The following is a 109,603-nucleotide window of genomic DNA, read 5'->3' as shown; positions in this document are numbered from 1 at the left end:
GACGAACACGGCCTCCGCGGCCGCGATCTTCTTCAGCGCCTCCGCGGCGTTCGCGTTCTTGATGTCGGCCGGGTCTTCCTTGGGGCCGACCAGGACGAAGTCGTTGTGCATCACCAGCCGCCGCGCGCCGGCGGTGCCCTCGGCGACGAACTCCGTCTCGGCCGCGGGGGAATGCACCAGCAGCACGTCGGCCTCACCGCGGCGGCCCAGTTCGATGGCCTGGCCACTGCCGACCGCCAGGGTCTTGACCTGCCAGCCGCTGTCGCGGGTGAAGGCGGGCAACAGTTCGTCGAGCAGGCCGCTGTCTTGGGTGCTGGTGGTGGTGGCCAGGATCAGCGACTTCTGCGCCGGAGGCTCGGACGCGGTGGTCCCACACCCCGTGAGCACGACCGCCGCGACCCACGCGACAACAACCGTCAGCGTTCTCCGCATCACTGTGGCCCCTTCTGAGGTACTACAGAACAGTGCAAGAATTAAAGTATGCAGTATGCAAGCGTGACCCGATACCGGGAGATCTGCGCCGACCTCGCCCATCGGATCAGCGCGGGAACCCTGCACCCCGGCGACGAACTGCCGGGTGTCCGTGACCTGGCGCAGCAGTGGCACACGACCACGTCCACGGTCAGCCGGGCCCAGCGCCGGCTGGCCGACGCCGGAGTGCTCGAACTGGCCGACCGCCGCCGTGCGCGCGTGGCGCCCGGCGCCGCGCTCGCGGCCAGGCGGTTCCTGTACGCCGACACGGTCTTCACCCTCACCGGCAGCGACGACCCCGCCCTCGGTCTCGTCGGCGGCGCGCTCGACGGCAAGCTGAGAATGGTCGCCGGCGAGGGCAGCGTGGCCGGCCTCGGCGCGGTGCGCCAGGGTCGCGCCGACGGAGCCGCGATCCATCTGCTGCACCACAGCGGCGTCTACAACGCGCCGTTCGCGCTCGGGATGCTACGGGGCCTTGAGCCCCACCTGATCCACCTCTGGCGGCGCGAGCAGGGGCTGATCGTGCAGCCGGGGAACCCCCACGGCATCACCGGCGTCGCCGATCTCGCGGGGCGGCGGGTCTCCCTCCGGCGTCCGGGCACCGGGACCCGGCTCCTGCTCGACCGGCTGCTCCTCACCGCCGGTCACGACCCCGACGGCCTGCGAGGGCCCGAGGCCGGTACGCATCTCGAGGTCGCCCTGGCCGTCGCCACCGGCACCGTCGACGCCGGTCTCGGAGTCCGGTCGGCCGCGACCGACATGGACCTCGAGTTCATCCCGCTGACCTGGGAGGCCTTCGACATCGCGCTGACCGGCAGCGCCCTCGGCTCGGCCGCTCAGCTCGTCGCCGCGCTGCGCACGCCGGCGCTGCGTGCCAGGATCTCCTCGCTGGGCGGCTACGACACCGCCAGGTCCGGCGAGGTCACGAAGCTCTCCGATCCGACGAGCGAAGACCGGCCCAGCCGATGAATCCGAGATCGCAGCCCAGTCGGCCCAGCGCCGTTCTACAAGCCGGCCACGGTTCGTGCCACGCCGACCCAGCGGGGCTCCCGGGCGATCGTACGTGTGCATCCGACGGCGAAGGCGGAGATCCTCTCACCGGAGTTCAGCTCGAAGACGAGCCCGAAAGGTCCGGGCCGCATATCGACGATGTCGCGGAGGGGAAAGGTGTGCGTCCGCCACGGATTGACCACGCGAACCTTTTCGTCGGCCACCTCTATTCGCGCGTAGAACGCGGCCCACATCACTACCAGCATCATAAGAGATGTGCCGATCAGCCACGGCCGATCCTCGGCGGGGAGACCTTCGTCCCACGTCGGGTTGAACCAGGACGGCACGAGAAACGCGGCCACTGGATATGCGAGCACGAGCACCGACAGCGCCCGCACCCATAAGCGGACGCGCCACACCCTCTTCATGAACACACAATCGTAGCCGTCACGTAGAAACCGTCTAGGGCGATCTTCGTGATGGCGTCGAGCCGAACGACCTGCTCACCCGCAGTGATCACGTGAGCCTCGAATGGAGAAGGGATATCTCACCGGCTCACCTTCCGCAGTTCCCAGGAGGTCGATCCCGTGGTGATCACCAGTCGGTCACCCGTGAGGACGTACCGTCCGGAAAGCAGTTGTTCGCCCTTGCTGAGCCACGTCTCCCAGATCGCGATGGTGGACGCGGCCGGGTCGACCTCGAAGTGGTGGGTCTGCCACGTCTGGCCGTTGCGCACGACGATCTGGTAAGCGCGGTTGTGCTCGAAGTAGACGCGCTCGGCGGGGCCCGGCAGGCCCGGCGGCTGGAAGGCGCCCGACGTCACGTCCCACACGCCGTCGAGCGGTGTGGGCAACCGGTTGTTGTAGTTGGCGACGTAGTACGAGCACGAAGCCGGCAGCGCGGCCACGAGCGCCACGAGCACGACGCGTGCCCAGCGGCGACGAGCGGGCGCGGCAGCGGGGGCGTGGTCGTGCCAGAACACCGCCGCCAGTTCGCGGCGGTGCTTCCACAGCACGTAGGTCGCGCAGCCGGCGCCGATCAGGGAGACCACCAGGGCGTCGACGGCGATCTGGTACGAGAGGTTGACGACCGAGATCCCCGCGAGAAGCGGTGCGGCTCCTGCGGCCCCGAGCAGCGCGGTGCGGGGGAACGCCAGCGCCAGGCCGAGGCCGATCTGCAGGAGCGCGAACAGGGTGCCGAAGAACGGCGAGTAACCGAAGTAGTACCAGGTCAGCCAGAACCCGCTGACCTCGCCCATCGGCTTGTCGAGTTCGGAGTCGAGCACGGTGAACTGGGCGCCGAAGAGCTTGGCGAAGCCGTACTGAAGCAGGATCAGCGCGACGATCCACCGGCAGATCGAGTAGGCGATGCCTGTCACGAGCGGGCTCCCCGTAGACGCGGGTGCGGCATCTTCGAGCTTCGCCCGCCGTCCGCGCGCCGGCAAGCCGTACCGGCAGGTGAAGTTCAGCGCCCACGGGTGGCGCGGCCGAGGCGCAGGGCGGAGGCGAGGAAGAACAGGCCGCCGAGGGTGGCGTAGCCGGCGAGGTTGACCAGCGACGCGCCTTCCTGGGCCGCCTGCAGGATGAACGTGGTGCCGGCGACGGTGGAGATGCCGCCGCTGAGGATCATGGGCCAGTGGCCGTCGAGGTTGCGGCGGATCACGCCGACGGCCAGCTGGGTGATGCCGGACACGACGGCCCAGGCGCCCCACACGCGCAGCACCGCCGGGATGCCCGACGTCGCGGCGACGGCCAGGCCGGCGGCGGTGAGCCAGCTGATGGCGATGTTGGCGTACAGGCTCAGTGTCGGGGCCTTCTCCTTCGACGAGCGGGCGTCGACGACGGCGGCGACGCCGTCGAACAGGGGATAGAGCACCAGCAGCGCGATGCTGACCGGGGTGAGGCTCGACGCGGTGGCGACCAGCAGGCCGGCCCAGACGAGCGCGAAGCCGAAACGGACGAAGTAGAGCCGGCGGAGGGGGCTGGCGACGGCGGAGGCGGTGACGGTGCTCATGAGGAGTCCTTACGAGAGAGATAGAACGTTCGGTATCGCTGCAAGGGTGGCACTCTGACATCGGCACGTCAAGACCGAACGTTCTATCTGCTAATCTCGCGATGGTGAAGACCTCCGAAGCGCGAGCTCGGCTCCTCGGCACCGCCACCCGGCTCTTCTACATGGAAGGGCTCCATTCGGTGGGGGTCGACCGGATCGTCGCCGAGGCGAAGGTGACCCGCGCGACGCTCTACCGGCACTTCACGGGCAAAGACGAGCTCGTCGTCGCCTATCTGCGGGAGGCCGACCAGGCCATCCGCGACCGGGTCGGGGAGGCCGTCGGCAGCGGCAGGCCCGCCGTCGAGGTCCTGCGGCTCATCGCCGGGGGGATCGCCCAGGACATCGGTTCGCCCGGGTTTCGCGGGTGCGCGTTCCTCAACGCCGTGGCGGAGTATCCGGATCCCGGGCATCCCGTCCACCAAGCGGTGCTGGCGCACCGGGAGTGGTTCCTGCTCACCGTCACCGACCTGCTCTCGCAGGTCGGGCAGCCGCCGGCCGAGTTCGAGGGCCGGCATTTCGTCATGCTGCGAGACGGCGCGATGGCGGCGGGCTGCCTGTCCGACCCGGCCGCCGTCGGCGAGACGTTCCTCCGGGGAATCGAGGGCATTCTGCGCTCCCGCACCGATTCCCGGGTGAGCACCGCTTGAGGCCGGAAGGCGGTTCCTGGCCATCGGGGTCGGTCGGGAGCACTGCGATGACGCGCGACCATAGAAGCGTCAGTTGACCAGGGAAGGAAGTGCCGCCGATGGCTGAGAGGACCGAGATCGACTGGGTCTCGCGGTTCGCCGACGAGGTCATCGAGGCGGCCGGGAAGCGGGCGCCGGGGCGGCCGATCGTCTGCGCCTCGGGGCTGAGCCCCTCGGGGCCGATCCACCTCGGCAACCTGCGCGAGGTGCTCACTCCCCACCTGGTGGCCGACGAGATCAGGCGGCGTGGCCACGACTGCGTGCACATCCTCTCGTGCGACGACTTCGACCGGTTCCGCAAGGTTCCGGCCGGGGTCGACCCGTCGTGGAGTGAGCACATCGGCAAGCCCCTGACGTCGGTGCCGCCCCCTCCTGGCAGCCCTTATCCCAACTGGGCCCAGCACTTCAAGGCTCCCCTGCTGACCGCCCTCGGCGAGCTCGGCGTCGAGGTCCGCGTCGTCAGCCAGACCGAGATGTACACCTCGGGCGCCTACCGCGAGCAGATCCTCCTGGCGATGCGGGAGCGCAAGCGCATCAACGGCATCCTCGACCAATACCGGACCAAGAACGCCGCCACGCCCGACCCCGTGCCCGACGAGGACAACGGGCTCAGCGCGGCCGGCTACTCCCCCTACAAGCCCTACTGCTCGGTCTGCCAGCGGGACACCACCACGGTCACCGCTTACGACGACGAGAGCACGATGCTCACGTACACCTGCGCGTGCGGCCACGGCGAGACGGTCCGGCTGGCGGAGCACGACTGGGGCAAGCTCGTGTGGAAGGTCGACTGGCCGATGCGGTGGGCCTATGAGGGCGTGGTCTTCGAGCCCTCCGGGGTCGACCACTCCTCGCCCGGGTCGTCGTTCGTGGTCGGCGGCCAGATCGTGCGGGAGGTGTTCCAGGCGCCCCAGCCCATCGGGCCGATGTACGCGTTCGTCGGCATCAGCGGCATGGCCAAGATGAGCAGCTCCAGGGGCAGCGTCCCGACTCCGTCGGACGCCCTGGAGATCATGGAGGCGCCGCTGCTGCGGTGGCTGTACGCCCGCCGCCGCCCGAACCAGTCGTTCAAGATCGCCTTCGATCAGGAGATCCTCCGCCTGTACGACGAATGGGACTCCCTCCAGCGCAAGGTGGCCGCCGGGACGGCCGACCCGCTGGACGCGATCGCCAGTGACCGCGCGGTCCGCACCGCGTCGGGGCCGCTGCCGACCACCCCCCGGCCGCTCCCCTACCGGATGCTCGCGTCGGTCGCCGACATCACGACCGGCCACGACGAGCAGATGCTGCGGATCCTGACCGACCTCGACCCCGACGACCCGATCACCTCCCTCGACGAAACGCGTCCCCGCCTCGACCGGGCCGCCCACTGGACGGCGACCCAGGTGCCGGCCGAACAGCGCACCCAGGTCCGCGACGAGCCCGACACCGCGCTCCTCGAATCCCTCGACGCGTCGCAGCGCGAATCGCTGCGGCTGCTGCTCGACGGGCTCGACGCCGCCTGGTCGCTGGAGGGCCTGACCACGCTCGTGTACAGCGTGCCGAAGGTGATGGCCGGCCTCGACGCCGACGCCAAGCCGACTCCAGAGGTGAAGGTCGCCCAGCGACAGTTCTTCGTGCTGGTCTACACGCTGCTGGTCGGGCGCGACGCCGGTCCCCGGCTGCCGACGCTGCTGCTGGCGCTCGGCGCCGACCGGATCCGGCTGCTGCTCGGTGGCTGATCTCGATCAGGCGGTGGACGCCCTCTACACGGCCTTCTCCCGCTATCCGCTGCCCGCCGAGACCGACGCGTGCGACCACTGCGTGTCACCGGAGCAGGTCCGCGCGACGCGCGCGGCTCCGCTGCGCGTGCTCACGGCATCGGCGCTGGCGCCCTACGCCGGCAACGCCCTGTCGACCTGGGGTGACGTCGACGAGTTCCGGCACTTCCTGCCCCGGATCCTGGAACTGCTCGTCCTCGAAGAGCTCGATGGCTGGTACGCGGACGTGGTGCTGGACCGACTCGGCGCCAGATGGGACGACTGGAGGCCGCGGGAGCGCGAGGCGATCATCGCCGTCGTCGGCGCCTGGTGGAACCGCACGCTGAACCACTATCCGCGTGACGTCGACGTCATGAAGATGATCGAGATCATCGCCGCCTCGCTCGGGCTCGACCTGGCCCCCTATCTGGCCGCATGGGAGGCGAACACCACGGAGCCGGCGGCACGTCACCTGGCGTGGCTCCTGCACGACTACACCGTCGCGAGCGGGCACGGCGCCGAGTGGTACGCGCTCCTGACCGACTGGATCATGGGACCGGCACCTGCGGCGATCCTGGAGCGGGCGTTCTTCTCCGCCGGATCGCCCGAGGTGGCGCGGACGCTTTCCGACGCTCTGGAGACCCATCGCGTCGTCAGTGCGGAAACGCCCGGGGCGGGCGCGGGGTGATCTCCCAGCGGAAGCCCTCGATGACGGAGGCGATCTGGCGCATCAGGACGGTGTCTTCGAGGCGGTCCAGGTAGAGCGAGCGGCGGGCCAGTGCGCCGGCGTCGACGGCCCAATAGAGGGTCATCAGGGGGTTGACGAACAGTTCGCTGCCCTTGGTGCGCGTGGTGAACTGGGCGTCGCCGAACCTCCCGGTCAGGGCGGCCGCGATCGAGCCGTTCACGATGCTCGGACGTTCCGGGGTGTCGGCCTGGGCGCACGCGACGGCGTCCAGATAGAGCTCCGCCGCCCGGCTGGCCCGGGGGATGGAGAAGGCGCCCAGATAGGCGCCCTCGCGGTCGAGCGCCGCCAGGTTCTCCAGCACCTGGACGTGGTTGACGCCGTGATAGGCGTCGACGCCGAAGCCCAGGCAGACGACGATCTTCTCGGCCACGTCGAGCCCGTGGACGGCGGCCAGGCTGGCCATGTCCTCCTCGGGGGTGCCCAGGCCGGCCTCGTCTCCCCGGAGCAGGATGTCGGTGCCGCCGTCGACCAGCACGACGGCGTCGAGGCCGAGGCGGTCGGTCAGCGTCCGGTAGGCCGCCCGTAAAGGGGCGACGCCGACCTTGGGGAAGGCGTACACGGTGGAGGGCAGGCCGTGCTTCCGGAGGCAGCGGGCGAGCGAGCGTTCGGGGAAGTAGGAGTCCCGGGTGACCGTCTCGGGGACGATCTCGGCCACGTTCTCGTCGAGCCAGACGTCGAGGTCGAGGCCGTGGAGGCGGCTGAACGACAGGTTGGCCAGGTGCACCTCCTTGCCCGCCGCCCACAGTTCCACGGCGAGCGGCAGCCCGGCGAAGACGTCGAATCCGCCGCCGGCTCCGGCCACGAGAACGCGTCGCGCCTGCCTGAGCCGGGTGAAAATCGGGGGTTCGAGCAACGAGAACACGCCGGGAAACTACCAGGAGGGGCGGAATGCGGGGCGGCCTGCAGAGGTTGGCAGCTCGTATGACAACAGTTGCATTCATCGGCAGCGGGCACATCGGCGGCACCCTCGCCCGGCTCGCCGTCGCGGCAGGTTACGACGTCGTCCTGAGCAACTCGCGTGGCCCGGAGACGCTGCAGGAGCTGGTCGGCGAGCTCGGGCCCAAGGCCAGGGCCGCGACCGCCGCCGAGGCCGCCGCGGCGGGCGACCTCGTGGTCGTCAGCGTTCCGCTGGGCGCCTACCGCAAGGTCCCGGTGGAGCCGCTCGCCGGCAAGACCGTGATCGACACGAACAACTACTACCCCGACCGCGACGGGGTCTTCCCGGAGCTCGACGCCGCTTCCACCACGTCCAGCGAGCTGCTGCAGGAGCACCTGCCGACGTCCAAGGTCGTCAAGGTCTTCAACAACATCTACTTCGTGCACCTGCGGGCGCTGCCGCGGCCCCCGGGCGCGGCCGACCGCAGCGCGCTCGCCGTCGCGGGCGACGACGCCGACGCGAAGGCGGCGGTGACCACGTTCCTCGACCGGATCGGCTACGACGCCGTCGACGCCGGGACGCTCGCCGACGGGTGGCGTTACCAGCCGGGGACCCCGGCCTACGGCGGCCTCTACGCCGGCGAGACCGAGAACTTCTGGGAGTCGCCGGGCGTGCCCACCGCCGCCGCGACGGTCCAGGCGAAGCTGGACGCCGCCCAGCGCTGACCGGGCCCACACGCGTGCCGCCGGACCGTCGGCGCGGTCTACTCCCGGCACGACAGGAACTCCCGGGCTCCGCGCAGCCTGGTCTTCAGGTGCCGCCGGGTCAGCTCGCAGTCGAGCCGCACGTCACGCCGCCCCGCGAGCCCCACGTCGGCCCGCGCCCCCGACGGCAGCCGGGCCGGGTCGACGCCGTCTCGCCGGGCGATCAGCAGGCCGAGTTCGTAGCGGCTCAGCGCGTCGGTTCCGGCCAGGTGGTGGACGCCCGCGCGATCGGAGTCCGCGAGCTCCAGCAGCGCCGCCGCGAGGTCGGCGACGTGGACGGGGCAGCGCACGTCGTCGGTGAACAGGATCCCGGGCCGCTCACCCGAGGCCAGCGTGTGCACCAGGGCCTCGTGCGGCGAGCCGCCGTCACCGATGATCAGCGAGGTCCGGGCGATCACCGCCGTGGGGTTGGTCGCCTGGATCATGACCTCCGCCGCCGCCTTCGCCGCGCCGTAGGGGCTGTCGGGGTCGGGGACGGCGTCCTCGGCGTAGGTGACCGCCGCCCCGGAGAAGACGGCGTCACTGGACACCTGCACCAACCGGACGCCCGGAGCCGTCGCGAGCGCGACGTTGGCGGCGCCCACGGCCGTGATGCCCCAGTCGGACTGGCGGTAGGCCGCGTTGACCACGACGTCGGGGGCGACGTCGGCGACCAGGCGAGCCACGTCGGCGCGGTCACGGATGTCGAGCGACCGCCAGTCGGCCTCGGCCGCCGCCCCCGGACGGGTGAAGCAGGTCGCGGCCACGACATGACCGAGGGCCGTCGCCTGCCGCACGAGTTCGGCACCCAGGAAGCCGGTGCCGCCAACGACGAGGATCTTCATGCCAGCGACCGTAACAGCGACGGAAAACACGTTGCATGACGGGCCGGGCGGCCGGAACGCTCGTGGAGATGCATGCCAACCAGCTGACGGTGTCGCCCCGGATGGTGCGCGCGTTGGTCGACGAACAGTTCCCCCAATGGCGCGACCTCCCCGTCACGGGCGTCGTCTCCCACGGGACGGTCAACGCGATCTTCCGGATCGGCGACCGCTACACCGCGCGCTTTCCCCTGGAGCCTCCCGGCGGTGTCGAGCCGACGCGGCGGTGGCTCGAAGCCGAGGCCGAGGCGGCGCGGGAGCTGGCCGGGCTGACGCGGTTTCCCACGCCCGAGCCGGTCGCGCTGGGTGAACCGGGGGCGGGTTACCCGGTGCCGTGGTCGGTGCAGACGTGGCTGCCCGGGGTGGTTGCCATCGACGACCATCCCGGGGAGTCGGCCAAGTTCGCGCACGACCTGGCCGATCTCGTCACCGACCTGCGGGCGATCGACACCCGTGGCCGGACGTTCTCCGGCGGCGGGCGGGGCGGTGAGATCGACGTACACGACGAGTGGGTGGAGACCTGCCTGCGGCAGAGCGAGGCGCTGCTGGACGTGCCGAGGCTGCGCAAGCTGTGGGCGGACTTCCGGGTGCTGCCGCGCCGGTCTGCCGACGTGATGACGCACGGCGATCTGCTGCCCGGCAACGTGCTGGTGTCGGGTGGACGGCTGACCGGGATCCTCGACGTCGGCGGGTTCGGGGCGGCCGACCCCGCGCTCGATCTGCTGAGCGCCTGGAACCTGCTCGAAAGCGGGCCGCGTGCGGTCTTCCGTGAACTGCTCGGGGTCGACGACCTCGAATGGGAGCGGGGCAAGGCGTGGGCGTTCGTGCAGGCGATGGGGTGCGTCTGGTACTACGTCAGAACCAATCCGGTCATGTCCCACCTGGGCAAACGCTGCCTCGACCGGCTGCTGGCCGACGCGCCGGCCTAGCCTCAGAACATCAGCAGGTCACGGCGCAGGTCCTCGACGGCCCTCGGGGCCACGGCGAGCGCGTCGTGGCCGGGGAAGCCGCCCCAGGCGAACGAGATGCGCAGGTAGTCGACGAGGGTCACGCCCGGCCGGGCGCCCAGCAGCTCGGGATCGGCCGCCCTGCTCGGCAGCTCGACGTCCTGCACGCCCCCGCTGACGTTGGCCTTGTGGATCTCGTCCGGGGCGAAGGAGAACGTGTGGCCCTCCTGGTCGGCGTCGCCCCACGTCTCCCAGTCCGCCCACAGGTGGCGTCCCGGGGGGAGCACCAGCGGGTCGGGGTAGAAGTCGGCTTCCTGCTTCGGCACGCGGTGATAGCCGACGTGCGGGAGGACGTCGCCGCCGTCGCCGCAGAGGTTGACCCCGCCCACGACCTCCAGACAGGCCCGCAGCGCCAGGGGCAACGGGCCGATCACCCGCTCCGCTTTCTGTACGGCCGCCAGGTCGTCAGGCGTGGGAGCCTGCCTGACCCATGCGGGGAAGGCGAAGGAGTAGCCGGCGGCGGCCAGCCGCTCAACGACGGTGTCCGCGTTGACCGCCACGCGCCGCATGGTCTCCCGCGCCACCTCCGCCGCGTCCTCCGCCGACTTCTCGGGAACATGCCGGCGAAGTTCGTCCCAGACGGCGAACCATTCACCGGCTTTGTAGCGCGCAGCCCATGACGCCATAAACGGTGATCTTAGGGTTAATCGCTTTACACGGCGTGCCCCTTTTTTCACACTTGCCGACATGGACGCGAACGCGCTCGATCGGGCTCTCCTCCTCCCGAACACCGACGACGAGCGGTGGGAGATCGTCACGGCGCTGCACAGGCGCGGCGACGCCGGGACCTTCGAAGCGGCCGCCCGGCTGTGCGCAGGCGACCGGAGCGAAGAGCGCGAACTCGGGGCCGACGTCCTGGCGCAGCTCGGTAACCCGCAGAGCCTGCCGGTCCTGCGGGACATGGCGCGGCGGGAAGCCGATCCCACGGTGCTCCGTTCGGTGCTGATCGCGCTGGGGCATCTCGGCGACAAGCGCGCATTCCCCGAGGTGCTCGGTCTGGCCGGTCATGACCACCCCGGCGTTCGCTACGCCGCCGCGTGGAGCCTGCCGAACGTGATGCCCGACGACGACCCCGACGCCGTCGCGGCGCTCGTCGAGATCAGCCGGGAGGCCGACGACGACAACCGCGACTGCGCGACGACCGCTCTCGCGGGGCTCGACGCCGACGACGCGACCATCCGGGCGGCCCTGCTGGCCCGGCTCGACGACGCGAGCCTGGTCGTCGCCGCGGAGGCGGCCTACGGCCTGGCCAGACGGGGTGACCGGCGGGCCGAACAGGTGGTCGGCCGCTATCTCGCCGCGCCCGACGACAACGATTACACGTGCTCGGTCATCGAATGGACCGTCGAAGAACTGCGGGCCCATTCCACGAATTAGGGTCGGCGCATGAGCGGAAACCGCCGGCTGATATCGATCGCCGCCGAAGTGGCCTTATTGGTCTTCGCGTTTCTGCTCTTCTCGCGCCTGCACGCCGCCGCCGGAGTGGGCGTCGCCGAAAGGGCCACGGCCAACGCGCTCACCCTGCAGTCGTGGGAACGCGCGCTGCGGCTGGACATCGAACTCGCCGCGAATCAGTGGCTCACCCGCCACCCGGCGCTCGTCCAGCCGGCGATTTACTACTACCGGCTCTATTACGTCGTCCTGGCCGGCGTTCTGATCTGGCTCTACGTCCGCCGCCCGAGTGTCTATCTGAAAGCCCGGCGCACCATGCTGCTGATGGGCGCGCTCGCTCTCGTCGTCTTCTTCACCATCCCGATGTCGCCGCCGCGATTCGCCCTTCCGGGCGTCGTCGACATCGTCGGGTCGCGCGGCGAGAACCTCTATTCCGCTTTTCCCAGCCTGCATTTCGGCTGGTCGCTCTGGGCCGCCTACGCCGTCTGGGCCGCACGCCCACGCCTGGCGGTCCTGGCGTGGGCGTTTCCCGTCGGGATGGCGGTGGTGGTCGTCGTCACGGGCAACCACTACGTGCTCGACCTGGTGGCGAGCGTCGCGCTGCTCGCCACCGCGATCGGGGTCAGGAGATGGACAGAGTCCCGTTGGCGTTCCGTGCGCACGTCACGACCGTCCGGGTAGCGGCGGTCAGCGCGCCCGAGAGGCACTGGCCGAGGACGGTGTGCCCCGCGGCGTTGGGGTGCCACGACTCCTGGCAGGTCTGGAAGTAGGTCACGCAGGCGTTGGCGGCGCGCTGGATGCGGATCTTGTCCCAGCCCGACAGGCTCGTGACGTGGTTTCCGGTCGGGCCCTCCATCACCCTGACCGGCGTGGCGAGGGTGCCCGACGGGCTGCCCGGGTTCTCGCACAGGCGGGCGCCGTCGAAGGCCCGCTGCACGTCGAGCACGCGCAGGTTGGCGGCCGGGCGCTCGGCGGCCAGGGTGTTGTACGCGTTCTTGACCAGCTCGCCGAGGTTGGTCGAGAAGACGTGCCCGGGGGCGAGGCTGGCGCGGTGGATGGGGCAGCCGGCGGCGTACCGTTCCGCGCCCAGGTCGCGGAACTTGTCACGGGTGTCGGTGCGGCCGTCTTCGTCGCGGTACTGCGTGGCGACGTCCAGAGGCAGGGGGTTCGTGTACGTCTGGAGCACCACCTGGTGCACGCCGTCGGCGTCGACCTGGGCGAGGGTGTCGAGGATCTGCCGCAGGGCTGCGGTGGTCTCGTCGGTGGCCGTGGCGACCTCCGCCGGGCTGCCGAGGTCGGACACCGTGCACGGCTCCTGCGGGACGTCTCCCCCGAGGTAGGCCCAGAACTCCCACCAGCCGGTCCAGGCGTCGGCGATGAAGCGGTTGGCGCACAGCGTGGCCACGTCGCCGAAGGTGAACTGGCTGTTGTTGGAGCCGAGACCGATGAGGACGACGTCGATGTCGTGCGTCTGGGCGACGGCGCGCAGCTGGTCGAGCTGCGACTTGACGGTGCGGCCGTTGGCGCGGGCGCTGGAGGCGTTGGCGACGTCGTGCGGCTGGCCGCCGGAGCAGGCCAGGTTGAAGCGGTCCTGGATGCCGGGGAGGTTCGCCTTGAACAGGGAGGCGTTGGCCGAACGGTGGCAGAAGTAGGCGTTGTCGTTGGGCGCCGACCAGCCGGGGAAGCCCTGCGAGGCGCCGTTGGCGTCGACGACGGGCTGGTAGTCGCCCGCGCCCTCACCGCTGACGAAGCTGTCGCCGAGCGCGACGGCCGCGGTCGGAAGCGCGGCCTGCGCCGCGCTGCTCTGGATGACGTTGAGGCCTGCCGCGGCTAAGAGAACTGCGGTCGTGATCGCTACCCGGCGGAGTCTGCGCATGCGGAATTTCCTATCAAACTGGCAGGTAATGGAGGGTATTCCGATGACAACACGACTCACTGACGGAGTCAAGATCTTGTGAAGACCGCTTCACCCACAAGACCGCGTATCGGCCTGATCGTCAAGGGGTGCTGTACCGTGCCGTGATGGATGCGATCGCCCTGCTCGACTGGCTGCTGGAGTGCGACGTCAACGCGATCCTCCGAGTGGACGCGGACCGCGGCGGCGTCCGCCCGTGGACCTTCCACGCGACCAACGGCGAATGGTCCCTGCGAGTGGACGCCTTCTCAGCCGAAGAGTGCCTGGAAAAGGCCCTCAAGGCCCTTGCGGCGCATGGCCTGGTTCCATCTGAATCTCTGACGTGACCAAGTTCAACTACTTCAGCGCCGCCGACGACGCCGAGGCCGCGGCCGTCCACGGCTGGTGGGACGCCAGGCTCCGCGCCGTGGCCGGGCCGTGGTCCAGATCGGGGGCACTGTGGAACTGGGACGACGTCGATGAGATCACCGAGGCGCTGGTGACCCTGCGAGACCTGGCCGCCAGAACCGCAGCACGGCACCATCGCCTGTACTGCCTCATCACTCTCTGAGCCGCGTCAACGGCGCCCATGAGAACGCAGCATGGCGCCCAGCCGGGTGGGTTCCTGGTAAACGATCGCCGACTCGACGTACAGGTCGGGGCCGGGCAGGCGGGCGTCGAGGACCACGACGCCGCTGGTCCGGCAGGCCAGGGCCAGGGCGGCCGGGACGGCGTTGTGGATGAGGTCGTCCACGTCGGGGTCGATGCCGAGGCCGTGCAGGTGGTGGTTCAGGGCGTCGGGGGCGGAGCCGGTGCGTTCGAAGGGGCGGGACGGGACGAACATGGTCGACGTCCGGCCGTCGACGGCGTGGACGAAGACGCCTTCGGTCACGGGGTTGCGCTGGACCACGATCGCCTCGCCACCGGATGACAGCGACTCGGCGATCTCGCGCCAGCCTTCGCTGCGGCCCTTGTGTTCGGCGACCGTCCAGTCGCCCGACTGGGCGACCCTGACGACGTCCTCCGCTCCCCCGACCTCCTCGTCGGAGACGAGCCGGAGGTCCGTCGCCTCGGCGCCCAGGCGGAGCAGCACGTCGCGCATGGCCAGACCACGTACGAAGAGCACGGCGTAGTGGGCGCCGAGCGGACCGTCTTCCGGCCAGTCGTACAGGTCGGGGCCGACGCCGAAGTCCCTCGGCGACACCCGCACCGCGAAGCCTCCGGGGTGGGCCGCGAAGTAGGCCTCGGCCAGGTGCTGGGGAATCCGGCCCCGTGCGCTCACCGGGTGCCCGTTGGCCGATGCCCACTCCCGGAAGGTGGGGACGCCCGGACGGGCGACGACGCGCCTCATGCGGCGTTGATCTGACGGGTGATCGTCGGGTCGGTGATGGCGGTGTCGTCGGCCAGCAGCAGGGCCTTCGAGAGGATGACCGACAGCATGCCGCCGTCCTCCTCGAAGGGCAGGAAGACCCGGTCCCGGTCGGCGCCCGGCACGATGCACAGGTAGGCGTCGTTGGGTTCCATCAGGATGTTGCCCGAGCCCAGATGGATCTTGTAGGTCCGCAGGTCGCCGCGTACCCGGAGGAAGCGGTCGGTCAGGTCGGCCCGGTCGGCGATGCGGAGTTTCGGCAGCAGGCGGGTCAGCACGTCGCGTCGGGTCGCGGCGCTCTCGGTGAGTTCGCCGAAGCCGTAGGAGTGCCAGTACGCCTCGTGCCCGCCCAGCGCCTGGGCGTCGCGGCCGACCGAGGCCACGCCCACGGCCAGGTCGCACTCGCGCAGGAGTTCCGACAGGACCAGCGGCGGGATCTGCCGCACGTCGGCGGAGAAGGTGATGCGGCCGGTGGCGCAGAGCGACGCGGTGCCCCCGTTGTCGGCCTCCCAGCTGGAGGCGAGGTGCATGTCCCAGCTCGCCCGCCAGCCCGCCAGTTCTCTGGTCGCGGCGCCCTGGTCGCCGTCGCCCGAGGAGCTCCAGTGGCCGATGGCCAGGCCGGTCCAGCCTCGGTCGACCAGCAGGGTCTTGGCCTGGCCGTAGCGCAGGACGTGGCCGGCGAAGCGGGTGGAGTAGGTGGCGGTCGCCTCCTCGGCGGGGGTCAGCAGGTAGAGCTCGCGGAAGACCTGCTTGAACGGCTGGCGTACGCCGGTCTCCAGCAGGTGGTCGCGCCAGGCCCGCACCTCGTCGGCGGTCGCGTGGATCGGGTGCCAGAGCCTGACCGGGGTGGTGGGCTCGTGGCGTTCGCCGCCGGGGGTGGTGAGCGCCCAGCCGGTGCCGGTTCTGACCGGCAGGCCCGCCGGGCCCTGCTCGGCCCGCCAGACCAGGGTGCGGGCGTAGGCGCCGGTGAGGGGGTGGTCGAGGAAGTATTCGACGACCTCGTGCCACGGCCATTCGCGTTCGTGCACGAGGGCCTGCTCCAGGCGGAACCGTTCGGCCGTCTGGGCCTGCCGGATCTCCTTGACGACGATCTTCAGGTCGGCCAGGGCCGGGTCCTTGCGGATCGCCTGCGGGGCCGACTTCACCGGCTTTCCCGCCGCGTTCACGTAGCTCAGCGCGGGGCCGTCGACGGTCAGCCGCACGAGGTGGCCGTCGATCCGCTCCTCGCGGACGCCGTGGGTGTCGAGGCCGAAGGTCGGCACCGTGCGGTCGAGCAACTGCTCCCGCGTCAGCCCGGTCTCGTCGGCGACCGCGGCGAGCGCCTTGGTGAGATTGTTCTGTACGGATCTCGACCGCGCCTTCGCCTGGATCCTGGCCAGCGGCACGATCGCCGCCGGCCCGCCCCGGCGGCTCAGCACCCCGACGATCGCGTTGGCGAGGGGTTCGCAGCGGCAGGTGGAGCCCATGCCGTTGCTGCCGGTGGCGCAGGTCAGCCCGACGTTCGTGAGCAGCGAGTTCACCCAGCGGTCCTCGATCACCTGGCAGGTCCAGATGAGGCCGCGCAGCGGGACGATCGTGCGCTCCTTGAGGAACACTGTGTCGGTCCACTCCATCTCGCCGTAGTGCTGGTCGAGCCTCCTCTCCCGGTAGGCGGCGAGCCGGGTGAGCAGTTCCCGGACCAGCTCGGTCGCCTCGGGGGTGAGCAGCGACGCGGCGGTCTTGAGCCATCTGGCGCTCGGCTTGGTCGAGCGGGCGGTGTTCCAGTGGCGCAGCAGCGGCATGACCTCGACCAGGCGATGGCCGTAGTCTTCGGCCAGCATCCGGGCGAAGGGGTCGCAGTCCCAGATCTCGTTCCTGACCGCTCCGGCCGGTCCGTGCTCGGCCGGTTCGGTGGTCAGCGCCTCGACCTGCGGGGCGAGGGCCGCCTCGATCGCCAGGGCCCGCGCCTCCCACGGTCTCGGGTTCCGCGGGGTGCGCCCGAGCGACGTGTACGAGTGCAGCAGCTCACGACGATCCTGGTAGCCGAAGCGGGCGGCCGCCGCGAGGGGGATCCGGAAGAGCTCCTCGTATCGGGTCAGGCCGGAGTCGGCGAGGCTGCCCGCCCGGTAGAGGAGCATGCGGAAGTCTTCGAGCGTCCACTCGATGTCGCGCTCGGCCACCGAGCGGACCAGCTCCAGCACCCGCTCGTCGTGCTCGCCGGCGGCTCCGAGGCCCAGCTGGAGCTGTGCCCAGTGTCCGTAGAGCCGCCACTCCTCCGCGGTTTCGGGGGCGCGCCCCTCGTCGAAACCGGTGTAAACGCCTGTCCTCTGCCACTCGTCCGAGGTGAGGAATCTCCCATAAGGGGCCATCGCCATGGAGATCATCAAAGCAGTCCGTACCGACAACAGGGCGGCCATCGGCGGCGCGGCCCTGGTGCTGCAGGGCTCGGTCGCCCCCGGCCACGGCCTGCAGGTGGCGGTGCCCCACAGCCGGGCCTGGCCTGGCAGCCGGGAAACAGCCGCCGGCAGAGCCCGGCCGTAAGCTCGGAGGGTGGCCGCCGACGGGACAGTTCTGCTGCAGGGCGAGAGATCCGCTTCGGGCACCCTCTGGCTGAACCCCGGCCAGGAGGCCACCTTCGGCCGGGGCACCGAGAGCCGGCCCGTCGACTTCCCGCTCGTCCACCCCGAGGTCTCGCGCCTCGCCGGGGCCGTCACCGCGGTTCAGGACTTCTGGCTGCTGACCAATCACAGCCACGACGCCACACTGGTCGTCGAGAACCCCGAGGGCGGCGGGGAGTTCGTCAAAGTGGCGCCCGGCCGGGCCGCCGCGCCCATCCCCTTCGAGTTCGCGCGGGTCGTCCTTCCGGTCGCCGTCGGCCAGTGCGCGTTCCTCGTGTTCGCGCCGCAGCACAGCTTCGTCGACCGTGACCGGCCCCGCGAGGGCGAGCCGACGCTGTCGATGTTCTCGCTCGACGAGACGGCCAAGTACTTCCTCGTGCTGGTGGCCCTCTGCGAGCCCCGGCTGCGCGACTGCGCCTCGACCGTGATCCCCACCGTCCCGCAGATCCTCGACCGGATCGGCGCCACCGACCTGACCCGTGCCGGCGTCAACTTCCACATCGACTACCTGGCCCGCACCAAGCTTCGCGTCAGACACGACGGCGAGGCCGGGAAGGCCGACTGGCAGCGCGCCTCGCTGGTGTCGATCGCGCTGCGCTTCGACCTCGTCCGCGAAGAGCACCTGAAGCTACTCGACGGCTGACGTGGGCAGATAGCGGTCGCGGGCCGCCCGCACCTTCTCGACGTGGGCGCGGATCCGCTCGGGCACCCCGTTCTCCCTGCGGATGACGTCGTCGGAACTCCGGAACGCCGCCGCCCCCAGCAGCCCCGGGTCGCCGGGCACCGACGACATCAGCGGCAGCCTGACGCACAGGTAGCGCCCGACCGCCGGGATCGAGTCCTCCACCGTGAGCGGCAGCGACGGGACGGTGCCCCGCCGGTCGTTCGGCAGGTAGTACTGCAGCACGGCGGGTGTCCAGCGGGCGATGCCGTACTCGTTGCCGGCCGGGTCGGACAGCCCGGGGTCGAAGCCGCTCTCGACCTTCAGCATCCCGGCGACCAGGGCCGGGCTGAGCCCCGGCTCGTCGCACATCGTGCCGGCCTCGACGATCAGTCCCTTGTACTGGTCGGGGATGTCGGTCGCCGCCGGGTTCAGCCACCGCGCGAAGGGGTCGTGGTAGACGTCCTGGACGGTCGAGGCGGCCGTACAGCCGACGACCAGAAGACCGGCCACGATCGACCGGGCCACCCGGCGCGGGAGCGGGGTCGTCGGATCGGGGGCGCCGTTGAGCACCCGCGCCCGGTGCAGCAGCTCGAAGGCGGTCGGCCGCGCCCGCACGTCCCGGGCCAGGCACGCGGCGATCCACGCCCGCCAGCCCTCGGGGATCGACGCGGGCAGGTCGAGGCCGCGGTGCCCGGCGGCGTACTCGGCCGCGGCGACGTAGCGCCCCCGCGCGGTCGGCGCGGCGAACGGATAGCGCCCGGTGAACAGCTGGCAGGCGGTGACGCCGAGGGCCCAGATGTCGGCCGACGTGCGGACCGCGTTCCCCTTCACGGTGAGGGGCTCGCCCCAGCGCTCCGGCGGCAGATGGTCCATCGACCCGATCGGCGGCAGGTAGCCGTGGGTGCCCTGCAGTTCGGCGCTCAGCCCGAAGTCGGCCAGCCGCACCGACCCGTCGGCCATCAGCAGGATGTTGCTGGGCTTCAGGTCGCCGTGCACCCACTTCTCACTGTGCATGTGCGCGAGACCCTCGCAGACCTCGGCCAGGATGCGGGGCGTGCGGCGTACCGGAACGCCTTGAGTGACCAGATCGGCCAGCGACCGCTCGGCCCGCTCGGTGACCAGCACACAGGCCCCGTCGAGCTCCGGACGTTCGGCGTCGTCGACCGTGATGATCTCGTGCAGCCCGATGAGACGGTCGTGCCGGAGCCGGTCGTGCGCCCGGATCTCACGCTGGGCCATGTCGCGCAGGTGCCGCACCTGCCTGCGGGTGACCGTCCCGGTCGGCAGGAACTTCAGCGCCGACACCCGCCCGCACGACCGCCGGCCCTCGTAGACGCTGGCCCAGCTCCCGGACGCGATCGGCCGGGTGACCTCCCACTCCCCCACCCGATAGCCGGTCGGCACCGTGACGGCCCACGCGTCGTCGACCGTCGACATGACACCGTCCCTGCTTGGCGCTGACAGATCGGTGTCAGTCTGCCGTGCCGGCCGGGCGACCCCGACCCGTGACGTCACATCTGGCGCGTACAGGCAACCTCTGGATCTTCTGATGCGCGGAGACGCGTGATCAGATCTTCTGGTGCAGCGACAGCCACGACAGCCCGTCGCTGGGCCCGTCGGGTCGCCAGGCGATCGGCATCTGGACCAGCACCGACAGCCCCCGCCCCGACGACGGCTCGATCTCGACCGTGCCGCCGTGCAGCACCACCTGCTGGTGGATCAAAGTCAGGCCGAGGCCCGTCCCGGGGCTGCCCGCGCGCCGGCTGAAGCGGTTGAAGGCCTCCTGGTGCAGTTCGCGGGGCATGCCGGGGCCGTCGTCGGCGACGCGCAGCAGCGCCACCGTGCCCTCGACCCGGACCGTCAGCTCCACCCGGACCGTCCCGTGGGGGCCGACCCCGTGGACGGCCGCGTTCTCCAGCAGGTTGTCGACGATCATGCGCAGGCCCTCGGGCCAGCCTCTGACCATGGCCGCGTCGGGGAGGTGGGCGACGAAGCGGGCGTGGCGGTGCCTTCGGGTCGCCTCCTGTACGGCCACCTCGCTCACCCCCGCCAGGTCGACGTCCTTCAGCGAGTCGGGTTCCATGAGCTCGCCCCTGGCCAGCTGGCGGAGCATCGTGATGAGGCGTTCGAGCCGGGCCTGTTCCATGGCCAGGTCGCGGATGACCTCGACGCGGTCCTCCGGCGGCAGGGTCGGGTAGCCGAGCAGGGCGATGTTGCCGCCCATGCTGGTCAGCGGGGTGCGCAGTTCGTGGGCCGCGGTGGCGGCGAAGGCGCGAGCGGTCTCCAGCGCCTCGGCGGTGCGGTGGACGGCCTCGTCGCGGCGGTCGAGCAGGCGGTTGACCAGGCCGGCGAGCTCGTCGATCTCCCGGGCTCGGGTTTTGCGGGTCAGCCGGCCGTTGCCCGCCTTCACGTCCTTGGTCAGGCGGGTCAGCGGGCGGAGCGTGAACCGGCCGAGGGTCAGGCCGGCGGCGGCCCCCACGGCCAGCGCGATCAGGGTGGCGATCAGGAGCTGGTCGTACAGGTCGGAGATCTGGGCGTCGAGCGGGCCCTGCTCCTCGAAGATCCACAGGCGGCCCCGTCGGCCCAGGTCGGTGCTGACGTAACGCCAGGTCCCGGCGGTCGCGGGGGCCGTCGCCGGGGCCGGCAGCTTCGGCGGGACGGCGCCGATGACGAGCGGCTGGCCCCGGACGGGATCGACGTACAGGCCCTCGGACGGATCGCCCTCCGCCGGGCGGAGCCGGACCGGGCGCTGCGTGTAGTTCAGAGCCAGCGGGGTGAACGCCTGGAGGCGCTGGGTCAGCCGCTCGTCGCGGGCGGTGTGCAGGTCGTCGACCGACAGCCGGACGAAGAGCAGGCCCGCCAATCCGACCAGCAGCGGCATCAGCACGGCCACGCCCAGCGCGAACCTGGTCGACAGCCTCACGACCGGACCCGCAGGACGTAGCCGACGCCACGAACCGTTTCCAGGATCCTCGGTTCGCCCTCGGCTTCGAGCTTTCTGCGCAGGTAGCCGATGAACGTCTCCACGGCGTTGGCGGTGACCGCGAAGTCGTATCCCCAGACGCGTTCGAGCAGCACCTCACGCGACAGCACGATGCCGTGGTTCCTGGCCAGCACCTCCAGCAGGTCGAACTCCCGCCGGGTGAGGGCCAGCGTCCGGCCGTTGAAGACGGCGCCCCGGCCGTCGGTGTCGAGGACCAGCCCGCCGGCCCGCACGCCCGACCCGACCGGCGTCGCCGCGCCCGAACGGCGCAGCAGCGCCCGCAGCCGCAGCGCCAGTTCGGTGAGGTCGAACGGCTTGACCATGTAGTCGTCGGCCCCGGCGGTGAGACCGGCGACGCGGTCGGCGACCTCGTCGAGGGCCGACAGCATGAGGATCGGGACCTCGGAGCCCCGGCGGCGCAGTTCGGCGCACACCTCGATGCCCGATACACCGGGCATCGAGACGTCCAGGACGATCGCGTCCACCCGGTCGGCTATCTCCAGCGCGGCCTGGCCGCCGCCGGCCGCCTCCACGGTGAAGCCCTCCAGGGTGAGCCCCCGCCGCAGCACCCGCAGGATCGCCGGGTCGTCGTCCACGGCCAGGATCCGGTGTGCGCCCATCTGCTTACCTCCTCCGGCCATATGCGGCCGGACCTGGCAGTTTAGGCCTTACGGTGCACCGTGAAGGGGATGGAGGCCGGGTGAGCCTTGGTCTTGCCCAGGTAGACCTTGCCGAGCGGCAGCGTCTTGGCGTTGATGGTCAGCCCCGAGACGGTCAGCGTGTCCGCGCAGGTGGTGCGGAACGAGAAGCCGTCGAGCCGGCCGTGGTTGACGACCTTGAAGGTGATGCTGAGCTTGTCCTCGGACAGCACGACCGAGTCCTGCTTCTCCTCGAGCTTGACCCACTTGAAGTCGCGGATCGGGGTGTTCGAGGTGATGGTGCCGGTGTAGGTCGTCGCCTTGCGCGGCTTCGCCTGGGTGATGCGCAGGTGGAAGCCGTTCTTGTCGTGCCAGAAGTAGTTGCCGGCCCGCGATCCCGCGCCGAGGCCCGCCGGCTTGCCCTGCACCTGGCCGAGCCAGGGGGCCTTCTCGCACGGGGTGCCCGTGGTCGCCGAGGCGGGGGCGACGGCGATCAGGGTGGCGCCGGCCAGAGCCGCGCCGAGCAGAGCGGGGACGAAGGTACTACGCCGCATGGGAGGGATTCCCTTTCGTGTGAGCGGTTGTGGCGCTCGGGACGATAGGGACCCTTCTTGGCAAGAGCCTGAGATTTCAGCTCGGGTAGTAGGGCCCGGCGACCAGCGAGTTCATGGCGGTCCACGTGTTGCAGTGCTCGGGGTTACGGAGGGTGAAACCGCGGTTCATCCAGTACGAGATGTCCTTCGCCGACCCGTAGTAGATGTTCTGCTCCTTGCCCTTCACCCGCACGACGGCCTTCCAGTCGGCCGCGTCGCGCGGCATCGACCGGTAGACGCTGCCGGTGAAGGCGCCGGAGAGACAGGCGCTCTGCAGGTAGAAGCGGCGGAAGTACTCCCAGAGCTCGGGCCGGTCCTTCTCGTCGTGCTGGTACATGGCCTGTTCGATGCCGGTGAGGTACTGCACGTGCTCGGCGTAGTGGTGTGCGAGAAGGGTGAAGATGTACAGGTCGTCGGGATTCCGGCTGAGCAGGGTACGGTCGAGCACGATCATGATCTCTCTGCGGTCCTCGCAGTAGAGCGAGAAGAAGCGGTCCGGCTCCCAGAAGTCCTGACCGCAGTAGCTCTTGGGGTCCTTGTCGAGAATCCTGATCCTGGGCTTCTTGTATGTGACGCCCGCCTTGGCGAGTTGCCTGGACCAGACCCGGTCGAGGCAGCCCAGCACGAAAGTCACGTACTTCCGCGCGGTCGGCACGTGGTTGGGTCGGCCGATCGGCTTCTCGGCGCAGGAGGAGCGGGGAATCGGTCCCGCGGCGTAGAGGGGGTTGTCGGTGAGCCGGTGGTCTCTGGACGGATCGGCGTAGGCCGGCGCCGCCGTCACCAGGCACAGCACCAGGACGGAGAGCAGAATTCGTCGCACAAGCCCAAGATCGTGGCGGGCCCGGACGAGAACGCGCAAGGGCCCGCGGCGGGATTCGGCCGCGGGCGCCGCGCGGTTAGGCGACCGCCGAGGCGGAGGCCGACCAGGTGTTGCAGTACTTGAGGTTGCGCGAGTTGAACCCGCGGTTCATCCAGTAGCCGATGTTCTTGGCCGAGCCGTAGGTCACCCCCGCCTCCTTCTGCCGCTCCCGCACGATGTGCCTCCAGTCGGCGGTATCGCGCGGCATCGACGTGTAGACGCTCGCGAGGAAGGCGCCGGAGAAGCAGAAGGACTGGAGGTAGGCCCGCCGGGTGATGTCGTCCTGGTAGTCCTCGTAGCCGGGGTCGTCCTTTTCGGGGAAGGTCGCCGACCAGCCCGACTCGATGCCGGTGATGGTCTGGAGGTGCTCGGCGTAGAGGCTCGACGTGAGGTTGAAGATGTACAGGTCGCTCGGGCCGAGGTTGAGCAGCCGCCGGTCGAGGACGATCAGGATCGTGCTGTTCGTCTCGCAGTAGTCGGAGATCAGGTACTTGCCCGGCTTGTAGCCGCAGAACCTCGCCGGGATCTTGGAGAGCAGCGAGACCTTGGGCCTCTTGAACGGGAACTTCGCCTTGGCCAGGTGCTTCGTCCACGTGCGTTCGAGGCACTTCACGGCGAAGGTGACGTAGGCCTTGGCCGTCGGATAGTGGTTCCGCCTGGTGATCGGCTTCTCCGCGCAGGTCGAGCGGGCGATCGGTCCGGCGTGGTAGAGGGCGTTGTCGGTGAGCCTGGGGTCGTCGGCCGGGTCGGCGTGCGCGGGGGTCGGCAGTCCGGCGAGGGCGACGGTCAGGACCAGGGCGGGGACGAGAGTGCGCTTCATGATTCCCATAGCGTCACGCGACCAGCGCGTTCGAGGCGGTCCAGGTGTTGCAGTACTTGGGGTTGCGCGAGTTGAAGCCGCGGTTCATCCAGTAGGTGACGCTCTTGACACTCCCCATGGTCTTGTCGCCGGGCCCGGCCCAGTCCTTCACGATGCTCCGCCAGTCGGACGCCCGTCGCGGCATCGACTGGTAGACGCTGCCGGTGAAGGCGCCGGTGAGGCAGTAAGCCTGGAGGAAGGTGCGGCGGAGGGTCTCGTCGTAGCCGGGTTCGCCCTCCTCCGGAAGGACCTTGAACATCGCCTTCTCGATGCCGGTGAGGTACTGCACGTGCTCCGCGTACCTGCTGGCGACCGAGATCCAGAGCCACAGGTCGTCGGGGTCGACGTTGAGCAGGGTCCGGTCGAGGACGAACAGGATCTCCCTCTTGTCCTCGCAATAGTCGGAGTAGTCGGCCTTGCCCCACTTCAGCCCGCAGTAGCTCGCCGGGTCCTTCGTGAGCAGCTTGACCTTGGGCTTCCTGAACTTGACGCCCGCCTTGGCGAGCTGCTTGGACCACACGCGGTCGAGGCACCCCACCAGGAGGGTGACGTAGGCCTTCGCGGCCGCCACGTCGTTGCGCCGCTTGATCGGCTTCTCGGCGCAGGTGGAACGGGGGATCGTCCCACTCGTGTAGAGGGCGTTCCTGGTGAGCTGGGGGTCGTCGGCGGGGTCTGCGTGTGCGGGCGTCGCGAGTCCTGCCAGGGCGACGGTTAAGACCAGGCCGGGGATGAGGGTTCGTCTCACAAGCCCCACATCGTGCCGGGAGCGTTGTAAACCGGCAAGTCACGAAAAGGGCCCGTGTCGCCACGGGCCCTCTCATCGGGTGGATGTCACGGGCTGGTGCAGGTCAGAGCAGGTGTGACGGCCGAGCCGCCGCCGGTGAAGCCGAACGTGGTGCTGGCGTTGGCGCCGAGGTTGCCGTTGTAGGTCTCGTTCCTGATCGTCACGTTCTGACCGGCGCCCGACCGCACCCCGCCCCAGATCTGGGTGATGGTCTGGGAACCGGGCCAGGTCCAGGTCACGGTCCAGCCCTGGACGGCGGCGGTGCCGGCCCGTACCGTCACCTCACCCTGGAAGCCCTGCGGCCACGAGTTGACCTGCCGGTACGTCGCCGAGCACGCCCCACCGGGGGTCGGGGTGGGCGTGGGGGTCGGGGTGGGCGTGGGGGTCGGCGTGGGCGTCGGAGTCGGGGTGGGGGTGGGCGTGGGGGTCGGGTTCGGGCCGTCGGTCAGGGTGGGGGTGGTCCAGTCGCGCCACTCGGCCAGGTTGCCCGACGCCCGCGACGAGACGCGGATCGCGCCCGCGTCGTTGCCGGTCTTCAGCAGGTGCTTGCGCAGGTTCTTGGTGAGCTGGTCGCGCCACTCCGCGCGGTTGGCGCAGTGGGTGCCGTCGGCGACATCCGACCAGTAGGAGATGTCGCCGCCCGCGCCGAGCGCCTTGTAGACCTCGGCTCCGGCCAGGGCCGCGACGCTGGCCGAGCGCGGGCCGAGATTGGCGATGTGGGGGTTGTCCATGACATACAGGCCGCGCGGAGCGATCATGGCGACCACCGAGTGCGTGTCGACGGGCAGTCGCGCCGGGCTGCCGGTGAACGAGCCGAACGCGTCGCCGAACCACGGCTGCTCGCCGTAGGCGCTGCTCAGGCTCTGCGCGCCCTCACCCGGGACCCCGCGAAGGATCGGTACGCCGGCCGTCCCCGATTCGATCGGCATGGTCAGCGCGATGCGCTGGTCGAACGCGCCCGCGACGAACGCGCCCTTGCCGAAGCGGGAGCATCCGGTCACGCCGGTCGCGTCGGCCTTGAGGACGGCGCTGCCCGACGACTCGATGACGTCGATGATGCGGGAGACGCCCCAGCCCCAGGCGACCAGCAGCCCGGTCTGGCTCTGCGCGCCGTAGATGCTGTAGAAGGCGCCCTGCTTGTTGTTGCGCGGGGTGCCCTCGCGGCCGACCGTGTAGGGGTCGTACCTGATGACGGCCACCCCGGCGGCCTTGATGGCGTTGACGTCGGCGCCGAATCCCCCGTACACGACGACGACGGGGAACGGCCCGTTGCCGCTGGGCACCTCGACCGGAGCGGAGAAACTGGAGCTGCGGCCCTGGTGGGAGACGTTGACGGTGATGCTGGTCCGGGAGACGGTGCCCGTGACGCTCGACGGCTTGGCCGGCTTCTCGCCGTAGACGAAGCGCTCCGAGAGGCGCTTGATCTCCTCCCGGCGGCAGCGCCAGTCGGCCTTGCTGGTGATCCGGGTGTTGTCCAGCCGTCTGAACGGGTCGGGGAGCCGGGAGTTGGTCGGGAGCGATCCGGCGTCGGGCAGGGTCATGGCGCAGTCGGCGCCCTCGTTCTCGACCGTGGAGGCCGCCGAGGCGGGTGACAGTGCGACCGCTCCGGCGATCGTGAGGATGGCCGTCGTGCACACGACGACCATCGAGCGGAAGGACACTGGGCTCTCCCTTCGGGAGGGTGGTGGGTGGCTGGCCCAGTGTGTGAAGGGGCCCGAAAGTCGTCAACGCCAGGACGAAACGTTTTCGACCCTCCGGACGGCCTAGACCTGCTCCGATGTCGATGCACATTTCAGCGTCGGCCGAAACTAGCTGAAATCATCGCGTTTCAGACGGGCTTCGGATCGAAAGGTTTCGGCCGAGATAAGATCAGGGGTACGGCAGAAGCAGCATCGAGTGGGAGCGGATCAGGTGCCGGCGGGGCAGCCATGACCGATTGGGTCTACTTTCAGCTGCGTGAGACCCTCACGCAGCTCTCCTGGACGGCCGACCGGCAGATCGCCTGGCTGAACGGGCGCCTGCCGGTCGACGAGCTCGCACTCGACTACGACGGCATCTATCCCGCCATCTGGAGCCTCCGCGAAGCGGGCTGGATCTCTCCCGAGCTCGACGCGGTTCTCGCCGAGATCAACCGGTTGCTGACCGTGCTCACGGACGAAGGCGACGACGCGTGGACCGAGGAGGCGCTGAAGGCGAATCCACGCTGGGCCGAGACCCGCAGGCTCGCCTCCCACGCCCGCGCCCTCATGGTCAACGCGGAATCATCCCGAGCAGCGCCTCATGCGTCTCCCGGTCCGCCGCCACCAGCAGACCCTCCCCCGTCTCGAACGGACCCCCCTTGAGGTCGGTCACCACGCACCCCGCCGCCCGGCACACCGCCAGCGCCGCCGCGAAGTGGACGCTGTCCCGCTTGTCCCCGTCGCTCAGATAGGCCACCCGCCGGCCGGCCGCCACCCAGAAACAGGCCAAAGACGTCGACATGACCCGAGGGCTGAACCTGTCGGCGAACCCGGGAGCCGCGATCACCGACAGCAGGTCACCGTAGGGCGGGTCGAGGTTGAAGTCGACCAACTTCGAAGCGGGCGAGGGGGTCAAGCGCTGGTCGCCGAGCTGGGCGCGGACGCCGTCGGTCCAGAAGACCTCCCCACTGATCGGGTCGGCCGCCGCCGCGGCCACGTCCCGGCCGCCGACGCGGAGGGCGACGTTCACGGCGATCAAGGGGGTCTGGGCGGCGAAGTTCAGGGTGCCGCACAGGGCGTCGACCATCCACGTCCGGTCGGAGGAGCCGCTCAGGCCGGACTCCTCGCCGAGGAAGGCGTCGTCGGGGCGGTGTTCCCTGATCACGTCCAGGATCGCCTGCTCGGCCTCCAGGTCGGCGGCGGTGGCGAAGTCGACGGACGTCTTGTCGTATCGGGGCACCGGCTTGCCGTAAAGGGAGCGGACCACGGCGGCACCCGCTTCGGCAGCGGCAATGGCGAGTTCTGTATCAGAAAGACTCATATGTCCATCCTGACCCGGGAACAGGGCAGGCGTACTGTGAAGTTCATGGCCGACTATCGAGACGTGTACCGGCGCAGCCTGGCCGATCCGGAGACGTTCTGGCTGAAGGCCGCCCGCGCGGTCGACTGGGTCACCCCGCCCTCCAGGGCGCTCGACGACTCGGCCGCCCCGCTCTACCGCTGGTTTCCCGACGGGGAGCTGAACACCGCGTACAACTGCCTCGACCGGCACGTCGCCACGGGCCGGGGCGGGCAGACCGCGCTCATCTGGGACAGCGCGATGACCGGCCAGGTCCGGCGGTTCACCTACGAGCAGCTCCAAGATCAGGTCGCCCGGTTCGCCGGTGGGCTCAGGTCGCTCGGGGTGGGCGTGGGCGACCGGGTCGTGATCTACATGCCGATGGTGCCCGAGGCGGTGATCGCGATGCTGGCCTGCGCGCGGATCGGGGCGATCCACTCGGTCGTGTTCGGCGGGTTCGCGCCGCGTGAGCTGGCCGCCCGCATCGACGACGCCGCCCCCAAGGCCATCGTGGCCGCCTCGTGCGGGCTTGAGCCGAACCGTACCGTCGAATATCGCCCGATCATCGACCAGGCCCTCAGTCTGTCCCGGCACCGCCCCGACGTCATCGTCATGCTCCAGCGCGACCAGGGGGTCGCCCGCATGGACGAACGCGACGTCGACTGGTTCGAGCTGATGTCGACCGCGTCACCGGCCGATCCGGTGCCGATGAAGGCGACCGACCCGCTCTACATCCTCTACACCTCGGGCACGACCGGCCGCCCGAAGGGCATCGTGCGCGACACCGGCGGCCACGCGGTCGCGCTGGCCTGGTCGATGCTGAACGTCTACGACATCGCGCCGGGCGAGGTCTGGTGGACCGCCTCCGACGTGGGCTGGGTGGTCGGCCACAGCTACATCGTGTACGCCCCTCTCCTCATCGGCGCCACCACCGTCCTCTACGAGGGCAAACCCGTCGGCACCCCCGACGCCGGGGCCTTCTGGCGGGTCGTCGCCGAACACGGCGTGGTCACCCTGTTCACCGCGCCCACCGCCCTGCGGGCGATCAAACGCGTCGACCCCGACGGCACGCTGATCGGCGACCTGAAGACCTTCCGCGCCCTCTACCTGGCCGGGGAACGCCTCGACCCCGACACCTACCACTGGGCGAGCGAGCGCCTGGGCGTGCCGGTCGTCGACCACTGGTGGCAGACCGAGACCGGCTGGCCCATCGCCGCCAATCCCCGCGGCCTGGAGCCCCTGCCCACCAAACCGGGCTCGGCGACGGTCCCGCTGCCCGGCTGGGACGTCCAGATCCAGAACGACGGCGCGATCACCCTCAAACTCCCCCTGCCTCCGGGCTCGCTGCCGACCCTGTGGCACGACGACGAGCGCTACATCCGCGAATACCTGACCCGCCACCCGGGCCACTACCTGACCGGCGACGGCGGCTACCTCGACGACGACGGCTACCTGTACGTCATGGGCCGCACCGACGACGTGATCAACGTCGCCGGCCACCGCCTGTCGACCGGCACGATGGAGACGGTCCTCGCCGCCCACCCGGCCGTGGCCGAATGCGCGGTCATCGGCGTGTCAGACCAGGTCAAAGGCCAGGTCCCGCTGGGGCTGGTGGTCCTCAAGGCGGGCGCCGACATCACCCCGGCCCGGCTCGCCGACGACCTGATCCACGCGGTCCGCCGCGAGATCGGCCCGGTGGCGGCCTTCCGCGACGTGGCGATCGTCCCGGCCCTGCCGAAGACCCGCTCGGGCAAGATCCTCCGCCGCTCGATGCGCGCCCTCGCCGACGGCCGCGAGGAACCGATGCCGTCGACGATCGAAGACCCGTCGGTTCTGGAGAACCTGCGCCCGGTGCTCCGCCCTGACCCCTCCTGAGCTCAGCCGCGCAGCCGCAGCAGGCCGTAGGCCGCCACAGATGACGCGTCGGTAACGTCGCCGCACAGGATCATCTGCTCGAAATCCGCGCGTGACACCCACTTCTGGCGCATGTCCTGTTCGGTGACCTCGCGAGCCGTCTCGCCGGCGGTCAGGCCGGTCGCCACGAAGGCGTGCATCGACTGGGTGCTCAGGCCGTGGGAGTTGTCGAGCCGGCCGAGGAACCGCAGGTTCTCGGCCCGCAGGCCGGTCTCCTCCGCGAGTTCGATGCGGGCCTCGGCTTCGCGGGTGGGGGCCTTCGCCGAGCCCTGGGGGAAGCTCCACGAGCGGCGCCTGATCGGGTAGCGGTACTCCTCGACCAGGTGGAAGCCGTCGTTCTCCTCGGGGATGACCAGCACGAAGTCGGAGCGTTCGACGTAGCCGTAGATGCCAGGGGTGCCGTCGGGCAGGACGATCTCGTCTTCGTGGACGGTCATCCAGGCGTTGGCGTACACGACGCGGGTGGAGATCTGCTCGACCATGTGGCTCACCGTAATGAACCCATCAGTACGGGCGGTTTCGCCCAAGGAACATATATGACATATCACCGTAACGGATGATCTATAGCGTCCAGCGCATTACCTGGTTCCACAAGGAGCACCTGGTGCGCAAAGTCCTGATCTCCCTCACCACCCTCTCCCTCGCCCTCGTCACACTGCACGCCCAGCCGGCAGCCGCCAAGGTCGAGCTCGACCTCGAAACGCTGACCGGTGTCGAGGCCATCTCCCTCATGGCCGCCGGCAAACTCACCTCCGTCGAGCTGACCAAGGCGTACATCGACCGGATCACCGCGCTGAACAAGCGCGGGCCGGGGCTCAACGCGGTCACCGACCTCAACCCGAACGCGTTAAAGGAAGCGGAGGCGTACGACCGCCTCCGTAAGAAGGGCAAGTCGCTCGGCCCGGCCATGGGGCTGCCGATCCTGCTCAAGGACCTGATCGACGTCGAGGGCATGCCCACGACGGCGAACAACTGGTCGCTGCGGCAGTCGTTCCCCGAGAGCGACGCCGGCATCACCAAGAAGCTGAAGGAACGCGGCGTCGTGATCCTCGGCAAGGTGGGCCTGTCGGAGTACGCCAACAGCTTCGGCAACCAGCCCTCCGGCTTCGGCAACTACGGCGGCCAGGTCATCAACGGCATCGACGCCGACCAGAACCCCTCGGGTTCGTCGTCGGGCACCGGCGCGGCCATGGCCGCGGCCCTGTCGACGCTGGGCATCGGCACCGAGACCTCGGGTTCGATCATCTCCCCGTCGAACACGCAGTCTCTGGTCGGTCTCCGCCCCACCGTCGGCCTCGTCCCCGGGTACGGCATCGCGCCCATCTCGGCCTCGCAGGACATCGCCGGCCCGATGGTCCGCAGCGTCTCCGACGCCGCGCTCACGCTGGCCTCGATCGCCGGGCCCGACCCGGTGGCCGACGCCGGGTACAAGGCCATGTTCGGCGACGACTACATCGAGAAGGGCATCATCCCGGCGCTCCCCGCCACGCTGCCCGACTACATGAAGGCCCTCGACCTCGACTTCGTCCGGGGCAAGAAGATCGGTTACAACGGCACCCTCACCGAGGGCAGCCCGCTCAAGATCGCGTACGACGCCCTGGTCGCCGCCGGCGCCGTCATGGTGCCCCGCCCGACGGCGACGATCCCGTCGCTGCCCGCGCTGCCCAGCGGCTACGAGCAGCACAAGAGCATCGACGAGTACTACAAGCGGCTCGGCCCGAACGCGCCCATCAAGTCGCTCGTCGAAGAGGTGCAGGTCAACCAGGCCGAGGCGCACCAGGCGCTGAAGTTCGGCAACGTCAACCACCTGAACTCGTCGTTGTCGGACGTGACCCCGGGCGGCGCCAACGAGCAGGCGTACCGGACCAACCTCGCGATCCGTAAGGCCGCCTGGCACAAGGCCATCGACGACATGATGACCTACACCAACTCGAACCCGGCGCAGCCGGCCGACCCGGTCATCGCCATCCTGGGCAGCACGCCGAGCGCCCCGCAGGCCGGTTACCCGACCATCACGATCCCGATGGGCTACACCGCGACCCAGCGCCGCGCCCAGAACGTGCAGGTCCACGGCGCCGCCTACGACGAGTTCGACATCCTCGGCGTCGCCTACGTCATCGAGCAGGCCACCAAGCTCCGTCAGCCCGCCTCGCTGGTCAACCCGAGCATGTACCGCTGCGCCAAGACGACCCCGGCCCCGCCGTTCGCCGCGCGCGGCGCCTGCAACCCCGACTACGACGCCGTCCTCAAGGTGACCGGCTACGACTCCCGTCCGCTCGGCTTCTCGCTGGAGACCGAGACGGCGCAGAGCCTGATCCAGAAGCTGAACAAGGACGAGGTCTCGGCCGAGGAGCTCACCCGCGCCTACCTCGACCGCATCGCGCTGACCAACGCCGAGGGCCCCGCCCTCCAGGCCGTGCGTGAGATCAACGCCGACGCGATCAAGGAGGCCCGCAAGCTCGACCAGGAGCGGTGGAAGTACCGCACCGGCGAGCCGACCAGCCCGAACGACACGCGCCCGCTGCGTCCCGCGCTCTGGGGCCTGCCGGTGCTGCTCAACGACACGATCGACGCCACGTCGCTGTCGACCACGGGCGGCTCGATCGCCCTCCAGGGCCTCAAGCCCGCCGACGACTCGGCCATCGCGGCGAAGCTGAAGGCCGCCGGCGCGATCGTGCTCGGCAAGACCAACGTCACCGAGCTGAACGGCGTCTTCGACGCCAACCTGCCCAAGGGCTACTCCTCGCTCGGCGGCCAGGTCCTGCTCCCGAACGACACCGACAAGACCCCGGCGGGTTCGTCGGCCGGCGCCGCGGCGGCCACCGCCTCGGGTCTGGCCGCGATCACCATCGGCATGGAGACCTCGCCCGACTCGGCGCAGCTCCTCGCCCCGGCCGACGCGGCCGGCGTGGTGGGCCTCAAGCCGACCGTCGGCCTGGTCAGCACGGCCGGCGTGCTGCCGGTGGCCGCGTCGCAGGACGCCCCCGGCCCGATCACCCGCAGCGTCGGCGACGCCGCGACGATCCTCAACGTGATCGCCGACCCGGCTACCCCGGTCGACTACACGGCGGGTCTGTCGGCGACCGCGCTGCAGGGCAAGAAGATCGCCGTGGTCTCCAGCACGAGCGCCCCCTACCAGGAGGCGGTCGCCAAGCTGCAGGGCCTCGGCGCGACCGTCACCCAGGTCTCGATCGCCACCCCGGCCGCGACCGACAGCGTCGTCGCGACCGAGTTCAAGCGTGACCTGAACGCCTACCTGGCGGAGGCCAAGCCGGGCACGACGCTGCAGAGCATCATCGACTACAACCTCGCCAACCCGGTCGAGGGCCTGAAGTACCAGCAGGGTCAGCTGCTGGCCGCCCAGGCGGTCGACCTGTCCGACCCCGCGACGAACGCCAAGTACACGGCCGACCTGGAGGCCGGCAAGGCCGCCAACAAGGCCGTCCTCGACAGCGTCCTGAGCGGTTACGACCTGATCCTGGTCCCGAGCGGCAGCAACGTGATCGGCTACGCCGACCGCGCCGGCTACCCCGCGCTCACCATCCCCGCCGGGTATGGCGCGCAGCAGAGCTCGGCGGGCCGCAACCCCATCGGGGTGACGCTGATCGGCGGCGCCTTCTCGGAGGCGCAGCTGCTGTCCGGCGGCTACGCGCTGGAGCAGGCGATCGACGACCGCCTCGCGCCCAGCTACACCAACCCCAGCATGTGGCGCTGCGTCCCGGAGAGCACGTTCTTCACGGGCGAGTTCTGCCTGCCGGGCGACCGCCTGGCCCCGCGTTACAAGGGCTGACAACCAGTGGAGAAGGGCCCGCGTTCCCCGCGCGGGCCCTTCTTTTTTCGCGTGTGTACGTCCTGAGCCACAAGAGTCGGTGTTGACTTATATAAGACGTGCCTGACATAGTCGGCCGGGTGAACGCCTTCGACGTGTTGGGCGATCCCGTGCGCCGCCGCATCATCGAGCTGCTCAGCGAGGGCGAGCTGACCTCGGGCGCGATCACCGCGACCGTGCGGGCCGAGTTCGGGATCTCGCATTCGGCCGTGGCGCAGCACCTGCGGGTGCTGCGCGAGAGCGGCTTCGCGACCGTGCGCGCCGAAGGCACCCGACGCCTCTACGTCGTGGACTCCGCCCCGTTCGGGGAAGTCGACGTGTGGCTCGACCGATTCCGCCGCTTCTGGTCGCAGCGCCTCGACGCCCTGGAGACCGAGCTGGCCCGCACGAGGAGAAGGAAATGATCGACATAGGCTGGACCTCCCGCGAGGTCACCCGCGACGACGAGACCGTCGCCGTCGTCCTGCGCCGCGACTTCGGCTCCCCCCTCGACGACGTCTGGGACGCCCTGACCGACCCCGAACGCCTGAAGCGCTGGTTCCTCCCGGTCAGCGGCGACCTGCGGCCCGGCGGCGCCTTCACCACCGAGGGCGGGGCCGGGGGCACGATCCTGACCTGCGAGAAACCGTCGCTGAAGGTCACCTACGGCGGCGAGACGAGCATCGTGACGGTCACCCTGACCGCTGAAGACGACGCGACCACGCTCGAACTGATCCACTCCGTCCCGCTCGCGATGGCCCAGAGCGGCGCGGGCGCGCTCTGGGTGGGCCCCGGCTGGGACGAGGCGTTCCTGGCCCTGGAGCTCTTCCTCACCGGCAAGGAGGCGCAGGGCCAGGTCACCCCCGAATACGGCCGGGCCACGGTCGCGGCCTGGGTCACGGCGATCGAGACGTCCGGCACCGCGACGCCCGACGAGATCGAGACGGCCCGGCAGATGGCCCTGCAGCAGTACGCGGGGTGAAGCCCTTCGAGAGCCTCCCGGCAGCGGCCGCCTGACGGAACGTCGAGGCCCGCGACGGCACGCGTTCGACACCTACCGCCGCCTCGACTACGACCCGTCGGGCCTGGTCATGACCTATCCCGGCATCGCTCCGCGACCTATCGCTCCTCGGGGTCACGCCCGAGCACCGACCGCCCGCCGTCGACGGGCACGACGGCCCCGCTGACGAACGAGGCGGCGTCGGAGAGCAGGTAGGCGACGGTGTCGGCGACCTCCTCCGGCCGCCCGACGCGCCCGATCGGGTGGAGGCGGCGCATCTCCTCCTCCACCCATTCGCGCTCCTGCTCGTACGCCCCGTAGCGCTCGGTCCAGATCGAGCCCAGCGCGACCGCGTTGACCCGCACCCCCTGAGGCCCGTAGTCGACGGCGAGCGCCTTCGTCAGACCTTCGGTGGCGGCCTTCGCCGTCGCGTAGGCCATCGCGCCCCTGACCGGCCGCTGCGCCTGGTGGGAGGAGACGTTGACGATCGCGCCCCGGCTCTTCGGCAGGAACCTCCTGATCGCCGCCGCGCAGCCCACCACGACGGGATCGAGGTTGAGCCCGATGACGTCGAGGACCTCCCGGGGCGGATGATCATGCAGGGACACGTCCCGGAACATCGCCGCGTTGTTGACCCAGCCGACCAGATCGCCGTGCTCCTCGGCCAAGTCCGCGGCCCTCTCGGCGACGGCCGGATCGGCCGCGTCGCCCGTCACGGGGATCCCGACCGGCCCCGGATCGAGGTCGACCACCACCACCCGGCCGTCACGTGACAGCCGCTCGGCGATGGCCCGGCCGATCCCCCGGCCTCCTCCGGTGACCACATAGGTACGTCGCATGTCTAGCATGATGCGCGTGACAAGGCTGGAGGAGCGAGAGTGGCGGGCCCGCCAGGAGGCCCACCACACCCGGGTGGACGCGTGGATCGAGCCCCACCTCGAACGCCGCAGGCGATCCCAGGCCCACCCGGTCGAGGACTTCCTGTTCAGCTACTACGGCTACCGCCCCAGCCGGTTGCGGCGCTGGCACCCCGGCGCGTTCACCGTGCTGGAGGGCGCCGCCGACTTCGGGACCGGATACGTCGCCGTCCCCGGCGGCCAGACCCTCGACGTCGCCGACCTGGTCGCCCGGCGGCTCGAATCGATCACCTGGATCGCCGACCTGCTGCGGCGCACCGCCTCCCGGGCCGGTCAGTTCGGCTGCTTCGGCATGCACGAATGGGCCATGGTCTACCGGACCGAGGAGATCAGGCACTCCGCCCAGCCCCTCCGCCTGTCGCCGCAGCGGGTGGCCGCGGCCGTCGAGGAACGGCCGCTGAAGTGCACCCACTTCGACGCCTACCGCTTCTTCACCGAACCGGCCCGGCCCCTGAACGCGCTGCCGCTCTCGCGCGAACTCCAGCCCGCGACCGAACAGCCCGGCTGCCTGCACGCGAACATGGACCTCTACAAGTGGGCGGTCAAACTCTCGCCCCTGGTGCCCGGCGAACTGGTGGCCGACTGCTTCGAACTGGCCTGGGACATCAGAGCGGTCGACATGCGCGCCAGCCCCTACGACCTGCGGCACCTGGGCTACGAGCCGATCCCGATCGAGACGGCCGAGGGCCGCACGGCCTACGCGGCGACGCAGCGGGAATTCGCCGGCCGGGCGGCCCCGCTGCGCGCCGAACTGATCGCCTGGTGCGACCGGCTCACGTCTGGACGATGACGACGGCGTGCCCCGCTTCGGCGGCCCCGGGCGAAGAAGGCCCGCAGCCGCTCGTAGTGGTCTCTGACGTAGTCGGCCTCGTGGTCGGGGAGGTCGCGGTCGAGCGACTCCCAGGGGGTGGCGGCCAGGTAGTCGGCCGGGACGCTGACATAGGCGTTGACGACTCCCACGGACCGCACCCTAGAAGATCCCGCGCAAGGTCGTCAGCCGCTCGACCACCGTCTCGGCCGGGCGGCCCAGCAGCGACTCCAGGTCGCCGGTCTGGCGTTCGAGGGCGCCCGCGCGGACCATCCCGTTCAGCCAGGCCATCGGCCCGGGTTCCGCGTCGGGGACCTCCTCGTAGGCGATGCCCAGCGCCTCGGCGACCTGCGGGTAGGTCCACAGCGGGCCCGTGAGGTCGTAGGCGCGGCCGAGGTGGCCCTCGCCGGTCAGGGCGTTGGCCGCCGCCTGGGCAAGGTCTTCGCGGAAGGCGGTGTTCAGGCCCCGGCCGCCGGTGCTGCTGCGGATGACGCCGTCGGCGACCTGGGGCAGGAAGGCGTCGCCGTAGAACGGGTTGCGCAGGATCGTGTACGCCAGGCCGCCGGCGAAGATCGCCTGCTCGGTGGCGTGGTGGGCCTCGGTCATGCCGGTCGCGACGGTGTCGGCGTCGAGGAAGCTCGTGTAGACGACGGCGGTCACGCCCGCCGCCACGGCGGCGTCGATCGCGTTGCGGTGCTGGGCGGTCCGGCGGGCGGCGTCGAGTTCCGGGGAGGAGATCAGCAGCAGCCGGTCGACGCCCGCGAACGCCGCGCGGAGGCTGTTCGGGTCGTCGTAGTCGCCGTGCCGCGCCTCGACACCCGACGGGACGCGGGAGACGTCCCGCGCGACGGCGACCACGTCACCCTTGAGCCGGTCGAGAACCAGGCGGCCGAGGTGGCCGGTGGCGGCGGTGACTGCGTACATGAAACTCCTCGGTGTGCGGAAACCCGCCGGACAGTGAACCGACCGGCTCCGGCGCGGCGCCACTGGTTTTCAGCGGGTGGGACTCAGCCGCACCCAGAGGTCGGGCGGGCCCAGGATCGGGCGCGCGTCGGTGAGGCGGAGCCCGGCGTAGCCGCAGCAGTAGGCCTCCGCGTGTTCTTGGTAGAGGAACCTCCGGAGCGTCTCTTCGGCCGGGTCGGCGTCGGTGGGCGGAGCGAGGCCCAGGATCGTGTCCCAGTCGGTGATCTCGCCGTCGACCGCGCCGGCGCCCTGGTCGCCGCTCTTGGGGTTGGCGTACAGGGCGTAGCCGCGGGTGCCCCGGGTGAGCTTTCTGAGCAGCGATTCCTCCGACGCGTGCCAGCCCCACGGCTGGGTGATCACACAGCCGCCGGTCACGTCGGTGACGCCGACGACCCACTCGAATCGATCGTCGACGTCGTCGACGACCGTGCCGCCCAGCCGACGCGTCGCCTCGGCGGCGGTGACGCCCGCGACGCAGGTGATGCTGTGGCCGTCGTCTTCGATGGCCTCCAGTGCGGTGATCAGGTCTTCCGACAGGGCCACGGCCGCCGCCTCCTCGGGCGAGAGGGCGAGGTCGCTCGGCGGGAAGAGGTCGGGGGTCGGGCCCGCGAGGGCGAGCCGGGCCGGGGACCACCCGTCCATCATCGGACGCCACGGATCGGCGCCAGCCTCGACCAGGGCGCGGGCGTTGTCGGGCCGGCGGTGGAAGACCGCCGACCACAGGGCGGTGTGGCCTTCGTCGAAGGCGTCGACGTCGTCGACCCGATCGGCCAGTTCGGCGACCACCTCGGGGCTGCCGTGGGCGGACGCCTGGAACAGGACCGGGCCCCAGTAGTCAGTCCCGTTCGGATCGGCGCCGGCTGCCAGCCGGGCACGGACCTCGCTTAGGTCAGACCACGCGTACCCACCCATGCCAGACCATTCCGCGCCCACCGCGAGCCCTCCCTTCGAATCCGTGCGACCGCCCGAACGCTAACGATCGCCACCGACAGAACCCTTGGGGCCGCCGGTGATTCGTGAGTCGTCGTCAACCCCATGGCGAACCCGGCCGTCTTCAATGTGCCTTGGCGGAATGAGGAGTGGCAGTGCGCATTCGACGAGCTTTATACGCGTCCATCGGCTTGGCGGGCCTCATGTCGCTGTGCCCGCCCGCCTACGCGGCGACCGACATCGTCGAATACGAGTGCACTCCCGACGGCGGAACCGCGCAGACCGTGAACATCCGCGTCGAGCTCACCATGCCCACCGGCGCCCAGCCGGGCGTCGCGCTGGCATTCCAGCACCGCGCGACCTATGCCGACTCGGGCAGGATCCGCGCCGGCGACGCGCTGCCCGCCGGGACGAAGATGTTCGCCTACGTCGGCATCAGCGAGTTCCCCGGCTTCACCTCGGGCACCGGCGAGGGAGCCGTCGTCGGTCCGGTCGCGGCCGGTGGTGAGATCACCCTCCCCACGGGCACCACCCAGGTGACGTCGACGCCGAACACCGCAGGAACCGGTGTCGTCCGTCCCGCCGCGATCAACTTCGGCCTCACGGCCTCGCAGCCGTTGATCGAATGCGAGGTGCTCAACCGCGACGATCTCACCACCTACCAGGTCGTCGTCGGCGACGGCGGGACCTCGGCCACTCCCAGTTCGTCCACGACCCCGACCCCGACCGCGACGGTCACCGAGACCGTCACCGAGGAAGCGGCCGGCGACGAGCCGATCGACGAAGAGACCGAGATGGAGACCCCCGAAGGCGGCGTCGCCACCGGTGGCGGCGGTTCGGCCGGTCCCGACGGCCGGGTGGTCGTGCTCTTCGGCGCCACGGTGGTCCTCGCCGCGATGACCGGCCTGGCCCTTCGCAGAAGCCGCCGTTCGATGCCGTAGGGAGCAGGGTGGGCGGGAGCAGTAACGAAGCCGGGCCGGTCGTGACGACCGGCCCGGCTCGTTTCTTCGGCTACGTCAGGTCAGAACACGCCAGTGCGTCCGGGTCGTCCGCCGCCTGCGGGACCCACCGCACGTTGGCGAACGAGGCCGAGAACGCCCCCTCCGTGTAGACCAGGAAGGGCGTGTTCACGTTCTCGAAGTCGAGGCCGTTCGCGAAGCACGACACCGGGATCTTCACCGTCGACTTGCCGTCGCCGGCCAGGCCGGTGAACAGGTTCGTCGCCACCACCTCGGCGAAGCACGGGTAGACGCAGTGGGCGCTGATCACCGTCCGGGCCGCAGGGGCGGAGTGGACGATGGTGTCGAAGACCAGGGCGGCGTTGGCGTTCAGGTATCCGCGCAGGTCGGTGCCGCCCGCGGGGTTCTGGTAGTAGATCTGTCCGGGGCCGGTTCCGGCCCAGGTCGTCTTCAGCGCGTCGCCCTGGACGTTCACGTCGGCGGGCGTCGTGTTGATGTTGGCGTGGGCGGCGGCGCCGTCGGGGCCGATCTCGGTGCCGCCCCAGTTCTCGGGGGAGCCGATGAAGCTCTTGTACGGCGGCACGTCGGTCCGGACGAAGACCTCCAGGTCCTCGGTGGCGGTGCCGCCGCCACCCGTGGAGGTGCACGAGGGGAACTCGTGGGAGGTCTCGTCGAGCGTGCCGACGCTACCGGTCTGCCCCTTCGCCAGGCCGTAGCCGGCCGGGAACAGCGGGTCGTAGCCGGGGTCGCCGGGGTTCAGCGGCGACTGGCAGGCGCTCTTGGGCCAGGAGTAGGACAGCTTGCCGGTGAAGTCGTGCCGCCCGACCAGCACGTCGGCGACGCCGCCTCCTTCGGTGCCGGGGAGCCAGGCCGCGACGAAGGCGTCGGAGCGGTTGAGCTCCTTGTTGACGTACAGGGGACGGCCGGTGACGTAGACGGTCACCACGGGGGCGCCCTTGCCGGCCACCTTGTCGAGGACGGCCAGGTCACCGGGGTAGAGCTTGGCCGCTTCGAGGGTCCGCCGCGCCAGGTCGCCGACGCCTTCGGCGTAGGGGGTCTCGCCGAGGACGGCGACGACGGCGTCGAACTGCGACGGGTCGACCCCGTCGGCGGTCTCGCTGAAGGTCACGTTGGCGGCGCCGAGGGCCTGGCGGAGGCCCGCGAGGATGGTCGTCCCGTTGGGGAAGTCGGCGTTGGTGTTGCCGGTGCCCTGCCAGGTCAGCGACCAGCCGCCGGTCTGGTTCTGCAGGTTGTCGGCGCTCTTGCCGACGACCAGGACCTTCGCGTTCTTCGCCAGCGGCAGCACGTTGCCGTTGTTCTTCAGCAGCACCTGCGACTTGCGCACGGCCTCGCGGGCCAGCTTGGCGTCCTGGAGGCGCGACTCGTCGCCGGCGAGCACGCGGTCGGAGGGACGGCGGCCGTCGAAGATGCCGGCGCGGTACTTGACGCGCAGGATGCGGGTGACGGCGTCGTCGATGCGGGACATGGCGATCTCGCCCGACTCGACCTGGGCGATCGTGTTGGCGATGAACGCCTTCCACTCGTTCGGCACCATCACGATGTCCATGCCGGCGTTGATGGCCTGGGCGCAGCTCGCGTTGGTGCAGCCGGCCACCTGGCCGATGCCGTTCCAGTCGGACACGACCAGGCCGTCGAAGCCCATCTTGCCCTTGAGGATGTCGGTGATGGCCTTCTTGCTGCCGTGCAGCTTGCCCTCGTTGATGCCGAGGTCCTCGTTGGTCCAGCTGTTGAACGACACCATGACCGACTGGGCGCCGGCCGCGAGCGCGCCGTAGTAGCCCTGGCCGTGGATGTTGATCATCTCGGCCTCGGAGGAGGGGTTGACGCCCTGGTCGACACCGTTGCGGGTGCCGCCGTCGCCGATGAAGTGCTTGGCGGTGGCGATGACGCCGCGGTTGCCCATGCGACGCCAGCTGGAGTCCTGGAGGCCCTGGACGGCCTCGTATCCGTAGGCGCGGGCGAGGTTGGGGTCTTCGGCGTAGCCCTCGTAGGTGCGGCCCCAGCGGTCGTCGCGGACGACGGCGAGGGTGGGCGCGAAGGCCCAGTCCTGGCCGGTCACGCGGAGCTGCTCGGCCGTGGCCTCGCTGATCTTGCGGATCAGGCACGGGTCGGCGGCGGCGCCCAGGCCGATGTTGTGGGGGAAGATCGTCGCGCCGTAGACGTTGTTGTTGCCGTGGACGGCGTCGATGCCCCAGATCACGGGGATCTTCGTGCGGGTCGTCACGGAGGCGTCGTAGTAGGCGTCGGCGAGGCCGAGCCAGCTGTCGACCGTGGCGTGCTTGTTCCCGCCGGGCCACGAGCCGCCGCCGTTGAGGACCGACCCGATGAAGTACTGCTTCACCTCGGCCGGGGTGATCGCGTTGATCTCGGGCTGGGTCATCTGGCCGACCTTCTCGGCCAGGGTCATGTCGGCGACGAGGCGCGCGACCTTCCGCTCGATGGCGGGGTCTTTCTCGATCTTGCTCTCGACCTTCGGCCAGTCGCTGTAGGTCGGCAGGGTGTCCTCGATCTTCGCGCACCCGTTCTCGAGGACGGGCGGACCGGCGACCGGGGGTTCGGCGGCCGTCGCGGGCCCCGGTGAGGCGACGACGGCGCTTAACAGCAGGGACAAACCACTGAGGACGGCGAAGCGTCTCTTTCGCATGGAGGGCTGCACACGCCGAATCCTGACCGTGTTACTGGACCGAGTCAATATGTTCACAAGAGCGCTCTCTCAGAGAGAAGTCGCAGCACACGGGCTTGATCAAGGAAATCCCATGATGTGAATTAAGTCAGCGGGAGAGCGTTCTCCAGCAGGTCGGGCTGACATCGGCATAAGTTTTCGCCGGTGGGGCGCGTGATGAACCTGTTATGTGCGGATGTCTTCAGAAACACGCGGGAAACACTCTATGGTTTCGAGATAACGTTATCTCGACCGGTCCAACCAGCCCGGTGGAGCCTGCCCAGGCAGGGGTAGAAAGGCACCCCCCATGAGAACTACCCGAGGCATCCTGGCGGCGGCGGTCGCCGCTTCTCTCCTGACGGCCCTTCCCGCGAACGCGGCGGTCCCGGCCGCCGACCAGCAGTGGGCCGAGATCCAGCAGCTCGTCGGCGCGGTCAAGGGCCGCTGGACGAACCAGAACTACTCCGGCGCGGTCAACCGCACCATGCCCGACACGGCCCTCCTCGGCAACGGCGACATCGGCGTGACCTCCGGCGGCAGCCAGGGCGGCAAGACCTTCTACATCTCCAAGGGCGACTTCTGGACGTCCGCCGGCAGCCCCTCCCTGGTGGCTCTCGGCAACGTGACCATCCAGGCCGACACCACGGTCACGGCCACGAACCTGGCCCTGGGGTCGACCGCGACGGCGTCCAGCAGCCACCCGTCCTTCCCGCCGTCGCGCGCGGTCTCGGGCGCCTGGGGCTCCGGTTTCGAGGGCTGGGTCTCCGATGTGGGCAAGCCGCAGTGGCTGCGCCTTGACCTGGGCTCGGCGAAGACCTTCCGCCGCTACATCCTCAAGCACGACCAGGCCGCCCGCCCCGGCGAGGCCGCCAACAACGCCAAGAACTGGACGCTCGAAGCCAGCACCGACGGCCAGAGCTGGAACACGATCGACACCGTCACCGGCAACACGGCCGCCGCGACCGACCGCACGTTCGCCCCGGTGACCGCCCGTTACCTGCGCCTGAACCTGACCGAGCCGACCCAGGGCACCACCGCCGACTCGATCAACAACCCCCGCGCCCGCGTCGGCGCCTTCGAGCTGTACGACGCCGAGGGCCCCACCCAGCCCACCGGGAACTTCCTGGAGGAGCAGAACCTCCTCAAGGGCGACGTCGACACGTCCATGCAGCTCGGCGGCGTCCCCGTGACGATGAAGACCTTCACCGGCGCCGACAGCAACGTGGTCGTCACCTCCATCACCTCGCAGGGCGACAAGCCGGTCCGGCTGCGCGCCTCGACCGTCGTCGGCACCCCCGACGCGCGCGGCGGCATGGTGCAGACCTCCGGCGTCCAGGGCGACACCCTGTGGGCCACCCGACAGACCCCGGCCAGCCCGCGCGGCGTCTCGCGGGCGTCGCTGGCGACAAGGGTGATCGGCGGCGACCCGACCGTCTCGAACGGCCGCGTCGACTTCGAGCTCGCCCCCGGCCAGACCGTCGACGTCGTCACCGCCGTCGCGGGCGGCGGCGTCAACCCGGCCGACCCCGGCCCGGCCGCGATCGCCCTGGCGGGGGCCCAGACCGCCGCGTCGGTCGACGACCTCTACGCCGCCCACCTCGACTGGTGGAAGAACTACTGGCTGCGCTCCTACGTCGACCTCGACGACGACGTGCTGGAGCGCTTCTACTACAGCTCGCTGTACTTCCTCGGCAGCTCGCTGCGCGAGGGCAAGACCGCCTCGGGCCTGTACGGCATCTGGGCCACCACCGACTTCCCGCAGTGGGGCGGCGACTTCCACCTCAACTACAACTGGCAGGCCAACTACTACGGCGTCTACAGCTCCAACCGTCCGGAGCTGGCGCTGCCCTACTTCGACGCGGTCGACGCCTTCGTGCCCGAAGCCCGCCGCCGGGCCGCCGAGGACCTGCGCCGGGTGAAGCCCGACTACGTCGACGCCCGCTTCCCGAGCGGCGGCGTCAAGAGCGGCGTGCTGTTCCCGGTCGGCATCAGCCCGTTCGGCACGACGAGCGACGACAACTACCACAACCAGGTGGCCAACGCCCTGTTCACGGTGACCCAGCACATCGAGTACTGGCAGTACACCCAGGACGAGCAGTGGCTCCGCGAGACCGGCTACCCCTTCATGAAGGAGGTCGCCGCGTTCTTCGAGAACTGGGTGGAGGAAGACCCGGCCACCGGCGCGCTGTCGTTCTGGGGCGGCCCCCACGAGATCACCTGGGCCAAGAACCCCAGCGCCGACCTGGGCATGCTGAAGCTCCTGCTGACCACGCTGGAGGACACCAGCACCAGGCTCGGCCTCGACGCCGACCACCGCTGGGTGTGGGGCAAGATGCTCCGCAACCTGCCCGCCATCCCCACGACGACCTACCAGGGCAAGACGGTGTACGCCCTCGGCGAGCCCGGCACCATCAGCGACGACCGCGCGATCCGCCCCGGCGACAACACGGTCAACCTGGAGTTCGTCCACCCGGGCGGCCAGATCGGCATCGGCTCCCCGGCGGCGGAGCGGCAGACGGCCATCGACACGATCAACGCGATGAACTCGTGGGGCCAGGACAACAGCTTCCCGAAGATCTTCACCCAGGCCGCCCGGGTCGGCTACCCGGGCCAGACGATCATCGACCGCCTGAAGCAGCAGATCAACCAGCACTCGATGGCCAACCTGCGGATCGCCGACGGCAACCACGGCCTGGAGAAGGCCGGCGCGATCGAGGCGCTGAACAACCTGCTGCTGCAGAGCTGGAACGGCCTCGTCCAGGTCTTCCCGGTGTGGCCGGCCGGCAAGAGCGGCGCCTTCCACAACCTCCGCGAGAAGGGCGGCCTGGTCGTGAGCGCGGCCCGGACCGGCGACGCGGTGGAGTACATCACCGTGAAGAGCGAGCAGGGCGGCGTCTTCGAGGTCAAGAACCCCTGGCAGGGCACGAAGGTCAACGTCTCGGCCGACGACGGAACGGCGAGCAACGTGGGCGCCGGGAAGTCGACGCTCCGGATCAACGCCGCTAAGGGCGCGACGTACACGTTCACACCCGCCCAGTAAGACGCGGTTGAGGGAGCCCGGCGCCGACGGCGCCGGGCTTTCCCTTTTCCGCACCGGTCCTTGCGCTGCCGGGATCTACAGTTGTGAGCTGAATCTCTGCACCGGAGGTCTTCCGTGTCCGTGCACGTGGTGGAGTCGCTGATGGCCGACCGAAGCCCCCGCAACATCCGGGCCTGCCTGCCCGGCGACGACCGCACCCGATTCGATACAGACTTCCAGCGGGCGATGGCGCAAGCGAGCGACGAACTCGACCTGACCCCGGTCAACGACGTGCTGGCCCATTGGTGGCACATCGCGCTCATGAAGACCACCGGGGAATACGAGGCCGTCCTGACCCGCGCCGCGGCGATCCAGGAGGCGGCCGACCGGGGCGAGACCGGATCCGGCCGCCCCTGGCGCGAGATTCTGGCCGAACGCGCCGCCGAACTCGGGCAGGAGCCTCCCCGCTAGATGTACGACATCGGCACGGGCAAGGACGTCGAAGAGCAGATCGCGGCACTGCCCGCGTCTCCTTCGTCAAAGAGCGCCCCGACACGCCGGTCCGCACACTCATTTTCGGTGACGGTGGCGCGGGGTTGATCACCTACTTGATCATCGAATATCGGCGTCGCGTGGAGCTCATTTCGATCGTCTGGTACGGCTCCCCCTAGATGAGAGGCCGCTCATCGGCGGCTCATCGGGTACTCACCCCTGTCCCCGAAGCTCTTTCTCAGGCGGGCGGAGCGCCCGTCGCCGATGGGGAGGGGTTGCTGTGAACGCGAAGGTTCTGCTGGGCGGGGTCGTGCTGGGTGCGGTGCTCGGCGGTGTCGGGCTGGTGGCGCCGGCGGTGGCCGAGGAGCGGTCGTGCCGGAAGACCATGCGGGCCGTGACCGTCGACAACCTGCGCGTGCCCTCGGGGGCCACGTGCACGCTGGTCGGCACGCGGGTCAAGGGCACGCTCAAGGTCGAGCGCGGGGCCACGCTGGTCGCCCGGGGCGTCAGGGTCGAGGGCAACGTCCAGGGTGAGAACGCCAAGGCCGTCAGCGTGCTCGCCGGCTCGCACGTCAAGGGCAGTGTGCAGGTCAAGCAGGGCGGGGCGGCCACGGTGACGTCGTCGCGGATCGACTCCGACATCCAGCTCGACGCCAACCGGCGCTACCTGAAGGTCGTCTCGAACCGGGTCGGCGGGTCGATCCAGGTCGTGGGCAACAAGGGCGGCGCGCAGATCAAGAACAACAAGCTCAAGGGCAACCTCCAGTGCAAGGAGAACTCGCCCCGGCCGACCGGCGGCGGCAACAAGGCCGGGGGCGACAAGGAAGACCAGTGCCGCCGGTTCTAACCGGGGTAGTCCTTGAGCCGGAACGAAGTGTGCAACCGCAGGCCCACGCTCGACGCCGTCACGAGCCGGACCGCCGGAGCGGGGAGGCGGTTGAGCAGGCGCGTTCCGTACAGGAGATTGCGCAGGGCCCGTTCGCTCCCGGGCACCAGCCGCTTGGCCGCGCCGATCGCGAAGGCCCTGCTCTTCTGTACGTAGCCCGCGAGCTCCCGCTCGTAGGAGGCGAAGGCGTGGGTGTGGTCGGGGAAGCGCGACAGTTCGCCGGCCAGGACGTAGGCCCCGACCATGGCCAGGCTGGTGCTGCCGCCCACGGCCGGGCCGGGGCAGTAGCCGGCGTCGCCGACCAGGGTGACCCGGCCCTTCGACCAGGTGTCCATGCGTAATTGGGTCACCGAGTCGAAGTAGAAGGCGGGGGTGGCGTCGAGGCGGTCGAGCAGCCAGGCCGCCTCGCCGCCGAGGTCGCCGAAGTGCTCCTTGACCAGGGTCTTCTGCTTCGGCACGTCGCGGTGGTGGTAGTCGAGCCGGGCCGGGGGGCGGAACATGAAGAAGCCGCGCGCGTTCGCGTGGTCGTGGTAGATCATCGCCATCCGGTTCACCGCGACGATCCCGTCGACCCGGCCGGGCGGGCCGGGGTGGTCGGTCAGGGTCAGCACGGCGAGGTAGGCGCCGATCCAGGTCGCGTAGTCGGACTCGGGGCCGAAGGTCAGGCGGCGGACGTTGGAGTGCAGCCCGTCGGCGCCGATCACCAGGTCGAACTCCCGGGGAGGGCCGTTCTCGAAGCTCACCACGCGGTCGTCGACGGCCGCGATCGAGTCGCCGAAGACGTAGTCGACGTGGTCGCGGCTCGCTTCGTAGAGGATCTCGCTGAGGTCGTCGCGCATGATCTCGACGTGGTCGCCCGCCGATCGCGCCATCAGCGCGCCGATGCGGATCTCGGCCGGGCGGGTGTCGGCGGGGCGGCGGAACGACAGGAGTTCGACGCGGGTGCGGCGGGCCCTGATCTGGTCGTACACGCCCATGCGGCGGGCGATCTCCAGTGCGGGACGGAACAGGTCGACCGCGTGTCCCCCGGCTTTGCGCAGTTGGGGGGCCTTTTCGACGACGGTGACGGCGTGGCCGTACCGGGCGAGCCAGTAGGCGGCGAGCGGGCCCGCGACGCTCGCGCCGGAGATCAGAATCCGCATCCGAGAAGCTCCTTACTTAACAGTCGGTAAGTTGCTTACTTAACGGATGGTAAGCCAGGGTGAGTTCCATGGCGAGGCCGACCGACACCCGCGACCGCATCCTGGCCACCGCCCGGGAGCTCTTCCTGGAGAAGGGGGTGCGCGACACCAGCCTCCAGCACATCGCCGACCGGCTCGGGATCACCAAACCGGCGCTCTACTACCACTTCTCCTCGCGCGACGACCTGCTGCGCACGATCGTCATGCCGCTGATCGAGGAGCTGGAGGCCTTCCTCGCCACACAGTCGGAGTCCGCGCAGGAGGAACTGCTGGGGGCCTACTTCGACCTGGCCTGGCAGCGGCGCGACGTGCTGGTGATGATCATCTCCGACCTGGCCGTGCTGCACGAACTCGACCTCATCCCCCGCATGCTGGCCTTTCGCGAAGAGCTCACCTCGCTCCTGACGGGAGGCGAACCCTCGCTCGGCGCGCGGGTGCGGGCCACGGTCGCCGTCGGCGGGCTGTCCGACACGGTGGTGCAGTTCGCGCGGGAGCCATACGAGCAGGTCAGGCAGGCCGCCGTCGCGGCGGCGGTGATGGCGCTGCGCGGGTGAACATCTCCGACTTATAGTTCGTTCCGGAAGATCCAGCGCCGGGAGTCGCCGTGACACTACGCATCAGGGCCCTCGGGCCGCTGGACGTGCCCGGCGCCGAGGCGCTGACCCGGTCGGGCAACCCCAGGCGGCTGCTGGCCGCGCTGCTGGTCCGCTCCCCCGGCGTGGTCGCCGCCGACACCCTCGCCGACATCGTCTGGCAGGGCTCCCCGCCGTCGCGGGCCGACGCGGCGCTCCAGACGGTCGTCTCGCGGCTGCGCACCCAGCTGCGCGCCGCCGGTCTGGACGACGTGCTGCACACCCGCCACCCCGGCTACGCCCTCGCCTTCGACCCCGCCTGGTTCGACGTCACCGCCTTCGAAGACCTGGCCGAACGCGGGCGCGGGCTCCTCACGACCCGGCCGCGCGAGGCGCTCGCGCTGCTCGACGAGGGGCTGGCGCTGTGGCGCGGCGGCGCGTACGCCGAGTACGCCCACGAGGAGTTCGCGATGGCCGAGGTCGCCCGGCTGACCGAGCTGCGGCTGTCGGCCTGGGAAGATCGCGCCGAGGCCGCGCTGCGGCTGAACCGGCCCGAAGATGCGCTCGCCACGCTCGACAGAGTGATCGCCGAGTCGCCGATGCGGGAACGGTCCCGGGGCCAGCTCATGCTCGCCCTCTACCGGCTCGGACGGCAGGTCGAAGCGCTGGGCGCATACCGGGCCTACCGGACGATGCTCGACGAGGAGCTCGGCCTGGAACCGCAGCAGGCGCTGCGCGACCTGGAGACCCGCATCCTTCGGCACGACCCCGCGCTGCACCCGCGTGAACCCGCCGAACCCGCCCCCACCTCCCTGGTCGGACGCGACCATCTGCTCGCCGACCTGCGGACTCGGCTGGGCCGGGCGCGGGTCGTGACGCTGACCGGGCCCGGCGGCGTCGGCAAGACCCGGCTCGCGACGGAGGTCTCCGAGGGCGGCCCGCTGGTCGACCTGTCGTCGCTGCCCGCCGGGGCCGAGGTCGCCGGGGCGATGCTGACCGCGCTCGGCGTCCATCTGGTCGACGGGTCGGCGCCGCTCGACCGGCTGGTCGACTACCTGCGCTCGCGCGAGACCCTGCTCGTGCTGGACAACTGCGAGCACGTCGTCGAGTCGGCCGCCACGGCCGCCCAGGCGATCACGGCGTCGTGCCCGGCCGTACGGATCCTCGCCACCTCGCGTCTTCCGCTCGGCCTGCCGGTCGAGCAGATCGTGCCCGTCCCGCCGCTCGGCGCGGAGGCGGTCGAGCTGTTCCGGCTGCGGGCGGCGGCGCTGGCGCCCGGGGTCGACGTCGCCGGCGACGCGGCCGAGGAGCTCTGCCGCCGGCTCGACGGGATCCCGCTGGCCATCGAGCTGGCGGCCGGGCGGCTGCGGGTGATGAGCCCGGCCGAGATCCTGTCGTCGGGCGGCCTGCTGCGCAGCTCCTACCGTCAGGCGGCCGACCGGCACCGGACGCTCGACGCGGTCATCGACTGGTCCTACCGCCTCCTCGACGACGACGACCGGCGGCTGTTCGCCCGGCTGTCGGTCTTCCCCGGCGTGTTCACCGCCCACGACGCGGCCCGGGTCTGCGGGCTCGACCCGGTGGCCGCGCTCGACCGGATCGGCGACCTGGTCGACCGGTCGATGGTCGTGGCGGTCGCGGGGGGCGACGTGACGGCGTACACGATGCTGGAGACTTTGCGCGCGTTCGCGCGCGACCGGCTCGCCGAGAGCGGCGAGGAGGCGGACGTCAGGCAGGCGCACGCGCGGGACCTATTGGAACTGGTGCAGCGCGGCGCCGAGCGGATCGACGGCGCGTGGGTGGCCGAGGTCGACCGGCGGTTCGGTGACATCCGCGCGGCCCACCTGTGGGCGCTCGACCACGACCTGACGCTCGACCTGTGGCTGATCGGCGAACTGGCCGACTGGGCCGAGATGCGCATGCCGGCCGAGCTCGAAGACTGGGCCAAGGCGGCGGCCCGCCGCTGGTCGGAGACCGGCCACCCCGACGACGAACCCCTCGCCGCCCTCGCCCTGGGCGTGGCCGCGGGCTGCGCCCGGTTCCGCAGCGACTACGAGGAGGCCCGGCGGCTGGCCGGCCTGTCGCTGCGCCTGCTCGGCCCCGACGACCCGTTCCGCCGGTTCGCCGTCTTCGTGCAGGCCGAACTGGCCCTGCTGAGCGGCGACCTCGACGAGGCACGGCGGCTCGGCACCGACGTGCTGCGCTGGGCCGAGGCGGCCGACGACGACCTGCGGGCCGGCTACGTCCGCGCCACGCTGGTGCTGGTCTCCGCCTACGGCGGCCGGCCCGAGAAGGCGGTCGCCGACGCCACCGCGATGCTCGACCTGTCCCGGTCTCCGGTGGTCAGGGGCTGGGCCCTGTACGTCCTGGGCGAGTCCCTCCTCGACACCGACCCCGGCCGGGCCGGGCACCTGCTCGCCGAGGCCAGGTCACAGGCCGTCGCCACGGGCGACCGCTACTGCGAGGGCGTCGCGCTGACCTCCCTGGCGTCGGTGACCGCCCGCCACGGCGACCCGGCCGAGGCCGCCGACCTCTACGTCGAGGTCATCACCCACTGGGAACGCCACGGCAACCGCCTCCAGCAGTGGGCCACGATCCGGGGCGCGGCGTTCCTCCTCGCCCAGTGCGGCGACCTCACGTCGGCGCTGGCCGTCCTCGACGCCGTCGCCGCCCAGAAGGGCGCCACCCCCCTGTACGGCGCCGACGCCGACCGCCTCCGCGAACTCCGGGCCCGCACGACGGGCGCGCCGCCCGGTGAGCCGATCGAGGACATCCACCGCTTCACCGTCGACCGGCTTCACAGCAGTGTGACCACGACGGCGTCGCCGTTCTTGGCGCAGGCGGACAGGAAGTCCCAGAGCCCGGCGTAGTGGCGGCGATAGTACTCCTCGTCGTCGACGCCCGGGTAGACGCCGGTCATCGCCGGGCCGTCGTAGCGCAGCACGCCGGGGAGCGACTCGGCCGCGATCATGACCTGCTCGGGAGACAGGTAGCGCGGCTGCCCGTAGGCGAACTCGTGGCCGGTCTCCAGCGGCGTGCCGCCGAAGACCACGTCGATCGGCAGGTCCTTGAGGAGGGCGGCCAGCCCGTCCCACGCCTTGTCGATGTTCAGGCCGCGCTCGACGTCCTCCATGAGCTCGTCGATCCGCTGGGGGTGCTTGAGGAGGGGTTCGATCTCCTCGGGCCGCACGTTGAGGTAGAGGCACGTGATTCCCATGCGGTTCATGCTCCCGGGCGTAGGGTCGGCGAATGGGACGTATCGAGAACGCCAAGACACTGTACGAGCAGGCCGTCTTCATCGGGACCGAAGGCGCCCTCGACATGGCCGACCTGGCCCTCGACAGCCTGGAGGCCGACCTCATGCTCGCCCGGGGCCGGGTCACCCACGCCCGCTACCTCTCCGGCGAGGGCGACGGCGACGTCACCGCGTTCGAGCGGGCCGTCGACCTCTACAACTCCCTGGGCGACACGCGGGGCGAGGCCGAGGCGCTGTTCTGGGTCGGCATCTACCACCAGGTCGTGGCGGGCGAGGACGACGTGGCCCGGCCCTTCTTCGAGCGCGCCCGCGACCTGGCGACCGACGCGGGCGACCGCGAGACGCTGGCGTACACGCTGCGGCACCTGGCCTTCGCCTCCAAGGGCACCCCGGAGGCCCGGGAGCTGCTGGAGGAGTCGACCCGGCTGCGGCGCGAACTCGGTTTCCTCCCCGGGGTGGCGGCGAACCTGGTCGGACTGGCCTACCTGGCCCGCGACGAAGGACGGACCGACGACGCGGCCGACCTGATCGCCGAGGCCAGAGAGACGGCGGAGCGGGCCGGCGCCCGCCGCGTGCTCCAGTGGGCCGACGAGTTCACCACTCCGCCGGAGTCGTGACCGCGCGCCCATCTAGCGCTCCGGCCACAATGCGTCTTTTTCCATGGAACGACACGCCGGAGAGGACCGATCATCTGGTGTGCTCCTCAGCAATCGTGCCGTCTTCGCCAGCTCCGACCTCGACGAAGTCCGCGGCGAGGTCGCCAAGGTGTTCTGCCCCCACCGGCTGGACCTTGCCGGGCATGCGAACCTGCTGTCGGCCCGGTTCAACTCCGTCCAGCTGGGGTCGGTCCGCGTCAGCTACCTCGACTACGGGGGCGACGTCCACATCGAGCCGGGCGAGCTCGGCACCTTCTTCCTCGTCATGATCCCGCTCGACGGGCAGAGCCTGATCCGGGCCGGGAGCGAGGAGATCGTCTCGACCACGTCGCTGGCCGCGCTGCCCTCGCCGACCCGCCACCTCGACATGCGCTGGGCCGCCGGCTGCCCCCAGCTGGTGATCAAGTTCGAGCGGGCCTCCGTCGAGCGGTCGCTGGAGCAGATGCTCGGCGAGCCGGTCGGCGAGCCCCTCGTCTTCGACCTCGGCATGGACCTGACGACCGGCTGGACCCGGTCGTGGCGGGACATGGCCGACCTGCTCGTCCGGGAGGGCGAGCGCGACGACGGCCTGGGCGGCCATCCGCTGGCCATCGCCCATCTGGAGAACGCCCTGGTCAGCCTGTTGCTGACCATGCAGCCGTCCAACTACCAGGAGCGGCTGACGGCGCCCAGGCAGGCCGCACTGCCGAAGGTGGTGCGCCGGGCGATGGAGTTCGTCGAAGGGCACGCGCACCTCCCGCTGACCACCGCCGACATCGCCGGGGCCGTCGCGGTCAGCGGACGCTCCCTCCAGGAGGGGTTCCGCGCGCACCTCGGGCTGACCCCGATGGCCTACCTCCGGCGGGTGCGGATGACGCGCGTGCACGAGGAGCTCAAGGCCGCCGATCCCGCGCGGGCGACGGTGACCACGGTGGCCGCCCGATGGGGCTTCCTGCACCAGGGACGGTTCGCCGCCCAGTACCGCGAACGGTACGGGCTGCCGCCGTCGGAGACGCTGCGGAGAGGGCCCGCGTCAGGTGGATGAGATCCGCGCTCAGCGGATGGCCCGAGTGGTTGGGCCGAACGTACCGTTCTTGTCAGGCGCCGATCGAAACTCCACTCCTGACACCGAAGGGACACACCACCATGCGGGACATCCTCATCGTCGGCGCCGGTCAGGCCGGCCTCCACCTGGCCGTCGGCCTGCTCCAGCAGGGCTACGACGTCACCGTGATCTCCAACCGCACCCCCGAGGACATCCGCGACGGCCGGGTCATGTCCGGCCAGTGCATGTTCGGCACCGCGCTGTCCCATGAGCGCGAACTCGGCCTCGACTGGTGGGCCGACGTGTGCCCGCCCATCGAGGGCATCGCGCTCACCGTCCCGAGCCCGGAGGGCGGCAAGTTACTCGACTGGGCCGGACGGCTCGACGTCCCGGCCCGCTCGGTCGACCAGCGGCTGAAGATGCCCGCCTGGCTGGGCGAGTTCGAGCGGCTCGGCGGGAAGCTCGTCCTGCACGACGCCTCCCCCGAAGACCTGGAGACCTACGCCGCCCGCTACGACCTGGTCCTCGTCGCCGCCGGGAAGGGACAGATCGCCTCGCTCTTCGAGCGCGACCCCGCCCGCTCGCCGTACACCACGCCGCAGCGCGCCCTCGCGGTCACCTACGTCAACGGCCTGACCCCCCGCCCCGACCACTCGGCGGTCTGCTTCAACCTGCTCCCGGGCGTCGGCGAGTACTTCGTCTTCCCCGCCCTCACGCACACCGGCCCCTGCGAGATCATGGTCTTCGAGGGCGTGCCCGGCGGTCCCATGGACTGCTGGGGCGACGTGCGCGGCCCCGCCGAGCACCTGGCGCGCGGCCGCCAGATCCTGGAGACCTTCTTCCCGTGGGAGGCCGAGCGCTGCGCCGCGATCGAGCTCACCGACGACAACGCGACCCTGACCGGCCGCTTCGCCCCCACGGTCCGCCGGCCCGTCGCCGTGCTGCCCTCCGGAGCGCCGATCCTCGGCGTCGCCGACGTCGTGGTGCTCAACGACCCGATCACCGGACAGGGCAGCAACAACGCCGCCAAGTGCGCCGCCGTCTACCTGCGGGCCATCGTGGAACGGGGGTCGCAGCCGTTCGACGCCGAGTGGATGCAGGAGACCTTCGACCGCTTCTGGACCCAGGCGCAGCACGTCACCGGCTGGACCAACGCCCTGCTTGCGCCGGCCGAACCCCACCACCTGGCGCTGCTGGGCGCGGCCGGGCAGCACCCCGAGGTCGCCCACCGGTTCGTCAACGGCTTCGACGACCCCTCCGACTACGCCGAGTGGTTCATGGACGCCGACCGGGCCGAGGCCTACCTGAGGAGGGTCGCCGCATGAGATCGCTCCGTGAGGCCCTGGGCCAGTTCGCGACCGGGGTGGCGGTGATCACGACGGCGACCGACGAGGGCGAGCGGGCCGGGGTGACCGTCAACTCCTTCACCTCGGTCTCGCTCGATCCGCCGCTGGTGCTCTGGTGCCTGTCGAACCGGGCCCCCAGCGCGCCGGTCTTCCTGCGGGCCGGGCGGTTCGCCGTCAACGTCCTGGCCGCCGGCCAGGACCACCTGTCGAGGCGGTTCGCCACCCCCTCGGCCGACAAGTTCGCCGGGGTGGACCTGCTCGGCGCTCCCCTGCCGATCCTCGCCGGGACGCTGGCCACCTTCGTCTGCCGGACCGAACACGTCCACGACGGCGGCGACCACCACATCTTCGTCGGGGCGGTGGAGGACTACCGGCGGACCGAAGGGGAGCCGCTCGTCTTCCACTCCGGCCGCTACCGGGAGTTCGGGCGGCCCGACGCCGGGATGGCGGCGACCAGGCCGCCGTCGATGATCAGGTCCTGCCCGGTGACGTACGACGCGGCGTCGGAGGCCAGGAAGGCGACCGCGTAGGCGACGTCGGCCGCGGTGCCGAGCCGGCCGGTGGCCACCGAGGCCAAGGCCACGGCCGCGGCTTCGGCGGAGATGTGCTCGTGGAACATCGGGGTCTCGATGTAGCCGGGGCTCACCGAGTTGACCCGGATGCCCCTCGGGCCCAGCTCGGCCGCGAGGGTGTGGGTCAGGTTGTGGACGGCGGCCTTCGAGGCGGCGTACAGGGCGGCGCCCGACAGGCCCCGGTGCAGCGCCCAGGAGGCGTTCACCACGATCGACCCGCCGTCGGCCAGCAGGGGGAGGGTCTTCTGGATCGTGAAGAAGACGCCTTTGACGTTGGTCGCCATGACGTGGTCGAAGCCGGCCTCGGTGACCTCGCCGAGCGGCTGGAACACGGCGGTGCCCGCGTTGGCGAAGACGACGTCGAGGCGGCCGAACCGGCTCGCGATCGCGGTCGTCAGCCGGTCGAGGTCGGGCAGGCTCGCGGCGTCGCCGGGCACGGGCAGGACGCGGTCGCCGCCGTCGAGGTGCTCGACCGCGGCGCCCAGCCGGGTCTTGTCGCGGCCGGTGACGACCACGTGGGCGCCGCCGGCCAGCAGCCTCTCGGCCGTCGCCAGGCCGATGCCGCTGGTGCCGCCGGTGATGAGCGCGATCTTGCCGTGGAACGTGTGGGTCATGAGATCCAGCGTGCCGACGGGCGCGGAAGATCAACAGTGCGTGGTGATCCGGGGTCTGGCACCACCACCCTCACCGGGGGTTGTAGAGCTCCAGGTACCAGGACGGGTGGTCGGCCACCACCAGGGTCGTCATGTCGAAGAACAGGTCGCCGGCCTCGGGATGCCGGATCGCCTTGATCGCCTGGACCGGCGGCCCCACGTCGTGGCGGCCCCAGAGCTCGGCGAACTCCCGGCTCACCGCGCTCAGGTCGGCGACCACGCGGGCGAACTCCGGGTCGCCGGGGAAGTGCCCGGCGTCGGCGCGGTAGGCGGCCACGACGGCCGGCGCGACCGACTCCCACTCCACGTGCATGGCCCGGTATCGGGCGTTGGTGAAGAACGCGATCAGGCAGTTGTGGTCGGTGTCGCCGTAGCGGAACATCCGCTGCGCGGCGTCGTTGGTGGCGACCAGGTTCCAGTAGCGGTCGCGCAGCATCGCGGGCGGCGTCCAGGTGTCGAGCAGGCGGCGCAGTTCGGGGGTGACCTCGGCGTCGCGGGCCGCCCCGGCCCGGGGCGGGTTGAGGCCGGCCAGCAGGTAGACGTGCGCGCGCTCGGGCTCGGTCAGGCGCAGCGCGCAGCCGATGGCGTCGAGCACCTCGGCCGAGACGTTGATGTCGCGGCCCTGCTCCAGCCAGGTGTACCAGGACACCCCGACCCCGGCCAGCACGGCGACCTCCTCGCGCCGCAGGCCCGGCGTCCGGCGCCGGCCCGCCACCGCCATGCCCACGTCACCGGGGGTGAGCCGGGCCCGGCGGGTGCGCAGGAAATCGCTGAGCTGCTCGCGGCGACGCCGCGTCGCAGCGGCGGGTTCGCTGGCCATACGCCATGGTAACGACCCAGATCAGGTGGCGATCCGGACGCTCCGGCTCCCGCCGTCGGAGAGGAAGGAGGCGAGCTCCTCCCCCTGTTCGGCCACCGCGTCCCGCTCGGCCCGGGAGAGGTCGCGCAGCGGGGCGACGGCCACGGCGTCGTCCTTGACCGTCCAGGTGGCGGAGACCCGGCCGTCGACCAAAACGACCCGGACGCCGGCGATCGACACGCCGCGATGGGCGTCGTCGACGATCCGGGTGCGGTCGTCGTAGCCGAGGAGCGCGTTGTCGAAGGCGGGCAGGAACCGTACCGGCGCGGGGGTGCCGGGGTCGGGGCGCGGCGCGTCGGGGAGGTCGAGCAGTTCCCGGCCCCGCTCGTCGCGGAAGGAGACCAGTTCCCCGCGCACGGCGGCGACGGCGGCCGGCAGACCGGCCAGCCCGCACCAGGCGCGCAGGTCGGCGGTGGCGGCGGGACCGTACGCGGCCAGGTAGCGCCGCACCAGCGTCTCGCCGACCGGGTCGGACCCGTTGGGCGCGGGCGGGTCGAGTTCGCGGCCCAGCCAGAGGGAGATCGGGACGTTGCGCACCCCCGCCTTGGCCCGCCACACCCCGCGCGGCGGCAGCTGCGCCATCGGGACGAGGGCGGAGACCAGCATCTCGCCCAGCGGCCGGGTTTCGCGCATCGGCCACCGCTCGGCCATCGTCCGCGCCAGCTCTGCCATCGACCTCGGCTCGCCGTCGGCCATCAGTGCCCGCCCGGCCGCCGCGAGCTCTTCGAGGTCGACGTCGGCGAGGTCGCGCCGGTAGACCCCGAGCACCCGCTGGCGCAGCATGGCGTCGTGCCGGGCCCGCCAGGCGACGACGTCGTCGGCCGTGACCAGGTGGACGGTGCGGCGCATGAGATGGGTCCGGACGACCTTCCGGCCCACCAGCAGATCGGAGAGCTCCGCCGGGTCGAAGCCGCGCAGCCGCGACCAGAGTCCGATGAACGGCTCCTGCGGCTCCTGGGCCTGCATCCCGCACAGGTGCGCGACGGCGTCGAGGGCCGGCAGGTCGGCGCGGTCGAGCAGCAGCTGCCGGGCGAGCGTGGCGCGGTTGAGCGCCCGGGTGTCCAGAACGGTCATCGGCATACGACCACGATCTCAGCCATTGCGGCCAGAAAGTGTCCTCTTCTGACCTCTGTTACATTACAGTCGTAATGGAGGTGGGACATGCGAGAACGATGGATTCCGGACGCACGCCGGAACGCGGTCGCCGACGCGGTGGGCCGGCTGCTGATGCGCGGCCACGGCACGTTCCCCGGTATGCGGGAGATCGCCGCCGAGGCCGGGGTGACGACCGGGACGCTGCAGCACCACTTCGGCACCAAAGACGACCTGCTCCTGTTCGCGCTGGAACACCACTGCCGCCGCTGCGCCGACCGCCTCAGGGCCCGGTCGGAAGAGGGCGCGCGGTCCCCGCGTCAGACGCTGTCGGCGATCGTGACGGAGCTGCTGCCGCTCGACGAGGAACGCGCCGCCGAGACCAGCGTGGCCAAGGCCTTCGTGTCGCGCGCCACGACCGATCCGGGCTTCGCCGCCCACTACCGCGCGCAGCGCAAGATCCTGCTCGACCTGCTCGGCGAACAGTTCGAGCGGGCGAACACCCCCGATCCCCTGGCCGCCGCCGCGATCCTGGCGCAGGCCGTCGAGGGGATGCGGACCGACTGCCTGCTCCTCGGCCCGGACGCCGTCGAGGTCGACGCCGTCCTCGACCGGCTGCTCGTCGCATGAAGACCGTCGAGTTCAGCACCACGACCACTCTGCCCGCGACCCCCGAGCGGGTCTTCCACCACCTGGCCGACCCCGCCAACCACGTCGGTCTGTCGCCTCTGGTCGTCGAGGTCCGCGACATCCGCCGCGAGCCCGGATCGGTGCGCTTCACGGCCGTCGAGCGATTCGCCTTCGGGCCGCTGCGCCACGACAACGTCATCGAGGTCACCCTGCGCCTGGGAGAGGGCACGATCACCGGAGACGTGGTCAGCCCCGGCGGCGTCCGGGTGGACTGGGGCTACCGCATCGACGCCGTGCCCGGCGGCACCCGGGTGGTCGACCACTACCGGCTGTCGGCGCCCTTCGGGCTGCTGCGGTTCTCGGTGGGCCAGGCGAAGAAGGTGCAGGCCGCGAGGGGGCGCGAACTGACGCGCCGATTCGCGGCCTGACACCGGTGATCAAAGAGATTCGTTGCGGGTGAAGCGGAACAGGGCGGTGTGCGACGCCGCCGCGCCCTCACCCGTGTCGACGTGGAGCGTCAGGCACGACGTTGCCCTCGTTGTCCTCGGCCCCGGCGCACGTGGCGGTGTAGACCCCCACCCCGGCCGCCGTTCCGCCGGTGAGCGTCAGCGTGGCCTGGGTGGCCACGCCGGAGCCCCGGTCGACGGTGACGCAGCCGGCCGTGGGCGCGCCGCGCAGCCGGTAGGTCGCGCCGTCGGCCACGCCGGTGACACTGACCTGCGGTCCGGCCGAGTCGGGGCCGGTCCACCGCACCGAGAGGGTCTTCTCGACGCCTTCGGCGACGGCCCGGCCGCCGTGGTCCTGGAGCAGCGGGTCGACCACGACCTTCACCTCGCCGGAGCGCTTCTCTCCGGTGAACCGGAACGCCATGGGGTCGAAGCGGTAGTCGATGTCGGCGTCGGGCTCGGGACGGTGCGGGTCGTGGTAGGAGGTGTCCCGGTCGGACCAGCGGCACTCCTCGTCGCTGTTCATCTCCCGGCGCAGCGCCTCGATGTCGTTGTTGAGCGGGATCTCCGGGGCTTTGCCGATGCCCCAGCTCACCGCCCAGACAGCGACGGCGCCCAGGCCGAAGGTCGACGGGGCCGAATTGGCGTCAGCTCAAAGCCCTTGCGCCGATGACTCGGAGGGTCTCCGCCAGTTCGGTCGGGCCGGTCAGGTGGCGGTCGCCCCTGAGCTGGAGGATGCCGCGCTCCTCGGCGTCGTACAGGCCCACGAGCTCCTCCGCGAGCTGCGGGGGGAGGCCGCCGTCCACCATCGCGGCGGCCCACCCCGGCCTCGGGACGGTGACGACTTGGAGCGGCCGGCCGAGGATTGCCGACAGTTCCTCGGCGACTTGGCGCTCGGTGGAGATCGGGCCGTCCAGGTCGACGACCTCGGAGGCGGAGGCGGGGGTGACGAGGAGGTCGGCGACCACGGCGCCGATGTCGCGGGTGGCGATCATCGGCGTGGGCACGTCGGCCGACTCGGCGAAGACCGGGTAGACGCCCGCGCCGAGCACCGCGCCCAGGATCAGCTCGACCTTCTCCTGGAAGTGACCGGATCGAAGCGCGGTGATCCGGGCGCCCGTCGCGCGCAGCGCGTTCTCCAGGTGGTGCAGCCAGCGGATGGGACCGGTGCCGTCGGCCAGGTCGGCGCCGACCGACGACAGCGCCACCACGTGGGGCACCCCGCTCTCGCGCACCGCGTCGGCGATGGCGTCGGCCGTCGCGCGGTGGGCGGCGTCCGGGTCGGCCGCGGCCAGGTCGGTCGGCAGCAGGACGAACGCCCCCGCGCAGCCGCGCAGCGCCTCCGCCAGCGACTCCCGGTCGCCGAGGTCGGCCACGGCCACCTTCGCCCCCGCCGCCGCCCACTCGGCGCCCTTGGCCGGGTCGCGGACCACCGCCCGCACCTGCTCGCCCCGGCGCAGCAGCTCGCGCGCCGCCGCACCGCCCACGTGGCCGGTCACTCCCAGGATCGCGTACATCGGAACCTCCGTCAGGTCGTCCTTGTGTCGGTACGACCAAGTACACGCGGCTCAGTCGAGACGATCCATGTTCCTCACGCTCGATTTCATGTCTGTACGTCTCAGCGTCAACAGAGGGTTGACGATACTCAGACCGTCAACCTACTGTTGACGGCATGAGCGAATCCTCCTCTCCAGTGGTCCGGCTGGACGATCTCATCGCGGGGATCAAGTCAGCCAACCCCAACGTCCTCGAGCAGCTCTCCGGCGCCGTGCTGATGGCCGAGCACATGGGCGACGTCGCCGACAGCCTCATCGGGCACTTCGTCGACCAGGCCCGCAAGTCGGGGGCGTCCTGGACGGACATCGGCCGCAGCATGGGCGTCACCAAGCAGGCGGCGCAGAAGCGGTTCGTGCCCAAGCCCGACGACCAGCAGTTCTCGCGGTTCACCCCGCGCGCCAAGCAGGCGATCGTCGAGGCGCAGCGGATCGCCAAAGAGTCGGGCCACGTCACGGCCGGTCAAAACCACCTGCTGGCCGCCATGCTCGCCGACTCCGACGGCCTGGCCGTCCGGGCGCTGGCGACGATCGGGGTCGACCTCGACGCGGCCCGCGAGATCGCCCGGAACGCGCTGCCGGAGACGGGCGAGGCGCTGGCCGGCGACAGCGAACTCGGCGAGGACAACAAGCGCCTCCTGGAGCTCACCTTCGCCGAGGCGCTGCGGCTCGGCCACAACTACATCGGCACCGAGCACATGGTGCTCGCCCTGCTGGGCGCGGGGAACCCGGTCCTCGTCAGGCTCGGGGTGACCAAGGAGCGGTTCGAGGAGGCGGTGGTCGGCATCCTGAAGGGCATCGCACCGAAGTAGTCCCCCGGAGAACCCAACTCCGGCGGGGGGTGATGGCGTCCAATGGGATTGTGGACATGGCGTTGCGGGCCGGCGATCCCCGGTCGATCGGGCCCTACACGGTGGTCTCCCGGCTCGGGGAGGGCGGCCAGGGCATCGTCTACCTGGGCGAATGGAACGGGGAACCGGTCGCGGTCAAGGTGCTGCGGCACGGCGCCGACGACGCGGCGATCCGTGAGGTGAACTCCACCCGGCAGGTCGCCGGGTTCTGCACCGCGCGCATCATCGACGTGGCGCTCGACCACGATCCCCCGTACATCGTCAGCGAGTACGTCGCCGGGACCCCGCTCGACCGGGTGCCGCCCCGCAAGGGCGCCGCGCTGCAGCGGATCGCCATCGGGACCGCCACGGCGCTGGTGGCGATCCACCGGGCGGGGGTGGTCCACCGCGACTTCAAGCCGGGGAACGTGCTGCTGGCCCCCGACGGGCCGCGCGTCATCGACTTCGGGATCTCGCGGCTCAGCCACAGCGAGACCACCGGGCGGGCCATCGGCAGCCCGCCCTACATGGCGCCCGAGCAGTACTCCGGCGAGCGGGTCACGGCCGCAGCCGACGTGTTCGCCTGGGGCGCGACCATGGTGTTCGCGGCGACCGGCCGGGTGCCGTTCGACGGCGACAGCATCGCCGCCGTCGCCTACCGGGTGCTGCACGCCGAGCCCGACCTGACCGGGGTGCCGCGCGCGCTGCTTCCACTCGTACGCCGATGCCTCGCCAAGTCGCCCACCGAGCGCCCCACCTCGAAGGAGGTGCTGCTCAGCCTGCTCGGGCACGACGATGAGGACGACCTCGACGCGCTGGAGTCGGGCCGGTTCGAGGCGACCCGGCCGGTCGCGGGCCGGGCGGTCCCGTGGCGGGCCGGGCTGGCGGCGCTGGCCGGGGTCGCGGTGATCGTGGCGGCCGTCGCGCTCTGGCCGCACGGCGACCGGCCGCCAGAGACGCAGGCCGAGCTCGCGGCGGCCCTGTCGGAGGTCTACCGCAAGACGCCGACCGCCACCTTCACGAGCGAGGGCGGCATGGGGCAGGGCGACAACCTCGCCAGATCGCGAGGCACCGTCACCATCGCCGGAGACCCGGGCCTGCCCCACGACGACTTCGTCGCCGACATCACGTACGGGAGCGAGGAGACCCGGCGCTACACGATCAGGGACCGGCGGGTGGTGGAGACCGGGGCGTCGCTCGGTGAGTTCGGCGACGGGAGCAACGAGCCGCCGATCCTGGTGACGGCGACGGCGGGGCTGACCGTGATCCGGTCGCTCGTCGTCCAGGGCAACGTGGCCTTCGAGCGCGACGGCCGGGTCTACCGGGGGATCGTCCCGGCCAACCTGACCGGCGACGCGCTGAAGCTGCTGCTCGTCGAGTACGCCGGGGAGGCCCTCGACCGGTCGCTGGTCACCTACACGCTGACGATCGACGAGGACGACCGGCCGGTCTCGTTCGTGCTCGACGTGGGCCGGCCGCTCGGTGACGCGGGGCTGTTCACGTCGACCTTCCGGTCGACGTACACCGACTTCAGGAGTCGGTGAGCGCGGCCGAGGTCGCCACGACCGCCTGGAGGTGGCGGCGCATCGCCAGGGCGGCCATCTCGGCGTCGCCGTCCTTGATGGCCTCGTAGATGGCCCGGTGCTCGGCGCGGGCCTGGGCGGCCCGGCCCGGCGAGGCCGACACGGCGAGCGCCTGGTCCTGCAGGACCGCGCGCAGGTCTTCGACCAGGCGGGAGAACAGCGGGTTGCCGGTGGCCTGGGCGATGGCGATGTGGAACCGGGCGTCGATCTTGTTGCGCTCGGCCGGGTCGTCGTTGTCGTCGAAGGCGGCGACCAGTTCGGCCAGGCCGTCGAGGTCCTCCTGGGTCCGCCGTTCGGCCGCCAGCCGGGCCGCCGGGACCTCCAGGTAGCGGCGCACCTCGTTGAGCTGCGACGGCAGGTACTGCCCGCTGAGCAGGTGCGACTGCACGCGGGTCGCGGCGACGAAGGTGCCCTTGCCGGCGTAGGACTTCGTCAGGCCCAGGGCGTTCAGGCTGTGCAGGGCCTCCCTGATGACCGAGCGGCTGACCCCGAACGACGCCGCGAGCTCGGCCTCGGAGGGCAGGCGGTCGTCGACCGCGAAGTGACGCGACTCGATCAGTTCGATGAGCTGCGTGCGCACGTGCTCCGCCGCGCTCTTCTGCTCGACAGGGACGACCTTCATTCCGGGTAGGTCCTTCTTCATCTCGGGGCCAGGGTTCTCGTCTCCCACCGTGCCACGCAGGGTCGCCCCGCGGCGAGATGCATCGTACGGCCGGACACGTCCATGATCACACCGGCGATCGTCGCGGTGCGCTCACGTTCGTGCACATTCTCGTTGGGGTGCTGGCAGACGCTCGACGGGCTGTCGTGATGGTCGGCGAGCACCTTCTTGAGGTCGTCGACCGACAGGCTGGGCCGCTCGCCCAGGCTCTCGGTGACGTTGCGCAGCCGCATGTACGTGTGGGGCTTGCGGCGCGCGTACAGATCCTCGCCTGTCAGGTCGGGAGATCGGAAGTGGTTGGCGTGCGTGATCTGGCCGTCTTCGGGGGTGAGAATCCGCACACCGCCGGAGCGGGGGGTCGTCTCGAGGTCGGCGGCGAAGCCGGTGTCGTCGGCGAGCAGGTAGTTGGCCGACAGGGCGCGTTCGGCGCCGGCGATCGTCCGGACCGCCTCCTCGCCTGACCCGCTGTCGAGGGCCGCGCGCAGCAGGACGTGGTAGGGCACCCCGATCCGGCCCTCGTCGCCGTCGCTGATCAGGGTGTTGGTGCAGAGCCCGACGCCCGCGTCGTTCATGCCGACCTTGGCGAGCAGACCGGCCTCGACCAGGGTGACGAACGAGGGGCCGTCGTCGCGGGTGACCTCCAGGAGCATCGCGGTGTCCATGGAATGGAGCAGCCAGTCCCAGTTCTGCGCGATGAGCGTGGTGCCGGTGGCCGAGCGGTCGGGCAGCAGCGTCAGCGAGGTGCACTCGTGGGGCATCTCCCGGTTGCCGGCGTGGAACATGATCTCGCTGCGGGTGTTGAGCGCGAGGATCTCCTCCACGTCGAGGCCGGCGCCCTCGGCGATGCCCCGCATCTCGGTCAGGGACGCCGGCGCGAAGTCGCCGATGACGTCGCGGTATTGGGCGGCGTGCGCGCGCACGGTGGCCCAGTCCCATCCGGCGTAGTGCTCGAAGACCCGCTGGTAGGCGGATATCGAACGGTGGATCCGGGTGCGGGCCAGCGCGCCGTACCGCCTGCCGCGCTCGGCGGGCGGTCCGGCCACGCGGACCACGGGGAACTCCCCAGGAAAGTGCATGGAACAGGCCGCTCCCTCACGTGAGGCTGGACAACTGTCCAGGGTGCCTGGCTGTCAGACATGTTGATTGTGGGGACCCGGGTCCAAAAGTGTCAACTCGCCGGTTTTTCGGGCATAACGCCTTGCCAGAACTCAAAACACAGGTTCATGATGTCAGGCAGCCCTACAGGTTGGAGTTGTGGTGACATCTGTGCTGATAGCCGGTGGCGCGAGCGGCATCGGGGCCGCCACCGCGGCCCGGCTGCGCGCGGCGGGCGCCGACGTGCACGTGGCCGACATCGACGCGGCCGGTGCCGCCGAGGTCGTCAAGGCCCTCGACGCCCACCCCGGTTCGGGGACGGCGAGCCACGTCGACCTGGCCACCGCCGACGGCCCCGCCCAGGCGGTCGCCGACGCGGTCGGAGCGCACGGCCGCCTGGATGCCATCGTCTTCTGCGCGGGGCTTCTCGTCGAGACCGAATTGACAAATTTCTCCGTGTCCGAATGGGATCGCACGATGGCGCTGAACCTCCGCGCCCCCTTCCTGCTGACCCAGGCCGCGGCCCCCCACCTGGCCGCCTCGCCGCACGGCCGGGTGGTGCTCACCGGCTCGACCGCCGCCTTCCGCGGCGGCGGCGGGAGCTTCGCCTACGCGGCCTCCAAGGGCGGCCTCGTCGCGCTGACCAGGTCACTCGCCGTCGCGATGGGCCCCGACGGGATCTGCGTCACCTGCGTGTGCCCCGGCTGGATCGACACCCCGTTCAACGACCCCTACTGGAAGCGGGTCGGCGGCAAGGACGGCGGGAACGTCGCGGCGCTGGAGTCGCGCATCCCCCTCGGCGGCCAGGGGGTTCCGGACGACGTCGCCGCCGTCGTCGAGTTCCTCGTCTCCCCCGGCTCCCGCTATCTGACCGGTCAGGCCGTCGTCGTCGACGGCGGCCTGCTCGCCTCATGAGGCCCGCAGAGATGACCGCCGCACCCGCCCGCCTTGCCCGCGCGAACACAGCGCGCCGAACCGGCTCGAAGCCCACTCTCCTCGTGAGGCCGATCAGATGATCCGCACCGAATCCGTCGTCACCCTCGAACTGGCCGAACGTCTCATCAGGGCCGCCCAGAGCTGCGCGGGCAAGCCGATGGCCATCGCCGTCACCGACCGGCACGGCGATCTCGTCGCCGCCGCGCGGATGGACGGGGCCTCGCACGTCGCGCTCACCCTCGCGATCGACAAGGCGTTCACCGCCGCCGCGTTCAACGCGCCCACCGACGCGTGGGGCGAGGTCACCAAGCCCGGCGCGGCCGACTGGGGCCTGACCTCGGCACTCGCCGGGCGCATCGTCATCCTGGCCGGCGGTTTCCCGCTGCGGTCGGACGGCGAGCTCATCGGCGCCATCGGGGTGAGCGGCGCCGCTCCCCAGGTCGACAACGCGACGGCGCTGACCGCCCTGCGGGCCTGCGCCGAGGTCGTCGACTCCTTCGCCTCATCCCATCCTGCCGATTAAGGAGTCCGAAGAATGTCGCTGGCCCAGCAGAAGGTCGTGGTCCTCGCGTACTCCGGCTACCAGGAGCTCGACTTCTGGTATCCGGTGCTGCGCGGCCGCGAGGAGGGCGCGACCGTCCACGTCGTGGCCGCCGCCGCGGGGGCGGAGAGCATCCTCGGCTACCCCGTCATCCCCGACACCGACGCCGCCGACCTCGACCCCGCCTCGGTCGACGTGATCATCGCCCCGGGCGTCGCGCCGTGGGACCTGCCCCAGCCGAGCGGCGCGCAGGTCGCCCTGGTCACGGCCGTGCACGCGGCCGGCGGGCGCGTCGCCTCCGTCGGCAACGGCGCGTCGGTGGTCGCCCAGGCCATCGGCGCGCAGGCCGAACGGGTCGTCTCCGCCGACGGCACTAACGACCTCGCCGAGTTCTTCGCCACCCTTCGCAGAGGAGTCTGAATCCGATGGAAGTCTTCAGGACCGTTCTGGGCGACGTCTCACCCGAGACGTCCGGCCGGTTTCTCACCCACGAGCACCTCCTCTACGGCTACCCGGGCGCGGAGCTCGACCACCGGACCGTGCTCGACTACGAGAACAACGTCGCGTTCATCGCCAAGCAGGTCGCCGACGGCATGAACGACTGGGGCTTCGGCACGCTGGTCGACATGACCCCGCCGGAGGTCGGCCGCCACCCCGAGCTGATGGCCGAGGTCGCCCGCCGGACCGGCATGAACGTCATCGCGATCACCGGCTTCTTCCCCGAGCGGATGGGCGTCCCCTACTACTGGCGGCGGCAGACGGTCGAGGAGCTGACCGACTTCTTCGTGAAGGACCTGACCGAGGGCATGGTCTTCGCCTGGCAGCAGACGCCGTACAAGGCGGGCGCCATCAAGATCGCGACCGGGCAGGAGAGCGTCACGCCGCAGCCGAGCCCGATCGGGCCCAACGGCCGCCGCATCCACGAGGTCGAGGACCGGGTGATCCGGGCCGCCGGGCGGGCCTCCCGCATCGTCGGCTGCGCGATCAACACCCACACCGACCCCATGGACTACCGCGTCACCAACCCGGGCATCGAGCAGCTCGACATCCTCGAAGAGGAGGGCGCCGACCCGGCCAAGGTCGTCATCGGGCACGCCTTCGTCGAGCCGAACGAGGGCCAGCTGCACGAGATCCTCGACCGGGGCGCCAACCTCCAGCTCGACCACATCGGCATCCCGTGGCGCGTCGACACCGTCGAGGAGCTCGACGAGCGCATGGCCGACGCGTTCGTCGGGCTGATCAACGAGGGCTACACCAGCCAGCTCGTGCTGTCGTACGACCGCTGGTTCTACAACCCGCGCTCCGACGTCACGGAGTCGGACCCGCAGCTCGCCAACGAGCGCGTCGACCTCGGTTACATGTGGACCTCGTTCATCCCGCGCCTGAAGAGCAAGGGCGTGACCGACGAGCAGATCGACGCGATCACCCGAGACAACGCCGCCCGCATCTTCTCCATCAAGGTCTGAGGAACAACGTGGAACTCTCCCAGGCACGGATCGTCGTGCTGGTCGAAAACCTCTACCAGGAGCTGGAGCTCTGGTATCCGGTCCTGCGCTTCCGCGAGGACGGCGCGCAGGTGCGGGTGGTGGGCCCGTCGACCGACGAGGTGTACGCCAGCAAGATCGGCTACCCCGCCCGCGCCGACCTCACCGTGGCCGACTTCGACCTCGACTCGGTCGACGCCGTGATCATCCCGGGCGGCTTCTCGCCCGAGTACCTGCGCCGCAACCCCGACATGGTGAAGCTCGTCAGGGACGCCGACGCCAAGGGCCTGGTCGTGGCGGCCATCTGCCACGCGGGCTGGATGCTGGCCACCGCCGGGATCGTGGCCGGGCGCGACGCGACGTGCGTGGCGACCATCAAGGACGACGTCATCAACGCCGGCGCGAACTTCAGGGACGAACCGGTCGTGGTCGACGGCAACCTGATCACCTCCCGGCTGCCCAACGACCTGCCGGAGTTCTGCGCGGCGATCAAGGACGCCCTCGAAGCGAGGGAACCCGCCAAGGGCGGGCCGCTGCCCGACCTGGCCTCGCCGCCCAACTCCTCCCCCGCCTACACGGCGACCGCGATCATGAAGAACCGCGCGGCGGGCCCCGGCTCGTCCAACTACCGGGCCTACGCGGTCCTCGACGCGTAGCCATGCGCGTCGACGTCCACCACCACGCGATCTTCCCGGCCTACGCCGAGGTCCTCGAAGGCCTGGGGATCGGGGCGCAGCCCGGCATCGGCCTGCCCCCGTGGTCGGCGGAGGCGTCGCTGTCGATGATGGACGACCTGGGCATCGACCTGGCGGTGCTGTCCGCCGGGTCGCCCGGGTTCTTCTTCGACGGCGACCAGGCGCTCGCCCGCGAGCTGTGCGAACGCACCAACGCCGACCTGGCCGAGACCGTACGGCGGCATCCGACACGGTTCCGGGCGTTCGTGGCACTGCCGCTGCCGTCGGTGGGCGACGCGCTGCACGCGATCGAGCGGTGGGCCGACCACGACGCCTTCGTCGGCGTCGGCCTGCTGACCAACTACGCGGGCCGGTACCTGGGCGACCCCGCCTTCGAGCCGGTATTGGCCGAGCTCGACCGGCGGGAGGTGGTGGTGCACGTCCACCCGCAGCTGCCGGTCCACTACCCGGCCGCCGAGATCGACCTGCGGCCGTCGCTGATCGAGTACGTCTTCGACACCACCCGGGCCATCGTCAACCTGACCCTGAACGGCGCCCACGACCGCTATCCCGGCATCACCTGGATCTTCTCCCACTGCGGCGGGACCGCCCCCTACCTGGCCGGACGCCTGGCCATCGCCGAACCGCTGCCGGAACTGCGGCAGGTCGGCGAGGGCGGGATCCACCGCGCGCTCCGGCGCTTCCACTACGACGTCGCCCTCGCCACCACGCCCTACGCGCTCGGTTCGGCGCTGCGGCTGGCCGGTCCGGAACGGTTCCTGATCGGCTCGGACTTCCCGTTCGTCGACGAGAAGACGGTCGCCGCCTGTCTCAAGGAGGCGGCCGAACTCCTGGGCGACGACATGACCACCGTCGCCGAGACGAATCCCGCCCGGCTCTTCCCGAACCTGAAGGGGTGAGACAGTGCCGCAGTTCGACCTCCCGCTCGCCCAGCTCCGCGAGTACCGCTACCAGGAACCGGAACCGGCCGACTTCGACGACTTCTGGGCCCGCACCCTCACGGACCAGCCCGAGGTCGACGTCGTCTTCGAGCCCTACGACGCCGGGCTGACCACGGTCGACACCTGGGACGTCACGTTCACCGGCTACGGCGGCGACCCCATCAAGGGGTGGCTGCTGCTGCCCGCGAACAGGTCGGGCCCCGTTCCGACGGCGGTCGAATATCTCGGGTACGGCTCCGGGCGCGGCATCCCGATCGAGTCCCTGGCCTATGTGTCGTCAGGTTTCGGCCACTTCGTCATGGACACCCGGGGTCAGGGCAGCTCGTGGCGGGCCGGCGACACGGGAGACCCGTCGGCGACCGGTCCGGCCGTCCCCGGCTACCTGACGCGGGGCATCCTCGACCCGGACGACTACTACTACCGCCGCCTCTACACCGACGCCGTGCGAGCGGTCGACGCGGTGAAGAGACACGACCACGTGGCCGAGGTGGCCGTCACCGGCCGGTCCCAGGGCGGCGCGCTGTCGCTGGTCGTGGCCGGTCTGCGCGACGACATAGCGGGGGCGGTCCCGCACGTCCCGTTCCTGTCGGCGTTCCGCCGGGGCACCGCCGTCACCGAACGCGAGCCCTACGCCGAGATCGTGCGCTGGTGCTCGATCCACCGCACGAAGTGGGAGCGGGCGTTCGCCACGCTCGCCTACTTCGACGCCACCGCCTTCGCGGCGCGCGCGACCTGCCGCGGGTCGTTCTCGGTCGCGCTGATGGACGGCGTCTGCCCGCCGTCGACCGTGTACGCCGCCTTCAACGCCTACCAGGGCCCGAAGGACATCACGGTGTGGCCGTACAACAACCACGAGGGCGGCGGCCCCGAGGACCAGCTCAGGACGATCCGCGTCCTCCGCGAACTCTTTCAATAACACCAAATCGTGACAAACGGAGCCTTGTTCGGCTCTGTAACACGAGGCAACATTTCAAACCTGCCAGACAAGCAGGCAGCCTGACCGGCTGCTGGGAAAGGGGTCGGCGTGAAATCAGCTCTGCTGTACGGCCACAACGACCTGCGTGTAGAGAACCGGCCCGACCCGAAGGCGGGCGAGGGCCAGGCCGTCATCAGGATTCACGCCTCGGGCGTCTGCCCCAGCGACATCCGCAGCTACACCGCCGCGACGGCCGCCAAGCGCGACCCGTGGACGCCCGGCCACGAGATCGCCGGTGTGGTGACCGAACTCGGGAGCGGCGACACCGGAGACCTCCAGGTCGGCGACCGCGTCGCGGTCGACTGGCGCGGCGTCTGCGGCCGGTGCCACCAGTGCCGGAAGGGCGCGGCGAACTTCTGCGAGCGCCTGATCAAATACCCGATCGCCGGGTTCGCCGAGGCGACGGTCATGCCGGTCGAGCAGCTCAGCAAGCTCCCCGACGGCGTCAGCTTCGAGTCGGCCTCGTTCGCCGAGCCGCTGGCCTGCGTCGTCAACGCCCACCGCGCACTGCCGCTCCCGCTGACCGAGAACGTGCTGGTCGTCGGCGCCGGCCCGATCGGCCTGCTGCACACCCAGGTCGCCAGGGCCAGGGGCGGCCGGGTCATCGTCACCGACATGAAAGCCGACCGGCTCAAGGTCGCGCGGAAACTCGGCGCCCATGACGTCGTCGACGCCGCCGCCCACCAGAGGGAAGCCGTCCTGGACCTGACCGACGGACGCGGCGCCGACGTCGTGATCGTCACCGTCGGCATCCCGGCGGTCATCGAGGCCGCGTTCGGCCTGGTGGCCAAGAACGGCGCGGTCAACCTGTTCGCCGGCACCCACCCGAAGGGCGCCATCGCCCTCAACCCGGACGTGCCCCACTACGACCAGGTCGCGATCAACGGCAGCCACGACTTTATCCCCGACGACTTCGCGACCGCCCTGCGTCTCCTCCGATTCGGCCAGGTCGACGTCGCCCCGCTGATCAGCCACCGGTTCCCGCTCGACGCGGTCGCCGAGGCGTTCGAAACCACCAAGCAGCAACTCGGCCTGAAGTCGCTGGTCGTGTCCGAAGGAGAGAAATGAGCACCCACTGGCCCCGCCGTCGCATGCACCACGTCTTCGCCCCCGACGGGCGAGCCGTGATCGCCGCCATGGACGCCGGGATCACCAAGGGCGTCGCCCCCGGCCTGGAGCGGGGCCGCGCGGCGGTCAAGCGGATCGTCGACGGCGGCGTCGACGCGATCCTGGCCACCATCGGCCTGGCCCGCGCGGCGGCCGACGAGCTCGGCGGCACCGGCCTCATCCTGGCCCTCGACAGTGAGATCCCGTCGGCCCGGTACGGCGTCGAGCAGGCCGTCCGCTGGGGGGCCGACGCCCTGGAGCTCAAGGTGTTCCCGGGCAACCCCGAGGTCACCAAGATGGGCGAGCTGCGCGAACTCTGCGCCGAGGGCGACAAGTGGGGCATGCCGGTGATGGCCGAGCCGATCCCCGTCGGCTTCAAGGCGCTGGAGGCCCACACGCTGGCCAACATCGCCCACGGCGCGCGAGTGTCGGCCGAGGCGGGCGCCGACTTCGTGAAGGCCCAGTACACCGGCACGCCCGAGGAGTACCGCGAGGTCGTCGAGGGCTGTCTGGTCCCGGTGCTCGCGCTCGGCGGCCCGATGAAGCCGACCCCGCTGCACGCGCTGCAGATGGCCTACGACGCCATCCAGGCCGGGGCCGGCGGCATCGTCTACGGCCGCAACATCGTCGAGGCCGAGCGGCCCGACCGGATGGTCGCCGCCCTGGTCGAGATCGTGCACGGCGGCGCGAGCGTCGACGTGGCCGCCAAGCACCTGAACATTCCGCTGTAATCCCGCTGTAAGGAGCCTGAGATGATGCGTGCCGCCGTCTTCCACGGCGGCCGGGACATCCGGATCGAGGAGATGGCGATCCCGCTGCCCGGCCCCGGCGAAGTGCTGGTGCGGGTCGGCGCGGCCGGCGTCTGCGGCAGCGACGTGCTGGCCTTCCGTGGTCAGGGCCCGTGGCAGCACAGCCCCGGCAAGCCCGGCCGCGACGGCCACGAGCTGGCCGGCGAGATCGCCGCGCTGGGCTCCGGGGTGACCGGCCTGGCCGTCGGTCAGCGGGTCGCCGTCGAGCCGAAGCACCTCATCGCCTGCGGCCAGTGCCCGCCCTGCCGCAACGGCCGGTCGCACCTGTGCCGCAGGCGCGGCTACGTCGGCGACGTCCACGTGACCAGCGAGGGCTTCGCCGAATACGACCTGGCCCCCGCCGAGCGCGTCCACGTGCTGCCGGACTCGGTCTCCCTCGCGGCGGGGGCCGTCCTCGACTGCTACGCGTGCGGCGTGCACACCTACAACCTGGTGCAGACGCCCGCCGGGAGCAGGGCGGTCGTCCTGGGCAGCGGCACGATGGGCCTGACCATGGGCCAGGTGCTGCGCGCCCACGGCGTGCGGGTGCTGCTCACCGGCACGGCGAAGGAGTTCCTCGACCTGGCGCTGGAGGCGGGCGCGGCCGACGAGGTCGCCTTCGCGCACGACGCCCGGGAGAAGATCGAGGACTTCACCGAGGGAAAGGGCGCCGACCTCGTCGTCGACGCCGTCGCCATCCCGAACGTGACGCTCCAGCAGGCGATCGAGTCGGTGGCCGAAGGCTCCCCGGTCTGCGTGCTGGGCGTCTACCCGACCCCGCCCCGTATCGAGCCGCACGTCGCGTACGTGCGGGAGGTCTCCATCCACTGGTCCAACAGCTACGGCCCCGGCGCGTACGCCGAGGCGCTGGACCTGGTCGCGACCAACAGGGTGCAGGCCGATCCGCTGATCACGCACCGGTTCCCGCTCGACCGGATCGTCGAGGCGTTCACCGCCGCCGACGAGAAGGAGCGGTCCCTGGCGATGAAGGTCCTGATCGAGCCCTAGAAGGGGGGTGACCGGCATGCACGTCCTGGCGATCGACCAGGGGTCGAGCGGCGCGAAGGCCGCCGTCGTCGACGGCGAGGGCCGCATCGTCGCCATGACCTCGCGGCGCACGCCGGTCGACCACCCCGAGACGACGGCCGTGCAGGCCGACCCGGAGACGTGGTGGCGGGCGCTGGTCTCCTGCGTCTCCCGGCTGCCCCTCGGCGACGTGCGGGCGGTGGCGATCTCCGGGTTCATGCACACGGTCGTGCCGGTCACCGACGAGGGCAAGGTCACCGGCCCCGCGCTGCTGTGGCCCGACCAGCGTCCGGCCGGGCCGAGCGCGGCCGACCGGGTCGCCTGGTGGGCCGGGCACGACCCGCTCGCCCTGCTGACCAGGTGGTACCTGCCGGTCAAGGACTTCCTGCGGATGCGGCTCACCGGTGAGTTCGCCACCGACCGCTACGAGGCGAGCGGCACCGGCTTCCTGCGCGACGGCGCCTGGTCGCCGGCGGTCGCCTACCACGCAGGCGTCTCGGTGGAGAAGCTCCCTCCGATCGGCGAACCGCTCGACCTCGCGGGGACGGTCACGAAGGAGGCCGCCGCCGCGACCGGGCTCGCCGAAGGCACCCCCGTCGTCATGGGCACCGGCGACTGGATGGCCACCCTCCTCGGAGCGGGGGCCGTGCTGCCGGAACGGGTCTGCGTCTATCTCGGCACGGCCGGCGCGGTCGGCGGGTTCGCCTCCGCCGCATCGGCCGCGGCGCTGACCGAGCCCCTGTGTTTCGCCGCCGCGACCTCGACGGGGTCGGCGCTCGACTGGATAGGCGGGCTGACCGGCAGAGGAGCCCCCGAAGCGGTCGCGGCGGCGGATTCGGTCCCGCCCGGAGCACGCGGGGTGGTGTTCCTGCCCCACCTGATGGGTGAGCGCGGCATGGGTCACGACCCCTCGGCGCGGGGGTCCGTCCATGGGCTGACCCTCGCCCATGGCGCCCCTGATCTGGCGAGAGCCGTAATAGAAGGAACCTCCTACTGGCTGAGGGCGATCGCCGGAGCGGCGCTGGACCGGCACGGCGAGGCGGAACTGGTCGCGGTCGGCGGCGGTGCCCGCAGCGACCTCTGGCTGCGCGTCCTCGCGGCCGTGCTGAAGCGGGACCTGACGGTCCCCGAAACGACCGAGGCCGGGCTGCTCGGCACGGCGATGATCGCCCACCGGGCGCTGTCCGGACAGGCCTCCCATGAGCGGTGGACACGGGTCGCCAGGACCGTGCCCGCCGATCCGAACCTGGCGAACGTGTACGAACCGCTCTTCGAGGAGTTCCTCCACCTGGAGGAACGCCACCGGTAGCCCTCGGGCTGCCCGACCCAGAACCGATGCGCACGGGGGGCGCTCATACACCGCTTTCGCGACGCCATTGCCAGGAGAAGAAATGCAACGACCGTGGAAAAGCGCACTGAAGGTCATCACCGCCACGTCGGCGGCGGCCGCACTCATGCTCGCCTCGGCCTGCGGCGGGGACGACGCCGCGGAGGGCAACGCGACCGGTGAGGTCACCGGCCCCATCGACGTGTGGATGGGCGACCCGATCGGCGCCGCCCAGCAGCCGACGATCGTCCAGCTCGCCAAGGACTACGAGACCGCCCACCCCGGCACCAAGGTGAACCTCAGGTTCCTCGGCGCCGACGCGCACAAGACCTACCTGACCAGCATCGCCGGCGGGACCGTGCCGTGCGTCGCTCTCATCGGCAACACGTGGAGCCCGGAGTTCGCCGGGCTCCAGGCCCTGGAGCCGATCGCGCAGGACCCGGCGTCGATGAAGGGCGTCTACACCCAGAGCATGATCGACTCGACCGTGCTCGACGGCGTCTCCTACGCGGTGCCCTACGACACCGGCGTACGGGCGCTCATCTACCGCAAGGACCTCTTCGACAAGGCCGGCCTGGCGGCCCCCAAGACCTGGGACGACGTGCTGAGCTCGGCGACCAAGGTGCAGCAGGACAACCCCGGCGTCAACGGCTTCGGCATCATCGGCGGCAACCAGTGGTACTGGCTGCCGATGATCTGGAACTGGGGCGGCGAGATCGCCACCCAGGAGGGCGGCGCGTGGAAGGCCAAGGTCGACTCGCCCGAGGCGGTCGCGGCCTTCACCTTCTACGCCGACCTGCTGACCAAGCACAAACTGGCCCCCGAAGGGGCGGCCACCTGGCAGGGCGCCGACGCGTCCAAGGCGTTCGCGCTCGGGCAGATCGGCATGATGGTCGGCGGTTCGTGGGACCTGAAGACGATCCTCGCGCAGAACCCCGGGATGGAGCAGCAGCTCGCCACCGCGCCGCTGCCCGCCGGCCCCGGCGGCAACAACGACACCTTCGCGGGCGGCAGCAACCTGGCCATCTTCAAGGGGTGTGACAACAAGGCGACCGCCAAGAGCTTCGTGGACTTCCTGATGAAGACCGAGAACCTCGTCCCGGTCACCACCAAGATCGGTCTCCTCCCGGCGACCGTCGACGCCCTGGAGAAGGAGCGCACCAGCGGTTCGTTCTCCACCCCGCTGCTGCGGGCCTACGCCGAGCAGGCGCCGAACACGCGGTCGATCCCGCCGGTGGCCACGTGGGGCAAGGTCGAGGGCACCGGGGCCATCGTCAACGCGATGCAGGCGATCATGAACGGGCAGAAGACGCCCGAAGCGGCCATGCAGGAACTGGCCTCGCAGATTGACGCCGCGATCGGACAGCAATGACCTCTACCACCAGCAGGCGGGCACAGCGCGGCGTTGTGCCCGCCCGCGCGGGAGGCCGGAGCCGGTCCCGATGGGACCGGTTCGGCCTGCCGAGCCTCCTGCTCGCCCCCCTCCTGGCGGTGATCCTGGGAGTGGTCGGCTACCCCATCGTGCGGACGGTCTGGCTCTCGTTCCACGAGGGCGAGTACCTCATGACCGGGGCCTTCAACGGCGCCGACAACTACACCGAGATCTTCGGCGACCCCTACTTCCTCGCCGCGCTGCTCCGCACGACGATCTTCGCGGTCGTCTGCGTGGTCACCACCCTGCTGATCAGCCTGGCCATCGCGCTCGTCCTGGACGCCGGGTCGTGGGCGGCCAGGATCGTCACGGTGGTCGTCCTGCTGCCCTGGGCGATGCCCCGGGTGGCCAGCGGCATCATCTGGAAGTGGATGTTCAACGACCAGTACGGCATCGCCAACTGGCTGCTGGTCTCCCTCGGGTTCGACTCGTTCAAGGGCTACGCCTGGTTCAACGACGGCTTCGCCTCGCTGGTCGCCATCACGATCGCCGTGGTCTGGCACTCGGTGCCGTTCATCGCGATCTCGATGCTGGCCGGGCTGCGCGCGACGCGCGGTGAGGTGCTGGAGGCCGCCCGGGTCGACGGCGCGAGCTTCTACCAGCAGCTCGTCAGGGTGCGGCTGCCGATGATGAAGCCGCTGCTGACGATCCTCGGCGTGATGTCGACGATCTTCGCGTACCAGTCGTTCGACCACTTCCTGGTGATGACCACCCCGCCCGGCGGGCCGAGCCACAGCACCGAGGTGCTGTCGCTGCTGACCTGGCTGCAGGCGTTCACCGTGCTCGATCAGGGGGTCGCGGCGGCGATGGCCGTCGTCACGTTCCTGCTGCTGGCCGGGATCACGGCCGTCTACGTGAAGCTGTCGAAGGAGGGGACATGACCCGGAGGCTGATCGTCTATCCGGCGATGGCTCTCATCTGCCTGGCGAGCCTGTTCCCGTTCTTCTGGATGATCGTCACCTCGCTCAAGCCGGACACCGAGATCTTCACGGTGAGCCCGCAGTTCATCCCGCACGAGCCGATCCTGTCGCGCTACACCGAGCTGTTCTCCGGGGCGATCCCGCGCCAGTTCCTCAACTCGCTGCTGGTCGCCGGGGCCACCACGGTCATCACCGGGCTGATCGCGCTGCTGGCGGGGTACGCGCTGGCGCGGTTCGACATCCCCATGAAGCGCTACCTGCTGATCGTGATCCTGTCGATCCAGATGCTGCCGCAGACGGTGCTGGTCATCCCGCTGTTCGTGGTGCTGCGCAACACCGATCTGCTCGGCACCTACCAGGGGCTCGTGCTGTCGCACCTCGCGCTGACGGTGGGGCTGGCGACGTACATGCTGCGGAGTTTCTTCATGGACATCCCGGTCTCACTTGAGGAGTCGGCGATGGTCGACGGCGCCTCGCGGATGAAGGCCGTGCGCCTGGTCGTGTTCCCGCTGGTCTGGCCGGGGCTGGCGGCCAGTTCGATCTACGGGTTCATCACGTCGTGGAACGAGCTGATGTTCTCGGCGACGTACATGCAGCAGTCGTCCAGGGAGACGCTCCCGGTCGCGCTGCAGCAGTTCTTCTCCAGCTACTACTCCGACTGGGGCGGCGTCATGGCGGCCAGCGTGATCTTCACGATCCCGGTCGTCGTGTTCTTCCTGCTGGTCCAGAAGCGCCTCATGCAGGGCATGGTCGCGGGCGCGGTCAAGGGTTGAGAAAGGGTTCAGTCTGATGTTGAAGCTCGGGGTCCTCGGGGTCGGGGCGATCGCCACGGTCGACTACGGGGTGCTGCCCAACCTGCACCACATCGCCGACAAGGTGGAACTGGTCGCACTGTGCGACCCGGTGGAGGAGCGCACCGCCGCCGCCGCGAAGAGGTTCGGCGCGCGGGAGACCTACGCCACGCTCGACGAGATGCTCGACGAGTCCGACCTCGACCTGGTGCTCAACCTGACCCCCATCCCGGCGCACGGCGCGACCTCGCTGAAGATCCTGGAGGCGGGCCGGCACCTGGCGACCGAGAAGCCGCTGGCCACCACGATGGAGGAGGCCGACGCGCTCATCGACCTGGCCGCCGCGAGCGGCCTCAAGATCGTCTGCTCGCCGCCCAACATGCTCTACCCGAGCCGCATCGAGGCGGCCCGGCTGATCCGCGAGGGGATCATCGGCAAGGTCGCGTTCGCCAAGGTCAGGGCCAGCCACGGCGGCCCCGCCTCGATGATGAACTGGCCGACCGACCCGACCTGGTTCTACCAGGAGGGTTCCGGCCCCCTGTTCGACGTCGGCGTCTACGGCATCCACGAGATGCTCGGCCTGCTCGGCCCGGCCAAGCGGGTGTCGGCGTTCTCGGGCATCACCGAGCCGACCCGGGTGGTGCGCTCCGGCCCGTACGCCGGCAAGGAGATCACCGTCACCACCGACGACAACACCCTGATCATGCTCGACTTCGGCGGCGGCACGTTCGCCGTGGTCGACGGCACCTTCAACGTGAACGCCGCCAAGGGCCCCCGCCTGGAGGTCTTCGGCCGCAAGGGCACCCTGAACCTGCCGAACAACCTGCCGGTGAACGGCGGCCGGGGCATCGACCTGTTCCTGCTGGAGGCCGCCGCCGGGCTGAGCGGCTGGGTCGACCTCGACCTCGCCCACCTGGAGCTGGCCCAGCAGCGCGTCGACAAGCTGCGCCGGGCGCTGCTGGTCGACCACCTCGCCGACGTGGTGAACGGCGCGGCCGAGGAGGTCATGGGCGGCGACGTCGCCCGCCACGCGCTGGAGATCATGCTGAAGGCGCACGAGTCGGCCCGGACCGGTCAGGCCCTGGAGCTCACGACCACCTTCAACTGGTCGTGACGACCAGCAGGGCGATGTCGTCTTCGTGGGCGCGGACGTCGACCAGCTCCTCGACGAGCCGGTCGGCGACCGCGTCGAGGTCGGCGAGGCCGCGGGTGCCCTGCCAGAGCGACTTCAGCACGCCCATCCCGGCGTCGATCGCCCGGTCGCGCCGCTCGATCAGGCCGTCGGTGTAGAGGAGCAGCCGGGTGCCGGGCGGGAAGTGCACCTTGTGCTCGACGTAGTTGTAGTCGACCACGCCCAGCGGCGGCCCTGCGCCGTCGTCGAGGAACCGGCAGGGGTTGCCGGGCACGTCGAGCAGCATCGGCAGCTGACCGGCGTTGGCCCAGGTCAGGGTCTCGGCCTGAGCGTCGTAGACGGCCAGGCAGCAGGTCACCAGGCGGGCCCGGTCGGCGGCCCGCAGCACCACGGCCGACTGGCGCAGGATCTCGCCCGGCGACATGTGGCTGACCGCCAGGGCGCGTACGGCCGTGCGCATCTGCCCCATCAGGGCGGCGGCCTGGATGCCCTTGCCCATGACGTCGCCGACCACGAGCGCGACCCGGCCCTCGTCGATCGGGATCAGGTCGACCCAGTCGCCGCCGACGTCGATGCCGCGCGCCGGGTAGTAGCGCCAGGCGTGCCGTAGGCCGTGGACGTGCGGCAGCGGGGACAGCAGGCTGCGCTGGAGCTCCACGGCGGCGTCGCGGTGGCGCTGGTAGAGGCGGGCGTTGTCCATGGCGACGGCGGCCTGGGCGGCCACGCCGGAGGCGAGCTGCTCGTGGCGGGCGGTGAACATGCCCGGCTCGGGGTGGCCGAAGAAGAACCCGCCGAGCACCTCACCCGACGGTGAGATCACCGGCACCGCGAGGTAGCTGCGCACGTCGAGGTGGCCCTGGGGCATGCCGTTGTAGGGCGGATTGTGGCCGTAGCGGGGGTCGGCGCGCACGTCGTCCATGCGGATGACGCCCTCGCCCTGGAACGTGGGGTCGAACACCTTGGTGTTGCGCGGCATCGGGAAGCCCTCGAAGGCGCTTCGGGGGACGCCGGAGAGCACGTACAGGAAGTAGCTCTCGCCGTTCATGTCGTAGACGTTGTAGAAGAACGAGCCGAAGGCCGCACCGGTCAGCGAGGTCGCGGCGTCGCAGGCCGTGCGCACGATCCGGGGGAGGTCGAGGTCGGCGGCCAGCGCGCGGCCCACCTCGTGGAGCGTCTCGACGAGCCGGGTCTCCTCCTGCAGCCGCCCGATCAGGTCGTCGAGTTCGTGGGTCATGAGCCGGCCCGGTGCTCGGAGAGGAGGTTCAACGCCTCCTCAGCGTTGTCGCGGACGGCCAGCACGGTGAGGCTTCCGGTCAGCCTGAGCAGCCGGTCGAGCGGGCCGGTCACCCCGGCCAGCACCATCAGCCCGCCCAGTTCCCGGGCCGCGACCGTGGAGACGAGGAGCACCCGCAGCCCGCTGGAGTCGCAGAACCCGACCCCGGACAGGTCGGCCGCGATGTAGGTGCGGCCGGAGGTGAGCAGGTCGTTGACCACCGCGTGCAACTGCGGCGAGGTGGTCGCGTCGAGGTCGCCGGAGACGGTCACGAGCGGACCGGCCGGTCGATGGGTCACGGCCACGCCGAGGCGCTGCTGCGCGCCGCCCCGGGGCTTGATCGAGTCGTCGTCGACGGTCATGCGCATCTCCACGCGGGAGCCGCCGTCACCCTGCTCGATCGTCAGCTGGTCGCAGACCTCGCTCATGAGCCACAGGCCGAAGCCGCGGCGGCCGTCGAGCGAGGGCCGGGCAGGGCTGAGATGGGCGGGGGTGAGCCGGCCGGCCAGATCGGTCACCTCCACGACGACCTGGCCGTCGTCCAGCCAGATCCGCACGGTGCCGTGCCCGTCGCCGTGCTCCAGCACGTTGACGACCGCCTCGTTGGCGGCGAACACCAGATCATGGAGACGGGCCCCGGCGAGCCCGGCACCCGAGGCGAACGCGTCGATGCGGTCACGCATCGACCCGACGTCTTCGGTGATCGGCCAGGCCCCGGACAGGTTCACGGGCACCTCAACGAGCTTCGCACCATTACACGACTGTATCGCGGGCTTCGTTACCGCACCCGGATCCCGTCGAGGACGATGGTGACCAGGTCCTCGGCGAACCCCTCGGGCACGGCCGCCGGAACGCGCAGGGTGACCTCGTGACAGGCTCCGATGATCATCGTTGCGGCGGCGTCGACCGGCGCGCCGGGGGCGATGTCCCCCGCGTCCCGCCGCCGCCGCAGATACGCGGCGAGCTGGTCGCGCAGCCCTTGCCCGCCGGCGGCGGGGTTGCCGAGCGCGGTGAAGCGTTCGAGCACCTCCGGCGCCAGGTTCGCGAACGCGGGAACGATGACCAGGTGCAGGTCAAGAGCCCTTTTGGTGTACGCAAGCAGCGCCCGCCCCACCTCTTCGCCGTCGGCGGGCAACGGCGGCAGGTCGCGTTCGGCGGCCCGCACATGGCCGTGCAGACCGAGGGCGAGCAGTTCCTCCTTGTCGGCGAAGTGGTTGTAGAGCACCCCGGTGGCCACCTCGGCCTCCCGGGCGATCTCGCGCACGGTCAGCCCGGCGGCGCCGCGCCGGGCGATGAGCCGTGCGGCGGCGCCGATGAGGTGGTCGCGCAGGTCCACCCCGGCGTCGACGGCCCGTGCCCGGCGCGGCGCCATCACGGCCGCACCGCCCCGACCAGCAGCGCCTCGCCCTTGAGCAGCACGCCGCCGGGGGTCTCGAAGGCGCGCAGCGCCGGGAGCAGCCTCTCGGCGGCGCCGTCTCCGGCCTGGTGCCTGATCGGCCCCCACGCCCCCAGGAACGCCGCCGCGTCGGCGGCGTCGGCGCCCCAGTTCTGCGGCGCGTCGACCGGGCGGGCGGTGACGTCGGCGAAGCCGGCCTCGGTGAGCACGCGGCCGACCGTCTCGGGGTCGCCCAGGGCGAGGGGGCCGGCGCCCGGTTCTGGGGCGGGCAGGCCGAGGGCCGAGACGACCGAGGCCAGGTCGCCGTAGCCGCGCATCGACAGGAACGCGAGCCGCCCGCCCGGCGCGAGGGCCCGGCCGATGTTGGCGAAGGCGGCGGCGGGATCGCCGAAGAACATGATCCCGAATCTACTGAGAGCCAGGTCGAACGACGAATCGGGGAACGGGTGGACCTGGGCGTCGCCCTGGACGAACGCGATCTCTCCCTCGCCCGCGAGCTCGCGGGCGGTGGCGAGCATCGGGCCCGACAGGTCGATCCCGGTGGCGGAGGCCGCCGTGCGCGCGGCCAGCCGGGTGGTCCGCCCGGTGCCGCACCCGATGTCGAGGACGCGGTCGCCGGGCCTGACGGCGTCGAGGAGGTAGGGGTTGAAGGCGTCGTTGACGGCGTTGTAGCGGTCGGGGTGGGCGGCCCAGTGGGCGCCCTCATAGCCGTTCCAGGCCTCGGCCTGGTGGGTGTTCACCACATATGAACGCATGTTCATGAACGTACGTTCATAGCATCCGAATGGTCAAGTGGTATGAATTAGCGCCATGACGATGGCCCTGACCGAAGCGCCGGCCTCGCCGCTGACCAGGCGGCGCGCCGAGGCGACAGCCGCCGTCGTCGCCCTCCTCGTCGGGCTGTGGAACGTCTGGGTGCCGTCGTTCTGGCGCGACGAGTCGGTCTCCGCGCTGGCCGCCTCGCGGCCGATCGGCGAACTGTGGGACCTGCTCGGCCACATGGACCGGGTGCACCAGTTCTACTACTACCTGCTGCGGCCGGTGGCGTGGATCTCCACGTCGGAGTTCGCCCTGCGCCTGCCCTCGGTCCTGGCCATGGCGGGGGCGGCCTACGGGATCGTCGCGCTGGGACGCCAGCTGGCCTCGACGCGGGCCGGGCTGCTGGCCGGGCTGGTGTTCGCGGTCCTGCCGATGGTCACCCGGTACGCGCAGGAGGTCAGGTCATACGCGATCGTGACCGCGCTGGCGGTGCTGGCGACCTGGTTGCTGGTGACCCCTCGGGAGAAGCAGTATCCCTACCGCCTCACGATCCTCGTGCTGGGCCTCTTCCACGTGTACGGGCTGCTGCTCGTGGTGGCGCACGCGTTCATCGCGCCCGACCGCAAACGGTTCCTCCAGGGCATGCTGCTCGTGGGCCTGGGGCTCTCCGGGTATGCCGTCACGGCGGCCTTCCAGCGGGACACCCAGCTCGGATGGTTGCGTTCACCCACGTGGGAGGCGCTGCCGGCGTTCGCCCAGGAGGTCATGGGCAGCAGATGGGGCATGGTCCCGCTGCTCGCGCTGGCGGTCTTCGGGGCGCGGGGCGCGCTGGGGCGGGTGGCCGTGCCGTGGGCGCTGATGATCCCGCTGTCGATGCTGATCTCGCTGGTCTACCCGATCTACAGCCCGCGTTACGTGCTGTTCGCGCTCCCGGCGCTGGCGCTGCTGGCCGGGGCGGGGCTCGACCGGCTGCGGCCGAAGCCGCTCGCGTGGGCGGGGCTGGCGCTGCTCACGGCGCTGACCGTGCCCAAGCACCTGTGGCTGCGGGCGCCCGACCATCGCCCCGACGACCTGCGGTCGATGGCGGCCGCGCTGTCCGAACGGCAGCGACCGGGCGACGCGGTTCTGTACGTCGACGAGTACTACACGTGGTTCGCCGGAGTGTACGCGGAGCCGTACCGGAAACTGATCGAACTCCGGCCCCGCGACATCGGAGAGTATGAGCGGGTCTGGGTGGTGTCCGGCGGGCGGAAGCACCAGAACAGCGCCTTCGTCGAGACCGACCAGAGCTATCTCGACCTGCAGAAGAAGTACAAGGCCCGCTACTTCAAGGACTTCGGCTACTCCTGGTTCGCCCTCTACCAGAGGCGATAGAGGGCGGACCCCGACGCGTCAGACCAGCTGACGGCGGCGGCGCAGCAGCAGCGTGCCGCCGGCGGCGGCGGTGAGGCCGAGGGCCAGGTAGAGGCCGGCGCCCGAGGCGAGCGGCACCGGGTTCGGCGGGTCCAGAGTGGCCGGGCCGCAGGTCGCCGAGCTCAGGATGATGTCGCCGACGCCCGACAGCGCCAGGATGCGCATGCCGTGGACGGTCAGGCCGCCGTCGTCGTTGGTGATCTGCTCGTTGAGGCGGACCTCGATGAGCGGCAGCGCGGGCGGGAACCGGATCAAGGTGTTCGCCGCCGGGTTGCCGGCCAGGGTGGCGCCGAGGACCTGCGCGTCGGCCAGCGTCGTCGAGCCCGTCGTCGGCAGGCCGGCGGTCGCGGTGCACTCCGCCCGGACGGAACCCGCGCTGACGCCGATGCCGAGCAGGGTCGCGCTCAGGCCGTCGACCGACGCCCGCGCCGCCTCGGTCCCGACCGTGGTGTTCTGCTCCACCTCCACCGCGACGACACCGGTCGACACGGTCCCGACGCCGATCGACGCCACCGACGCGCTCTGGTTGCCGAGGTCGGCCTCCGGCGCGGGGCCGAAGTCGAGGCCCAGCGGCAGGCTGATCGACGCGCCGTAGGCGTTGACCGTGTCGCTGCGCGCGTGGACCGTGCTCGTCATTCCCGTGAGCAGCGTCGTCACCGCCGCGACGGAAATGGCGAAAGTACGTCCGAGAAACATGTGCAGGCCCTCCGCGGGCTTCCCGTATAAGTCGATGATGCTCCAAGTTATGCGTGCGCCCAGCGGGAAACAGTAAGGTACCTGTCAGTTCACTCCAGAGAGTGAGTGTTGCGGCCCCTAAACGCCTCGATTCGCTCGTTACATTGAGCGTCGAAGAACAGGAGCCGAAATGGTGACACGCGGATCCGTCCGCCGGGAAACGTGCCAAATCGTCGTCGTCGACGAAGGGCCGCTCGCACATCTCGCATTGCGCGCATTTCTCCGGCAGGCCCCCGCATTCACGGTCGCCGCCTCCGCCACGACCGGCGCGGAAGGCCGCCGGATGATTTCTCGGCTTATACCGGAAATCGTGATCTGCGAAACGCGGATCGGCGACGACTGCGGCCTGGAACTGTGCCGCTGGATCGGCCTGGAGCATCCCGGCGTGATGCCGGTGGTGCTCACCTCGGTCGACGACGTCAACCTGGCGTCCGCGGCGCTCGACGCGGGCGCGCACGCGTACCTGCTGAAGTCCTCGCCGCTGGAGGACCTGCTGTTCCACCTGGAGCGGGTGGCCGAGGGCCAGGTCATCGTCGACGACCGGCTCGGCCGGTCGCCCGCCGGGCGCGGGGGCCGGCGCACCCGGTTCGACCTCAGCCCGCGCGAGCACGAGGTGCTGGAGGAGATCATCCTGGGCCTCGACAACCGGGCCATCGCCGGGCGGCTCTGCATCGCCCACGAGACCGTGAAGACCCACGTCAAGTCGATCCTGCGCAAGATCGGCGCGCGTGATCGGGCCCATGCCATCGCGGTCGTGCTCGGCGACGCGCGGACCGGGAGCGGCTGGTGAAGCGGGTCTGCGTGGTCGTGGGCACCCGGCCCGAGGCGATCAAGCTCGGGCCGGTCGTCCCGGCGCTGCGGGCCTTCGCCGAGGTCGACGTGGTCCACACCGGACAGCACGGCGCGGTGGTGGGCGAGGTGCTCGCGCTGTTCGGGGCCGAGGTCTCCCGGGGGCTCCGCCGCGAGGCGGCCACCCTGCCCGTGCTGACCGCCGAGGTCGTGCTCGGGCTCGACGCGGTGTTCGAGCAGCTCAGGCCCGATCTCGTCGTCGTCCAGGGGGATACGACGTCGGCGTTCGGCGGGGCGCTGGCGGCGTACCTGCGGCGGGTTCCGGTCGCGCACGTCGAGGCCGGGCTGCGCAGCCACCGGGCCACCCCGTTCCCCGAGGAGGTGAACCGGCGGCTGATCGCGCCGCTGGCCGACCTGCACCTCGCGCCGACCGCCTCGGCCCGCGCGAACCTGCTCGCCGAGCGGATCCCGGCCGACCGGGTGCTGGTCACCGGGAACACGGTGATAGACGCGCTGGCCGCCGTACTGGCCGACCGGCCCGCGCCCCGGGACCGGCCGCTGGTGGTGCTCACCGCGCACCGGCGCGAGTCGTGGGGCGAGCCCATGCGGCGCGTCGCCCGCGTCGCCGACCGGCTCGCCGCCGGTCATCCCGGCGTCGACTTCGTCGTCGCCACCCATCTCAACCCGGCGGTACGCCAGGTGTTCGACCAGGTGGTGCGGCCCCGGGCCAACATCCGGTGCGTGCCACCGCTGCCCTACCGGGAGTTCGCCCGGCTGCTGGCCGTCAGCGCGCTGGCGATCACCGACTCGGGCGGCGTCCAGGAGGAGGCCGCCGCGCTCGGCCTGCCGGTGCTGGTCATGCGCGACGCGACCGAACGGGTCGAGGCCCTCGACGACGGCCGGGCCCACCTGGTGGGCACCGACGAGGACCTGGTCGTCAAGACCGCCGGTCTGTTCCTCCAGTCGGCCGTGGCCGGCCGGGTCAGGCACGTCGCCCCCTGCCACTACGGCGACGGCCACGCCGCCGCCCGCGTGGCGAGGGCGTGCGCCGAACTCATCCATTCCGAGAACTGAGGTGTCATTGTGTACGGATCCTGGGGGCACGGTCCCCGCTGGCAGACCGGTGTCCCGTTGACCGTTCTGCCGTTCACCGGAATTCACCTGGCGGTGATCATCGCGCTGGCGGCCGTGCTCATCGTGGGCGGCGCGCTGCTGTTCAGAATGCATAAGGTGCGATAGCCGCCGAAATGGCCCGGGAATTCACCTCTCCCGGGCCACGGGCGCGCCCGCGACATGGGTCTCGGCGTTTCTCCGGGTTTTCGCCCAGCCGCTCCGGCCGCGAATGATCCGCCAGAAGGCCCGCCATGACGTGAGATAGAAATTGTAAATGTAGAAGGCGTACACGACCCCGTAGAGCAGGCTTCTGCCGAGTCCGACCCGGGGTTCGCAGCGCCACCAGTAAAGCGGCCCCCAGATGAGGAACGGCAGAATGCCGAAGGTGCCGTAGACGGCGAACAGGATCCAGCCGCCCTCGACCAGCCACCAGCTCATCCCGGCCGGGTCGGCGATCAGCCGTCCGGCCAGATAGATCATCGGGATCGGGTAGACGAGCGTCCCGAGGAGCTGCATCCACGGCTGCGACAGGTAGTAGAGCACTTCGAGCGCGCCGAGGCTGCTGAACCGGGCCGAACGCCAGATCTCCGGCAGGTACTTGGCGCACTGCATGGTGCCCTGACCCCAGCGGGTGCGCTGGGTGAGGAGCCGCCGGAACGACCAGAGGCCCTCCTGCTCGACCCACGTGTCGGGGGTGTACTCGTTGCGCTCCCCCGCCAGCAGCAGCCGCACGCCGAGCTCGAAGTCCTCCAGCAGCGAGCCGCCCCAGGGCCCCTCCCCGCCGCTCGCGACCTTGTCGAGCGCGCTCAGCCGGGTGAACTGGCCGTTGCCGCCCATCGCGACCGTGCCGCTGCGCCGCCGGCCGAGCTGGATCGCCGAGATCGGGCCGCGGAACTCCAGGTCCTGCATCCGCACCAGCAGCCGCCCGAACGCGTTCCTGAACCGGCCGCGCTCCGGGCACGGGGTGCGGTCGTCGCGGTTGATCATCCACACGTCGATCTGGACGGCCCCGATCGCCGGGTCGGCGAACAGCTTCTCGCCGGCGCACACGCTCAGCATGTTCGGGGCGGGCCGCCCGTCGGCGTCCAGTACGCAGACCACGTGCCGGGTCCGGTCGGCGTCCGGCGGGAGGAAGTCGTCGAGCGCGCGGTAGGCGGCGTTGAGGGCGTCGCCCTTGCCGGTCCGCGCCTCCGGGCGCTCGCGGGTGACCAGGTGGATCCGGGCGTCGTCGCGCGCGATCCCCTCGACGATGCGGGCCGTGTCGTCGTCGGAGGCGTCGTCGACCACCCACACGTTGACGTGGGAGAACCGCTCGCGCAGGTAGCGCAGCGTCGGCCCGATGACGGCGGCCTCGTCGCGGCACGGGATGAACAGGTGCCACTCGAACGCCGCCGGGTTCCCCGCCGGGTCGGGCCGCTGCCGCAGATAGGGCCGGACGATCGTCAGGACGTAGGTGAGGAAGGTGACGCTGAGGAACAGCGCGAACGCCTGGGTCAACCCGAGCAGATACCCCATCAGCGCCGCACCCCCCGCATCGTCAGCAGCGTGTACGCCACCAGCGCCGCCCCGATGCCGAACACGCTGATCACCGAGCCGACCATGGTGTGCCCCCAGTAGTAACCGGGCTCGAAGCCCAGCCCCTTGATCAGCACCACGACGGCCAGGATGCGCACCTGGTTGCTCGCGAACAGCACCGCCACGGCCACGGCCAGCGCGACCAGCGGCCAGACGCCCGCCCGCCGCGACAGCCACAGGATCAGGATCGTGACCCCGAGCAGCGGCACGATCAGGAACCCGGACGTGCACTCGGGCGAGATCTGCAGCCCGACCGCGCCACCGGTCTCCTCGTTGAACGACAGGATCGCCATCACCGAGTTGACCGCCGTCTCGGTCCGCGCCACCAGCGCGACCACGTGGGAGGCCAGCACCGCCTCCCAGCCCCGCACCCGGTCGTCGACCAGCAGCACCGCCAGGAGCAGCACCCCCAGCACCCCCGAAAGGGCCACCCGAACGGCCATGTTCCCCCCTCTTGAACGACCTGCAACCTAGCCCTCGCTCAGGTCCGGCCACCTCCGCCGCGCGTGACGGCTCACTCGGCAGGGTCAGTCACCGCGCGCCCGCGCGCCCCGGGACTGGTCTGCTTGTTACGGTGCCGCGAGTTTTCTCTGACGCCCCCGAGGAGGTCCCGTGGGCAAGACCTTGGCGCTTCTCCTGTTCGCGACGGCGTGCGCCGCCCCGGCGACCACGCACCCGAGCGCGGCCATGCCCGTCGGCAGCTGTCACGTGATGTCCCAGCCGGAGGAGCTGTACGCCCTGAGCGACGTCCGGCCACCCGTACCGTGCACCCAGCCCCACCAGACGGAGACCTACCTGGTCACCCAGCTGACCGGCCCCATGGCCGACACCCCGATCCGGCCCCCGCACGAGCTGCTGGTCCCGATGGTCACGGCGGGCTGCGACTACCGTCCGATCCGCCCCTACCTGGCCGCCGGCCCGCACGACGCCCAGTGGGGCGTCTCGGTCTGGGGCAAGGTCCCGACCCCCGACGAGTGGGCGGCCGGCGACCGCACCCTCCGCTGCGACCTGCTGGTCCCGACGACGCACCCGAACGGCGGCCCGGTCCTGACGGCCCCGCTGCGCGGCATCATGAACCGCCCCGAGTCGGCGGCCATCCGCCGCTGCAACCTGGAGGGCCGCGACGTCCAGTGCGCCCTCCCGCACGAGTGGGAGTGGGTCGAGCCGCAGGGCCTGACCAGGAACCGCTGCCGCGCCAACGCGGCGATGTTCGCCGGGCGGCTGCGGGGCCTGCGGATCCGGCTCGGCCCCGACCGGTCGTGCTGGGTGGGCCAGGAGAACCACCGCATCACCGTCGGGACCCTGCGCGAGGGGATGGCGGCGTGACCCTCGGCCAGAAGGACCCGGGCCCCATGGCGTGGGGCGACCGGTTCCCCGAAGAGCCGGGCTCGACGAAGCACCGTTGGTGGCCGTGGAAGGAGAGGTCTCATCGGCGACCGGCGTCCGTGGCCGCGCCCGATTCCGGCGCCACGACGCACGCCGGAGAACCTGCCGAGAAGCGGGCTCGGCGGGCGGGGATTCGGCGTCATCCGCTGGTGGCGGTGGTGGTCGGGGTCGTGTGGGCGGCCGTCATGCAGGTCCGGCTGTTCCTCGGGGGACCTGTCGGCCTCGCCGGGTTCGGGGAGAACCTGCCGTGCCGGCTCGGGCTGGCCAACTTCCGGAACCCCGCGCTGGTCGGGTGGGAGCACGTACAGCCGATCTGGACCTCGCACGCGTGGACGGGTGAGACCTGCCCGCCCGAGTTCTCGACCGCCCTGCTCACGCAGGCCGCCGGGAGGTGGCTGACGCCGCTGCTCGGCTACCCCGGCGCGCTCGACCTGCGGGCGCTCGGGGTGCTGTTCGCGCTGCTCGTCGGCGTGGTCTGCGGGCTGCTCGTGGCGGTCACGCCGGGGCGGCCGCTGTTCCGGGCCGGGTTCGCCTCGGCGGTCGGGCTCCTCTACGCCGACGCCGGGTTCGCCGGCTATCTCGTCTCCCCCTACGCCGAGCCGACCGCGCTCGTGGCGGCCGGGTTCCTGGTCGTGGCGCTGCTGCTGCTGTGGGAGCGGCCGACGGCGCCGAGGGTGCTGGCGACGGCGGTCCCGGCGCTGCTGCTGGTCGGGGCGCGGCCGGAGTATGTGACGTTCGTGCCCGTGATCGGGTTCGCGCTGCTCTGGGTGCGGGGCCGCCGCGTCGTGGCGCTGATGGTGGCCACCTGGATCGCCGGGCTCGGCGTCTTCCACACCGCCACCGAGGCCAGGTTCGACGACCGCGGCGCCGTGTTCGAGACCATCCTGTACGACGACCCGACCGCCGCCGCCGACCTCACCTCGCTGGGCCTCGACCCGGAGCTCGCCCCCGCCGCCGGACTGCCCCGCGAGCACCCCACGTGGGCGGCCCTCGCCGACAGGTACCACCGCACCGCCCACCCCTCCCCCCTCCGGGTCGCCGGGTTCTACGCGACGCATCCGTGGCACGCCGTCCGTACCGTCGGATGGGGGTTCCAGGGCGTCGCCGGGCTCCGCCCCCACTACCTGGGCTCCTACCCGGAGGGCGCCGGGAAGCCGGAAGGCGAGCAGGAGCACCGGGTCGCCGTCTACTCGACGATCTGGGAGGTCTTCCGCAAGGGCCCGCTGCTGGTGCTGGTGCTCTGGATCGCCACGGCCGGCGCCGGGTATCTGGTGGTACGCCGCCGCTCCCTGACCCCGTCGGAGAAGACGATGGGACGCCTGGCGGCGATCCTGCCGCTGGCCGCGCTGGCCCAGTTCGCCGTGGTCGTGCTCGTCCACGGCCGGGTCGAGACGGTCAGGCACATGGCCATGACGAGCTGGCTCACCGCGATGTGCGTCCCGGTCATGGCCGCGGCCGTGGCGCTGGTGCTGACCCGGCTGCGCCCCGTTCCGCGCTGGCAGCACCGCCACTAATCATGCGCATCGATTCTTTCGCAAATGCGCGAGATAAAACGTTGATACTCCGCCTCATCCCGTATGTGAGAAACTAACGGGGCCCGAAGGGCGTCTTCGCGTTTCGCTCTCGGAGGTCATGAGAAATGGCTCAGGTGTCACTGCGTCCGCAGAAGACGGCGATGCTGGTAGCCCAGCGCATCGTGGCCGACATCAACCGCCGGGGCAACACCATCGGCGACCGCCTGCCGCCCGAACGCGCCATGCTCGACACCTATGAAGTCGGCCGCGGCACCCTCCGCGAATCGCTGCGTTTCCTCGAACTCCAGGGCGTCCTTTCGCTCAAGCCCGGCCCCGGCGGCGGCCCAGTCGTCCAGCAACCCGACGCGACCGGCCTCGTCACCGCGCTGACCCTGCTCCTGCAGTTCGAGAACGCGCCCTTCCGCACGGTCGCCGAGGCCCGCGCGGCGCTGGAGCCGATGATGGCCCGGCTGGCGGCCGAGAGAATGGACGACGAACAACTCGCCGCGCTGAAGTCGAGCGTCGACGACATGCGCGCCGGCCTCGCCGACCAGAGCGTGTTCCTGGCCGAGAACAAACGATTCCACGACATCATCGCCCACGGCTCCGGCAACACCATGTTCGGCTACCTGATCGACGCGCTACTGGGAATCCTCGACGGTTCCGCGATCGGAATCGACTATCCCGAAGTGCGCCGTTCGGCCGTCCACCGCGCCCACGTGAAGATTTACGAGGCGATCCGCGACCGTTGCCCCGAGAAGTCGGCGGAGGCCATGGCCGTCCACATCGACGAGTACGTGAAATACGCCGAACGCAAATTCCCCGAGGTGCTGGCCGCCCCCATCGTGTGGGGCTCGGTCTAATGGACGCCGATCTCCAGCCGGGAGATCCGGCCTGACTCGTCGAGCCCGAACCGGTAGTCGAGGTCGACCGGGCTCCCCGGGAAGTTCCCCTCGACGCGGCAGGTGACCGTGGTGTCGTCGCCGCCGATCGGGGTCGAGGTGTATTCGAACTCGGCGGAGGTCCGCCCGAGCCACTCCCTGATCGCCGCCCGGCCGTGGTGGTCGCGCCCGTCGTCGGTCACGTGGGCGCCGGCGGCGAAGGCGATCGAGGCGGCGGTCGACGGCTACACCCGCTTCGACGACTTCCAGGCCAACATCGGCCTGTCGTCGAGCATGCTGACCAGCCGCCTGAAGACCCTGGTCGACCGGGGCATCCTGGCCCGGCGCCCCTACCAGGACCGCCCGGTGCGCCACGAATACGTCCTGACCGACCTGGGCCGCTCCCTGCGGCCGGTCCTGGTCGCAATGGCCGCCTGGCGCAACTCCCAGCTCGCCCCCGACGACCGCGCGATGATCCTCCTCGACCGCCGAACCGGCCTGGAGGCCGACCCGGTCGTGGTCGACGCCACCACGGGCGCCCGCGCCGACGGCGACGACCACGTCTTCGCGGCCGGCCCGGCCGCGGGCCCCATCATGCGCCGCCGCTACGCGAACGGCGGCGCGACGATACGGTGAGATGAGTTCCGACCTGGAGGTCGCCGATGTCCACTCCGCGTCACGATGGTGAGGCCCTCATTCCTCGTCCGCCGCTGACGACGGCGGCGTTGCGGGCCGCGGTGGCCCAGATCGCACCAGCTCATCTGGGTCAGTTCGTCGAGCACCTCGACCAGGCGACGGAGCAGGCCGCGCGGCAGAGCACCGTCGCACCCCTTCACGGGTTCCTCCGGCAATGGGGCGAGTTCGTGGCGATCCACCGCTACCCCGCGAAAGCCGCCCGCCTGCGCGATCTGGAGCAGCGGGTGGCCGCCGCCACCGACCGGCAGACGGTGGCGGCCCTCCTGGCCGAGATCCGCGAGATCACCGACGCCGCGAGTGGTGACGCCACGGGTGAGTGACGACTGGACCTGGGAGTACGACCCCGACCACGAAGGCGTCGCCGTCGGGCTGCCCACCACGGTCGTCGCCGAGGTCGAGCGACTGGCCGGTCAGCTCGCGATTCTTGGACGAGACGCGGCCACGGCGGGCAGGGGCCCGCTGCACGGCGGCGGGTTGCGAACCCTCGATCTGTTCGGCGGGCGGGGCTTCCTGCACTTCATCGTCGCCGACCATCTCCGGCTGGTGCTGATCGTCCGCGTGACCTGGCTGGACTGACGGCCCGGCGGCCCCCAAACGCCGAAAGGGCCGGCCCGCGTGGATCGCGGGTCGGCCCTTTCAGGATTCAGGTCAGACCAGGTCGAAGCGGTCGAGGTTCATGACCTTGACCCAGGCCTTCACGAAGTCGGCCACGAACTTCTCGCCCGCGTCGTCGCTCGCGTAGACCTCGGCCAGCGCGCGGAGCTCGGAGTTCGAGCCGAACACCAGGTCGGCGCGGCTGCCCGTCCACTTGACCTCGCCGGTCGCGGCGTCGCGGCCCTCGAAGGCCGTCTGGTCGTCCGACGTCGCCTTCCACGTCGTGCCCAGGTCGAGCAGGTTGACGAAGAAGTCGTTGGTCAGGGTGCCGGGGCGGGTCGTGAAGACGCCCTGCGCCGACTGGCCCGTGTTGGCGCCGAGCACGCGCAGGCCGCCGACCAGGACGGTCATCTCGGGCGCGCTCAGGGTCAGCAGGTTGGCGCGGTCGAGCAGCAGGTACTCGGCCGGGTAGCGGTTGCCCTTGCCGTAGTAGTTGCGGAAACCGTCGGCGCTGGGCTCCAGGGCGGCGAACGACTCGACGTCGGTCTGCTCGGCCGAGGCGTCGACGCGGCCCGGGGTGAACGGGACCTCGACGGTGTAACCGGCGTCGCGGGCGGCCTGCTCGACGGCGGCCGAACCGGCCAGCACGATCAGGTCGGCCAGGGAGACCGGCTTGCCGAACGAGGCCTGGACGCCCTCAAGGGTGGCCAGCACGCTGGCGAGCTGGTCGGGGTCGTTGACCTCCCAGCCGACCTGCGGCTGGAGGCGGATGCGGGCGCCGTTGGCGCCGCCGCGCTTGTCGCTGCCGCGGAACGACGAGGCCGAGGCCCACGCCGCCGAGACCAGCTGCGGGACCGACAGGCCCGAGTCGAGGATCTTCGCCTTCAGGGCCGCCACGTCGGCGGCGTCGAGGAGCTCGCCCTCACGCGCCGGGAGCGGGTCCTGCCAGAGGAGCACCTCGCTGGGGACCTCCGGGCCGAGGTAGCGCACGACCGGGCCCATGTCGCGGTGGGTCAGCTTGTACCAGGCGCGGGCGAAGGCGTCGGCGAACTCGGCCGGGTTCTCCAGGAAGCGGCGGGAGATCTGCTCGTAGATCGGGTCGACGCGCAGGGCCAGGTCGGTGGTCAGCATCGTCGGGGCGTGCTTCTTGGCCGGGTCGTGGGCGTCGGGGACGGTGCCCTGGCCCGCGCCGTTCTGCGGACGCCACTGGTTGGCGCCGGCGGGGCTCTTGAACAGCTCCCACTCGTAGCCGAAGAGGATCTCGAAGAAGTCGTTGGTCCACTGGGTGGGCTTGGTCGTCCAGATGCCCTCGAGACCCGAGGTGATCGTGTCGGCGCCCTTGCCGGTGCCGAACGTGTTGCGCCAGCCGAGGCCCTGCTCCTCGATCGAGGCGGCCTCGGGGTCGGCGCCGACGTGGTCGGCCGGGCCGGCGCCGTGGGTCTTGCCGAAGGTGTGGCCGCCGGCGATGAGGGCGACGGTCTCCTCGTCGTTCATGGCCATGCGGCGGAAGGTCTCGCGGATGTCGCGGGCGGCGGCCAGCGGGTCGGGGTTGCCGTTGGGGCCCTCGGGGTTGACGTAGATGAGGCCCATCTGGACGGCGCCGAGCGGGCTCTCCAGGTTGCGGTCACCGGTGTAGCGCTTGTCGTCGAGCCAGACCGACTCGGGGCCCCAGTAGACGTCCTCCTCGGCCTCCCACACGTCGGCGCGGCCGCCGGCGAAGCCGAAGGTCTGGAAGCCCATGGTCTCGAGCGCGACGTTGCCGGTGAGGATCAGCAGGTCGGCCCAGGAGATGCTCTGGCCGTACTTCTTCTTGACCGGCCACAGCAGACGGCGGGCCTTGTCGAGGTTGCCGTTGTCGGGCCAGGAGTTCAGCGGCGCGAAGCGCTGCTGGCCGGCGCCGGCGCCGCCGCGGCCGTCCTGGATGCGGTAGGTGCCCGCGCTGTGCCACGCCATGCGGATCATGAAGGGGCCGTAGTTGCCGAAGTCGGCGGGCCACCAGTCCTGGGAGGTGGTCAGCACCTCGGCGATGTCGCGCTTGACGGCCGCGAGGTCGAGGCCGTTGAAGGCGGCGGCGTAGTCGAAGTCGTCGCCGAGGGGGTTCGCGACGGCCGGGTTCTTCGCGAGGATCTTCAGATTGAGCCGCTCCGGCCACCACTGGCGGTTGCCGCCGCCCTGGGTCGGGTGGGCCGCGCGTACGTGCGCGACCGGGCAGGCGCCCTCGTCCTTCGCGTCGGTGACGATGGCGTCGTGGTTCTCGGACATCGAAATCCTTCCGGACTATCTCAGCTCGCAGTGGCGGAACAGCTGGGGCAGCGGCCCCAATAGATGACCTCGGCCTCGTCGATCGTGAAACCGTGGGTCTCGGACGCGGTCAGACACGGCACCTCACCCACCGCGCAGTCGACGTCGGCGACCACGCCGCACGACCGGCAGACGATGTGGTGATGGTTGTCTCCGACGCGTCCCTCGAACCGGGCCGGGCTACCGGCCGGTTCGATCCGGCGGACCAGCCCCGCAGCGGTCAACGCGTGCAGGGCCTCGTAAACGGCTTGGAGGGAGACGTGACCGACCCGGTCACGGACGCCCGAGGCGATGTCTTCGACGCCGAGGTGGTTGCCACCCCGCACGGTCTCCAGCAGCGCGACCCGGGCTGCCGTCACCCGCAGTCCCGCCCCGCGCAACTCCTCCGCGATGGTCTGGCTCTTGGGTGCCGTCATGACGTCCAACCTATCGTCCTAAACACGAACGATACAAGTTTATGAATCGTCCAACTGAAGGCCACAAGGGGCTCAGGCGGTTAAGATCCCGGCTCATGCCCCGACTCGCCGTCCTGTTCGTGCTCGCCCTGCTCACCGGGTGTGGCATCGCCCCCGACACCCCGCTCGCCGACCAGTGCGACACCGTGCCGGCCGGCGCCGAACGGGTCGTCCTGCGGGCAGAACTCGACGTGCGGCTGGGCGCGGCGGTGGTCGGGCCGCCCGGCGCCCCGGTCGGGGTGGCGGTCGCCCACGGCGCCAGTCACACGCTCTGCGACTGGCTGCCCGCGATGTCGGCGCTGGCCGAGAGGCTGAACGTACGGGTGATCGTCCCCGACCGCCGGGGCGTCGGCTCCAGCGACGGCGACGGAGAGGTCGGCGAGCTGGCCGGTGACCTGCAGCGCGCCCTGACCTGGCTGCACGAGCAGGGCGCCACGAGACTGGCCGTCCTGGGCAGCTCCTACGGCGGCCCGATCGCGGTGCTGGCCGCCCAGCGGGCCACCGCCCTGCCGATGTGCGTCGCGGTCGCGGTCTCCCCGCTGACCGGCATCGAGGGCGGCGTCGCGCCTCTGGCCGAGAACAAGCCGGTCGCGAGCCTGTGGGCGGTCGCCGAGACCGCCTTCGGCGCCAGCGCGACGGCCCTGTTCGAGAAGGTCCCCCAGGCGAGGCAGGGGCGGCTCAAGATCCTCCCGGTCGACGACCACAGCCTCGCCCTGCTCCGCGGCCACCCCGACGCGATGACCTTCGTCGAAGACGCCCTGCGTACCTGCTGAGCGCTCTAGGGCAGGTGCCCGGCGAAGAAGGCCGAGACGAGGGCGTCGACCCGGCGGGCCTGGTCGGTCTGGGGAGCCGGTTCGAGGCCCGGCTCGTCGGCCAGGGCGTGGCCCATGCCCGCGAGGACGACGAGCTCGGTCGGCGCCGTCCGCATCGCCACCAGCGCCTCGGCCGGGGTCCGGAAGGCCCCGGCCAGGTCGTCTCCGCCGACCACGATCAGCATCGGCGCGGAGCCCAGGTCGTCGGCCCTGGCCGGGAAGTCGAGCCGGCTGGCGACCTCGCTCGCGGGCGGGCTCCAGTCGTACGTCATGCCGTAGTGGACGCTCAGCTCGTCGATCACCGCCCGCAGGCGGGTCACCGGGCTGAGCAGGGCGATCGCCGGCACGTCGAAGCCGCCCTCGGCCAAGACCAACTGGGCCGCCGCCGCACCGACCGAGCCGCCCATCAGGGCGACGCGGTCGTGGCCGATGCCGAACCGCTCCCGCAGGTCGGCCCAGGCCGCCGGGAACTCGGCGGCCGCTCCGGAGACGATCGGCCAGTGCGCGTCGAGCACGACGTCGCCGCGCATCAGCGCCTCCAGCCCGCCCTCGGGGGCGCGGGCGCCCGACAGCGGCAGGCCGAGGTAGAACCGCCAGGCGTGGCCGAGGTCGCGCAGCGGGACGGCCGCCGCGAACGCGGTCTCGGTGCGCGGCGCGTCGAGCAGGTGCCAGGCCACCACGACCGGGCTGTCCGGCCGGGGCTCGGCGGGGCTCAGCGCGGCGAACGGCACTCCGGCGGCGACCCCGGTGACGATCACGTCGGCTCCTCTCGGCCGGAAAAAGGCGGGCCGCCCTGGAGCGACCCGCCTTCACGCACTTCCCGTCAGGCCACCCGCGAGCGCGGGGCGCTCCAGGTGTTGCACGCCCCCGGGCTCGCGGTGCTCCAGCCCCGCTTCAGCCAGTAGGCGTTGTTCGGGCCGTTGCCGTGGTCCGGCGGCGCGCCCGCCTTGTCGCCGCCGTTCTGGCGGTACCAGTCGAACTCGTAGTCCATGTTCTGGGCGATGCCCGGCACCGAGCCGCTGACGCTGCGCAGGAACGCCCCCGAGAAGCACTGCGCCTGGAGTTCGAGGCGGCGCGAGGTCTCGTTCCCCGGCACCTGCAGCGAGTAGGCCCTGATCCCGGCCAGCCCCTGGATGTGGTGGCCGTACTCGTGCGCCAGCAGTTCCGCGCCCCACAGCCCGTAGCCGTTCTTGACCGGCGTGCTCCACAGGTAGATGTAGAGCGTCTCGGAGTTGTAGCAGTAGTAGCCCACGAACCGGGCCGGGAACTTGCCGCAGGAGGTGTTGCCGCGCGTGTTGACCACCACCATCTTGGGCGCCCGGAACTTCTTGCCCGCCTGGGCGAACGACTTGCGCCAGGCGGTCGCCAGACAGGTGTTCACCTTGATCAGGTAGGCGCGATAGGAAGCGCGGCTGCCGGCCCGCGGCGATCCCGCACCGCAGTTGACCGTGCCGAACTTCGTCTTGTACAGCGGATTCGCCGTCGCCACGGACTTGGGCACGAGCGCCTTGGCCTCGGCCTGAGCCGGAGACGCCAGCACGGCCCCCGCCGTGATCAGCATGGCGGCGACAACGAAATAGCGAGTAATTCTCGTCACGAGTCCGAAATGGTAGGGCTTACGACATAGATCCAAGCTGCGAACACCTCAACCTGACACATCCAGGACAGCCCCGACGATGGCGTCCGCGTCGATCCCGTGGTACCGGTAAACCGACTCTAGATCGCCCGACTGCCCGAATCGTGTCACTCCGAGATGACGCGCCTTGACATTGTTGATTCCGGCCAGGAACGCCAGAGTGTGCGGGTGTCCGTCGAGGACGGTGACCATCGGCGCGGCGCGGTGCGCCGGGAAGGCGGCGTCGAGCACCCAGGTCGCGCCGTCCTCCCGGCCGGCCTTGGCCTGCGTGGCGGTGAACAGCAGCCCCGGGCTGGTGACGCAGACGACGTCCGCGCGGATCCCGAGCCGCTGCAGCCGCTCGGCGGCCGACAGCGCCTCCGGGACGGTCGCGCCCATCGCCACGATCGTGACCGCCGGGTTGTCGGGGGCCTTGCGCAGCAGGTAGGCGCCCGCGACCGCCTGGCGACGCCGCCGCTCTCGGACCGCCGGGTCGGCGGGCACGTCGGCGAGCGACTGGTCGACCGGGCGGGTCGACAGGCGCAGGTAGGCCGACCTGCCGTCGGGGCGGCCGAGCTTGGCGAGCGAGGCGAGCAGGGTCCACTCGACGTCGATGGCGAACGCGGGCTCGTACGTGACGCACCCCGGCTGTTCCAGGCCGAGCGACGGCGTGGTGATCGACTGGTGCGCGCCGCCCTCCGGGGCGAGCGTGACCCCCGACGGGGTGCCGACCAGGATCGACTGGCCGCCCGCGTAGATGCCGAACGACCACGGCTCGTGGGCGCGCTGCACGAACGGGTCGTAGAGCACCCCGATCGGCAGCAGCGGCTGCCCCCACCGCGACCAGGTCGCGCCGAGCTCGCCCAGCAGCCCGACGAGGTTGGTCTCGGCGATGCCGAGCTCGATGTGCTGGCCGGTGGGCCGCTCGCGCCAGTGCAGGATCGTCTCGGGGTCGTCGGCGAACCAGTCGACCTGCTCGGTCGCCGACCACACCCCGACCTTGTTGACCCAGCCGCCGAGGTTGGTCGACGAACTGACGTCTGGGCTGAGCGTCACGACCCTGCGGGCCGCTTCGGGGGCCGACCGCGTGAGGTCGAGCAGGGTCCGGCCCAGCGCCGCCTGGGTGGTCGCGGTGCCGGCCGGGATGCGGCCGAAGTCGGTCGGGACCTCCGGCGGCGCCATCGTGGCGACCGGCGGGCGCTTCAGCGCGGCGCTGACGTCGGCGCAGAACCGGGCCTCGGGCGAGCCGGCGGGGAAGGCCGCCCAGGGGTCGCCGGGGTCGGCGCCGACCCGCTCGGCGAGCTCGGCCAGCTGCTCGGCGGTCAGCAGCGAGCTGTGGTTCTGCGGGTGCCCCTCGACCGCCAGGCCGTGTCCCTTGATCGTGTACGCGAAGATGACCGTCGGCCGCGTGTCGTCGATGGCGGCGAAGGCCTGGTTGAGCGCCGGGAAGTCGTGCCCGCCGAGGTTCCTGACCGCCCGGGTGAGCGTGTCGTCGTCCAGCGTCTTCAGGAGCGCGTCGATCTCCGGGTCGCCGGCGGGCAGCCGCTCGCGGAGCTGGCCGGGAGTGCAGCGCAGCAGGCGCTGGTATTCGGGGTTGGGCATGGCGTCGATGCGGGTGCGCAGCGCCTCGCCGCCCTTCTCGCGGAACAGCGACTCCAGCAGGTCGCCGTACTTGACGGTGATGACCTGCCAGCCCGCCGCGGCGAACATGCCCTGGAGCCGAGGGGCGCCCAGCGCCGGGACCACCCGGTCGAGCGACTGGCGGTTGAGGTCGACGATCCAGACGATCTCTCCCAGGCCCGCCACCATGGGGTCGCCGATCGCCTCCCAGACCGCGCCCTCGTCGAGTTCGGCGTCGCCGACCAGGGAGTACTGGCGGCCCGCACCGCCGCCCGACGTCATCGAGTCGACGTAGCGGCGGGCCAGCGCGCCCCAGATCGGGGCGGTGGCGCCGATGCCGACCGAGCCGGTCGAGTAGTCGACCTGGTCGGGGTCCTTGGCGCGGCTGGGGTAGGACTGCAGCCCGCCGAACTCGCGCAGCGTCGTGAGGTAGCGCTTGTCGAGGTCGCCGAGCAGGTAGTTGACGGCGTGCAGGACCGGCGAGGCGTGGGGTTTGACCGACACGCGGTCTTCGGGCCTCAGGTGGCGGAACCAGAGCTCGGTCATGATGGAGACCATCGACGCCGACGACGCCTGGTGGCCGCCCACTTTCAGGCCCGTGCGGTTGGGACGCACCCGGTTGGCGTGGTGGACGATCGCCATGGAGAGCCAGAGAACCCGGCGTTCGACGGCTTTCAGGACATTAGTGTCGTTCGACCACAATTCTCGCTGCACGGGCGAAACTATGGCATCAACCAGCACTAACGTCTAATTACGACCGCTTCCCGCGGCCGCCCTTCGCCCGCGCGGCCGGCACCCGCTCCAGCGCCTCGCGCGACTCCTTCAGCGCGATCGCGCTCTCCACCAGAGAGATCGTCGAGGACACCATCACCTCGAACAGTTCCCCGGGCGACACCCCGCGCGCGCCGCGCGCGGCCTCCAGCCGGGAACTGGCCGGCGCGTCCTCCAGGACCCGGGCGCCCACCTCCTGCAGGGCGCTGGTCACCGCGAGCAGTTCGAGGCTCTCCGTCACCGGCGCGATGATCTCGATCGGCACACCCTCGCGCTGCAGCCGCGCCACGAGCGCCTCGGCCTCCGGAGTCGCGCCCAGCGACGCGCGGCGCAGCATCACCGGGATCAGCCCCGGATGCGCAACCAGGGCGGCGCGGGTGCGGTAGGCCGTCAGCGGCAACCAGATCCGCCAGCTCGGATGGTCGGTGATCGGGAACTCGACGCTCTCCAGCGCGAGCTGGGTGACCCCGTCGAGGATCTCGTCCTTGTTCCGGAAGTGGTGGTAGAGAGATGCCCCGTTGACGTTCAGGGCCTCGCCCAGCCGGCGGATGCTGAGAGCGTCGAGCCCTTCCTCGTCGACGATCGCCAGCGCCGTTTCCAGGACCTTTCTCCGGGAGATCAGCGGAACCTTGGGCCGGGCCATGGCACCTCTTCTACTCTGTGTACTTTTGCCTTAGAGGGTAACGCCCAACGCCGTTAGACAATGGCGCATCCGTTTGCCCCGGCCAAAGTGCCGCGCCCATTTGCAGAACATCGGTGAAATCGAATTCTCATCCGCTTCCACCTGGGAAAACAACGGGGATCGCCACGTTCGGTAAGCGACAGGGTTGGATTCAACGATATTCACGACCGGCCGCCCGCCCATCGACCAGAAGAGGGTGCCGAAGCGGGGTTAGGCAGCTGTTGATCACGGTACGTCACCAGGTAACGCCGTTCACCCCGGCGCGAACATACGAAAGAGGCGACATGAAACCCTACGGCGTTTGGGCAAGGGAGTTCCGGACCGACAACCCGGCCGAGGTCGGGCAGGCGGCGGCCGAGCTGGAGAAGCTCGGGTACGGCGCGCTCTGGGTCCCCGGCGGGACCGACAGCGGTCTCGACACCGCCGAGAAGATCCTGGCCGCCACGACCGACGTCACCGTCGCCACCGGCATCACCAACATCTGGTCCACGCCGGCCTGCGAGACCGCCGAACGCACCCGCGCCCTCGGCTCCGCCCACGGCGGCCGTTTCCTGCTCGGCCTCGGGGTCAGCCACGAGAGCATGGTCGACCGGTTCCGCCCCGGCGCCTACCGCAAGCCGCTCGCGGCGATGACCTCCTACCTCGACGAGCTCGACAAGGAGGGGGTGACCCCCGACCGCCGGGTGCTGGCCGCCCTCGGCCCCAAGATGGTGGAGGTGGCCAAGAACCGCGCGGCGGGCGCCCACCCCTACCTGGTGACGCCCGAGCAGACCGCCGCGATCCGGTCGGCGATCGGCCCCGGCCGCCTGGTCGCCTCCGAGCAGGGCGTCGTCCTGGAGACCGACCCGGCCCGCGCCCGGCAGCTCGCCCGCGAGGCCCTGCACCCCTATCTGGCCATGCCCAACTACGTGAACAACTGGCTGCGCGGCGGCTTCACCGACGACGACGTGAGCGGCCGGGGCAGCGACCGGCTGATCGACGCCCTGTTCGTGTGGGGCACGCCCGAGCAGTGCGCCGCCCGGCTCAACCAGCACCGCGACGCGGGCGCCGACCACGTGTGCCTCCAGGTGCTGGGCACCCCGGCGGGCGAACTGCCGATGACGCAGTGGCGCGAACTGGCGACGGTCCTCTTCTGAGCGACGCCGGGGGCCGCTCGGGCTATCCGGCGGCCTTCGACAGCAGGCGCAGATACATTACCGCCACCTGCGGATCGCGGATCTGCACCAGTTCCACCGGCGTCAGCCAGCGCGTCGTGGCCGAGCTCTCGTGCACCGAGCCGTCGCCGCGCGCCTCACCCGGCGTCAGCCCGGTGACGTCGACCGCATAGAGCGTGTAGACGGTGTCGGCCGACTTCGACGCGTAGGACTCCCCCAGGGGGATCAGGTCGGCCTCCTTGACGAGATATCCGGTCTCCTCTTCGAGTTCCCTGACCGCGTCGTCGGCGATGTCGCCGCCCTCGTATCCGCCGGTCACCGCCGAGAGGACGGGATCGCTCCCCCAGCAGGGCGTGATCTCCGACCGGACCAGGAACTCCCGCCCGGCGGGCGTCTCGCGGAAGGGCAGCATCGCCACGATGCGTCCCTGGCAACGGGTCTCGTGCGAGTACACGTAGCCGCCGACGTCCATCAGCGACAGCCAGGGGTTCTCGTAAAGGATCACAGGCGTCAACATATCCGGCACTCTGGATGACTGGGATCCCACCTTACTGGTCAGAGTGTCTCGCAAAGGTGACTAAGGGCTGAGACGGTGACTACCGAGCGAAGGGGGCGCGCATGCAGCTCGCGGTCGACATCACCGACATCGGCCAAGACACCGTGATCATGTCATTGGTGGGTGAACTCGACATGTTCACCCAGCCGGTCGTCGAGGCCACCCTGATCGGCCTGCACGCGCGGAACGTCACCCGCGTCGTCGTCGCCGCGGCCGGCCTGACCTTCAGCGATCTGGGCGGCCTGCTCACCCTCTGCCGCGCCGACGAGGAGTTACGCGGCCGCGGCGGCGGCCTCACCCTGGCCGCCCCGGCCCGGCAGGTCCTCCGCGTCAACGGGCTGCTCGCCGACGAAGGGCTGCGGGTCTGCCGCTCGGTCTCCGAGGCCCTGGGCGTACGCCACGCGCGCCGCTCCCATCGCACCCACCGGGCCTAGGAGAGCTCGACCACCACGTTGGTCGACTTGACCACCGCCACCGCGACCGCCCCCGGCTCCAGCCCGAGCTCGTCGGCGGCCTGACGGCTCATCAGCGACACCACCCTGAACGGCCCGGCGGCGATCTCGACCTGAGCCATCACGGTGTCGCGGACGACCTCGGTGACGATCCCCCGGAACCGGTTGCGGGCCGACGAGGTGGCCCCGCCGGTCTCCGCGGCGATCTGGGCGCGGGCGAGGGCGGCCAGGTCGGGCCCGTCGATCAGCCGCCGGCCGTGCTCGTCACGGCTGGCGGCGAGCCGCCCGGAGTCGACCCAGCGGCGTACGGTGTCGGCGCTCACGCCGAGGATCGCCGCGGCCTCACTGATCCTGAACGTGGCCACGCGCGACAGCCTATTCGGGGTGGGCGTGCAGCCGCCGCAGCGCGAACGCCAGCTGCAGCCGGAACCGTCCCTCGGGCCCGCGCACCTCCCACCCGAGCAGCTGCTCGGCCCGCGTGAGCCGGTCGACCAGCGTGGAGTGGTGCAGGGTGAGGTGGGTCGCGGCGGTCCGCAGGCTGGTCGAGGTGACGACCGCGTGCAGCGTCTCCAGCGCCCACGCGGGCAGCCCGCCGACCGTAACCACGTCGGGCGAGGGCGCCGCCCCCGGCCCGATCGCCGCCGCCACGGCGGCCAGGCCGCCCAGCTCGTCGAAGCGCACCACCCGGGGCCCGAGCACGTCGTCGGCGAACCTGAGGGCGACCTTCGCGTCGGCGTAGGACTTCGGCAGCCGCCCCACCGGCACGAACGGCCCCACCCCCGCGCGCACTGAGCCCAGCGGGTGCCGGGCCTCGCCGTGCGGCTCGACCAGCACGACCCCGTCGGGCAGCGCGATGGCGCGGGCCCGATCGCCGAGGCGCAGCCGCTTGGCCGCGTGCAGCCGGGCGGTCTCCCCGGCCGAGGCGTCGACGACCAGCTCCACCAGCGCGGGATCGGGCGCCCGGCCCCGCGTCCGGTCGAGCACGTCGCGGGCCAGCGCGACCCCGCGTTCGAGAACCATCAGATCGACCGGCGAGGGCGACCCGAGCTTCTCCAGAACGAGCACGACGTCACCCGACCGCTTACGCGGCCAGTCGTCGGAGTCGGCGTCGTCGGGATGGTCGTCGCGGTGGCCGTCGGCGAGGACTCTCAGGAAGACGCCGCGTTCCTCGTCGATCAGGCGGGCGGCGCACCCTGCCAGCACCGCGACCCCGCGCACCGTCGCCTCCAGGCCCGCCCGCCCTTCGGCGAGCCGGTCGAAGTAGGCGATGACCTGCACGGCGGCGCTGGCGTCAGGGTCGAGCGCGGCCAATCTTCCGACGAGCTCCCGCATCTCCTCAGTCTCCCTCAGCGGCCGACCGGGTTTCGCGAAGGATCAGTGGCCCAGCAGGCGGCGCAGCCAGTCGACCCTCGCCTGCTTGGCCCGCTGCGACAGCGCCGCCTGCGGGACCATCACGTCGAAGCCGTGGAAGCCGCCGGGCCACACGTGGAGTTCGGCCTGGCCGCCCGCCTGCCAGATCGCCGTCGCGTAGGCGACGTCCTCGTCGCGGAAGGTCTCGGCCGAGCCGACGTCCACGAAGGCGGGCGGCAGGCCCGACAGGTCGGTGGCCCGCGAGGGCGAGGCGTAGATCGACACGTCCGGGCCGCCGCGGCGGTCGCCGAGGAGGGCCGACCAGCCGGTGTCGTTGGAGGTGTGGTCCCAGATGCCGAGTCCGGCCATCTGGTGGCTGGAGACGGTGTCGTTGCGCTCGTCGAGCATCGGGTAGATGAGCAGCTGGCCGAGCAGGGCGGGGCCGCCCCGGTCGCGGGCCAGCAGGGCGGTGCCCGCCGCCAGGCCGCCGCCGGCGCTGCCGCCCGCGATGACGATCCTGGCCGGGTCGACGCCCAGCTCGGCGGCGTTGTCGGCGAGCCAGACCAGGCCCCGGTAGCAGTCTTCGACCGGCGCCGGGTCGGGGTGCTCGGGGGCGAGGCGGTAGTCGACGCTGACGACGACCATGCCGAGTTCGACCGCCCACGCCAGCGGATCGGCCAGCCCGACCCGGTGGTCGCCCATGATCATGCCGCCGCCGTGGATCCAGTACACGACGGGCGCGGGCGTCGGCGCGGCGACCGGGCGGCAGACGACCACCGACACCCCGTCGCCGAGGTCGACCTCGGTGAGGTCGACGATGCCGCCGAGGGTGAGGTCCTCGGCGGGCGCGAGAGTGGTCATCCCCTGGCGGAGCAGCGGGATCATTTCAGGGGTCAGGGACGACGGCATGTTCTGCGAGATGACCGTGAGCGCGGCGGCGAGCTCGGGGTCGAACGGTACGGCTGTCATACCTCACATCCTGGTCAGACGTGCCGTGAGCCCCAAGCGCCATGCGGTGGGCGATTCCCGACGAGTGGCGGGAACAGCTATTGAGTAGGCGTACTCATTCCCCCGAAGCCGAATATCCGGATATTGGCGACATGGGTGTCGAATTGCGCAAAACCGCGCGCTCGGAACTGATGAAGGTCCTGTCCGCCGGCGTCGTCGGCGCGGCCGTCACGCCGCTCACCGGCGTGATCGGCCGGTTCCTGTCCTCCAGCGGGATCGGAGCGGCCATCTGCTCGGGCGGCCTGGAGTGCATCCTCCCGCTGGTCCTCACCGCCTACGGCGCCGCGACGGCGGCCGCCTGGGTCGCCTTGGCGCTGCTCCGGGTCCGGCCGGCCTGGCGGGTGGCCCTGGCCGGGGCGGTGCTGTCGGCCATCGTCTACGTGGCGACCCTGCAGGCCGACCCCAGAGGCTACGTCTGGGCTCTGTCCGCGGCCACCGCCGTCTGTTTCGCCGTCGCGGCGTGGATCTCGCTGCGACTCAGGCGTCAGCCCCAGGAGTAGCGCAGGATCTGCCCGATGTTCCGGAACCCCGGCAGATGCGCCATGATCCACATCGCCACGCGGCCACCCAGCGGATAGTCCTCGACACCCGGCATGTCGACCACGCGCTGCGCCTCCCGCAGCGTCAGCCCGGGATGCCACGACTCCAGCACGCGCGGGTCGTCGATGGCCCAGTAAAGGGTCGCCCCGGCCTGCCGGACGGGCCGGTTGAGCTTCTGGAGCCGGATCCCGGTCGAGTTCTGGCAGTCGAAGATGAGCTCACCCTTCGCGAACCTGCCGGTCAGCCGCTCGATCAGCCGGCGGCCGTCGTCCTCGCGCAGATACATGGACAGGCCCTCGAACACGACCGCCGTCGGCCGGTCGTCGGGCACCGCGCCCAGCCACTTCTCACTCGTGACCGACGACGCGATGCTGTGGTAGTCGCCGTCGGGCCGGTCGATCACCCGGTCGCGCAGCTCCAGCACCTCGGGATAGTCGAGGTCGACCCAGCGCACCAGAGGGCCGGGGTCGATCCGCTGGGCCCGGGTGTCGAGGCCGCAGGCCAGGTGCAGCACGGTCGCGGTGGGGTGCCGCCGGAGGAAGTCCTTGGTCCACTCGTCGATGCGCAGAGCCCGCAGGGCGACCCCGGCCGCGGTCATGGGGGTGATGCCGGTCTTGGCGAAGTCGTAGTCGATCCGCTCGACGGCCTGCTGCGCGACCTCGTCCTTCAGGATCGAGCGGGGGGAGCGACTGTCGAGAGCTCGGCTCCACAGGGTGGCGAGCATCGTCTCCTGGGCGCCGGCGAGGGAGATTTTCTCGCGGTCCATTACTCCATTGTGTACGTTCGCAAGGTGGCAGATCGTCTGGATGTATGGACATATGAAATAGATGGCGAATTAGAGGCCGCCTACGACCATGCCGTCACTGACGATGAGCGCGCCGCCGCAGGCCGTGAGACCGTCGCCCAGCACCTGCGGTCGCTGGTCACCGCCAACAAGATCAGAGCGGCCGAGAACTGGTCGGAGAAGCTGCCGCCCGACGCCGAGATCAGGCGGGTCTGGACCCCGCGCGACCCCGCCGCGCTGCGCGCCCGGCTCGACGACGACGATCTCGCCGTCTGGTCGGAAGACGACGTGCTGCACATCGTCTGGCGCGGCTCGTGCGAGTACCCCCGGATCTCCGGCGGCGTCCAGTTCCTGATGTGGCCGGTCGACGGCGCCGACGACCTCTGGGAGGTGTCGCTGCGCATCCGCCGCCTCGACGAGTCGGTCATCAGCGTGTACGTCTGCCCCGACGCCCCCACGATCGTGGCGGAGCGCGAGTGGCGCGGGAAGCTGGCGCCCCCGGCGCTGCCCGAGGTCTCCGAACTGCAGGGCACCCTGGAGGAGCACCGGCTCACCTTCCTCGGCGAGCCCCGCACGGTCGCCCTCTACGTGCCGCCCGGCACCCACGGCCTCATCCCGGCGGTCTGCCTGGCCGACGGCCAGATGCTGGCCGCGTTCGCCCCGGTCGTCGAGGCGGCCATCCTGGCCGGCACCTGCCCGCCGGTGGCCGTGGTGGGCGTCTTCTGCGCCGAGTCGGGCAGCGGCGACCCGAGGTCGCACGAGTACCTCCCGGCCCACGACCCCGAGCGGTACGCCGCCCACCTGGCCTTCGTCACCGACGAGGTCATCCCGTGGGCCGACGAGCGCTTCCCCGCCTCGGGCGTCTGGCTGACCGCCGGGGCGTCGAGCGGCGCGGTCTGGGCCCTCAACGCGGCCCAACGGCGTCCCGACGTCTTCTCGGGCGCGCTCGGGCTCAGCCCCGGCATCCCCCCGGAGACCGAGCTGCACGCCCTGACCAGGAACTACGTCGGCGGCGGCACCCTGGAGTCGGGGTTCCGGTGGTCGGCCGACGACTGGGCCACGAAGCTGAGCGCCGCCGGCGCGAAGGTCCGCCACGTCGAGTGGGCCGGCGGCCACGACATCTACTGGTGGTCGCAGCACTTCCCGCCCGCTCTAACCTGGCTGACCGTACGCCCTGAGTGAAGTTCGCCTATCGCGTATTCGGTACCCATCACTCCAATTACCGCGTTCTATGGAGTAACAGGGCCCCGGACTCCATGGAGCGGCGAGAGATGTTCGAAAGGTTCACCGACCGAGCGCGGCGGGTGGTCGTCCTGGCCCAAGAAGAGGCCCGGATGCTCAACCACAACTACATCGGCACCGAGCACATCCTGCTTGGCCTCATCCACGAAGGCGAAGGCGTCGCCGCCAAGGCCCTCGAAAGCCTCGGCATCAGCCTCGAAGGCGTCCGTCAGCAGGTCGAGGAGATCATCGGCCAGGGCCAGTCCGCGCCCTCCGGCCACATCCCCTTCACCCCGCGTGCCAAGAAGGTTCTCGAGCTGTCACTGCGCGAGGCGCTGCAGCTCGGCCACAACTACATCGGCACCGAGCACATCCTGCTCGGGCTCATCCGCGAGGGCGAGGGCGTGGCCGCCCAGGTCCTCGTCAAGCTGGGCGCCGACCTGAACAGGGTCCGTCAGCAGGTCATCCAGCTGCTGCACGGCTACCAGGGCGGCAAGGAGGCCGCGGCCTCGGGCGGGCCCCAGGAGAGCGCCCCCTCGACCTCGCTGGTCCTCGACCAGTTCGGCCGCAACCTGACCCAGGCCGCCCGCGAGGGCAAGCTCGACCCGGTCATCGGGCGCGAGAAGGAGATCGAGCGGGTCATGCAGGTGCTGTCCCGCCGCACCAAGAACAACCCGGTGCTCGTCGGCGAGCCCGGCGTCGGCAAGACGGCCGTGGTCGAGGGCCTGTCCCAGAAGATCGTCAAGGGCGAGGTGCCCGAGACGCTGAAGGACAAGCACCTCTACACCCTCGACCTGGGCGCACTCGTCGCCGGCAGCCGCTACCGGGGCGACTTCGAAGAGCGCCTGAAGAAGGTGCTCAAGGAGATCCGCACCCGCGGCGACATCATCCTGTTCATCGACGAGCTCCACACCCTGGTGGGCGCGGGCGCGGCCGAGGGCGCGATAGACGCCGCGTCGATCCTCAAGCCCATGCTGGCCCGAGGCGAACTCCAGACCATCGGCGCGACCACTCTCGACGAGTACCGCAAGCACCTGGAGAAGGACGCCGCTCTGGAGCGTCGTTTCCAGCCCATCCAGGTCGCCGAGCCGTCGCTGTCGCACACGATCGAGATCCTCAAGGGGCTGCGCGACCGCTACGAGGCCCACCACCGCGTCTCGATCACCGACGGCGCGCTCGTCGCGGCGGCCACGCTGGCCGACCGGTACATCTCCGACCGGTTCCTGCCCGACAAGGCGATCGACCTGATCGACGAGGCCGGCTCGCGCATGCGCATCCGCCGCATGACCGCCCCGCCCGACCTGCGCGACTTCGACGAGAAGATCGCCAACGTGCGCCGGGACAAGGAATCGGCCATAGACGCTCAGGACTTCGAGAAGGCCGCCGCCCTCCGCGACAACGAGAAGCAGCTCATGCTCAAGCGCGAGCGGCGCGAGCGCGAGTGGAAGGCCGGCGACATGGACGTCGTCGCCGAGGTCACCGAGGAACTGATCGCCGAGGTGCTGGCCACCGCGACCGGCATCCCCGTCTTCAAGCTGACCGAGGAGGAGTCCCAGCGTCTCCTCCGGATGGAAGACGAGCTGCACAAGCGCATCATCGGCCAGGACGACGCCATCAAGGGCCTCAGCCGCTCGATCCGGCGTACCCGGGCGGGCCTGAAGGACCCCAGAAGGCCCGGTGGCTCGTTCATCTTCGCCGGTCCGTCCGGTGTCGGTAAGACCGAGCTGTCCAAGGCGCTGGCGGAGTTCCTGTTCGGGGACGAAGACGCGCTGATCATGCTGGACATGTCGGAGTTCATGGAGAAGCACACCGTCTCCCGGCTCTTCGGCTCGC

General features: G+C 70.9%; 114 protein-coding genes (1 of these 114 cut by a window edge). 62 read left to right on the top strand and 52 right to left on the bottom strand.

Going from position 1 to position 109,603, the window contains the following annotated elements:
• A protein-coding gene (locus FDA94_RS03365; protein ID WP_137245559.1) for an ABC transporter substrate-binding protein crosses the window boundary here: on the bottom strand, window positions 1-432 show its 5' portion. The gene continues 420 nt to the left of window position 1, outside the view; 432 of the gene's 852 nt are visible here — the first part of the coding sequence; it begins with the start codon at window positions 430-432; the stop codon falls past the left edge of the window.
• 63 nt (window positions 433-495) lie between these two features.
• On the opposite strand from FDA94_RS03365, the gene FDA94_RS03360 reads away from it, so the two are divergent.
• Window positions 496-1,440, top strand: coding sequence for a substrate-binding domain-containing protein (locus tag FDA94_RS03360; protein WP_137245558.1), 945 nt, complete (start codon window positions 496-498; stop codon window positions 1,438-1,440).
• A 35-nt stretch (window positions 1,441-1,475) separates the two neighbouring features.
• Here the strand turns inward: FDA94_RS03360 and FDA94_RS03355 are convergent, their stop codons facing one another.
• The 3 genes from FDA94_RS03355 to FDA94_RS03345 form a co-directional block, all read right to left on the bottom strand.
• The gene (locus FDA94_RS03355) at window positions 1,476-1,889 is read right to left on the bottom strand and encodes a hypothetical protein (protein ID WP_137245557.1); all 414 of its coding nucleotides are present in this window, start codon (window positions 1,887-1,889) and stop codon (window positions 1,476-1,478) included.
• 119 nt (window positions 1,890-2,008) lie between these two features.
• Window positions 2,009-2,839 carry a hypothetical protein gene (locus FDA94_RS03350; protein ID WP_137245556.1) on the bottom strand — a complete coding sequence of 277 codons (831 nt, stop codon included), beginning with the start codon at window positions 2,837-2,839 and terminating at the stop codon, window positions 2,009-2,011.
• Window positions 2,840-2,925: 86 nt separating this feature from the next.
• Window positions 2,926-3,474 (bottom strand): hypothetical protein, encoded by a 549-nt coding sequence (locus tag FDA94_RS03345; protein WP_137245555.1) that lies wholly within the window; start codon window positions 3,472-3,474, stop codon window positions 2,926-2,928.
• Window positions 3,475-3,575: 101 nt separating this feature from the next.
• On the opposite strand from FDA94_RS03345, the gene FDA94_RS03340 reads away from it, so the two are divergent.
• The 3 genes from FDA94_RS03340 (at window position 3,576) to FDA94_RS03330 (ending at window position 6,623) form a co-directional block, all read left to right on the top strand.
• Window positions 3,576-4,160: a TetR/AcrR family transcriptional regulator gene (locus FDA94_RS03340; protein WP_137245554.1), complete on the top strand. Its 585-nt coding sequence runs from the start codon at window positions 3,576-3,578 to the stop codon at window positions 4,158-4,160.
• Window positions 4,161-4,258: 98 nt separating this feature from the next.
• On the top strand, window positions 4,259-5,917 hold the full coding sequence (gene lysS, locus FDA94_RS03335) for a lysine--tRNA ligase (RefSeq protein WP_137245553.1): 1,659 nt from the start codon (window positions 4,259-4,261) through the stop codon (window positions 5,915-5,917).
• Window positions 5,910-6,623, top strand: coding sequence for a hypothetical protein (locus tag FDA94_RS03330; protein WP_137245552.1), 714 nt, complete (start codon window positions 5,910-5,912; stop codon window positions 6,621-6,623). Before lysS ends, FDA94_RS03330 begins: the two co-directional genes overlap by 8 nt.
• On the opposite strand, the gene FDA94_RS03325 is transcribed toward FDA94_RS03330, so the two are convergent.
• Window positions 6,589-7,545, bottom strand: a complete 957-nt coding sequence (locus FDA94_RS03325; RefSeq protein WP_137245551.1) for a DUF1152 domain-containing protein — start codon at window positions 7,543-7,545, stop codon at window positions 6,589-6,591. The two genes, FDA94_RS03330 and FDA94_RS03325, sit on opposite strands and share 35 nt — an antisense overlap.
• A 59-nt stretch (window positions 7,546-7,604) precedes the next feature.
• On the opposite strand from FDA94_RS03325, the gene FDA94_RS03320 reads away from it, so the two are divergent.
• Window positions 7,605-8,285: an NADPH-dependent F420 reductase gene (locus FDA94_RS03320; protein WP_137245550.1), complete on the top strand. Its 681-nt coding sequence runs from the start codon at window positions 7,605-7,607 to the stop codon at window positions 8,283-8,285.
• A 38-nt stretch (window positions 8,286-8,323) separates the two neighbouring features.
• Here FDA94_RS03320 and FDA94_RS03315 read toward each other — a convergent pair whose 3' ends face one another.
• Window positions 8,324-9,148: an SDR family oxidoreductase gene (locus tag FDA94_RS03315; RefSeq protein WP_137245549.1), complete on the bottom strand. Its 825-nt coding sequence runs from the start codon at window positions 9,146-9,148 to the stop codon at window positions 8,324-8,326.
• Between the two features lie 35 nt (window positions 9,149-9,183).
• Here FDA94_RS03315 and FDA94_RS03310 point away from each other — a divergent pair, with 35 nt between their 5' ends.
• Entirely contained in the window at window positions 9,184-10,113 is a 930-nt protein-coding gene (locus FDA94_RS03310; protein WP_212735169.1) for an aminoglycoside phosphotransferase family protein, read from the top strand.
• 2 nt (window positions 10,114-10,115) lie between these two features.
• Here FDA94_RS03310 and FDA94_RS03305 read toward each other — a convergent pair whose 3' ends face one another.
• Entirely contained in the window at window positions 10,116-10,817 is a 702-nt protein-coding gene (locus FDA94_RS03305; RefSeq protein ID WP_137245548.1) for a hypothetical protein, read from the bottom strand.
• A 61-nt stretch (window positions 10,818-10,878) separates the two neighbouring features.
• Between FDA94_RS03305 and FDA94_RS03300 the strand changes: the two genes are divergently transcribed.
• Together FDA94_RS03300 and FDA94_RS03295 are read left to right on the top strand one after the other, a co-directional pair.
• Window positions 10,879-11,568: a HEAT repeat domain-containing protein gene (locus tag FDA94_RS03300; protein ID WP_137245547.1), complete on the top strand. Its 690-nt coding sequence runs from the start codon at window positions 10,879-10,881 to the stop codon at window positions 11,566-11,568.
• 9 nt (window positions 11,569-11,577) lie between these two features.
• Entirely contained in the window at window positions 11,578-12,264 is a 687-nt protein-coding gene (locus FDA94_RS03295; RefSeq protein ID WP_137245546.1) for a phosphatase PAP2 family protein, read from the top strand.
• Here the strand turns inward: FDA94_RS03295 and FDA94_RS03290 are convergent.
• Window positions 12,206-13,459: an SGNH/GDSL hydrolase family protein gene (locus FDA94_RS03290; RefSeq protein WP_137245545.1), complete on the bottom strand. Its 1,254-nt coding sequence runs from the start codon at window positions 13,457-13,459 to the stop codon at window positions 12,206-12,208. The genes FDA94_RS03295 and FDA94_RS03290 overlap by 59 nt on opposite strands.
• Before the next feature lie 146 nt (window positions 13,460-13,605).
• Here FDA94_RS03290 and FDA94_RS03285 point away from each other — a divergent pair, with 146 nt between their 5' ends.
• Both FDA94_RS03285 and FDA94_RS03280 read left to right on the top strand, forming a co-directional pair.
• A complete protein-coding gene (locus FDA94_RS03285) occupies window positions 13,606-13,824 on the top strand; it encodes a hypothetical protein (protein WP_137245544.1) in 219 nt (72 codons plus the stop codon).
• Entirely contained in the window at window positions 13,821-14,048 is a 228-nt protein-coding gene (locus tag FDA94_RS03280; RefSeq protein WP_137245543.1) for a hypothetical protein, read from the top strand. Before FDA94_RS03285 ends, FDA94_RS03280 begins: the two co-directional genes overlap by 4 nt.
• 6 nt (window positions 14,049-14,054) lie before the next feature.
• Here the strand turns inward: FDA94_RS03280 and FDA94_RS38985 are convergent, their stop codons facing one another.
• Both FDA94_RS38985 and FDA94_RS03270 read right to left on the bottom strand, forming a co-directional pair.
• Window positions 14,055-14,828, bottom strand: coding sequence for a DUF6461 domain-containing protein (locus tag FDA94_RS38985; protein WP_170990754.1), 774 nt, complete (start codon window positions 14,826-14,828; stop codon window positions 14,055-14,057).
• Window positions 14,825-17,209: a DUF4132 domain-containing protein gene (locus FDA94_RS03270; protein WP_170990767.1), complete on the bottom strand. Its 2,385-nt coding sequence runs from the start codon at window positions 17,207-17,209 to the stop codon at window positions 14,825-14,827. Before FDA94_RS03270 ends, FDA94_RS38985 begins: the two co-directional genes overlap by 4 nt.
• On the opposite strand from FDA94_RS03270, the gene FDA94_RS38980 reads away from it, so the two are divergent.
• Entirely contained in the window at window positions 17,199-17,366 is a 168-nt protein-coding gene (locus FDA94_RS38980; RefSeq protein ID WP_170990753.1) for a hypothetical protein, read from the top strand. The two genes, FDA94_RS03270 and FDA94_RS38980, sit on opposite strands and share 11 nt — an antisense overlap.
• A gap of 9 nt (window positions 17,367-17,375) precedes the next feature.
• Window positions 17,376-18,086, top strand: coding sequence for a hypothetical protein (locus FDA94_RS03265; RefSeq protein WP_212735168.1), 711 nt, complete (start codon window positions 17,376-17,378; stop codon window positions 18,084-18,086).
• Here FDA94_RS03265 and FDA94_RS03260 read toward each other — a convergent pair.
• The 8 genes from FDA94_RS03260 to FDA94_RS40290 all read right to left on the bottom strand — a co-directional run bounded on the left by FDA94_RS03260 (window position 18,072) and on the right by FDA94_RS40290 (window position 26,484).
• On the bottom strand, window positions 18,072-19,544 hold the full coding sequence (locus FDA94_RS03260; protein WP_137245540.1) for a serine/threonine-protein kinase: 1,473 nt from the start codon (window positions 19,542-19,544) through the stop codon (window positions 18,072-18,074). The two genes, FDA94_RS03265 and FDA94_RS03260, sit on opposite strands and share 15 nt — an antisense overlap.
• Before the next feature lie 130 nt (window positions 19,545-19,674).
• Window positions 19,675-21,030: a sensor histidine kinase gene (locus tag FDA94_RS03255; protein ID WP_137245539.1), complete on the bottom strand. Its 1,356-nt coding sequence runs from the start codon at window positions 21,028-21,030 to the stop codon at window positions 19,675-19,677.
• The gene (locus tag FDA94_RS03250) at window positions 21,027-21,710 is read right to left on the bottom strand and encodes a response regulator transcription factor (protein ID WP_212735167.1); all 684 of its coding nucleotides are present in this window, start codon (window positions 21,708-21,710) and stop codon (window positions 21,027-21,029) included. Before FDA94_RS03250 ends, FDA94_RS03255 begins: the two co-directional genes overlap by 4 nt.
• Before the next feature lie 41 nt (window positions 21,711-21,751).
• Window positions 21,752-22,282 (bottom strand): hypothetical protein, encoded by a 531-nt coding sequence (locus FDA94_RS03245; protein WP_137245537.1) that lies wholly within the window; start codon window positions 22,280-22,282, stop codon window positions 21,752-21,754.
• Window positions 22,283-22,358: 76 nt separating this feature from the next.
• A complete protein-coding gene (locus FDA94_RS03240; protein ID WP_170990766.1) occupies window positions 22,359-23,141 on the bottom strand; it encodes a neutral zinc metallopeptidase in 783 nt (260 codons plus the stop codon).
• 76 nt (window positions 23,142-23,217) lie between these two features.
• The gene (locus FDA94_RS03235; RefSeq protein ID WP_137245535.1) at window positions 23,218-24,000 is read right to left on the bottom strand and encodes a hypothetical protein; all 783 of its coding nucleotides are present in this window, start codon (window positions 23,998-24,000) and stop codon (window positions 23,218-23,220) included.
• A gap of 13 nt (window positions 24,001-24,013) precedes the next feature.
• Window positions 24,014-24,784, bottom strand: coding sequence for a neutral zinc metallopeptidase (locus FDA94_RS03230; protein ID WP_137245534.1), 771 nt, complete (start codon window positions 24,782-24,784; stop codon window positions 24,014-24,016).
• 86 nt (window positions 24,785-24,870) lie between these two features.
• The gene (locus tag FDA94_RS40290; RefSeq protein ID WP_246059491.1) at window positions 24,871-26,484 is read right to left on the bottom strand and encodes a glucuronyl esterase domain-containing protein; all 1,614 of its coding nucleotides are present in this window, start codon (window positions 26,482-26,484) and stop codon (window positions 24,871-24,873) included.
• 267 nt (window positions 26,485-26,751) lie between these two features.
• Between FDA94_RS40290 and FDA94_RS03220 the strand changes: the two genes are divergently transcribed.
• Entirely contained in the window at window positions 26,752-27,165 is a 414-nt protein-coding gene (locus FDA94_RS03220) for a hypothetical protein (RefSeq protein ID WP_137245533.1), read from the top strand.
• On the opposite strand, the gene FDA94_RS03215 is transcribed toward FDA94_RS03220, so the two are convergent.
• Entirely contained in the window at window positions 27,074-27,769 is a 696-nt protein-coding gene (locus tag FDA94_RS03215; RefSeq protein ID WP_246059489.1) for an inositol monophosphatase family protein, read from the bottom strand. The genes FDA94_RS03220 and FDA94_RS03215 overlap by 92 nt on opposite strands.
• 54 nt (window positions 27,770-27,823) lie before the next feature.
• Here FDA94_RS03215 and FDA94_RS03210 point away from each other — a divergent pair, with 54 nt between their 5' ends.
• Window positions 27,824-29,716, top strand: coding sequence for an acetate--CoA ligase (locus FDA94_RS03210; RefSeq protein WP_137245531.1), 1,893 nt, complete (start codon window positions 27,824-27,826; stop codon window positions 29,714-29,716).
• A gap of 2 nt (window positions 29,717-29,718) precedes the next feature.
• On the opposite strand, the gene FDA94_RS03205 is transcribed toward FDA94_RS03210, so the two are convergent.
• On the bottom strand, window positions 29,719-30,237 hold the full coding sequence (locus tag FDA94_RS03205) for an NUDIX domain-containing protein (RefSeq protein ID WP_137245530.1): 519 nt from the start codon (window positions 30,235-30,237) through the stop codon (window positions 29,719-29,721).
• A 122-nt stretch (window positions 30,238-30,359) separates the two neighbouring features.
• On the opposite strand from FDA94_RS03205, the gene FDA94_RS03200 reads away from it, so the two are divergent.
• From FDA94_RS03200 to FDA94_RS03190, 3 genes are all read left to right on the top strand, one after another.
• Complete coding sequence (locus FDA94_RS03200; protein WP_170990765.1) at window positions 30,360-33,545, top strand: amidase family protein; 3,186 nt, start codon at window positions 30,360-30,362, stop codon at window positions 33,543-33,545.
• Window positions 33,546-33,664: 119 nt separating this feature from the next.
• The gene (locus tag FDA94_RS03195; protein ID WP_137245793.1) at window positions 33,665-33,988 is read left to right on the top strand and encodes an ArsR/SmtB family transcription factor; all 324 of its coding nucleotides are present in this window, start codon (window positions 33,665-33,667) and stop codon (window positions 33,986-33,988) included.
• Window positions 33,985-34,545, top strand: a complete 561-nt coding sequence (locus tag FDA94_RS03190) for an SRPBCC family protein (protein ID WP_137245528.1) — start codon at window positions 33,985-33,987, stop codon at window positions 34,543-34,545. Before FDA94_RS03195 ends, FDA94_RS03190 begins: the two co-directional genes overlap by 4 nt.
• A gap of 137 nt (window positions 34,546-34,682) precedes the next feature.
• Here the strand turns inward: FDA94_RS03190 and FDA94_RS03185 are convergent, their stop codons facing one another.
• Window positions 34,683-35,402 carry an SDR family NAD(P)-dependent oxidoreductase gene (locus tag FDA94_RS03185; protein WP_137245527.1) on the bottom strand — a complete coding sequence of 240 codons (720 nt, stop codon included), beginning with the start codon at window positions 35,400-35,402 and terminating at the stop codon, window positions 34,683-34,685.
• A 10-nt stretch (window positions 35,403-35,412) separates the two neighbouring features.
• Here FDA94_RS03185 and FDA94_RS03180 point away from each other — a divergent pair, with 10 nt between their 5' ends.
• Window positions 35,413-36,270 (top strand): 3-methyladenine DNA glycosylase, encoded by an 858-nt coding sequence (locus FDA94_RS03180; protein WP_212735178.1) that lies wholly within the window; start codon window positions 35,413-35,415, stop codon window positions 36,268-36,270.
• Here the strand turns inward: FDA94_RS03180 and FDA94_RS03175 are convergent.
• From FDA94_RS03175 to FDA94_RS03165, 3 genes are all read right to left on the bottom strand, one after another.
• A complete protein-coding gene (locus tag FDA94_RS03175) occupies window positions 36,177-36,440 on the bottom strand; it encodes a hypothetical protein (RefSeq protein ID WP_137245525.1) in 264 nt (87 codons plus the stop codon). The two genes, FDA94_RS03180 and FDA94_RS03175, sit on opposite strands and share 94 nt — an antisense overlap.
• Window positions 36,441-36,450: 10 nt before the next feature.
• Complete coding sequence (locus FDA94_RS03170) at window positions 36,451-37,212, bottom strand: NAD(P)H-binding protein (protein ID WP_137245524.1); 762 nt, start codon at window positions 37,210-37,212, stop codon at window positions 36,451-36,453.
• 69 nt (window positions 37,213-37,281) lie between these two features.
• Window positions 37,282-38,163, bottom strand: a complete 882-nt coding sequence (locus FDA94_RS03165) for an ankyrin repeat domain-containing protein (protein WP_137245523.1) — start codon at window positions 38,161-38,163, stop codon at window positions 37,282-37,284.
• Window positions 38,164-38,336: 173 nt separating this feature from the next.
• On the opposite strand from FDA94_RS03165, the gene FDA94_RS03160 reads away from it, so the two are divergent.
• Window positions 38,337-39,122: a hypothetical protein gene (locus tag FDA94_RS03160; protein WP_137245522.1), complete on the top strand. Its 786-nt coding sequence runs from the start codon at window positions 38,337-38,339 to the stop codon at window positions 39,120-39,122.
• A gap of 70 nt (window positions 39,123-39,192) precedes the next feature.
• Here the strand turns inward: FDA94_RS03160 and FDA94_RS03155 are convergent, their stop codons facing one another.
• A complete protein-coding gene (locus FDA94_RS03155) occupies window positions 39,193-41,805 on the bottom strand; it encodes a glycoside hydrolase family 3 protein (protein WP_137245521.1) in 2,613 nt (870 codons plus the stop codon).
• A gap of 325 nt (window positions 41,806-42,130) precedes the next feature.
• On the opposite strand from FDA94_RS03155, the gene FDA94_RS03150 reads away from it, so the two are divergent.
• The 3 genes from FDA94_RS03150 (at window position 42,131) to FDA94_RS03140 (ending at window position 46,181) form a co-directional block, all read left to right on the top strand.
• On the top strand, window positions 42,131-44,863 hold the full coding sequence (locus FDA94_RS03150) for a glycosyl hydrolase family 95 catalytic domain-containing protein (RefSeq protein ID WP_137245520.1): 2,733 nt from the start codon (window positions 42,131-42,133) through the stop codon (window positions 44,861-44,863).
• 114 nt (window positions 44,864-44,977) lie between these two features.
• Window positions 44,978-45,313 (top strand): DUF6247 family protein, encoded by a 336-nt coding sequence (locus FDA94_RS38975; RefSeq protein WP_170990764.1) that lies wholly within the window; start codon window positions 44,978-44,980, stop codon window positions 45,311-45,313.
• Window positions 45,314-45,614: 301 nt separating this feature from the next.
• Entirely contained in the window at window positions 45,615-46,181 is a 567-nt protein-coding gene (locus FDA94_RS03140; protein WP_212735166.1) for a hypothetical protein, read from the top strand.
• Here the strand turns inward: FDA94_RS03140 and FDA94_RS03135 are convergent.
• Window positions 46,178-47,362: an FAD-dependent monooxygenase gene (locus FDA94_RS03135; RefSeq protein WP_137245518.1), complete on the bottom strand. Its 1,185-nt coding sequence runs from the start codon at window positions 47,360-47,362 to the stop codon at window positions 46,178-46,180. The two genes, FDA94_RS03140 and FDA94_RS03135, sit on opposite strands and share 4 nt — an antisense overlap.
• A gap of 68 nt (window positions 47,363-47,430) precedes the next feature.
• Between FDA94_RS03135 and FDA94_RS03130 the strand changes: the two genes are divergently transcribed.
• On the top strand, window positions 47,431-47,955 hold the full coding sequence (locus FDA94_RS03130; protein ID WP_137245517.1) for a TetR/AcrR family transcriptional regulator: 525 nt from the start codon (window positions 47,431-47,433) through the stop codon (window positions 47,953-47,955).
• 50 nt (window positions 47,956-48,005) lie between these two features.
• The gene (locus FDA94_RS03125; protein WP_137245516.1) at window positions 48,006-50,843 is read left to right on the top strand and encodes an AfsR/SARP family transcriptional regulator; all 2,838 of its coding nucleotides are present in this window, start codon (window positions 48,006-48,008) and stop codon (window positions 50,841-50,843) included.
• Here FDA94_RS03125 and FDA94_RS03120 read toward each other — a convergent pair.
• Window positions 50,771-51,190 carry a DUF1877 family protein gene (locus FDA94_RS03120; protein ID WP_170990763.1) on the bottom strand — a complete coding sequence of 140 codons (420 nt, stop codon included), beginning with the start codon at window positions 51,188-51,190 and terminating at the stop codon, window positions 50,771-50,773. The genes FDA94_RS03125 and FDA94_RS03120 overlap by 73 nt on opposite strands.
• A gap of 32 nt (window positions 51,191-51,222) precedes the next feature.
• Here FDA94_RS03120 and FDA94_RS03115 point away from each other — a divergent pair, with 32 nt between their 5' ends.
• The 4 genes from FDA94_RS03115 (at window position 51,223) to FDA94_RS03100 (ending at window position 54,785) form a co-directional block, all read left to right on the top strand.
• Entirely contained in the window at window positions 51,223-51,846 is a 624-nt protein-coding gene (locus FDA94_RS03115; protein WP_137245514.1) for a tetratricopeptide repeat protein, read from the top strand.
• A gap of 79 nt (window positions 51,847-51,925) precedes the next feature.
• The gene (locus FDA94_RS03110) at window positions 51,926-52,909 is read left to right on the top strand and encodes an AraC family transcriptional regulator (protein ID WP_246059485.1); all 984 of its coding nucleotides are present in this window, start codon (window positions 51,926-51,928) and stop codon (window positions 52,907-52,909) included.
• A gap of 101 nt (window positions 52,910-53,010) precedes the next feature.
• Window positions 53,011-54,234, top strand: coding sequence for a styrene monooxygenase/indole monooxygenase family protein (locus tag FDA94_RS03105; protein ID WP_137245512.1), 1,224 nt, complete (start codon window positions 53,011-53,013; stop codon window positions 54,232-54,234).
• Window positions 54,231-54,785, top strand: coding sequence for a flavin reductase family protein (locus FDA94_RS03100; RefSeq protein WP_137245511.1), 555 nt, complete (start codon window positions 54,231-54,233; stop codon window positions 54,783-54,785). The genes FDA94_RS03105 and FDA94_RS03100 overlap by 4 nt, the downstream gene beginning before the upstream one ends.
• Here the strand turns inward: FDA94_RS03100 and FDA94_RS03095 are convergent.
• From FDA94_RS03095 to FDA94_RS03085, 3 genes are all read right to left on the bottom strand, one after another.
• Window positions 54,668-55,441: an SDR family NAD(P)-dependent oxidoreductase gene (locus FDA94_RS03095; protein WP_137245510.1), complete on the bottom strand. Its 774-nt coding sequence runs from the start codon at window positions 55,439-55,441 to the stop codon at window positions 54,668-54,670. The genes FDA94_RS03100 and FDA94_RS03095 overlap by 118 nt on opposite strands.
• A gap of 70 nt (window positions 55,442-55,511) precedes the next feature.
• Window positions 55,512-56,300, bottom strand: a complete 789-nt coding sequence (locus FDA94_RS03090; RefSeq protein ID WP_137245509.1) for a helix-turn-helix transcriptional regulator — start codon at window positions 56,298-56,300, stop codon at window positions 55,512-55,514.
• A gap of 21 nt (window positions 56,301-56,321) precedes the next feature.
• Window positions 56,322-57,413 carry a winged helix DNA-binding domain-containing protein gene (locus FDA94_RS03085; protein WP_137245508.1) on the bottom strand — a complete coding sequence of 364 codons (1,092 nt, stop codon included), beginning with the start codon at window positions 57,411-57,413 and terminating at the stop codon, window positions 56,322-56,324.
• A gap of 87 nt (window positions 57,414-57,500) precedes the next feature.
• Between FDA94_RS03085 and FDA94_RS03080 the strand changes: the two genes are divergently transcribed.
• Entirely contained in the window at window positions 57,501-58,061 is a 561-nt protein-coding gene (locus FDA94_RS03080; RefSeq protein ID WP_137245507.1) for a TetR/AcrR family transcriptional regulator, read from the top strand.
• The gene (locus FDA94_RS03075; protein ID WP_137245506.1) at window positions 58,058-58,489 is read left to right on the top strand and encodes an SRPBCC family protein; all 432 of its coding nucleotides are present in this window, start codon (window positions 58,058-58,060) and stop codon (window positions 58,487-58,489) included. The genes FDA94_RS03080 and FDA94_RS03075 overlap by 4 nt, the downstream gene beginning before the upstream one ends.
• A 67-nt stretch (window positions 58,490-58,556) precedes the next feature.
• Here FDA94_RS03075 and FDA94_RS03070 read toward each other — a convergent pair whose 3' ends face one another.
• Window positions 58,557-59,102: a hypothetical protein gene (locus FDA94_RS03070; RefSeq protein WP_137245505.1), complete on the bottom strand. Its 546-nt coding sequence runs from the start codon at window positions 59,100-59,102 to the stop codon at window positions 58,557-58,559.
• A gap of 52 nt (window positions 59,103-59,154) precedes the next feature.
• Window positions 59,155-60,024, bottom strand: a complete 870-nt coding sequence (locus FDA94_RS03065; protein WP_137245504.1) for an NmrA family NAD(P)-binding protein — start codon at window positions 60,022-60,024, stop codon at window positions 59,155-59,157.
• 155 nt (window positions 60,025-60,179) lie between these two features.
• Here FDA94_RS03065 and FDA94_RS03060 point away from each other — a divergent pair, with 155 nt between their 5' ends.
• Both FDA94_RS03060 and FDA94_RS03055 read left to right on the top strand, forming a co-directional pair.
• Entirely contained in the window at window positions 60,180-60,872 is a 693-nt protein-coding gene (locus tag FDA94_RS03060) for a Clp protease N-terminal domain-containing protein (protein ID WP_137245503.1), read from the top strand.
• A gap of 56 nt (window positions 60,873-60,928) precedes the next feature.
• On the top strand, window positions 60,929-62,434 hold the full coding sequence (locus FDA94_RS03055; protein ID WP_170990762.1) for a serine/threonine-protein kinase: 1,506 nt from the start codon (window positions 60,929-60,931) through the stop codon (window positions 62,432-62,434).
• On the opposite strand, the gene FDA94_RS03050 is transcribed toward FDA94_RS03055, so the two are convergent.
• Together FDA94_RS03050 and FDA94_RS03045 are read right to left on the bottom strand one after the other, a co-directional pair.
• Window positions 62,421-63,095, bottom strand: coding sequence for a FadR/GntR family transcriptional regulator (locus tag FDA94_RS03050; protein WP_170990761.1), 675 nt, complete (start codon window positions 63,093-63,095; stop codon window positions 62,421-62,423). The two genes, FDA94_RS03055 and FDA94_RS03050, sit on opposite strands and share 14 nt — an antisense overlap.
• Window positions 63,096-63,112: 17 nt before the next feature.
• Entirely contained in the window at window positions 63,113-64,210 is a 1,098-nt protein-coding gene (locus FDA94_RS03045; RefSeq protein ID WP_137245500.1) for a C45 family autoproteolytic acyltransferase/hydrolase, read from the bottom strand.
• Window positions 64,211-64,391: 181 nt separating this feature from the next.
• Here FDA94_RS03045 and FDA94_RS03040 point away from each other — a divergent pair, with 181 nt between their 5' ends.
• The 15 genes from FDA94_RS03040 (at window position 64,392) to FDA94_RS02970 (ending at window position 78,307) form a co-directional block, all read left to right on the top strand.
• Complete coding sequence (locus FDA94_RS03040; protein ID WP_170990760.1) at window positions 64,392-65,144, top strand: SDR family NAD(P)-dependent oxidoreductase; 753 nt, start codon at window positions 64,392-64,394, stop codon at window positions 65,142-65,144.
• Window positions 65,145-65,241: 97 nt separating this feature from the next.
• The gene (locus tag FDA94_RS03035) at window positions 65,242-65,688 is read left to right on the top strand and encodes a GlcG/HbpS family heme-binding protein (protein ID WP_137245498.1); all 447 of its coding nucleotides are present in this window, start codon (window positions 65,242-65,244) and stop codon (window positions 65,686-65,688) included.
• Between the two features lie 12 nt (window positions 65,689-65,700).
• Window positions 65,701-66,126: a DJ-1/PfpI family protein gene (locus tag FDA94_RS03030; protein WP_137245497.1), complete on the top strand. Its 426-nt coding sequence runs from the start codon at window positions 65,701-65,703 to the stop codon at window positions 66,124-66,126.
• Between the two features lie 5 nt (window positions 66,127-66,131).
• Window positions 66,132-67,172, top strand: coding sequence for a phosphotriesterase family protein (locus tag FDA94_RS03025; RefSeq protein WP_137245496.1), 1,041 nt, complete (start codon window positions 66,132-66,134; stop codon window positions 67,170-67,172).
• Window positions 67,173-67,180: 8 nt separating this feature from the next.
• The gene (locus tag FDA94_RS03020; protein ID WP_137245495.1) at window positions 67,181-67,846 is read left to right on the top strand and encodes a type 1 glutamine amidotransferase domain-containing protein; all 666 of its coding nucleotides are present in this window, start codon (window positions 67,181-67,183) and stop codon (window positions 67,844-67,846) included.
• Between the two features lie 2 nt (window positions 67,847-67,848).
• A complete protein-coding gene (locus FDA94_RS03015) occupies window positions 67,849-68,784 on the top strand; it encodes an amidohydrolase family protein (protein ID WP_137245494.1) in 936 nt (311 codons plus the stop codon).
• Between the two features lie 4 nt (window positions 68,785-68,788).
• Window positions 68,789-69,742, top strand: a complete 954-nt coding sequence (locus FDA94_RS03010; RefSeq protein ID WP_137245493.1) for an acetylxylan esterase — start codon at window positions 68,789-68,791, stop codon at window positions 69,740-69,742.
• 108 nt (window positions 69,743-69,850) lie between these two features.
• Complete coding sequence (locus tag FDA94_RS03005; protein WP_137245492.1) at window positions 69,851-70,870, top strand: alcohol dehydrogenase catalytic domain-containing protein; 1,020 nt, start codon at window positions 69,851-69,853, stop codon at window positions 70,868-70,870.
• Window positions 70,867-71,640 carry a class I fructose-bisphosphate aldolase gene (locus FDA94_RS03000; RefSeq protein WP_137245491.1) on the top strand — a complete coding sequence of 258 codons (774 nt, stop codon included), beginning with the start codon at window positions 70,867-70,869 and terminating at the stop codon, window positions 71,638-71,640. Before FDA94_RS03005 ends, FDA94_RS03000 begins: the two co-directional genes overlap by 4 nt.
• Window positions 71,641-71,661: 21 nt before the next feature.
• Complete coding sequence (locus FDA94_RS02995) at window positions 71,662-72,705, top strand: zinc-dependent alcohol dehydrogenase (RefSeq protein WP_137245490.1); 1,044 nt, start codon at window positions 71,662-71,664, stop codon at window positions 72,703-72,705.
• A gap of 16 nt (window positions 72,706-72,721) precedes the next feature.
• Entirely contained in the window at window positions 72,722-74,032 is a 1,311-nt protein-coding gene (locus tag FDA94_RS02990) for a xylulokinase (protein ID WP_137245489.1), read from the top strand.
• 82 nt (window positions 74,033-74,114) lie between these two features.
• Entirely contained in the window at window positions 74,115-75,422 is a 1,308-nt protein-coding gene (locus FDA94_RS02985) for an extracellular solute-binding protein (protein WP_170990759.1), read from the top strand.
• Window positions 75,419-76,363, top strand: a complete 945-nt coding sequence (locus FDA94_RS02980; RefSeq protein ID WP_137245487.1) for a carbohydrate ABC transporter permease — start codon at window positions 75,419-75,421, stop codon at window positions 76,361-76,363. The genes FDA94_RS02985 and FDA94_RS02980 overlap by 4 nt, the downstream gene beginning before the upstream one ends.
• Window positions 76,360-77,175: a carbohydrate ABC transporter permease gene (locus tag FDA94_RS02975; RefSeq protein WP_212735165.1), complete on the top strand. Its 816-nt coding sequence runs from the start codon at window positions 76,360-76,362 to the stop codon at window positions 77,173-77,175. The genes FDA94_RS02980 and FDA94_RS02975 overlap by 4 nt, the downstream gene beginning before the upstream one ends.
• A gap of 16 nt (window positions 77,176-77,191) precedes the next feature.
• Window positions 77,192-78,307 (top strand): Gfo/Idh/MocA family protein, encoded by a 1,116-nt coding sequence (locus FDA94_RS02970; protein WP_137245486.1) that lies wholly within the window; start codon window positions 77,192-77,194, stop codon window positions 78,305-78,307.
• Here the strand turns inward: FDA94_RS02970 and FDA94_RS38970 are convergent.
• Genes FDA94_RS38970 through FDA94_RS02950 form a run of 4 tightly spaced genes read right to left on the bottom strand, consistent with a single transcriptional unit; the run spans window position 78,294 to window position 81,749 of the window.
• The gene (locus tag FDA94_RS38970) at window positions 78,294-79,559 is read right to left on the bottom strand and encodes a PP2C family protein-serine/threonine phosphatase (protein WP_170990758.1); all 1,266 of its coding nucleotides are present in this window, start codon (window positions 79,557-79,559) and stop codon (window positions 78,294-78,296) included. The two genes, FDA94_RS02970 and FDA94_RS38970, sit on opposite strands and share 14 nt — an antisense overlap.
• Window positions 79,556-80,326 carry an anti-sigma factor antagonist gene (locus FDA94_RS02960; protein WP_137245485.1) on the bottom strand — a complete coding sequence of 257 codons (771 nt, stop codon included), beginning with the start codon at window positions 80,324-80,326 and terminating at the stop codon, window positions 79,556-79,558. The genes FDA94_RS38970 and FDA94_RS02960 overlap by 4 nt, the downstream gene beginning before the upstream one ends.
• Window positions 80,327-80,376: 50 nt before the next feature.
• A complete protein-coding gene (locus FDA94_RS02955; protein ID WP_137245484.1) occupies window positions 80,377-80,970 on the bottom strand; it encodes a TetR/AcrR family transcriptional regulator in 594 nt (197 codons plus the stop codon).
• Window positions 80,970-81,749 (bottom strand): class I SAM-dependent methyltransferase, encoded by a 780-nt coding sequence (locus FDA94_RS02950; RefSeq protein WP_137245483.1) that lies wholly within the window; start codon window positions 81,747-81,749, stop codon window positions 80,970-80,972. The genes FDA94_RS02955 and FDA94_RS02950 overlap by 1 nt, the downstream gene beginning before the upstream one ends.
• Before the next feature lie 55 nt (window positions 81,750-81,804).
• Here FDA94_RS02950 and FDA94_RS02945 point away from each other — a divergent pair, with 55 nt between their 5' ends.
• The gene (locus FDA94_RS02945) at window positions 81,805-83,127 is read left to right on the top strand and encodes a glycosyltransferase family 39 protein (RefSeq protein WP_137245482.1); all 1,323 of its coding nucleotides are present in this window, start codon (window positions 81,805-81,807) and stop codon (window positions 83,125-83,127) included.
• 18 nt (window positions 83,128-83,145) lie between these two features.
• Here FDA94_RS02945 and FDA94_RS02940 read toward each other — a convergent pair whose 3' ends face one another.
• Window positions 83,146-83,823 carry a choice-of-anchor protein CoaP gene (locus FDA94_RS02940; protein ID WP_137245481.1) on the bottom strand — a complete coding sequence of 226 codons (678 nt, stop codon included), beginning with the start codon at window positions 83,821-83,823 and terminating at the stop codon, window positions 83,146-83,148.
• Window positions 83,824-84,031: 208 nt separating this feature from the next.
• Here FDA94_RS02940 and FDA94_RS02935 point away from each other — a divergent pair, with 208 nt between their 5' ends.
• Together FDA94_RS02935 and wecB are read left to right on the top strand one after the other, a co-directional pair.
• On the top strand, window positions 84,032-84,691 hold the full coding sequence (locus tag FDA94_RS02935) for a LuxR C-terminal-related transcriptional regulator (RefSeq protein WP_137245480.1): 660 nt from the start codon (window positions 84,032-84,034) through the stop codon (window positions 84,689-84,691).
• A complete protein-coding gene (wecB, locus tag FDA94_RS02930) occupies window positions 84,688-85,764 on the top strand; it encodes a non-hydrolyzing UDP-N-acetylglucosamine 2-epimerase (protein ID WP_170990757.1) in 1,077 nt (358 codons plus the stop codon). The genes FDA94_RS02935 and wecB overlap by 4 nt, the downstream gene beginning before the upstream one ends.
• Window positions 85,765-85,950: 186 nt before the next feature.
• On the opposite strand, the gene FDA94_RS02925 is transcribed toward wecB, so the two are convergent.
• Complete coding sequence (locus tag FDA94_RS02925; RefSeq protein ID WP_137245478.1) at window positions 85,951-87,318, bottom strand: XrtP-associated glycosyltransferase; 1,368 nt, start codon at window positions 87,316-87,318, stop codon at window positions 85,951-85,953.
• Window positions 87,318-87,821 carry an exosortase/archaeosortase family protein gene (locus FDA94_RS02920; protein WP_137245477.1) on the bottom strand — a complete coding sequence of 168 codons (504 nt, stop codon included), beginning with the start codon at window positions 87,819-87,821 and terminating at the stop codon, window positions 87,318-87,320. Before FDA94_RS02920 ends, FDA94_RS02925 begins: the two co-directional genes overlap by 1 nt.
• Window positions 87,822-87,990: 169 nt before the next feature.
• Between FDA94_RS02920 and FDA94_RS02915 the strand changes: the two genes are divergently transcribed.
• The 6 genes from FDA94_RS02915 to FDA94_RS02885 all read left to right on the top strand — a co-directional run bounded on the left by FDA94_RS02915 (window position 87,991) and on the right by FDA94_RS02885 (window position 92,431).
• Complete coding sequence (locus tag FDA94_RS02915) at window positions 87,991-88,704, top strand: septum formation family protein (RefSeq protein WP_137245476.1); 714 nt, start codon at window positions 87,991-87,993, stop codon at window positions 88,702-88,704.
• Window positions 88,701-90,278: a glycan biosynthesis hexose transferase WsfD gene (wsfD, locus tag FDA94_RS02910; RefSeq protein WP_137245475.1), complete on the top strand. Its 1,578-nt coding sequence runs from the start codon at window positions 88,701-88,703 to the stop codon at window positions 90,276-90,278. Before FDA94_RS02915 ends, wsfD begins: the two co-directional genes overlap by 4 nt.
• Before the next feature lie 125 nt (window positions 90,279-90,403).
• Window positions 90,404-91,141 carry a FadR/GntR family transcriptional regulator gene (locus tag FDA94_RS02905; protein ID WP_246059483.1) on the top strand — a complete coding sequence of 246 codons (738 nt, stop codon included), beginning with the start codon at window positions 90,404-90,406 and terminating at the stop codon, window positions 91,139-91,141.
• Window positions 91,142-91,243: 102 nt separating this feature from the next.
• Complete coding sequence (locus FDA94_RS02895) at window positions 91,244-91,795, top strand: winged helix-turn-helix transcriptional regulator (RefSeq protein WP_212735163.1); 552 nt, start codon at window positions 91,244-91,246, stop codon at window positions 91,793-91,795.
• A gap of 26 nt (window positions 91,796-91,821) precedes the next feature.
• Complete coding sequence (locus FDA94_RS02890; protein WP_137245474.1) at window positions 91,822-92,175, top strand: DUF6247 family protein; 354 nt, start codon at window positions 91,822-91,824, stop codon at window positions 92,173-92,175.
• Window positions 92,168-92,431: a hypothetical protein gene (locus FDA94_RS02885; RefSeq protein WP_137245473.1), complete on the top strand. Its 264-nt coding sequence runs from the start codon at window positions 92,168-92,170 to the stop codon at window positions 92,429-92,431. Before FDA94_RS02890 ends, FDA94_RS02885 begins: the two co-directional genes overlap by 8 nt.
• A 72-nt stretch (window positions 92,432-92,503) precedes the next feature.
• On the opposite strand, the gene katG is transcribed toward FDA94_RS02885, so the two are convergent.
• Both katG and FDA94_RS02875 read right to left on the bottom strand, forming a co-directional pair.
• Entirely contained in the window at window positions 92,504-94,711 is a 2,208-nt protein-coding gene (katG, locus tag FDA94_RS02880) for a catalase/peroxidase HPI (protein ID WP_137245472.1), read from the bottom strand.
• Between the two features lie 20 nt (window positions 94,712-94,731).
• Window positions 94,732-95,166, bottom strand: a complete 435-nt coding sequence (locus FDA94_RS02875) for a Fur family transcriptional regulator (protein ID WP_062355675.1) — start codon at window positions 95,164-95,166, stop codon at window positions 94,732-94,734.
• Between the two features lie 95 nt (window positions 95,167-95,261).
• Between FDA94_RS02875 and FDA94_RS02870 the strand changes: the two genes are divergently transcribed.
• Window positions 95,262-95,978 carry an alpha/beta fold hydrolase gene (locus tag FDA94_RS02870; RefSeq protein ID WP_170990756.1) on the top strand — a complete coding sequence of 239 codons (717 nt, stop codon included), beginning with the start codon at window positions 95,262-95,264 and terminating at the stop codon, window positions 95,976-95,978.
• Between the two features lie 5 nt (window positions 95,979-95,983).
• Here the strand turns inward: FDA94_RS02870 and FDA94_RS02865 are convergent, their stop codons facing one another.
• The 4 genes from FDA94_RS02865 to FDA94_RS02850 all read right to left on the bottom strand — a co-directional run bounded on the left by FDA94_RS02865 (window position 95,984) and on the right by FDA94_RS02850 (window position 100,666).
• The gene (locus tag FDA94_RS02865) at window positions 95,984-96,775 is read right to left on the bottom strand and encodes an alpha/beta hydrolase family protein (protein ID WP_137245470.1); all 792 of its coding nucleotides are present in this window, start codon (window positions 96,773-96,775) and stop codon (window positions 95,984-95,986) included.
• A gap of 65 nt (window positions 96,776-96,840) precedes the next feature.
• The gene (locus FDA94_RS02860; RefSeq protein ID WP_137245469.1) at window positions 96,841-97,614 is read right to left on the bottom strand and encodes a neutral zinc metallopeptidase; all 774 of its coding nucleotides are present in this window, start codon (window positions 97,612-97,614) and stop codon (window positions 96,841-96,843) included.
• A 48-nt stretch (window positions 97,615-97,662) separates the two neighbouring features.
• Window positions 97,663-99,966: a transketolase-like TK C-terminal-containing protein gene (locus FDA94_RS02855; protein ID WP_246059481.1), complete on the bottom strand. Its 2,304-nt coding sequence runs from the start codon at window positions 99,964-99,966 to the stop codon at window positions 97,663-97,665.
• A gap of 37 nt (window positions 99,967-100,003) precedes the next feature.
• Entirely contained in the window at window positions 100,004-100,666 is a 663-nt protein-coding gene (locus FDA94_RS02850) for a TetR/AcrR family transcriptional regulator (RefSeq protein WP_137245468.1), read from the bottom strand.
• Window positions 100,667-100,989: 323 nt separating this feature from the next.
• Between FDA94_RS02850 and FDA94_RS02845 the strand changes: the two genes are divergently transcribed.
• Window positions 100,990-101,841 carry an LLM class F420-dependent oxidoreductase gene (locus FDA94_RS02845; RefSeq protein ID WP_137245467.1) on the top strand — a complete coding sequence of 284 codons (852 nt, stop codon included), beginning with the start codon at window positions 100,990-100,992 and terminating at the stop codon, window positions 101,839-101,841.
• A 22-nt stretch (window positions 101,842-101,863) separates the two neighbouring features.
• On the opposite strand, the gene FDA94_RS02840 is transcribed toward FDA94_RS02845, so the two are convergent.
• Window positions 101,864-102,364, bottom strand: coding sequence for an NUDIX domain-containing protein (locus tag FDA94_RS02840; protein WP_170990755.1), 501 nt, complete (start codon window positions 102,362-102,364; stop codon window positions 101,864-101,866).
• 113 nt (window positions 102,365-102,477) lie between these two features.
• Between FDA94_RS02840 and FDA94_RS02835 the strand changes: the two genes are divergently transcribed.
• The gene (locus FDA94_RS02835) at window positions 102,478-102,849 is read left to right on the top strand and encodes an STAS domain-containing protein (RefSeq protein ID WP_137245465.1); all 372 of its coding nucleotides are present in this window, start codon (window positions 102,478-102,480) and stop codon (window positions 102,847-102,849) included.
• Here the strand turns inward: FDA94_RS02835 and FDA94_RS02830 are convergent.
• From FDA94_RS02830 to FDA94_RS02820, 3 genes are read right to left on the bottom strand one after another with little or no spacing between them, the layout of a single operon-like run.
• Window positions 102,846-103,232, bottom strand: coding sequence for a TOBE domain-containing protein (locus FDA94_RS02830; RefSeq protein WP_137245464.1), 387 nt, complete (start codon window positions 103,230-103,232; stop codon window positions 102,846-102,848). The two genes, FDA94_RS02835 and FDA94_RS02830, sit on opposite strands and share 4 nt — an antisense overlap.
• Before the next feature lie 10 nt (window positions 103,233-103,242).
• Window positions 103,243-104,199, bottom strand: a complete 957-nt coding sequence (locus FDA94_RS02825; protein ID WP_137245463.1) for a helix-turn-helix domain-containing protein — start codon at window positions 104,197-104,199, stop codon at window positions 103,243-103,245.
• Between the two features lie 42 nt (window positions 104,200-104,241).
• Window positions 104,242-105,186 (bottom strand): alpha/beta hydrolase, encoded by a 945-nt coding sequence (locus FDA94_RS02820; protein ID WP_137245462.1) that lies wholly within the window; start codon window positions 105,184-105,186, stop codon window positions 104,242-104,244.
• Window positions 105,187-105,317: 131 nt separating this feature from the next.
• On the opposite strand from FDA94_RS02820, the gene FDA94_RS02815 reads away from it, so the two are divergent.
• Window positions 105,318-105,725: a hypothetical protein gene (locus FDA94_RS02815; protein WP_137245461.1), complete on the top strand. Its 408-nt coding sequence runs from the start codon at window positions 105,318-105,320 to the stop codon at window positions 105,723-105,725.
• Here the strand turns inward: FDA94_RS02815 and FDA94_RS02810 are convergent.
• Window positions 105,710-106,531 (bottom strand): class I SAM-dependent methyltransferase, encoded by an 822-nt coding sequence (locus FDA94_RS02810; RefSeq protein ID WP_137245460.1) that lies wholly within the window; start codon window positions 106,529-106,531, stop codon window positions 105,710-105,712. The genes FDA94_RS02815 and FDA94_RS02810 overlap by 16 nt on opposite strands.
• A 24-nt stretch (window positions 106,532-106,555) precedes the next feature.
• Here FDA94_RS02810 and FDA94_RS02805 point away from each other — a divergent pair, with 24 nt between their 5' ends.
• Entirely contained in the window at window positions 106,556-107,731 is a 1,176-nt protein-coding gene (locus FDA94_RS02805) for an alpha/beta hydrolase (protein ID WP_137245459.1), read from the top strand.
• An 89-nt stretch (window positions 107,732-107,820) separates the two neighbouring features.
• Window positions 107,821-109,603, top strand: a 1,783-nt coding sequence (locus FDA94_RS02800; protein WP_137245458.1) for an ATP-dependent Clp protease ATP-binding subunit, incomplete at its 3' end; no start/stop codon positions are given.

It is taken from the genome of Herbidospora galbida (assembly GCF_005233835.1).
Lineage (GTDB): Bacteria > Actinomycetota > Actinomycetes > Streptosporangiales > Streptosporangiaceae > Herbidospora > Herbidospora galbida.
Note: the sequence above shows the minus strand (reverse complement) of the source record. Positions and strands in the feature narration are given on the sequence as shown.

Excerpts from the sequence above, each read along its gene's own strand:
- FDA94_RS03355 (WP_137245557.1), bottom strand. The coding sequence starts at position 1,889 with ATGAAGAGGGTGTGGCGCGTCCGCTTATGGGTGCGGGCGCTGTCGGTG.
- FDA94_RS03345 (WP_137245555.1), bottom strand. The coding sequence starts at position 3,474 with ATGAGCACCGTCACCGCCTCCGCCGTCGCCAGCCCCCTCCGCCGGCTC.
- FDA94_RS03340 (WP_137245554.1), top strand. The coding sequence starts at position 3,576 with ATGGTGAAGACCTCCGAAGCGCGAGCTCGGCTCCTCGGCACCGCCACC.
- lysS (WP_137245553.1), top strand. The coding sequence starts at position 4,259 with ATGGCTGAGAGGACCGAGATCGACTGGGTCTCGCGGTTCGCCGACGAG.
- FDA94_RS03320 (WP_137245550.1), top strand. The coding sequence starts at position 7,605 with ATGACAACAGTTGCATTCATCGGCAGCGGGCACATCGGCGGCACCCTC.
- FDA94_RS03315 (WP_137245549.1), bottom strand. The coding sequence starts at position 9,148 with ATGAAGATCCTCGTCGTTGGCGGCACCGGCTTCCTGGGTGCCGAACTC.
- FDA94_RS03310 (WP_212735169.1), top strand. The coding sequence starts at position 9,184 with ATGACGGGCCGGGCGGCCGGAACGCTCGTGGAGATGCATGCCAACCAG.
- FDA94_RS03305 (WP_137245548.1), bottom strand. The coding sequence starts at position 10,817 with ATGGCGTCATGGGCTGCGCGCTACAAAGCCGGTGAATGGTTCGCCGTC.
- FDA94_RS03300 (WP_137245547.1), top strand. The coding sequence starts at position 10,879 with ATGGACGCGAACGCGCTCGATCGGGCTCTCCTCCTCCCGAACACCGAC.
- FDA94_RS03295 (WP_137245546.1), top strand. The coding sequence starts at position 11,578 with ATGAGCGGAAACCGCCGGCTGATATCGATCGCCGCCGAAGTGGCCTTA.
- FDA94_RS03290 (WP_137245545.1), bottom strand. The coding sequence starts at position 13,459 with ATGCGCAGACTCCGCCGGGTAGCGATCACGACCGCAGTTCTCTTAGCC.
- FDA94_RS03285 (WP_137245544.1), top strand. The coding sequence starts at position 13,606 with ATGGATGCGATCGCCCTGCTCGACTGGCTGCTGGAGTGCGACGTCAAC.
- FDA94_RS38985 (WP_170990754.1), bottom strand. The coding sequence starts at position 14,828 with ATGAGGCGCGTCGTCGCCCGTCCGGGCGTCCCCACCTTCCGGGAGTGG.
- FDA94_RS38980 (WP_170990753.1), top strand. The coding sequence starts at position 17,199 with ATGGAGATCATCAAAGCAGTCCGTACCGACAACAGGGCGGCCATCGGC.
- FDA94_RS03270 (WP_170990767.1), bottom strand. The coding sequence starts at position 17,209 with ATGATCTCCATGGCGATGGCCCCTTATGGGAGATTCCTCACCTCGGAC.
- FDA94_RS03260 (WP_137245540.1), bottom strand. The coding sequence starts at position 19,544 with ATGTCGACGGTCGACGACGCGTGGGCCGTCACGGTGCCGACCGGCTAT.
- FDA94_RS03250 (WP_212735167.1), bottom strand. The coding sequence starts at position 21,710 with ATGGGCGCACACCGGATCCTGGCCGTGGACGACGACCCGGCGATCCTG.
- FDA94_RS03245 (WP_137245537.1), bottom strand. The coding sequence starts at position 22,282 with ATGCGGCGTAGTACCTTCGTCCCCGCTCTGCTCGGCGCGGCTCTGGCC.
- FDA94_RS03235 (WP_137245535.1), bottom strand. The coding sequence starts at position 24,000 with ATGAAGCGCACTCTCGTCCCCGCCCTGGTCCTGACCGTCGCCCTCGCC.
- FDA94_RS03220 (WP_137245533.1), top strand. The coding sequence starts at position 26,752 with ATGACCGATTGGGTCTACTTTCAGCTGCGTGAGACCCTCACGCAGCTC.
- FDA94_RS03210 (WP_137245531.1), top strand. The coding sequence starts at position 27,824 with ATGTCCATCCTGACCCGGGAACAGGGCAGGCGTACTGTGAAGTTCATG.
- FDA94_RS03205 (WP_137245530.1), bottom strand. The coding sequence starts at position 30,237 with ATGGTCGAGCAGATCTCCACCCGCGTCGTGTACGCCAACGCCTGGATG.
- FDA94_RS03190 (WP_137245528.1), top strand. The coding sequence starts at position 33,985 with ATGATCGACATAGGCTGGACCTCCCGCGAGGTCACCCGCGACGACGAG.
- FDA94_RS03185 (WP_137245527.1), bottom strand. The coding sequence starts at position 35,402 with ATGCGACGTACCTATGTGGTCACCGGAGGAGGCCGGGGGATCGGCCGG.
- FDA94_RS03180 (WP_212735178.1), top strand. The coding sequence starts at position 35,413 with ATGCGCGTGACAAGGCTGGAGGAGCGAGAGTGGCGGGCCCGCCAGGAG.
- FDA94_RS03170 (WP_137245524.1), bottom strand. The coding sequence starts at position 37,212 with ATGTACGCAGTCACCGCCGCCACCGGCCACCTCGGCCGCCTGGTTCTC.
- FDA94_RS03165 (WP_137245523.1), bottom strand. The coding sequence starts at position 38,163 with ATGGGTGGGTACGCGTGGTCTGACCTAAGCGAGGTCCGTGCCCGGCTG.
- FDA94_RS03155 (WP_137245521.1), bottom strand. The coding sequence starts at position 41,805 with ATGCGAAAGAGACGCTTCGCCGTCCTCAGTGGTTTGTCCCTGCTGTTA.
- FDA94_RS03150 (WP_137245520.1), top strand. The coding sequence starts at position 42,131 with ATGAGAACTACCCGAGGCATCCTGGCGGCGGCGGTCGCCGCTTCTCTC.
- FDA94_RS03135 (WP_137245518.1), bottom strand. The coding sequence starts at position 47,362 with ATGCGGATTCTGATCTCCGGCGCGAGCGTCGCGGGCCCGCTCGCCGCC.
- FDA94_RS03130 (WP_137245517.1), top strand. The coding sequence starts at position 47,431 with ATGGCGAGGCCGACCGACACCCGCGACCGCATCCTGGCCACCGCCCGG.
- FDA94_RS03120 (WP_170990763.1), bottom strand. The coding sequence starts at position 51,190 with ATGGGAATCACGTGCCTCTACCTCAACGTGCGGCCCGAGGAGATCGAA.
- FDA94_RS03115 (WP_137245514.1), top strand. The coding sequence starts at position 51,223 with ATGGGACGTATCGAGAACGCCAAGACACTGTACGAGCAGGCCGTCTTC.
- FDA94_RS03105 (WP_137245512.1), top strand. The coding sequence starts at position 53,011 with ATGCGGGACATCCTCATCGTCGGCGCCGGTCAGGCCGGCCTCCACCTG.
- FDA94_RS03100 (WP_137245511.1), top strand. The coding sequence starts at position 54,231 with ATGAGATCGCTCCGTGAGGCCCTGGGCCAGTTCGCGACCGGGGTGGCG.
- FDA94_RS03095 (WP_137245510.1), bottom strand. The coding sequence starts at position 55,441 with ATGACCCACACGTTCCACGGCAAGATCGCGCTCATCACCGGCGGCACC.
- FDA94_RS03090 (WP_137245509.1), bottom strand. The coding sequence starts at position 56,300 with ATGGCCAGCGAACCCGCCGCTGCGACGCGGCGTCGCCGCGAGCAGCTC.
- FDA94_RS03085 (WP_137245508.1), bottom strand. The coding sequence starts at position 57,413 with ATGACCGTTCTGGACACCCGGGCGCTCAACCGCGCCACGCTCGCCCGG.
- FDA94_RS03080 (WP_137245507.1), top strand. The coding sequence starts at position 57,501 with ATGCGAGAACGATGGATTCCGGACGCACGCCGGAACGCGGTCGCCGAC.
- FDA94_RS03075 (WP_137245506.1), top strand. The coding sequence starts at position 58,058 with ATGAAGACCGTCGAGTTCAGCACCACGACCACTCTGCCCGCGACCCCC.
- FDA94_RS03065 (WP_137245504.1), bottom strand. The coding sequence starts at position 60,024 with ATGTACGCGATCCTGGGAGTGACCGGCCACGTGGGCGGTGCGGCGGCG.
- FDA94_RS03060 (WP_137245503.1), top strand. The coding sequence starts at position 60,180 with ATGAGCGAATCCTCCTCTCCAGTGGTCCGGCTGGACGATCTCATCGCG.
- FDA94_RS03055 (WP_170990762.1), top strand. The coding sequence starts at position 60,929 with ATGGCGTTGCGGGCCGGCGATCCCCGGTCGATCGGGCCCTACACGGTG.
- FDA94_RS03050 (WP_170990761.1), bottom strand. The coding sequence starts at position 63,095 with ATGAAGGTCGTCCCTGTCGAGCAGAAGAGCGCGGCGGAGCACGTGCGC.
- FDA94_RS03045 (WP_137245500.1), bottom strand. The coding sequence starts at position 64,210 with ATGCACTTTCCTGGGGAGTTCCCCGTGGTCCGCGTGGCCGGACCGCCC.
- FDA94_RS03035 (WP_137245498.1), top strand. The coding sequence starts at position 65,242 with ATGATCCGCACCGAATCCGTCGTCACCCTCGAACTGGCCGAACGTCTC.
- FDA94_RS03030 (WP_137245497.1), top strand. The coding sequence starts at position 65,701 with ATGTCGCTGGCCCAGCAGAAGGTCGTGGTCCTCGCGTACTCCGGCTAC.
- FDA94_RS03025 (WP_137245496.1), top strand. The coding sequence starts at position 66,132 with ATGGAAGTCTTCAGGACCGTTCTGGGCGACGTCTCACCCGAGACGTCC.
- FDA94_RS03015 (WP_137245494.1), top strand. The coding sequence starts at position 67,849 with ATGCGCGTCGACGTCCACCACCACGCGATCTTCCCGGCCTACGCCGAG.
- FDA94_RS03000 (WP_137245491.1), top strand. The coding sequence starts at position 70,867 with ATGAGCACCCACTGGCCCCGCCGTCGCATGCACCACGTCTTCGCCCCC.
- FDA94_RS02995 (WP_137245490.1), top strand. The coding sequence starts at position 71,662 with ATGATGCGTGCCGCCGTCTTCCACGGCGGCCGGGACATCCGGATCGAG.
- FDA94_RS02990 (WP_137245489.1), top strand. The coding sequence starts at position 72,722 with ATGCACGTCCTGGCGATCGACCAGGGGTCGAGCGGCGCGAAGGCCGCC.
- FDA94_RS02985 (WP_170990759.1), top strand. The coding sequence starts at position 74,115 with ATGCAACGACCGTGGAAAAGCGCACTGAAGGTCATCACCGCCACGTCG.
- FDA94_RS02980 (WP_137245487.1), top strand. The coding sequence starts at position 75,419 with ATGACCTCTACCACCAGCAGGCGGGCACAGCGCGGCGTTGTGCCCGCC.
- FDA94_RS02975 (WP_212735165.1), top strand. The coding sequence starts at position 76,360 with ATGACCCGGAGGCTGATCGTCTATCCGGCGATGGCTCTCATCTGCCTG.
- FDA94_RS02970 (WP_137245486.1), top strand. The coding sequence starts at position 77,192 with ATGTTGAAGCTCGGGGTCCTCGGGGTCGGGGCGATCGCCACGGTCGAC.
- FDA94_RS38970 (WP_170990758.1), bottom strand. The coding sequence starts at position 79,559 with ATGACCCACGAACTCGACGACCTGATCGGGCGGCTGCAGGAGGAGACC.
- FDA94_RS02955 (WP_137245484.1), bottom strand. The coding sequence starts at position 80,970 with ATGGCGCCGCGCCGGGCACGGGCCGTCGACGCCGGGGTGGACCTGCGC.
- FDA94_RS02950 (WP_137245483.1), bottom strand. The coding sequence starts at position 81,749 with ATGCGTTCATATGTGGTGAACACCCACCAGGCCGAGGCCTGGAACGGC.
- FDA94_RS02945 (WP_137245482.1), top strand. The coding sequence starts at position 81,805 with ATGACGATGGCCCTGACCGAAGCGCCGGCCTCGCCGCTGACCAGGCGG.
- FDA94_RS02935 (WP_137245480.1), top strand. The coding sequence starts at position 84,032 with ATGGTGACACGCGGATCCGTCCGCCGGGAAACGTGCCAAATCGTCGTC.
- FDA94_RS02925 (WP_137245478.1), bottom strand. The coding sequence starts at position 87,318 with ATGGGGTATCTGCTCGGGTTGACCCAGGCGTTCGCGCTGTTCCTCAGC.
- FDA94_RS02920 (WP_137245477.1), bottom strand. The coding sequence starts at position 87,821 with ATGGCCGTTCGGGTGGCCCTTTCGGGGGTGCTGGGGGTGCTGCTCCTG.
- FDA94_RS02905 (WP_246059483.1), top strand. The coding sequence starts at position 90,404 with ATGGCTCAGGTGTCACTGCGTCCGCAGAAGACGGCGATGCTGGTAGCC.
- FDA94_RS02890 (WP_137245474.1), top strand. The coding sequence starts at position 91,822 with ATGTCCACTCCGCGTCACGATGGTGAGGCCCTCATTCCTCGTCCGCCG.
- katG (WP_137245472.1), bottom strand. The coding sequence starts at position 94,711 with ATGTCCGAGAACCACGACGCCATCGTCACCGACGCGAAGGACGAGGGC.
- FDA94_RS02875 (WP_062355675.1), bottom strand. The coding sequence starts at position 95,166 with ATGACGGCACCCAAGAGCCAGACCATCGCGGAGGAGTTGCGCGGGGCG.
- FDA94_RS02870 (WP_170990756.1), top strand. The coding sequence starts at position 95,262 with ATGCCCCGACTCGCCGTCCTGTTCGTGCTCGCCCTGCTCACCGGGTGT.
- FDA94_RS02850 (WP_137245468.1), bottom strand. The coding sequence starts at position 100,666 with ATGGCCCGGCCCAAGGTTCCGCTGATCTCCCGGAGAAAGGTCCTGGAA.
- FDA94_RS02845 (WP_137245467.1), top strand. The coding sequence starts at position 100,990 with ATGAAACCCTACGGCGTTTGGGCAAGGGAGTTCCGGACCGACAACCCG.
- FDA94_RS02835 (WP_137245465.1), top strand. The coding sequence starts at position 102,478 with ATGCAGCTCGCGGTCGACATCACCGACATCGGCCAAGACACCGTGATC.
- FDA94_RS02825 (WP_137245463.1), bottom strand. The coding sequence starts at position 104,199 with ATGCGGGAGCTCGTCGGAAGATTGGCCGCGCTCGACCCTGACGCCAGC.
- FDA94_RS02820 (WP_137245462.1), bottom strand. The coding sequence starts at position 105,186 with ATGACAGCCGTACCGTTCGACCCCGAGCTCGCCGCCGCGCTCACGGTC.
- FDA94_RS02815 (WP_137245461.1), top strand. The coding sequence starts at position 105,318 with ATGGGTGTCGAATTGCGCAAAACCGCGCGCTCGGAACTGATGAAGGTC.
- FDA94_RS02810 (WP_137245460.1), bottom strand. The coding sequence starts at position 106,531 with ATGGACCGCGAGAAAATCTCCCTCGCCGGCGCCCAGGAGACGATGCTC.